We start from the raw sequence: 91,244 nt of genomic DNA on the forward strand, positions 1-91,244 counted from the left end.
ACTATTCTTTAACGGCGGTAAATGCTTTTATTAGGCCAGCTTGATAAAAAGAGTAAACGCCTGTAAAGCCTGATTCGGCAATGATGTTTTCGATGACTTGAGATTCTCTTAAAGCAACGTCATTTTCATAAGCTAGTTTTACTTTTTCAATTTGTTCAGGGCTGACTGCAGCTGATGACATAACACTTAACCAGTGACTAAGCTGCTCTGGGTAAGTTTCGCCACTTTGATTGGCACTTAAGTCTGCGCTGACAAGCACTCCACCTGCTTTTAAACGTTTGTGAATATCTGCAAAAAATGCCACTCGTTTAGGTTCTTCAATTATAAACTGCGACACTAACACGGCTGTTGCCGCATCAAAGGGCATCAAGTTTTTGAGTGAATCTACATAGCCATTATGAAACTGGCAGCGATGTGCAAACCCTGCTTGCGTTAAATTGTGTTTGCATACTTTGATCATTTCAGTCGAGGGTTCGACAGCGGTGAAGCGGAATGCGGGAAATGCCTGTGCTAAATGCAAAATTTCATTTCCGGTACCCGCTCCAACGCAAAGAATATGCGCATTGCTTGGTAGTTTGCTGAATAAAGGTGTCATCATAAAATACAAGGCCTGGCTAATGGGGGCCATGTTTTGCCATTGTGAATCATAATTAGCTGCTTGTTGATCAAATAAGGCGGTGACTTCGTGTTGTTGCATAGTAAAAACCTAGTAGGTAACTTTAAGTGTTACAGAAGTGGTTAGCTTACTTTATTTTAGGAAACTTTAAAAGTTACTTAATAGGGCATTCAAATGATATGGTGATGTATGCATACTCATTTGCTTAATTTTTAGGTTTTAACAATGAAAAAAGGTGCGCATTAAATAAGTGTCCTTTCTTGAACATCGCGTTTTTTAAAACTGCATCTTGTTCGAAGCCTAATCTTTGCAGAACCTTCATTGAGGCAGGATTATCTTCGCACACGTAAGCAAACACTCTGGCGATTTTCGTTTTAGAGAATACTGTTTCGAGTAGCATAGATGCAGCTTTTACAGTGATACCTTGCCGCCAGTACTCTTTTGCCAGCCAGTAACCTAGCTCACCTGAGCGATCAAATTCAAACTCGCCTGGGTGCACACTCACGCATCCAATAAGTTTATCGTTAAATATAACGGCTTTAATGAGCTGACTTTGACTACCTTCATTAATCCACCACTGAGCATCCTCGTAACTATAAGGAGAGGGGATTTTAGTTGATAGGTATTGTGTAACATCCATGTCGTTAAGAATTGCAACAAGTTGTTTTGCATCTGACTCTACGAAGTCTCGAAGTGTAATCACGCTCATCCTTTGGAGTTTTGTAAGTGTGTGTGCGAAGGCATTGGAGTATGCCTTTGCTTGTCTTTATCCGTATTTGGCTTCTAACTCATTTGCTGTGCGATAGCTCTCATAGGTGTTTAATCGCTCGAAATACCGCTCTATTTCTGCAAAATGAGACAGCATGCCAGACTCAGCGACTTTCTCTATGACGAATGACATCATAAAATCAGCGCCAGTAAGGTTGTCATCAACAAAGTACTTTCTACCTTTCAAATGTTGATTAACATAGCTGAGTATTTTACCAATTTCATGGTCGGCATAATCAGCAATGAAGTTAGTTTTACAGCCATCTTTTGTAATAAATAGTTTTAATAAAAAAGGCACCATTGCTGAGCTTTCAGCAAAATGGAGCCATTGTTGATAATCAATGTAACTCTCACTTTGCTGGTTTGGCATAAACTTACCTTTGCCATACTGAGTTATTAGGTAGTCAGTTATCGCACCCGATTCAGTAATTACTTTACCGTTATCTTCAATTACAGGAGCTTTACCGAGAGGATGAATTTGTTTTAACTCATCAGGTGCTAAAAATGTCTCTTTATTACGTTGGTAGGCGATAATGTCGTAATCAACGCCAAGCTCTTCGAGCAGCCAAATAATCCGCTTAGAGCGTGATTTGTTTAAATGGTGTAATTTAATCATTTGTTATCCTTAATAGTGGCGCAACATTATTTGTTGCGCCTAAATTTTTAAATTGGCTGCTGAACTTGCACCACGGTTTTACCAAAGTTTTCACCATTTAACATGGCGTTAAAAGCGTCTAGGGTATTTTCGAAATCAGTTTCAAGGTGCTCTTTGTATTTTATCTTGCCGTCGTTCAGCCATTGTTGCATATCTTGCGCAAATTCACCGTAACGATCGCTGTAATCATCAAAGATAATAAAGCCTTGTACTTTAATACGTTTTCTAAGAATTAAGCCCATCAACATAGATAGGCGATCAGGCCCTGGTGGTAACTCAGTTGCATTATACTGTGATACTAAACCACATAGTGGGATTCGTGCTTTTGTATTAAGTAAAGGCAGTACCGCATCTAAAACATGACCACCGACGTTCTCGTAGTAAACATCAATACCTTGATCACAGGCGTCCTTAAGCTGTTCTTCAAAGTTATCGGCTTTATGATCTATGCATGCATCAAACCCTAAGTTCTCAATCGCATGCTTACATTTTTGTGAGCCTCCAGCGATACCAACGACTTTACAACCTTTTAATTTGGCTATCTGACCGACGGTTGCTCCAACCGGCCCTGTTGCTGCAGCTACAACCACTGTTTCGCCTGCTTTTGGTTCACCAATATCTAGTAGTCCCATATAAGCAGTAAACCCTGGCATACCTAAAATACCGAGTGCATAGGAAGGAGTATCTGGACTTTCTCCTAACTTCATCAGTCCTTCTGTATTACTTATCGCATACTCCTGCCAACCAGTATAGGCAAGTACCCATTCACCTACTTTATAATCAGGGTGCTCTGATTGCTCTACCTGACACACTGTCGCACCAACCATCACATCGCCAACTTCAACAGGGTCAGCATATGATTCTGCATCGCTCATACGGCCTCGCATATAAGGGTCAAGAGATAAATAAATTGTTCTTAGTAAAACTTCACCTTGTTTAGGTGAGGCAAGAGTAGATGTTTTTAAAACGAGGTTATTTTCTGTTGCAGGGCCTGTTGGACGTGATTCAAGAATATACTGACGGTTTTTAATTTCAGGCATACTTATCTCCTATGATTTGTTTTAAATCCTGTTTAATAAATAGGTGCGGGCATGTAATTAGAAATCAATGGCGAAATTGTTACCGAGTAGAAAATGATAATTTCATTCAAACGACAATCCATTTTGCACGGTATAGTGTAAAGGTGTATGCTGGAAAAATAATCAAATGGCGAAACAAATTGATATGAAAGGTATTTCTCTTATAGCTTTTACGCTTGTTGCGGGTTTTATGGCAAGGAGTGCGCATGCTAATACAAGTGTTTTATCGGTTGATCCTATCACTCCAGGAAACGTATTTGCGTTTGAAAACGACGCAAGACGTTATCCAAAGCAAAGTGAGTTTAGTATTGTTCACAGTGTTTCGATGAGCAGTGAAAGCGGCCGACGATTAGCTGTGGTAACTGTTGAAAACAAAGCATCAGGATCGCGTATCTTACAAGCAGACCATATTATGGCTTTATTTGCCGATGGGCGTCGCTTACACCCGTTAGCTTTTGATGAAGGTATCAAGTTAGATGATGGTGAAAAGCGCTCACTGACTTTATCTTTTGGTGAAAATGAATACCCCATTTTAGCGGTATACACGAGTTTAGATGAGTAAAAGGCAGGCCCATGAAATTACCTAAGCCACTGGCAATAACACTACTTTTAAGCTCACCGTTAGGTTTTGCTATTGATAGTCAAGACTTTGTTAAAGATAACGTGTTCACGCAAGGCATTGAAGGGCCAACCATGTATAACGGTGCCCTATACGCGGTGAACTATGCCCAGCAAGGAACGATTGGCCGCGTAGATAACATGGGCAAAACATCGTTGTTTGTGCGGTTACCGAATGACAGCGTTGGTAATGGCTTACAGTTTGACTCACTAGGTAATTTATTTATTGCCGATTACGTTAACCACAATATTTTAAAAGTACCTGCTGGCAGCAATAAAGCAGAAGTGTTCGCCCATAATAGCAAGATGAATCAACCCAATGACATTGCTATCACCAAAAGTGGGGCGCTGTTTGCAAGTGACCCTAACTGGGCGAACGAAACGGGTCAGCTATGGCGTATTAATGCGGATGGCAGCACACATTTACTCGAAAAAAACATGGGGACTACCAATGGAGTAGCGGTTAATAACGACAATACCAAGCTCTATGTGAACGAAAGTGTGCAACGAATCGTTTGGCAATACGACTTAGATGACAACTTAAACATTAGTAATAAAAAAGTTTTGATTAAATTTGCTGATCATGGCCTAGACGGCATGCGCGTTAATAATCAAGGGCATGTGTTTATTACTCGTTATGGCGCAGGGAAAGTGCTTGAAGTCTCGCCTACCGGCAAGCTTTTAAATAGCTATCAATTAAAAGGCCAGCATCCAACGAATTTGGCTTTCAACGAAACGCAAAACAAAGTGTATGTCACCATGCAAAAGCGCGGGGCAATCGAAGTGATTGAACTTTAGCCTTGCTTTGCTCGCGTAATAGCAGCGGTGATTGCCGCTTTTGCTTGCGGACTATTCTTCCAGCAATTTGAATGCAGCATCGACGCTACTCGCTCAGCAATAGTGTTGGCATCAAACCCAGCTAAGTCTTCAAACGATTCAATCCCAACTTCTTCGAACCGTTTTATAACCGTTGGCCCTACACCCTTGAGTGCTAAAAGCGCGCTGCGTTCTTGTTCGTTAAATGGCATGTTTTTGTTCCTTGTTCATTGCGTTTATAAACTGATGAGGGTCATCTAGCCCCAGGAAAACAGTGTTAATATCACCCATAGGTTCATTGAGCTTAATTTTAATATTCGGGTAGCCAGAGTAGTTGTAACGTTTGATTGAACGAGCGCGTGCAATAAAGTCGGTATTTAAATCAATGGATTTGATATTTTTTAAAGCAATATTGTAAGCAGGATAGAGCCCATAGCGAATAATGAGTTGCGATTTACTAATAGAAACAGGGCGCTTTGCAACTGCTCGGTATTCTGCAATGAAGAATAAAAGGCTAAATATAGTTAAACCAGTGATTATGTTTGCTGCTGTTGATGACCACACAAAGTGTATGAAGAAGTGCATCATGGGCAGTTCTAATAAGATAATAAAAATAAAGCCAAGTAAGTTAGCTTGTGCGCCGTCTTTATTATGATAACTAAAATGCTGTTCACCAGTGAAATAACTAGGTTTAATGTGTTTAGCGTAAAAAAAGAAAGCCCACATCCGTGTTTCGAAACATAAAAAGTTTGCAATAGCACTTTGTTTGAAAAGCTTGTTAATTGGCCGTTCGATAGCTATATCAGGATCTGTCTGCTGGCTTAAAGCGGATTTTATTGCCAGGTACACAGTAATGAGAGCACTTAGCTCTAAAATTACAATCAAAGCTAAAAGCCCGTAACGACCTTGCTCTAAGTAATTCATTAAAAATTTGTTTTGTTCGGGAATAATGTAACTCCCCACTAAAATAGCGAGTGAGCACATCATCAATGCTTTAAAAGCCGCTTCTTTCTTATTTTTAATTAATATTAAGCAAAGTACAGGTAATACTATCAGTGCATCAAGCAGGTATAACCATTCAAAATTTGCTTTGCCAAAGTCATTTAGTGGATGCTTTCCCTGATAATAAATGCCCCAAAAAAGACTAATACTGATTAGGAAAATAAATGGAATTTTTGACTTTATTGATTTGAGCATAACACCTTCCTTGCAGTTTTACTGCTTATATCTTAAACAACAATCTATTCACTGTCCCTTTTTATTCTGAATATACTCGTACTTTCTAAAATAAAAAAGCGCACCGGGCAGGGTGCGCTTGAGGGGATCAATCCTGTGTAGCTAAAACAGTAGGATTAATTAGAAGCTTGGGGCATATCTCAGTGAAACACCGACTGAACGGCCAATCACACTGTAATCACTCACGGTGTTAAAGTGGTTTGCGCCTACCTCAGGTGTTGGTGGTTCACGATCTAATAAGTTATCGACACCAAAGTTAACAGCAAGTTCCTCGTTAACTTGCCATGCAGCAGCAAAATCTAAGTAATTTTGTGCTGAAATTGTTTCTGAACGGTCGACAGCATACTCTACTTCACCTATTCTGCGCCAGCCAAGTTGGAAGTTCATGTTATCTAACTGCCAATCAATGCTTGCGCGATGTTTGTAGTCAGCTTGCAAGATACTCGCAAAGTCGCCCGAACAGGCGCTGCCATAAGTTCCTTTACAGTCAACTTCAGGCACTGTGCTGTTGTTTTGACGGGTTTGTTTAGTAACAAAGTTACCTTGGTACGAGAATCTAAAACGACCACCCATTTGCTCTGGTGCATCAATCACATAATTTGCTGCAACGTCGATACCTTCTTGCTCAATGGCGGCTAAGTTAAAGTCATTAACGATGGCTGTGCTAATAAACCCCGTGTTTGGATCGCGAAGTACCGCACCACACAATGGGTTGTTCGGGTTCGGGTCATCAACATAACAGCTTTGTAGTGCCGCACCTGGCTGAATTTGGCTTACCGCATCTGTAACACGAATACTGTAGTAATCGAGTGATAAATCAAAGCCTTCTAAATAGCTAGGTGTATAAACAATGCCTAATGTATCTGATTCGGCTTGCTCAGGTTTAATATTTGGGTTACCACCATAGGTGTACTCTGCGGTACTTGAATCGAACTCAGTGCCAACAGGTGGCGCACCAAACGCAGCACATTGAGTTGCATCACCGGTGCCAAGTAAACATGGATCGCCGTTATAACGCCCTGCTAGTCGTGGCACAAACTGGTCGCTATTTTGGTCAAATAACGATAACGAGAGCGCTGTGATTGGGCTGGCAAATTCACCTAAGTTAGGTGCTCTAAATGCGGTTAAGCGGTTGGCGCGAATACGAATGTCGCTGTTTATTGCCCAGTTGATACCTAGTTTGTAAGTGTCTTCTGCTTCGGTATTTGAGTAATCAGAAATACGGTAGGCACCTTCAAAGCTAAGCTCTTCAGCAAACGGTTTATCAACTAAGATAGGCACTAAAATTTCAGCATAAAACTCTTCAGAGCTAAAGCTTGCATCCATATCAAATGCGCTGATAGACGCAAAGCTGGTGCCGTTCCTAAATGCATCGCCCGGTGTTTGTTTACCGGTTTCTTTACGGTATTCGTAACCGATTGCAAAATCGATAGCACCGGCTGGTAATTCAAATAAGAACCCAGAATCACCCGATAGTGTTGCTGAGATGACACTTTGAGTACGGTCGCGAGTGGTATAAAGCAGCGGATCGCTAAAGTCGCTGAAATCATGGTTGGGATCAAAAATATCGACTGAATTTGCAAGGGCAGCAAAACGACTATTACCGTTGTTATCATTGCGGTATGCGTTGTTGTAAATGGTGGCTACTTCGTCCGTTTTGCCGTACTGACCATATACGTCATAACGTAAGTAGTCAGTTAAATCACCTTTTAAGCCCAGTTGAAATTGCATTGAATCACGCACCGCTTCGGTGTGTTGCACGCCTAAACCTAGGTTACGTTCAACATTAACAAGGGCATTGCCTTCGCTATCAAACGTGAGTTGGTCACGTAGTTCATCAGGAATATACGCATTGTCTTGCGTGAGGGTCACTTGCTCGTTTACAAAAATCGGTGTTTGACCACTGGCACCCGCACCGTTTACGGTCACTTTAGAATACATTGCGCGGCCATAGGCAATGGCACTGTCGCTCACATCAACGTCAAATAATAAGCCCGCAGAAAAACGGTCCATCGGCTGAGTTAAATAACGGTCAGCTGTGAAATCAGTTGTTTGACGCTCACTTGTTACAGCACCAGAATCAGCAATACCGATGCTGTTGCCAGAGGCAACGTCAGTATAATAACCACCGCTGTTGATCATTGCTGTTGAGTTTTCAAGCGCATAGTCACGCTCGCCGGCTAATAGCTCTTTTCGTTCGGTGTAACCAATATAGCCTGTTACATGGCCGCGACCGTCGGCGATGTCACCACCAAAAATTGCTTCAAAGTTAAGCTTTTCGTTACCGCCGTCGGCACTTTCGTAACTGGTTGAGAATTCAGCGCCAGTAAAATCATCGTCTAAAACAAAGTTAACAACACCAGCTACCGCATCGGCACCGTAAACCGCTGCTGCACCACCTGTTAATACATCAACGCGTTTTATTAACCCGGCTGGAATAGTATTTACATCAACCGAGTTACGAAAACTAAATGGTACCGCGCGAGTGCCGTCAATAAGAACCAATGTGCGGTTTTGACCAAGGCCGCGTAAATCAATCGTTGATGAGCCAAATGAGTCACCGACTGTGGCGCCGGTGCTGTTGGCACCCGCCGCAGCTTGTGGCAGTTTCGCGGTAATATCTTCAACGTTCACTGCACGGTCTAGGTGAATTTGTGCTTCATCAACGCTCACTACAGGACTACTTGAGACCAGCTCAGTACGTTGAATACGTGAACCTGTTACGGTGATCACTTCAGGTTTTTTTGCTTCAGTGCTTTGCTCTGCGTGTGCATAACTAATTACTGAACTTACAGCGAGAGCTAAAGGTGATAGCAGCAATAGCGAGCGATGCCCTGTTGATGTATTTGCTTTCATGATGATTCCCTTGCGTTTATCATTTAAATCAACGCAGGTTGGTGTCTGACCTAGACCATTTAGTTAATTTAATGAGTCATACTTTTTGTTATGATGCTTGTGTGCTCTCCTTTTGGGGAGCTCACCGGTACAGTTTTAAAGCAATTTAAAAGTCTTTGCAATAATTATTCTTTAAATCTATTATTTTAAAATATAAACTATTCCAAGTCGTTAACCCGCTTATTTACATCTAATAAGCTGATTTTAAGTGATTTATTTATGCATCAACATATTGAAAAACTGTATTTAAGCGCAAAAAAAGAAAAAAAATTAATAATTGGTCTAATGAGTGGCACCTCATTAGATGGTCTTGATATTGCGCTATGCGAAGTATCAGGGCAAGGCATGGATACTCATGTCGAAGTCGTAAAGTTTACGACGGTCGACTACGACGATGATTATAAAACGCGTGTAAAGCGAGTGTTCGCCAAACGCGAATGTGACCTTGAAGAAGTCACTTTACTCAATCCTTGGATTGGTCAATTACATGGTGAAATGGTTGCCAAAACGTTAGCCAGCTGGGGAGTAGCAAAAGAACTTGTTGATGTGATAGCTAGCCACGGACAAACTATTTATCACTGCCCTAAAAACCAACACAAACGCCCTGAATATGGTAATGCAACACTACAAATTGGTGATAGCGATCATTTAGCCGTGACTGCAGGTATTACAACCATAGCTGATTTTAGACAAAAGCACATTGCAGCGGGTGGCGAAGGTGCACCGCTTGCTGTATATGGTGACTACTTGTATTTCACAAGTACCAGCGAAAACCGCATATTGCTTAATATGGGCGGCATTGCAAACTTAACCTATTTACCTAAATCGGCAGATGCACGAGCGGTTTTTAGCTCTGATATTGGCCCCGGCAATACCATTATGGATGCTTATGTGCAGCGTTATTTTGCACCACTTCATTATGATAAAGATGCCGCTATTGCAACAAAAGGCGTGGTAAGTGAAGATTTGCTCGCAGCGCTGTGTGATGATGCATTTTTTGCTTTAGGGTTTCCAAAAACCACCGGGCCAGAAGTGTTTAATCTAGACTATTTAGCTGCAGCACAAGTACGCTCGAATACGCAGAACTTATCGCATTTTGATGTGATGGCAACCTTAGTGCAGTTTTCAGGAGCAATGATTGCTAAAGCAATTAACCAATGCAGCGAAGGCTTAACCGATGTGGCTGTATACGCCAGTGGTGGTGGGGTTCATAACCCATTATTAATGGACACTATTTTAGCTAATTGCCCAGCGCTTTCTGAGATAAAAAATACCGATTCGTTGGGGATTAATCCAGATGCAAAAGAAGCCGTGTTATTTGCTATTTTAGCGAACGAATGTCTGTCGGGTGGGCAACAACGCTTTGGTAATACTGAGCAAGGGATCCCCGATATTACCATGGGTAAAATTAGCTTTGCTGACTAGGCCCTAGAAAAAGGCTAAAAAGCTTGCGCCAATATTACTAATGTAATGGCGTAAGCCCTGGTTTTTAGCTTGCTCAGAAGTTAATAGCTCTGGTGATGTGCTAGCTGCAATGCTGACATCAAACTGGGCGCTGTCTTTAAGTGTTGCATGCAAGCCGTGTAGCATTAATTGCAATACAAATTCACCACTGTGAGTAACGTTTTCTAAGGTAAGCATTATAACGTGCTGTTCTAGATCGTGTTGCGTTAAAGTGTGTGCAGTAAAATACGCCGATTCGCGCGCATCAGGGCGGGTTGCACTGATAGAGATCACGTCACCTTCATGGGCATCATCTGGTAGCACACAACAAAACACAACACGCTTTTGATCATTAGCCGCAAAATGCAATTGTTCGTATTCCATAGTATGCGCAAGTGCAGCACATAAAGGGTCTTCACTAGAGGGGAGTGCAAACGAAAGTTGCACCAAGGCACTGTCCATTACTTCTTCATTACGTTAGGTGATTAAATTAGCGTCAATTATTGATCAGTTAAATGACAGAATTATGACTATTGTCATATTGCGGATTATATATTTTAGAAACAGAGAAAAGTTGTTCTTTCTGTTCCAAAACTGGAATGGTTTCTGACAAGATTGGAATAGAAAGTCTTGTCTGGCAAGGGTTTTAGGGTTGAGGGGGAATTTTGGTATTTTGAGTTTTCTGATAAGGCGTGACAGCTGTATATTTGCCCCAAAGCTATAGAAAAACCATAATGAAAATATAAAGTCCTAGAGTTATACAAACTCAGTTTGGATTAATCTGAAATCAGCCATCTCTCTGCCGTCATGTTACTCGAAATGCCCCAAGGTGAGTTAACGTAATTGCTTTAAAGGTCTTCTTTAAGCAAGAAGCAGATCTCCGTTTTCTTTATATTATCAAGTAAGCGGCTTGACCCCTTTTGGCCTTTCACGCAGGGAATGACATTGTTGATTCTCTAGTTGTTGGGACAAATCCTATTGATAATATGTGTTTCTGGGGTTAATCTAATGTAGTGCCTTAGGGGTGGTGGTATGCTCTATCACCCACTCAGAGATGAGTGAACGTAATTTTGAAAAGCAAGTAATTGCTTTTAGTTTTAGTTAAGCAACTAAAGCTTGCCCTAACACAAGGAAGGGCGTTAACTCTTGATAACTTATAACTCCTTTGGCACCTAAATTAAGGATAATCATTTGCTTTCAGATAATATATGGTGGACGCGTCAAACAAGAATTCGTACTGAACGACGACTCCTATCTAACGCCTTTCATTCTCAAGTAATTCTTTTCTGGTATTCATTTTATTCCGTGGCAGTGTCTATTCATTACTTAAATGCAGATACTGACCCTAATTTGAACAAATATTGGCTTATATACTCTGTTTTAGTTCTTGTGGTTTCTGGGTTTATTAATGGCTTATCTTATAAAGAACGAGCAGCGTCAGTTAAAGAGAATTACGAGTACCTTAAAACTCTTTACGTTAGAGCGTGTGAGCATGAAAAAAACCAAACATCATGCTCGGAGCTTGCAAAGGAGTATGAGGAAGCACTCAATAAATGTGAAAATCAAGCACCAGTAGATTACCCAGAAGCTTTGTATGATACTTTCATGTCTGCGACTGACAAAGCACAAGTGAAACCGCACCCCACACAATATCAGATCGATATAGCTCTAAAGAATCGTAAATATCGTAAATTATATATTTCTTTTCTATATCTACTTCCTATTCTCATCACCATATTTTTAAACGGAAATAATATAGTTAGTTTTATCGCGAAATGCGTTCGTTTTTTAGCTGAGCTATGGTGTAGTTAATAATGATAAATATCAGAAAACAATTCGATAACTTTTTTTCCGAAGAAAATTTAACTCGGATTTTTCATGAAGTAATAATTTACTCTGGCGGTACTGGTATTGACAATATCAATCAATATACATTTCGAAAGCAGCAAAAAGAGCAAATTAAAATTATTTCTCGAAAGATGAAAGATGGTAGCTATGATTTTACTAAATATAAACTTAGCTTAATCAGCAAAGGAAGAGGAAAACCTCCGCGCGAAATATCTATCCCCACAGTAAGGGATAGAATAGCTTTAAGAGCTATGTGCGATTTTTTGCAAAATAGGTTTGGCAAAAGTGTTAATTTCGAACTACCCCAAAGCGTCATAAGAAAAATAAAATCAGGTATAGAAACAGGGATGTATGATGGTTATGTAAAGCTTGATGTATCTAATTTTTACCCATCAGTAGAACATAAATTACTTGAAAAACAGTTGAATAAAAGGTTGCGATTACACCCTGATATAACGGGGGTCCTGTTTTCAGCAATCAAAGCTCCCACTGTGACCCTATCAAAAAAAGATGACAAACAATCTGAAATAGGTGTGCCTCAAGGTTTATCTATTTCAAATATCTTAGCGGCCATTTATCTACAAGACTTAGATAAATACCTTAGCGACATACCTAGCTCTTTAAGCTTTAGATATGTTGATGATATCTTGATTTTGTGTGATTTTGAGGATGCTGAAAAAATTGCAAAGAGTGTAATTCAAAAATACTCAGAGCATAATTTAGTGATACATTGTCCGAAAGAGATGCCTCATAAATCGAAAATTGCTGAGGTATCCGATGGGTTTGATTATTTAGGTTATAAATTTGATGGTAACAAAGTTTCAGTAAAAAGCGGAAGCATAGAAAAGCTTAAAGAATCTTTAGTTGGGTTATTTACTAGTTTTAAATATTCTACGAAGCAAAGTAAAGAGTTTTTAACGTGGCGCTTAGATTTAAGAATTACAGGCTGTATTTTTGAAGATAAATGTAAAGGTTGGTTGTTTTTTTATTCAGAGATAAATGATGAAAAAACGCTACATAAGTTGGATCATTTCGTAAGTAAATTATGTAAGCGATTTAACGTTGACATAAAGCCTAAAAAGTTTGTGAAATCCTTCCATGAAATATTACATAGAAAAAGGCAAACAAAATATATACCTAACTTTGATACTTCCTCAGTTGAAGACAAAGGCAAAATGCTAGCCAAATACTTTGGTTATAACCTGAAAGGAATGAGGCCAGACCAAATAGATTTTGCATTCCGCAAGAAAATAAGTGGGCAAATTAAGGATCTCGAATCAGATATCAAAGACTTCTCTGTAAGCGGATAAATTAGCTGGTCTATTATGCCTTGGGATACTCTTGCAGTGTGCACTATGAATTCGCTGGCCTCTTATCAGCTTTTTGCATAGAGCGCTAGTCGACTCTAAATTATTTCTGTCCATAGACGGGTTATTAATATAACTCGCCTTTGTCCCAAAACGTGTTTATGCGAATGACTCAAAAGAGCGAAAACTGGACATTTATCTTTTGAATAACCCCAGTATTTGTATACATACTTAATCAAGTTGCTTGCATAGTCAGGAAAACGACCAAATCGCTCATTTTTGCCTAAGTTAAAATTGTAATCCACTTCAATTTTCTTTTAACTAGTAATTGGTTAGTGGTTTTGATAGAAATAGATGATTCAGAAATACGAGCGATAGTGTGGTATACAAATGCGCGATTAGCTCGCTATTAACATGTTGAACTAAGCCGCTACGCGGAGATCCAATGCTCACCAACTGAGCCACACTTACCTTGGGGTTATCCTATAACTTGGAGGTAAGTCATGAACCCACTCATAGAACAAGTCAAAACAGAAATAGCCTATCGAGGTTATTCGCAACGTACATGTAAAAGTTATTGCGAGCATTTACTTAAATTGAGTCATTATTTTGATAAGCCACTCGATTTAATTACCGATAAAGAACTGAATGCGTTTTTTAATGATCCTGCTATTCGTAAACTTTCTAGAGCAAGCCAAAAAGTACAGATAAAAAGTATTTGGTTTTTGTTTAAACATATTTTACATCGACCGCTGAACCTAGATATCGCATTACCAAAAGCGAAGACTCGTGCACCAACCTATCTATCTCGAGACGATGTTCGGCTGCTAATAGAAAGCTGTACGGATATGCGATTAAAAACGTTAATAGTGGTTTGCTATGGCTGTGGCTTACGCATTGGTGAGCTTCTACATATTAAAGTGCAAGACATTGATGGAATACGTAAAACCATATTGATTGAACAAGGTAAAGGAGATAAATCGCGTTATGTTGTCGTTTCAGATAGCGTTCTAAATCAATTACGCAGTTACTGGAAAATGTATCACCCAACGGGTTGGATGTTTTACTCGCGATTGTTAATGGATAAACCTATGTCAGCATCGACCTTTAGGAAGCCATTGAGAAAGCACGCACAAGCATGCGGCTTAAAACACTGTAATCCACATGCACTACGCCATGCTTATGCAACACATCAACTTCAACACCAGCTTGGTCATAGCGACATTAAAACCACGCAAAGTTACTTACATTGGTTACCTGAATTGGGGCATGGCGGTGTTGATTTACTCGCAAGTTGGGTTAAATCATGAGCACTTTGCACCTAGCTGATATTTTATATTCGAGTCTTGGGCATTATCGTCAACACCATACAATGAGCTATCAGCAATTACGCGTCTGCCAGCACATTCAATCATGCAGAACGGGTAGGCTCGGTTACCAAGCATGGCAATGTGATAGCTGTGGTGAGTCGCAAAAGATTGGGTGTAGTTGTCGAGACCGTCATTGTCCGCGTTGCCAAGGCATAGCCACGGCTAAGTGGGTGCAAAGACAGCAGGAAAATTTATTACCGTGTAGGTATTTCCACCTTGTTTTTACGCTCCCCATGAACTCAATATCATTGCGCACTACAACCCAAATATGTTGTATCAGTGTTTATTCAAGGCCACATGGCAAACGCTGAGTAAATTTGCCAACCGAAAAGGACATGGTCAATTAGGCATGACAAGCGTACTGCATACATGAGGGCAAAATTTAAGTCAGCATATCCATTTACATTGTTTGATACCCGCAGGTGCAATAAACAAAGCGCACTGGTATGAAATAGAAAAAGGCTATTTATATCCCGTAAAAGCGTTATCAACAGTCTTTAGAGGGAAAATGCTGGCGGAACTCAATGAGTGTGATAGTTCATTAGCGAAGATAAACACGCCAACAAAATGGTGTGTATAGCAAGTCCTGTTTAACATACAGTGAAAAGCTAGTGAGTTACCTTGCGCGTTATACCCGAAAAGGTGTGATGTCAGAATCGCGATTAGTGTCAGCGACTGAAGAAACAGTGAGATTTAAATATCGCGACTATGCAGATAACAACCGCGATAAAGTCATGACACTGAGTTGTGATGAATTTTTGCGACGTTACTTACAACATGTATTGCCTAAAGGGTTTATGCGCATTCGCCACTACGGTTTTTTAGCTAATGCGTGTCGCAAGCGAAAGTTAGCGTTAATAAAGGCTCAATCAACACACAAATGCAAACTAGTGCAGACAAAGCCAGAAACAAAATCATTGGTACCGCATTGGTTTTGTCAGTCATGCAAGGTGGGTATTTTACTATTTATTATTGGTGTGATGAATTCAGATACGCCGAAAAATGAAATAGTGCGAACGAGTTAGCAGCCTTGCTTGCTGCTTAAAATGAATGAGTTAACCTGCTTAATTGCTCAGGCTAACGACCTCTGTGTGCGTAAAAATATAATTGCTTCTTAAGGCAAATTTAGGTGTAATGGAAGCATAATAAACGCTGAGTAAAGCAGGGATAGCTTAGATGCGATAGGCTCGCCAGTAACGTTGGCTTGATATCGCTTAGGCCAGAAAAAACAAATTCCCATAGCATAAACAACACCAACTCTGACACACCGAGCAGGTAGCGGCTCAGTCCAACAAGCGATTATGCAACACAAACTGCGTGTCGCATAAATACTAAAATGTTAGGCCACAGAGAGATCGACCATGTTAAAAACTCCCGCTTTAAGACGGTATGAGTCTAACCAAATCAATATCAATGATCAGCTATGCTATTACTTATTCGCCGATAAAGAAGTAGAGCAGCATCTAAATGCTAAAACCGATTTAGTTGATGAAAAGTATACTACAGAGGTTTTTACGACAAATAATTATGCTGAAAGGCTACATGTAAAAATTAGCGCCTTAGGTGATTTTCGCCAAAAGTCGTTTCACACTTTTTGTGGTATCACTTTGATATCATCCATTGAGTACTTACTAAGCTATGTTGATGATATCCAGGAATTTCGTTCAAGGATAGAACCGAGTGCGATTGATAAAGAGACAGATGATAAGCCAGAGATCCAGCTTGAAAAAAAGCTAAAATCGTGGATAGAGAGCGATGAAATTAAAGGCCTAATAAAAACAATCAAGTACTTACGATTAAGAAGAAATCACATTGCACATGTTAGATCTTTTCTTTCAGACGATCTAAAGGCATTAATTAAAAACGATTCAAATTACCTTAATAAATTCTGGGGGAAAAAGAAGACCAATATTTATGACTTCGATTTCTCAAATATGAATATATCAGAATTTGGTGAGACCGAGATACTTGCGATTGTAAACTTGTCGGGAGTATGCATGAAGATTATTGATGAGCTTGTGATTCAGTCAATTGATACTGATAACATCGTTAAATATGAAGTTATTCGTTTTAATGAAAAATTGGGTAAGACCCAATTGCCTTCTAGAAAAAAAGTTAGCAAATTTAATGGTTATTTAGCGAGTAATTATGGAATGCTATCTATATCTGAAGAAGAGTACGTTAAATATGTGGGGTAAGCCTAACAAGCAGCAGCAACGGACTCGTCAAACTGTCACTTGTTTTGCCAAAAACCGCAAAACAAGCGCCAGTTTAACTCACCGCTGTGCTGGGCGTTAAGCGGTATTAGGAGGATTCAGGAATGTCGTACCGAATTTATAATTGGCTAGATATCTCTCATCACTTCAATGAAGCCATTTTAATTGGTAATGGTGCATCAAGAAGTATTAATGATAGCTTTGATTATGGTTCTCTAAAAGAACATGCAATTGAAAACGGATTACTCACCGAAAACGTAAGAAAGTTGTTTGCATTCTTTAAAACAAATGATTTTGAATTAGTCTTACGTTTAGTGTGGCAAGCAAATAGAGTAAATGATGCATTAGATATCAAGGACAAAACAACGAAGGTTGCTTATGAACATGTAAGAGACAGTTTGATTAGGGCTGTGCAAAGCATTCACCCTGAGTATTTCGAAGTTGAAGAGCAGTTTCCAGATATAGCAGAGTTCTTGAGTTCATTCAGGACAGTTTTATCTCTTAATTATGATCTAACACTGTATTGGGTAGTTATGTACGCCAATCGTATACAAAATGGACATTCATTTAAGGATTGTATGGTACATGGTGAATTTTCTGAAGATTGGCGTCGATTCCGTAGACCTATTGGTCATCGAGAACAGAAAAATACATTGATTTTTTACCCGCATGGTAGCCTTATACTTGCTCGAAATATTCTTGAACAAGAAGTTAAGTTGGATGCTCGACAAGGTAATGACCTCTTACGTTCTATACTAAATAGTTGGGAGTCTGAAGAGTTTGTTCCGTTATTTGTTAGTGAGGGAACATCAGAACAAAAAGTCGGAACTATACAAAATAGTCACTACTTATATACAGTTTATAGAGACGTTTTGCCAAACATAGGGTCCAGTTTGGTTATCTATGGTTGGGGTGTGTGGGAAAACGATATACATATCCTTAAGCGTCTAGGTAGTAGTCGCTTTGCTCGGCTCAATCGAATCGCCGTTTCTGTGTTTAATTATGACCAGTCTTATTGCCGAAGAGTGGCTGAGATGATTGCAACTTACATAGGTAGAAGAATAGAGGTGGTATTTTTTGATTGTAAAAGTAAAGGCTGTTGGAATAATCCCGCTTAACAAACTGTTTAAGAGTGATTCGCAACGCGTGGCATTTTTACTATGCTTTGGTTTTAGTGTTTAAGGTGGTATGCGGGAGCTTCGGTATTGCGTTGCTCACACCTTAACAGGGCGTTATATTTCAAAGGGAGTACATAGGTGAGTCAGCAGGAACTACACGACTTAATTATTTATCAAGATAGATACTTTGAGATATTGACCGAGTTTTTTCTCAGCGTGACAGGGTGTCTGCCTCGTGAGTTTTCAGCACTGGATAGATTTTCGGAATCTATTCAAGGAATGGCCATCTCTTTAAGAGAAAATCCTAGCAGAGCGGAAAGTGCTATGGTGGCATTTTCAAATCTAGAAGGAGATCTTAAGAAACTATATTCGGAAGAAGGTGGAAAAGCTTTTAGTGCAGCCAAAAAATTAGATGCATGTAAATTGAATTTGGGTGGAAGTAGTCGGTTTTTAGAAACACAGTTAAATGCCACACGCAAGTCTCTTCTTTATTCTGATACGGTTTTAATTCCAGATCCTGTAATGCCATGGCTAGAGAAAAGCCGTGATGAAGAAAAGTTCAGTCATGTTATCCCACTTCAGATGGTGTTTTTCATATTACATTTGAGTGACCTCAAGGGTAGCGAATTTGATCTTCCACCATTTTTTGTATTTCCAAGTTTTGAGAAGTCACTTGAAGAACATGACCAGCAAACGCAAGAAAATAGCATTCAGCTTATCACCGATATATTTTCGCATTATGTAGACTCAGGAATAGCTCACCCTCAAGACATTATTGAATTGGCTGCAACGAATCCTAGCCTGTACTTTGAGAAAATTGAAAGAGCAAAGCTTTTTGTTTCACCGGGATCTGAGCCGGGAAGATCCTTAAAAGTAGAGTTAGAAAATTACAAGTCTGAAATGAGGCATTGGAGGTCAGAAGATTGGTGTAATGATATGTTTTCCCAAGGTGATGCTAGTGTGATAACAAATGCGATCTTTGAGCGTATTATGCCAAACTACCATTTATTAGAAAATGCTGATGAGCTAAGAAGCCATCCATTTCTGTGTGTGGACGCTCAGGCGCACTATTACCAACTTGTCGCAGGTATGAAGAACGCATCCGCTGGTGAAGCTGCGTCATTTGATCCAACTACCTCCGCAATCCTACAGTCTCTTACGTCTAAAAGACTTGATTATTTGGCCAATATCAAAGATGAGCAGCTCGTTGCATTGAGAAAGACTGATGAGAATGTTGAATTTAGGCGAGAACTAAGAGATTTAGTTAACAGTTTGCCTAATACAAACCTTGAAGATTTGGGGTATGTAGCTTCCGAAGTATGCTCTCATATTGAAAGAGCTATATCGAAACATGAGAAGCAGGTTTCATCGCTTAATGATAAATATCAAGCAAAGCATAAATACACGGCTTTAGTTGCAGGTGGCACATTGGCTGTAACGATGTTTCCAGTTCTCGCCCCTTTCTTAGGCGCATTACTTCCTCTAGGTGGCGCTGCAGCGGCAGGTAAATATGTTTCCGATAAGCTCGATCAAAATGCAGAAGTTGGACAATTTTCTCACTCCATGATGGGTGTAATCTCGAGAGCGAAAGGGAAATGAAATATAACAAGGCGCTGCTACGGAAAATTTACTCGCTGGCGCTCCCAAATTTCCGCAGAGCGCGGCGTTATACGTGCACCTTAAATCCCCAACCGTGAGGATCTCATGAAAAAAAATAAAAAAGTAAAACCAGATGAGTTTCTTCAAGCAGGGCCTTTGGAGGTGGCTAGATTTGGTGATAAAACTATTTATCAGTCTAGTTTTAATGAAAATCAATTTGTAGACTTCCAGAATAAATTAGCTGGTGATTTTGATGATATTGTAATTCAGATTGATGAATTGGTAGATAAAATTTCTTTGATGGTTAGTGAACTTCCTGCTGATCAATTATTACAGCGTGCGTGGTCTGAAATGGCAATGCAACATATTTGGGTAAATTCAGAAATTGAGACTAATTCAGAGAACGTTTTATCGGTAAGAATGCTTGATTATTTACAGAGCATTATTGTATCAGTTTCACCTAATGCAACATTAAAACCGGAAGTATCTGAAAGCGATTGGATTGAACTAAACAATGCGGTAGAAAAACTATTTAATCTAATTAATTGTAGTTACCACATTTGCCATACTGCAAAAAGAAAAGCATTAAACCCTGATATAGATATGGACGAGGAAGAATTCTATTTCAAAGCGCAAATGTATTGGTGCAATGTTCGTGGTGAACGATACCATCAGTTTCAAGAAGCTCATTTGTCAGACCTTTTACTAACTCACTCAAGTGTAATTGAGGGAAATTTTGGAATAAGTGCCAAGCAGTTGGTTTCTGAATTAATGAAAATACAAGATTCATTAATGTTTGGCATGGGGAATGCGATTGAAGATATGAAATTGTTTCAAAAAGAAACTATGGCTTTAGCAGAAGATAGAATTTTACAAGGAGAAAAAATTGAGAAGGAAGAGGATTTTGGTGATCTCCTTAGGTTAGTTATACATGAAAATAACTGGGATAGTCGCTATGAAGGTATTTGCGGACGGTTAATGGGGCTGGATTTATTTGATGTGGCTAAAGTAACTAATATTCCTGAGAAATTACTTTCTTCACTCTCTTTCAGTCGAGGCGAAGATAAAGAGTTTTTTGCTGAAGGTGAGTATCGAGGTTGGCCATTAAGAATTTGGCCTGTGTTTAAAAAGCCTTTTGTTAAGTTAAATGGTAAGTATTATTGCTTCGATCTAAATAGTCTTTTTGACAATTTTTATAGGGTTATGCAAAGAGTTATATTTTCTCATGCTCCTCTTTACAAGCCTGAGTGGAATGAGAAACAAAAGAACATTTCTGAAGAACTCCCATTTAAATACTTAAATAAAATTATTTCGGGAGCTGAAGAATATCGCTCTGTTTATTATCGCTCTGGTGTTGGTAAAAAAGGAAGGATGGAGTGGTGTGAAGCTGATGGATTGGTTAGCTATGATGATCATTTATTTGTTATTGAAGTAAAAGCTGGTGCTTTTACTTATACTTCACCAGCAAATGATCTTCCTGCGTATGTCAAATCAATAAAAGGATTAGTCCTTAACCCATCAATGCAGGCACAACGATTTGTTGATTATTTGTTTAGTGAAGAGTCTGTTTCGATTTATGATGAAGAGCATAAGGAAATTGGTGTTCTTTCTCATTCTAATTACAGGAAGATAACAATTTTACCCGTCACTCTTGATAGTTTTACTGAGATTGCAGCTCAGATTCAACATTTGAAGTCTATCGGTATTGAAATGGGTAAAACCCCTACATGGTCTATATCTATTGATGACCTAAGGGTATATTCAGACGTTTTTAATAACCCACTTATATTTTTACACTTCTTAGAGCAGAGAATGAATTCATTTCTATCTGAAGTGATTCAAACTGATGATGAGCTTGATCATTTGGGAATGTATCTAAAACATAATAATTATGTTTCCTATGCAAATAGCCTTAAAGACACACCCGAAACAAGGATTAATTTTCATGGTTATAGATTAGATGTAGATAATTATTTTGCTGATAAGCTTCATGACCCAGAGCTGGCTTCTCCACTTAACCAAAAAATGCCTATGCGTTTGATGGAAATAATAAAAGTATTATCTACTAATCAACAAAAAGGTAGAACTCGTATTTCGAGCTTTTTATTGGATTGTGCTGAACAGTGTCGAAAAACAATTATTGATAATATCGATTTAGTGTTGGTGAAACAAAATGAAACTCAACGTCCATTTCCACTTTCGCTATATGGCGATGTTAAGTTAACAGTATTTTGCTGGCAGGAATCATGTTTCCCTCGAAATGAAAAGTTTGTTTTGGACCATTCTCGTTCAGCCATGCTTGCTGTAAATGATGCCACTAGATTGGTTATCGAGTTATTCTATTCTGATGAATTAATACTCGAAAAGGTTGAGTGGAGTGATATCTCGATAGATGAAATCCCAAGCTTGGAGCTGGATAGGTTAAACGATTTAGCGAATGATTTAAAAAAATCTAGAATTCAGAAGGCAGGTAAACTTGGGCGTAATGACCCATGTAGCTGTGGTAGTGGTAAAAAGTATAAAAAATGTTGTATTGACTTGAATCTTTCGTGATTTCAGCCCGTATAACAAGGCATTAAAAACGGATTCGTAACAGTTGGCTCGGTTCCGCTTCGCTTCACATTATAGCCAACTATTTCTCACAGCTTAATGCGGCGTCACCGAATAAATACTCTAACTTGTTTCTGTCCAAAAATGAGCTAGAACGGCCGTCTGTTTTAGCTCAAAGTTGACCTTCATAGCTCATATTTTGAATAGTTTTGAGGCAGAAACTACTATATTAAGGTTATACCTTGTTCTGGAAGGGTCGTTGTATTGACCACTTCTTTGCAAAACAATTTTAAGCCACTCAAATCTGTAAGTTAACCAAAAACTTTTTGACATAGATTAAATGTGTGCCGCCCGTTTCTTGACCAATCATAATGTTCTAGTTACATTGGTTAAAACTACTTTTGCTACTCAAGCAAGAACAAAGGGTTACAATCTCTCATGGAAGAAGTTAATAAGCAAAACCAAGGCAATATTGAATTTGAAGTTGATGTGATTTCTACTTTTTCACTAGCTGCACAGCAAAATTCATATTCAGTTTTGCGTAATATCCAAATCATTGTACCGGAATGTTACGACAAACCAGTCCTACGTAATTTAAAGTTAAGATTGAATGCTATTGAAGGTTGGTTAGACTCCTCTGAGTGGCTTATTGATGAAGTGATTTCTGGACAGTCAGTTAAATTACCAGTCAAAGAACTTAAATTTCCTTTTGAAACACTTTTTGGCCTAACCGAAGAAGTTCTTCTAGGGCTTAAATTTGAGCTATTGGATGATGAAAACCTTCTCCTGTGTAGTAGTGAGCATAAAGTGAGTATTCTCCCCGCCAATTTTTGGGGTGGAGAGAGTCGTCAGCCAGATTTACTAGCGGCTTTTGTAAAGCCAAATGGTTTATACGTAGAGTCTTTAGTTAGAAAAGTCGCTTTACTTTTAGAAAGTAGTGGCCATGGACGCTCAGTAGATGGGTATCAGTCGAACACTAGAGAAAAGCCATATTTGATGCTTGCTGCACTTTGGAATGTTATTTTCCAAGAAAAGTTAGCATATGTCAGCCCTCCTCAAGGCTTCGCAAAAACAGGCCAACGAATTCGTCTAGCAGCGGATATCAGCCAATCTAAAATGGCCGCTTGTTTAGATTCTTCTGTCTTATTTGCAAGTTGTATAGAAGCTATGGGTCTAAATCCTGTGGTGGCTATCACTAGTGGGCATGCTTTTGCTGGTGCTTGGTTAATTGATGAGAAGTTGCCAATTCTTTGTAATGATGATCCACAGGATATAAGAAAGCGCGTGGATAACCGAGATTTAGTCTTGTTTGAAACAACGCTCGTAACAAATGCTTCCCCTGTTACATTTGAACAAGCAAAAGATCATGCCAGAAATTTACTTGACGAGGATAAAGAAGAAGAGTTTGTAATGGTTTTAGATATTGGCCAAGCACGAGCTCAGTCAATTAAACCGTTATCAACTATAGAAGAGGCTAAAGCTGAAACTGAATCAGTAGACGAAACTGTTGAACTTACTTTACCTGAAGTTCCTCCTTTACCTCCCGTTCGTGCTGAAGAGCGTGTTGTCGAAGAAAGCCCTGAAACACGCATTGACTCATGGTGCCGAAAGCTTCTTGATTTAACTAAGAGAAATAAACTTTTAAATTTCAATGATAAGTCGGTATGTATAAAGCTATATTGTCCTGATATAGCTAATATGGAAGATATGTTGGCGGATGGGACAAAGTTTAAATTCTTATCAACTCAAGAAAGTCCATATTTTGATTCAGAACGAGACAGTGAGTTATTTCGTTTCCAAACAGGCTCGGAAATACATAAAGAGTACGCTCTTAATCAGTTAAATAATAAAATTTTATTAGCTAATCAGCCTCCTAAAAAGGTAGAAAAAAATGCTATCGAGCTGTTTCGGAAAGCAAAAAATGATTTAGAAGAAAGTGGTTCAAATACACTTTTCTTAGCACTGGGTTTCCTTAAGTGGAAAGAGAACCCAGAGGATACCCGAAGCTTTAAAGCTCCATTAATTCTTATTCCAGTTAACCTCACTCGCAAAAGTGCTCGAGCTCCCATTTATGTTGAGCAATTACAAGGTGAGGAAGCAATCTTTAATCTTACTTTGATCGAGTTTTTGCTATCTGAACACGATATTAACTTAAATGTATTTAAAGATGAGCTGCCTGAAGATGAAAGTGGGATTGATGTCCCATTTATTTGGAGTCAGGTAAGACAGGCTGTCAGTGAGCAAAAGGGATTTGAGGTAGTTGAGGAATTAGTTTTATCTTCATTTTCATTTGCAAAATATTTGATGTGGAAAGATCTAAGAGACAGATTGGATGACTTAAAAGAAAATCGATTTGTTCAGCACTTAGTTGAAAGTCCCAAAGATGCTTATATTCAATCTGCTGAGTTTGTTGAACAACATCAAGTCGATGAGGCTATAGACCCTGCTGAAGTGTTTACGCCTCTTAATTGTGATAGTTCGCAATTAGTTGCTGTTGATGCTTCAGCAAAAGAGCAAGATTTTGTACTTGAAGGACCTCCGGGGACAGGTAAATCCGAAACAATAGCTAACATTATCGCTCATAATATTGGTAAGGGGCGGAAGGTTTTATTTGTAGCTGAAAAAATGGCTGCATTGAATGTAGTATACAAGCGATTGCAAAAAGTAGGTTTGGACCATCTTTGTTTAGAGCTTCACAGTAATAAAGCGAACAAAAAGGTCGTTTTAGAGCAATTAGCTCAGGCTTGGCAATCAAGAGAGGGATTAAATCCTAATGCGTGGTCTATGCATGTTTCTGAGCTAAAGGATAAAAAAGATAAGTTAAATGATTATGTGAGAGAGCTACATAAAAAATCACAGTCAGGAGTATCCGTTCGAGACGCAATATCAAGGCTTGCTCTTCATAAGGGGAAAGTCAAACTTAACTTAAATTGGCCATTAGATTTAAGTGCAGATAAAACCTTAAAAAGTGACTTGAACACACTAAATGAAATCGTTTTGCAGCTTAAAATTGCCTTTGAAGATATTCAAGAACTCGACTTTACTAGCTTCTCTTATATAAATGCTACTGCATGGTCAAATGTTTGGCAAAGCCAGCTAATAAATAAAGTTGAAGCTTGGTTTATTGAATTTGAAAGTATTACAGATAAATTCCAATCGGCTCTTTCTACCCTAGGCATCGATGCACCTGAGCTGAACAACAAGAATTTCTTGGCCTTGAATTCATTTTATGAATTAAAAGAACTTGTGAAGTACCGTGATATAACTTTTGTCTTAAAATCAGGCTTTAACGAGCGATTTGAGCTTATAGAGAACTTAGCTCTCAAAAAAGAAAAGTTAGATGAGCTTATTAGCAAGCTAGGTAGCAATATTGAAGTTAGTCAGCTATTGAAAGCTCCAATAAGCAGGTGGTACTCAGAATATGAAGCTGCAAATAGTAGTTGGCTTAAATCTCTATTTGCTAAGTGGAAAGTTAATAAACAAGCAAATGAGCTTGGGTTTAAGAAGTTTAGTGATCTTTCTATTTTAGCTGAGCTATTAGAAGCAAAGCAGCTTGCCAATGATATTTCTGAAACTAATGATGAACTTGAAGCGTTAGGTATTTGGAAAGGTTGGTTAACAACTTCGAAAGACTTAATAGCTACCGTGGAGTTCGGAAGAAAAGTAAAAGCTAAGTTAAATAGCGCTCTTTCGTTATGTAATGACCCAACAGAAGCTTTAATAGTAATTAAAAAGCAATTTGTTGACGGCAGAGATTTTATTGAAAACTCTCAAGTAGAGGCTAAATTAGATGATTTTGCCTCTAGTTATAAAGAGTTTGAACAGGCGCACAATAACTTACTCGATTTCAATGTCACAGATACTTCAGGTTTAAATTTAACAGAATTAAGTCAAGCCTTGAGTGTAATAAAGAACAATCAAGCGAAACTTAAAAGCTGGTGTGAATGGGTCAGCGCCAAAGCTCAAGCTAATAACGTAGGTTTAGATTCTGTTGAGCAGGCATTAAGCCAAGGTGTTATTTCATCTTCAGAATTACTAGAGCAATTTGAATTAGCTTATTTTTCTTGGCTTGCACCTCTTTTGATTGATGACAGTGAAATTTTAAGAGCATTTAAGGCTTCAACACATGAAGCTACTATTGAAGCTTTCCGTAAATTAGATGAAAAAGTAGCTGAAGTAACAAGTGATTACATTATTGCTCTGGCTTCAAGTCGAGTGCCAACTAGTGAAATCAAAGATGCTAAAAACGACCGTCACTTCGGAGTTTTGTCGAAAGAGATCCAGAAAAAAACTCGTCATATCCCAATTAGAGCTTTGATTAAAGAGCTTGGTGAGTCATTGCTGGAGCTTACTCCATGTATGATGATGTCACCGTTATCTGTTGCTCAATTTCTGCCATCAGACTTTAGAGGATTTGACCTAGTTGTGTTTGATGAAGCATCTCAAATGACAACATGGGATTCTGTCGGCTCAATTGCCAGAGGGCGCAATGTAATTATTGTTGGTGATCCTAAACAAATGCCTCCAACCAACTTCTTCGCGGCCGGTACTTCCGATGCCCCAGATGAAGAAGATCTTGAATCTATTTTAGATCAAGCTTTAGCTGCTCGATTACCGCTAAAAAGGTTGATGGGTCACTACCGAAGCAAACATGAGACTCTAATTGCATTCTCAAACAGCAAGTACTACGAAAACTCATTAGTAACTTACCCATCATCAGAGACAAAAGAGTCAGCTGTTTCTTTACATCGGGTTAATGGCCTTTATGCAAAGGGCAAGGGTCGGAACAATATCAAAGAAGCACAGGCTGTTGTAAACGAAATCACTAAGCGATTGCTCAACAAGCAGCAACAGAAATTGTCAATTGGTGTCGTTACTTTAAACACAGAGCAGCAACGCACTATTGAAGACTTACTCGACGATGCTAGAAGGAATAACCCAAAAATTGAAAAGTATTTTCATGAAGCAGAAACTAGAGAGCCTGTTTTTGTTAAAAACTTAGAGTCAGTTCAAGGTGATGAGCGAGATATCATAATGCTTAGTTTAGGTTATGGTCCTTCTGAGCCAGAAGCGAAAACGATGAGTATGAACTTCGGTCCATTAAACAAACAAGGTGGTGAGCGCAGACTTAATGTTGCCATTACGAGAGCAACGACTGAAGTCGTAATTTTCAGTAGTTTTGATTCTTCAATGATTGATTTGAGCCGTACCTCTTCAACTGCTGTCGAACATTTAAAACATTATTTAGAGTTTGCTGAAAGAGGGCCTATTTCACTTGCGGAAAGTACGTCGGCTCGTTACGGAGTGGATCAGTTTGATAGTGATTTTGAACAAGCCGTTGCAAACGAATTACGCAACATGGGTTGGAAGGTCCAAACACAGGTTGGTGTCAGTAAGTTCAGAGTTGATTTAGGGATTCTTCATCCAGATAAACCCGGATGCTACATTGCTGGTGTCGAATGCGACGGTGCTACATATCACGGCTCACCAGCAGCTAGAGATAGAGATCGCGTAAGACAAATAATCCTTGAAAGTTTAGGTTGGAATATCGTTAGGCTCTGGTCTACGGACTATTTTGTAGATTCAGAAAGTGCACTGAAAAAGTTAGATTCAAAGTTAAATGAAATACTTGCTACTGAGAGAGAAAAGGATAGCTTGTTAGAAGCAGAAGCAGAAGCAGAAGCAGAAGCAGAAGCAGAAGCAGAAGCAGAAGCAGAAGCAGAAGCAGAAGCAGAAGCAGAAGCAGAAGCAGAAGCAGAGGTTCTAAAAACGGCTGCTAATACCAATTGCAAAACATCTTCAGCTCAACATGAAACATCTCTTGTAGCAAATACTCAACAGCTTACCAGTAATGTGCTTGATGCAAGCAACTACTTTAAAGAAGAGTATAAGCCACGGTTAACCGAAATTGCTCAAGAAACATTGAAAGAAAGGCCCGGTATCACATTACATACTTTGGCATTGGAGATTGCTAACTTACATGGCTTAACACGCACTAGTAAAAAGCAAGTTGATTACATTTATGAGCTTTTAAAGCCATGGGCAGGAATTAAAGAGAATTCGGGTTTCTCGCCAACAGTTTGGTTATCGCCAGAAGATACTTGCGAGTTAATACATTGGCGAGGTGTGAACGCGTTTGGATATGAAAGAAACTGGAAAGAGCTTGCTTTTGAAGAAGCTCTGGGCTTAGCAACTTTTGCTAAAACTAATAATAGCTCAAACCCTGTAGAAGAGATGTGCTCTGAACTGGGCTTAAAAAGAAAGCATGAAACTACTATTAAGCAATTTGAGCAGTGGCTTTCGCTTGTCGAATAAGTTTTACTGTTTTTCAGTGGATGCTTTATTTCAAAAGGAGTTTTTGAAAAATTGAATGATAAAGTACTAGAACTAAGTGAAGCAACGAGTAGACAAAGAAGAAATTTACTTTTAACTTCCGTTGCTTTAATGCTAACCAGTCATGCAGGTGTAACCTTTGGTGATAATTTAAAGCTTTTAGGAGCATCTGTTAAGCTGACAAATCCGGAAGTTATTCTTACGTTTTTGATGGTTAGCCATATTTATTTTGCATGGCGTTATTATCAGTACTTTCATGTTGATCAAGCTTATGTAGCTCTTCGCTCTCAATATAGGAATCTAATGGATAAAAAGTTAGATCAAATATTAATGGGGTATTTGTTAAGATCTTTGCCAAAAGGTGTAACTTCAATCACAGGTAGTTATTCTTATTCACAGATTTCAAAGACTAGAGAGAATCATGGCTTTTATGAAGTTAAAGTTGACTTTCCTTCAGGTCAAGACAGTGAAAGCTCATCAAAAATTGTAGCGGTGCCGATCAAAATATTCAAACTTCGAGGTATTCCGGTAGCATTAAAATTTATGTTTAGAGGAAAAATATTAACTGATTATTACTTGCCATTTTCTTTAGCTTTATATGCACTAGTAATTAATTTTCCATTTATTTGATGTGATTACTTTATTACTCAATAAGTAAAAACTCCAGTGTAGTCTATGTTCCACTTGATGAAAATTCAGGTTGGAAAAATTCAGTGGCTAAAGAGCTTACAGAATGTGGTTATAAAATAAATACATTTTTTTAATTTGTTAAGGGAAGAGCATGGGAACCACTAGTGGTTATGAAATCGCTGAAGCTGCTTTTGCAGATATTGAGTCATTTTTTCTTAGTACTGTTAATTTTCAAATCAACAGAGAGTTGTATGTTAAATCGATGAAAGGGAATGCTGCAATTACAGGGAGCGGTAAGGCTGCAAGAGTTAGACTTTCATATGAATTTTGCAATTATGAATTATCTGCATTGGAAGATTATATTTTTATTTTAACCATTATATGCCATGAGTTAGCTCACTATTTGAATTTTCACAATGAATACAAAGATGAAACCGAATTAGACAGTGTAGCTCTGGAGTCGAGAGCAGACCATTTTGGTGCACAGATATTGATGGTGCTCATTACTTTTGGTTCTAAAACAACTAGGCTTATGAAGCAAGTTGATGCTGCAATTAACCCTACGGCGATTACGAAGAGTATCGGTAAGTCATTGCGCTCAATCTATGATGAAATATATATAATTGGTAGTTCAGAACTATACCCTGAACCGAAATTAAGAGTGGGAATATCAATTGCAGGTTATCTTTCATTTTATCATAGATACTTTGGAAGCTTACCTGAACAATTTACGATTAGTTTTCTATTAACTGTAGTGCGTGAAGGGAACCTATCTGGCTTACTTGAAGGTTTCGATGAAAGCCAACAAGAAAGTGTTGTAGAAAAAATAACAAGTGCTCACACTCAATTGCTAGAACGGTTTCCGTTAATGATTTCAGGCTTCAAAGAAAAGTTTGGTTATTTCCTAACTTCTCGATTTGATGCTAGTGAAAATGATAGAACCAAACACCGAATGATGCTTGAAAAACATGTAAGTGAATTTGAGCTTAGTTAATTAAAGCCTAACAAGTTGTTAAACAAGGACAAAAAAGTTGGTTTTGCTCCTTCGTCACTAATTTTAACCAACCATTTTTTGCCTGCTAACAGGGCGTTACCGAACGCTATATCTTGCTTATTTTCTAGGAATGCCTGAACGGCTCTTAATGGCACACAGCAGCCGGTCGGCCACAACTCATTTTGTCCATAAACGAGCTAGAGCGACCGTTTGTTTCAGCTTAAAGCAGGCTTTATGTAAATAGCTTCTGGAAAAGGCGAGCAGGTAGCTATCCAGTCCAACAAGCGATTATGCAACACAAACTAGGTGTCTCATAAATACTAAAATGTTAGGTTTATAAGGGCTAATTATCAGCTAAGGAAGATGTTATGTCAGGTAGTTACTACGTTTATGTTTACGTAGACCCCAGGAATTATGAAGAATTTTATTTCGGTAAAGGGAGAGGTTCTCGAAAGGATGAGCATCTTTTCGATAAAAGTGAGTCACTAAAAGTTAAGAGAATTAATGAAATAAAAGCTGTAGGCTTACGACCAATAATCCGAGTTATCGCAAAAGACCTAACAGAGGGCGAAGCTTTTCTGATCGAGAAAACACTTCTCTGGAAACTTGGTAATCTAACAACTAATGTTGCTACTGGGCATTTCAGCAATAAGTTCCGTCCTCATAACACAATGCATATGGAGCTCTCGGGATTTGATTTCCAAAATGGGATTTACTACTACAATGTTGGTGAAGGAGAACACAGATCTTGGGATGACTTTAGAAAATATGGCTTTATTTCAGCAGGGCAAGGTGTTCGTTGGAAAGACTCACTAAAAGGTTTTCAAAAAGGAGACATTTTTTCAGCTTACCTTAAATCGCATGGATTCGTCGGTGTTGGGCGAATTTTACAAGTAGCTAAACCAATTAGAGAAGTCTCTATTCAAGGCAAACCTCTCTTATCCCATGATTTAATTTGTCAAAACATGAACGACAATATCCACTCAGATGATCTTTGTGAATATGTTTGCTTAGTAGAGTGGTTATCTTCCGTTGAACGTCATGAAGCTAAGTGGGTAAAAAAATCCGGCTTGTATACAACAACACATGTTCGTGCTTCACTGGATGGTCAGCCTGATACCATAGAGTTCATAGAAAAAGAGTTTGGTATGGACATTCGAGCGCTGATGAAATAAATCTACCAAGCTGTTTAATATTGATTGCAACGTGCGGCATTTCACTATGCTTGCTCACACCTTAATAAGACATTAGCTCATAGAAATTTTTATGCGAAATTAACCTAATACAACCAATGACCTAAAACGTTTTTCTCTACTTTCAATAGTAGAACCAAAAAGAAAGCACAGCAAGATTACGTAAACTTGTCTTTGACAGACCCGTGTTATTGCGGAAGTAAAAAAACTTATGCCAAATGCTGCGGAAGATAACTTAGATAAATTACGGGAGGCATATTTTGGAACTAAGCTGTCTTCAGTTTTAAAATGTTCACCCGTCCAAAGGCCGGTTATAAATATAACTCGCCTTTTCTCCATTACCATTTAACGCAATTACTCTATAGGTCGGCCTTTAGAAAACAATGGAAGTTGACCAAAACAGAGCTAGATAGCTCTTGTTCACCTGCTTAATTGCTCTGCCTAGCGGCTTCTATGCGTTTGAAAATATAGTTGCTTATTGAGGTAAACTTAGGTGTAATGAATACATAATAGGTGCTGAGCAATGCAGGGAAAGCTTACTTAACATCAGGAAAGTGAGAGCCTCCCAAAAGCAAATTTCCATAGCAAAAATAACACCAACTCTGATATACATAGCAGGTAGCTGCTCAGCCCAACAAGCGATTATGTAAAACAAACTATGTGTTGCATAAATACTAAAATGTTAGCTTTCTATGAGGTATTAGATGGATAACAAAGAACAAGATGAGACAGTTAGAAGTTTGCTTCAATGCGAGCACCCTGACTTGGCCAAGTTGAAGCAATCAATAATGTCCCTCTCAGGATTGACATTTATTGACTCTAACGCCCCTACGTCAGAAGAAATTAGAGTCTTTGGCAAGTGGCTAGCATTTAACTTCCCAAACGAGCTGTCTGGATTGCGCTTTAAATTCTCTAGAACAGGGCTGAAAAAATTTTATGTAACGATTTCAGATAAGCTGAACACACTCTATCAGTATCACTGTTCAATTTGTGATACCAATGATTCTTCTATTTTGTTTCCTAAGCGATCTATCTGTATCCGTATAAATCCTGAGTCATATCAATCGCTCAATGGAAACCTAAAAAAAGAATTTCATACGGCCATGAAGTCAAAGTGGAGTGATCAAGGCATCTTATTTGAAAAAGACGATGAGATATGCGTTTTGCTGGTCTTTGTTTATGGTAAGAATGCCAAAAATAAGGATGTAGATAATATGGCTAAAATATTCATTGATAGCCTCAAAGGAGTGCTAATCCATGACGATATCAATATTGTTCATCTAAATATATTAAAAAGAAGAAGCCAAAAAGAAGATGGTTATATTTTGGCCAGAATACAGAAAACAAAAATCAACCAAGATTCGGATGTGCTATTCAAGAGTGAGGATCATGGTTTTGGTGGTCAAGAGATGATTGATATCAGAGGTGCTACCGAAAGCTGACAAACGTATCAAATCACTAGCAGGCTCGGTGGGACATCAAAACTACGCGGCGATTTAGTTTTGATGCTTCGCAAAGTTTAACTTAATCGCCACTACGTTTTGCTGCCCTTTATGCGGACGTTGGTATCTATTAAAATTGAGAGTCAACATTGAACAAAGAAGAAAAAACTAAGAATCTAATATCTCATGGAGGAGATCTTGCTGGTAGCGCTATAGGTGGTGCTCTTGGCTTTTTAGCTGGAGGCCCTATGTTGGCAGGTGTTGGTGCAGCAGTAGGAACTTTTATTGGAAAAACTTTTGTTGCTATAGGTTCTGACGTTCATGATAGTTATTTATCCCCGAAAGAAGAAATGAGAATAGGGGCAGCAACAGCAATTGCTTTGTCAGATATAAATGAAAAGCTGCAGCGAGGAGAAACTATCAGAAACGATGGTTTTTTCCATGGTAACGATAAAAAAAGAAGTGATGCTGAGGATATATTAGAAGGTACTCTATTAAAGTGTAAAGCAGCCTATGAAGAAAGGAAGGTACTCCATGCTGGAAAGTTCTTTTCTAATATTTCATTTGATAAAGAAATTAACTCAGAAATGGCCTGCTACTTTCTTCAAGTCTTTGAAAAGTTAACTTACCGGCAATTATGCCTTTTGAATGTTTTCAGTCGAATTGGTAATCATCTTAGAGCCACTAATTTAACGGGAGTTAGAAGCGGTGGCGAGCTATGGTGGATTTTACAAGAAATTCAAGAGTTGAAAGATTTAAACTTAATATATCAAGGCGATAAAAATCAGAAGTCTAAAATAGTATGGGGGTTAGGAGAACTGGTTCCAGCGTACCTTTATAATACAACCTTGGGTATTAGCTTTCATAAGCTTTTCGAGTTAAACACTATCGATGATGATGAGTTAAGTGAAATAGTAAAGCTTCTATCATAAGAAACTTAACAAGTCGTTCAAAAGGAAAAAATAATTAGCTTTGCAAGGATAGAGCGCGCATAAATCCATATAGTTTTTCATTTCATTATTCCTTTCTAGCAGCTATTAGCTAGACCGAAGGAAGTAAATACTTTGTTTTTGTTGGGGAGAAAATAAGCTTGATTCCTGTTACACCAAAACTCAAAGAAAATGAAATTCAATTTGATAGTAAATTTCTTGCGAAATACCGGATCATAAAACCCTTTAAGGGCTCATACCATGGTTCAGAAATAGAATTTTCGGTATTTGATCACTATGGTGTTTATAATTAGTAAGCTGTAGTAAACCTGTTAAAAACTCTATAAACTTAATTTATTTAACGGTATGAAATTATATGGATGTATTTTTAGCTTGGTTTTCTAGCCCTCTTGGGGTTGCAATAGCTTGGGTTTGCAGTGTCGTTGGTTTAATCTATGCGTTGATACAGCAAAGAGCAAAGAACGAGCTCAAGATTAAGTGTGAAAAGCTTGAAACTAATAACTACAAGCTAGAGCAGAAGATCATCAGCATTGAGAACAACAGCACCCAAGGCAATCAACAAGACGTCAAGCAAGAAGGTAAAACCAACATCAATACTGGTGTAATGAATGGTGACTTTAATCTCAATCAATGAGATAGGTAAAGTAAGAGTATGACAGGAACGTTAGTCCAGATAGGTGAAGTGAAAGGTGACTTCAATAGTGCGGAGTCACCAGAGTCTAAGGTCGACTCTATCATCAATGACATTATCAGCAAGATATCTCAGGCTGACGTCACTATAGACATCACGGATCGCTCATTCCCGTCTAAAGTTGCAAAAAAAATCGAACACAACCAGTTGAAAGAAAATAGAAAAATCGTTCTTCAGTACAAGAGTTATTCTTCATACATTGAATCTGCATACAACATCGTTGAAAAGAATGTCGTCAATGGGAAACAAACGGCAATGTTGATATTGAATGGCATGTACGGTTCCGCATTAAGCAAGTTCAACATTGATGATTGGGAACCCAACATGGATGAGGTTAAAAAACATGCCGATGAAATTATCAATGATGTTAAGAAGCAACTAAGTAATTTCCTTTATAAGTCTTCTAATATCAATTTCACCAAAGAACAGATGTCTGTTGGAATTAACATTGTGATTGCCCATGCCTTTGTTGAATGCTACGTACTGGAGAACCCTAATGATACCGACTAAAGGTTCTAATCCAGAAATCAATGTTGTCTATATTGGCGCTTTTGTTTTGAAACAACTTCATGAGACAAAAAGCTGTAAGATGAAAATCACTCGCCTGATGAAGTTGGGGGAAAGAGAACTGTCTATTTCTATAGATCACATGATCCTAACGTTAGACTGGCTATTCACTATTTCCGCTATTACATATAAAAACGATGAGGTTTTCATCAATGAAGCTACTCAAACTAATAACAAAAGTTGATGGAAATGTAATTAGAGAGATCGAGTTTAACGATACTCTAAACATCATTACTAACAAAAGAGATTCTAATTTATCTGGTAACCAGATCGGAAAGTCTGTTCCCGGTCGTATTATTGACTTCTTGTTAGATGGCTCGATCAACCCTATATACATCGATGAAGAATTCGGTACAGCTGAACCAAATATTCGGCAATTGTTTGAAGAGCGTGACGTTACCTCTTCCCTTTCTTACATTGGGTTAGATGGCAATATCACTGAAATCAAACGAAATCTAGCCATTGAAAACTCTAACGTATGCTATTATGTCAATAATGAACTTAAAACTAAGAAAGAGTACAACACTCATATATTGAAGACGATGTTCAATGTATATTCTACTAAGCCCACTCTCAGAAAGTTAGCTCCTAAGTTTTTGAGAACTGATGCAAGTAGAATGACAAAAACCGTTAAGTTTAATGATGATAAGTTCCCTATTTCTCAAGCAGACCGTAATACACTATTTTTGTACCTTTTTAACTTTGAAGACACTGAAATTCTTAGTAAAATCCAGAAACTTAAAACCTTCCTAGATAACTATGGAAAGAAACTTATCTCATTTAACGGTATTATCAAAGATGACAAAATTATTGGTACTATAAAGAGCACGAAAAAAGAGCTCGATAAGTTAGAAAAATTTCTACTTTTAAGTGAGAATAATACTGATAAGCTAGCAATTATCGATGAAATCAATAGCATCGATAATAAGCAAAACAATCTATCAGATCAGGTTTTATCATTAGATCTTAAAGTTAATAATATCACCAAGACTCAGAGTCTACTTCAGGCAAACCAGAGCCACCAACTGCTTAGTGAGTTAGAAATCATATACGGCTATGCAGCTATTAAGATGGATTCAGTTATTAAAGATTATGATAGCGTATTGCGGTTTCATAACCACCTACTTGATACGAAGAGTGAGTTCATCACTGATGGTTTTGAGAAGCTTCAAGTTAAACTACATAAAGCTACAGATGAACTAAAGTTATTGGAGAAGAAAAAGTCATCGCTTTACCTTGAACTGAAGTCCAAGAAGAAAATCGATGAAATATCTGATTCAGTTAAAAGAATTGGTGAGCTAAATAAGACCTTGATCGAGTTAAATGCCATAGTTGAGAAAAAAGATAGCATTGAGACCAGACTAGAAGAAGAAGCAAAAAATTTAGAAAAGTTATCAGAAAAACTGTCTGGTGAGTTTCAAAATGTTAACACTTTCGAAACAGAATTTAAGAGGAATTTCAAAGGATATACCAAGGTCTTCTATGGGATCGAATATAATTTTAATCTGAACTTAGACACTACCAATGGTGACTGCCGGCCTTCTGTAGATGACATCCAGTCAAATAACGATGGAGGTTTGAAGCGTCTTGAAGCAATCACATTTGACTTGTCGTATATTAAGTCAGTGGGCTCACTAGACCTTTTAAGACCCACGTTTGTGATACATGACTCAATCGATGAAGTGGATATTAAACATATACGCCAGTTGTTTAATGAATCTATAAAATTGTCTGGTCAGCAAATCGTATCGATGTTGGTAAGTCAACTCGAAGAAGTCGATTATCGGAAATATAAGGACTATATCGTACTAGAGCTATCTCAAGAGGATAAGTACTTTAAAGTCTAGATTTATGTATGGTAAAACCAGAGAGGAGGATGGCGATGACAAACCTTTCTGTTGGTCTTTATAAGTTCACCCATACTTGAAATAATCCTTCGATAGTTAATTATGTAAAGTTTCATTGAAGCACAACACTTTTGTCCAGAGACGGGTTTTGTATATAACTCGTCTTTGCCCAATATCACTTAACTAAATGCTCTAGAGTCGACTTTAATCGAACTAAGGTAGTCACCCAAAGCAGAGTAAGTGAGCAACTAGGTTTATTAACCAGCTTAATGGCTCGGGCTAGCAGCTTTCGTACGTGTAAAAATATAATTGCTTATTAAAGAAAATTTAGGTGTAATGAGTACATAATAACCACTAAGCTATGCAGGGAAAGCTTAAATAAAACTAGCTAAGCTGATTAAATTAGCTAGGAAAGTGAGAGCCTCCAAAAAGCAAATTCCCGTAGCATAAACAACATCAACTATGACACACCGGGCAGGTAGCGGCTTAGCCCAACAAGCGATTATGCAACACAAACCGCGTGTTGCATAAATACTAAAATGTTAGCAGCCAAAGGGAACGAAATAATTTTGAAAGCATTACCAAGCTTCATTTCTGATGAACTCTACATAATCAGCGCATTCAATGACAAACAGGAAGTTCAAATATCCGAATTTATAGATAATATTGAGCAGCACATAGAAGTAACTGAGGTCGAGCGGTGGTTTCAAATTTCAGCTGATGAGGGAGAGGTTGGAGTTGCTCAAATCGAACATATATCGGGTATAAGCGAAGAGGAATACGACATTCGAGAAATGTTCACAGAAATTATGCCCATCTATCAACGTCAGGCAATGCTATTAACTCTATGGGGTTCGTTCGAGAGTGAAATGGAAAAAATGTATATTTACGCCTCTGCTCAAGAAAGCCTGCCTAAGAAAAATAAAAAGGACAAAATAAGTAAGCTTAAGCATATGATTAACTGCTTTAGTAAAATGGGTATGCCAGCTGAACCAACGAGGGAATATGTTTCTGCAGTAAATACTCTTGATGACGAAGTTAGGCTAATCCGTAATGCTTGGGCACATGATGGTGGAAAAGACCCCATGGATAAAATACCGGATGGCATCGAAGGTATAGTTAAGAAATATTCACAAATAGAGATTAGCAAAGAATATATTAAAAATGTTGTTTTGCTAATGCATGTTATATCACGAGAGCTGAACAACTCGGTAAGAAGTGCAACAATAGCTGCTTACAAACAAAAGCAGACTCACGCATAAATGGCCGCTGTTTTGGGCGTTATATTACTAAACTAAATCATCTGATTGTGCTTTAGAGCGTGAAACAAGTCATTGGTAAGCTTCTAGACCAGATATAGAAATTAAAAATATTACTCAATTACAAAGTGGTGTTTCATGGGGGCCTGCAAAAGCAGTCTCGACAGTTTGGTATTATTGTAACAAGAAAATCAAGCGGGACTACTAGGGAGTACTAACAGTTGGTTAGGTTTCACATTTTAGGGGCTAATAAACAGCCCCTTATTTTGTCTATCGAAAGTCAGTTTTTACCCTGTATATTAATAGCCGAATGGACAAAAGAGGAGCAACTTTGACTGTCAGACTTAATTAAAATCTAAATTATATATTTGACACATCAAGCTAAGACTTACTCATTTAGTAGCAAGAGTAGTTAATCAAACTTAACCCCTAAAAATGAAGAAGTTTTTGAGGTATTTTTACATTGATCATGTTTAATGCCATAGCCTGTACATCCCCAAAATTCACCAAATTTACCTTGTCTTAATTTCATTGGACGGCCACATTTATTGCAAATTTTTGTTACAGATTTACAGTTAGGGTTGGTGCAGGTGCTTGAATGTTCTCCGTCTATGGATGGTGCATTGCATTTTGAGCAAATCCGAGGGTGGGACTTACAAACTTCGCCAGTTGTACAGCTATAGAATGTGCCAAACTTCCCTTTTTTTAATTTAAAATACCCTGTTGTACAACAAGGACATTTGAAGATCTGCCTATATTTCTCTTTAAAGCTCTGAGAGGCTATGTGTAAATTATACTTAGGCGAAAGTAATTCAACAATAAACTCAGAAGTCGCCATTGGGTCAGCAATAAGATAACTCTTTTTCTTTGCTCTAGTGAGCCCAACATATAGCAATCTGCGCTCTTCAGAATGTGGATAATTATCCATGGAAGGTAAAAGCGCTTCAACAATGGCCTCTTCTTTGTTTTGATTTGGGAAGCCAGTCTTTCCCTGAAAGAACCCAATAAGTACACAGTAATCAGCTTCTAGTCCTTTGGAGCCATGAAAAGTCCAAAACTTTATTGGTGTGTCAATATTATTTGCAAATACTTCATTTTTAGCCTCATTTAATAAGTAACGATATCTCGCTATTACGGCTATATTTGCCTGCGGGTCATTTTTTAGGATTTTTTGGATTATTTGCACAGTTTTCAGAGATAAGTTTTCTTCATTGTTAACCTTACTATCTAACAAAAAAACTTGAGAAGTATCTACTTGAGTATGAGTAATAACATCCTTTTTATATTGTTCAGGGTTTTGCATGACAAATTTACCTGCGACCTCAGCAATACTGTTGTTGTACCTAAATGTTTTTTGAAGCATAGTCGAAGAGCTAGAGCCAACCCGTTCTTTAAATTGTGTCGTTAACTCTAATTTACCACCTGAAAATCGATAAATTGATTGCCAATCATCTCCTACTACCGTCAACCTTGGAGTGCTTCCCTTTGAGACTAGTTTCTTTAGGAAGTTCATACGAGAACCTGAAATGTCTTGAAACTCGTCTACAAGAATATGTGACCACTTAGGAGTAAATAGCTCATTATCAACAGCTTTAGTTGCTTTTATGATCATATCGTCAAAATCTATTGCATCTTGTTCAAGCAACTCCCTCTGGTAAGCTTGATGTATACTACTTAAAAGCTCAGTATATTTATCAGAATTTACAATAGCTTGTTCAGTTAATCTTTCGTTAATTTCTGCATCACTTAATTGCTCAACTCTAATTGCTTGTAAGCATTTTAAATAACGCTTGATACCACTCAAAAGAAACCCACTTTCTTTCAGCTTCACAAAAACTTCATCATTTGACCTTTTTTTGATTGGTATTCCAAGGTTGTCTATGTGCTCTGCTAAAATCTCTTCTAAATTCCCTTCAACCCAATTGTAGTGATACGTTTCTATCAATGTTGTACCGCATTCCAAATGCAAATTCCGTTTATCGCACATACTCTGTTTATATTTGTTTTTATCAATATCAGGCCTTGTACTTCCGTCCCTTGCAATACCGAAGTGCTCAAGGTAAACATCGGCATCTTTGATATAAAAATCAGGTTTATAATCAAATCCTATCTCAATTCTACGCTTACTTACGTATTGAGCTTCATATTCAAACTCAATTCCATTTAAGTAAAGCCAGTTTGATATCAATAGCTCTTGATAGCCCCTAACTTTGTCACCCTGTAGCGTTCTGTATTCATTATCTCGAATATATGCGTCGTAATCTTCTTTAGTTTTAAAGTCAAAAGGGTTTATTGGTTGATAACTTAAATCTATGAATGTCTTCATAAATTTTTCATTTTGTTTTATTTGAACTGAAAACCACCTTGATAACCAATTCTCAAGTTTTATAGAATCTTCACAGAATTTTGACATCCTGACTGACTTGTTAGAACTTAATAGTATTTGGCGCCCAAGGGCATGGAAAGTCATGATTTTTGGGCTTTTATCTTGACTAAGTCCAAGCTTGGTACTTCTTTTTTTTAAGCGTTCCTGCAACTCACTAGCAGCAGCCTTGTTGTACGCTAGAATTAAAATTTTCTCTGGGGCTGTTATTTTTCTATCTATTAGATCTAAAGCTTTCGCTACCATGACAGAGGTTTTTCCCGTACCAGCAGCAGCTAAAACCAAATTTCGATCATTATCCCTAATGACAGCCAATCTTTGTTCTTTAGTGAGGGGGTTTGACTCAACTTCGTCATAAAAATTTTTTCGTTCTTGACTAGTCACTTCCTCGAAGCGCCTTCTTAATTCTGATGCCCCTATTTCTAAAGGGAAATATTTCGAATAGCTAACTAGAAACTGGATTAGATTTTTGGGGAGGTTATGATTCCATTCATTTTTTTGTAGTTCATATGAACGTAAAAGAGGGTTAATCAAATTGTCCAGTTGTTTGATATTTGAATCCCTTAGGTATTCATTAATTGCACAATCATAAAACTGCTCTTTAGAGCCTTCTATATTTTGCTGGATATAAAAAGCGATTTGTCGAAAAAGACTCTCGTAAAATTTATCAATGTCTTTAGTTTTAAGAAAGCTTATAGTTTTCTTTGACTGCCTTGAATTAAGTGTGATTTTTGAGCCAAGCAGGCCTTTCTCAAATATTGGGAAGTTATATGAATCGTGTAAATTATATTCATCAAGTACTGTTGAACCATTTAGAAGAGTTAAATGTGGTTCATCAAATCTTAGCTTATTGCCTTTGCATAATAGCCTTCCTAGCCAATTGATTCTGATGTATTCCATCTTATTTCCATATTGAATATCAGTTTGTTACATTATGACTCAAGTGTATAAATAAAAGGAATAAGTAAACCAAACGTTTTAAGGTTATGTTGGATCTATTACTTAAACGTCGTAGCCTGTTCTGGTGACCCTAAGACATTATTTCTTTGCTAAACTTAAATCAATGCGTGATTTTTAAGCGGGTGTCAAATGAGAGGAAGTCAGTTAAAGTTATCAAGTAATCCAGACCTTATTGACCTAATTTCATGTGGAGAACTTACATCTCATTCCGACCCGTTGTCAGAAATAAGGCTTGTAAGAAATGGAATGAAATCATCCGGAGTGTATGCTTTTGCCAGTCTAATGGGATGGGATATGGCAACAGTCGCAAACGCATTAGGTACAACATCTGCAACATTATCGCGATGTAAATCTAAATCATTAAGTTCACAAACTAGCGAACATGCGATTGAAGTTGCAAGACTAAGTATGGTTGGAATTAACTATTTTGGTAACATCGAAAATTGGAATGCATGGTTAAATACTGCTCATATTCAATTTAACAGTCGAGCACCTCGATTAGTGTTGAACTCAATTCGTGGGCGTGAGCTAATTAAAAATGTTATTAAGCAGCTTCAGTATGGCTTCACAGCATGATGACTTTTTAGCTTAGTTTTATCTAAAAATTTTCACTTCAATGTGACTTCAGTCACAGTTGATAGCGGGCACGTCTAACTATCGGTGTAATTTGGCATAAAAAATAGGCCTTATAGCGACATCACCTTTCATTTTCTTATCTGATTATTTAATGCAATCTCGATTTATTCTATGCATTGAGTTTCTGCCTACATCTTTACTCATCATATTGAGCACTAACTTTCACAGCTTAACTTGCCATTTTCTACTTAGATTTTCACTTCATAAAAATAACACTGCTTATAAGGATGAGTTATTTGAAGTTGTTGGTGTGATGTTTTTGTATTTATGAAATAAAAAGATAGCTTATTTTACAATGGTTTATATTTTAAAATTATCTTTATATGGTTTTAATTGTTTTTTCTGCTCAAGGCTTGTAAAAATAAATGTTTATTTGCTTGATTTTGTGATTTTGAACGCTATTTTAAAAAAGAGATTGAATTTTAGAGTGAGAGTTAGTGTTATGAATGAGCATTCAAATCACAACAATATTGATAGTGTATATAACAAAGAAAGTATGCGACGTCGTCTTGAACGGTTCAGTCGCTTTAACATAAGTGGCTTGTGTCCTACGCTAAAAGATACACAGCCACACTTTTTCGAATCGTTCAACGAGTCACATTTTGCATTGATGTTTGAGTTTGATCAAACGATAAAATCTGTTCGAACCCAGCCATTTTCAATCAGTTATACAGATGACAATAAGAAGCGATTGTATACACCTGATTTTTCGTTAAGTTATTGTGATGAAAGTATTTGTGTGGTCGAAGTGAAGCACTCGAAAGCGATTGATGCAAAGACAAAACGCACTCATTTTTTGATTGAAAAAGCGCTTGCGAAGCTGGGCTTTAAATTTTCGGTTTTGACCGAAGAAGACTTACCGTCCCGCAGGGCTTTATCAAATATGAAGATGATATTTCGCAATGCTCTTTCAATGAAAGTTGTGAATGATGAGCATGTAAATACGCTGCTTGATGTCTTACCGAGTGAGCTGACTCTACAGGAAGCACACGCGATTTGTGATGCTCTGAACTTAAATAGAAATCTGGTTTGTCATTTTATTCTGAAGGATTATGTGAAAATAGGCCTTTCATTAGATATTTGTAATGAAACTGTTTTAATTAACAATATTTTCGGTGATGAGTTATGAGTAGGGTGATTAAAATAGGTGCGAAGTTTCAAATGGATAACAGCTCTTATATAGTGCGTTCGATAGCGCAAGAGCACTTCGATAATACGATTTTTTACTCATTGTTTGATGATGATAGTCAGAAAATGAATAATGCAAGAGTTGAGTGCATGACACAATCTGAGTTTCATAAAAAACTCATAGATAGCGAAGCGCTTCTGTATGAGCGCGCTTCTGACATACCGATGCAACAATTGCTGACAGAAAATCAATTAAATCAGATGGAACTGTGGCAAGCGTTTTTTGATTTGCATTTCGAGAAACACAGTAAAAATTTTATAGCAAAGCATAATGTTGATGAAACCATCGCAGCTTTCGACTGGCAAAGTTACAACTCAAGAAAATACTCGCGTAGCACGTGTCAAGCGAAGATAAAAGCGTATCGCGATTCCGGAAATGATATACGTTCAGTAATCGGTTATGGCTATCATGAAAAGAAAAACTCAAAGCGACTGACGGCTGCGACAGAAGATTTAATTTACGAGTATTTTTGTGATTATTATCTTGTTAGAAGCGATGCAACTTCAAAATCTGTACATGCAATAGCAGATATGTTGAGAGCCAAGATACGCGAGCTTAGTAAATCAAAGCCAGCGTGTTATCCAGTCATACCGTGTGTCGACACTATATATCGTCGTTTTCGCGAAACGCTTGCATTATTGACGACGCAAAAGACATTAAGCAAAGCTGAAGCTAAAAAACTGCGCTATAAACTGGGTCGTGAGTTTGTGCCTGAAGACCCGCTTGAGAGGGTTGAGATGGACGCGGTATACATAAACTTAGGTTTAAACAACGACGCGAGCAAATATCTGGGCACTATTGTAATGATGATTGCGATTGATACTTGTACCCGCTGTCCTTTGGGTTATTCAATTCATGTCGGTAAAAACGCATCTGAGTCTGCTGATTTAGCTATCGAATGTTTGAAAAGTGTTGTGACACCAAAAGACAATCCGCTCTGGCCTACATACGGTATACCAGTAAAAATTATCACAGACGCCACAACGGCAACAAAAGGTAATTTGTATAAGTCGCTTGCTTTGCAACTTGGTGCGAATTCAATCACCACGCGCACGGGCGAAGGACAGAGTAAGCCATTTATAGAAAGCTTTTTCCGCACGCTAAGACGTGAGTTTTTAAGTAAACTGCCGGGATATCTAGGCTCAAAAACGCGTATAAATAATAATCATCTAGAAGCGACAGAAGATGCTGAACTTCATGCATCAATGACGCTTGAAGAGTTTGTCGCTGCGTTTGAAGACTACATCACAAATACATATATGAAATCAGCTCACAGTGGACTTAAAAATCGTGCGCCGCTTGACGTGTGGATGAATGCAATCAGTAAAAACCCACTGCTGCAAACAGTACCTGCGACAGTCACTGAGTTATCTGAGTTTCGCGGCTGCTATCGTGCGAAGTGTACATTATATGGAAATGGCTCAATTAAGCTTAAAAATGAGCAGTATGTAAGTGATGAGCTAAAAGCCTTGAGCTTGTCAGGTGTGAAAAGTGTTGAATGTTTTTACAGTGATATTGATACAAGCAGTGTTGTTGTGAAGCATCAAAACGACACATTCATTGTGCCTATTCGCGAGATGAATCATCACGATGATGCAGGTGTTCAACAAGCTGAGCTTGATGTTGCTCGTAACGCGCAATTCAGTGAATGTGATGTCGTTGAGCGTAAGCATTATGAGTACAAAAGCGGCAGCAAGCGAGGCTTGCCCAACTTCAAAAAAGCCAAGCAAAAGCAAGCTGAAAAGCGTGAGCTTGAAAGCGGTCGTAAACAGCCTTCTCGAACAAAATACAATAACAATAAAGCAATTGATGTTGATTCAGTTGACGCGCGCGAGCAAATTTTAAACTCACTAAATGCGCAAGTTGCTGCCGAAGAAGATATCGACACTGGTGCAACTTTTGATGATTTTGAGCCGGGCGGTGAGTTATGAGTAGTTTAAAAGCTAAGGCTGAATTGTTATACAGTAAAACATTTGATTGCGTGAATAATCGTCAAGAGCTTGCTGATTTGCTTGAAGAATCACAGCAGACTTTAAGTCTTGGGGTCGGTAGTTGTTGCGTGATTGTTGGTGACTCAGGAAGTGGCAAAACAACGTTACTCAAAACTTTTATAAAGCGATTCAATGAAAAGCACAGTACAGACGTTAGTGAAAATAAGTCAATAAAAGCATGTTATATTCGCTCGCCATCAAATATGAGCCCGTTAGATTTGTATCGCGCCATATTGAAAGGTATGAACGAACCCGGTGCCGCACAAGGCTCTGAAGTTGAGCTTCGTCGACGTATCGCGCAGCAAGTTAAGAACAAGCGTTATCGTGTTCTTATGTTTGATGAGTTTCAGCAAGTCGTTGAAAAAGTGGGTGTGAAATCAGCACGCCAAATTGCAGATTATCTAAAAGAATTAGTTGATGAATTAGGGTTGTTTCTTGTGTTCGCTGGCACTTCAAAAGTCATGAATATACTTGAAATTAATGAGCAATTTGCATCACGATGTTCACTCATTATTGAGAAGAAACTGCTTTCAGTCTCGACAAGAAAAAATTATGTTCACTTTGTGAAATATCTAATAACTCTGAATGAACATTTGAAATTTTCTCAAATTGACTTCACAAACCCTGAAATCAGCTTACCTATTTTCGTAGCAATACGGGGCGACTTGCGGCAGTTAAGTATGCTCATACGCAAGGCTATTTTTTATGCATGCGACAAAAATAGAGATGAAGTTCTCGTGAAAGATTTTGCTGCTGTGTTTAGTTCAATTAGTGCGTCAAAGAAAAATCAAGCAAACCCCTTCTCTAAAAAGCTCTCTTTGCTAAAAGCAGAACTTGGAGTTAATTATGAGCTCTAATCATTTTATATCGCCATTCTCTGCATGCGCTGTTATAGCTCGCTTTTATGGATTTGCAACAGTTAAAAAGCTGATGCTATCTAATGCTATTCAGACCCCGACGCGATTCGAACTTTATGCACACTCTCACTTTGAAAAGTTACTTGAAAATAAGCAGATTAAACATGATATTGAGCAATATAAATTATTAGACTGTACTCAAGTGCTTGAAAAAAGCGGCACAATAAATGACTCTGATCATATTAAGATTTGTCCTCACTGCTATCAAGAAACTGGGATTCAACTTTATCAATGGCAGCATATTGAAGTGACAAGTTGTCGGGTACATGAATGTGCGCTAATCAATGTAAAAAATCTGCCTCTTTATGATTTACAAGAGTCATGTAATTTATTGAGTTTTGAGCGATATATGCTGTCTTTGAGTGAGACTGAAAGCTCAGAGTTTGCTGAAAAACTGCTAAGGTTCTCAAGACTTTTATTCAGACCCTTTGACTTCATTCAAGCAAAAGTTAAATTCCAAAAATTTAGTGTTCAGCAAATCAGGTTTTTATTAGATGATGTGTTCAAGGTTTTGTCATGCCCATCCCTAAGTGAAACGTGGAAGCACTTATTATTAAATCACAGAGCGCAGTTTGAAAAGTGCGGTGAATTAGTCATGCATCATCGATTAGATGAGATAGCTAACTCAATCTACTCAATTCAGCATGAGTATAACTTTTTAAAATCGACTGAAGAGGTAGAAGCAAAGACTCTTTTATTAAAATATCATGGTGCTCAGATAGACAAGTCTTTATATGTTTCTACTCATCGCTTTGATAGTACATTCGATTCACAAAGTTTTTCTTTCCAGATAGACGGGGCAGCCCTTTCAGAATTTTTAGGTATCAATATGAAGTCACTTTCTCATGTTGCTCAGCAAAACATGTTTGATGCAATCTATCTTTGTAAGCAACAAGATAAGTCATTTTATGACATGAGAAAAGTTGCAGAGGCTTTATCGAAATCATTTGAGCTAGTTTCTGAATGTGATGATAAATTCTTGAAAGTAAGTGATGTGCCGAAGGGCATCTATGATTTGTTTGATTTATCGAGAGATGAGCTTGTTAGTTGTGTATTAAATAGTCATGTTGACGGTCTATATAAAGTTAATACAAGCATTGAGCGTGTTAATCATTTATATGTAAGTGAGAAAGGCTTAAAGCAATTATTGAAGGAAAAGTGGAAAGCAATAGGTGATTTGAATAAGTATGACGCTATTCGTATGTTGAAAATAAATGCAGATGTTTTAAGTACATTAATTGAAAATGAGTATCTAAAGCTTTCAACGAAAAATGGTGAACAAATAGATGCAGATAGTATGCGTGAATTTGTTTCTAACTATCTTATTTTAAATAGAAAAGCTAATTTTGAAAAAGCGAGGGCCTGTGAAAAGCGAGTAACAGGCTGCTGTAACGTACAACCCATTTTTCAAATTTATATGGATTCAAATAGGACAGATTTTGTTCTGTATGACAAAGCACATCTCAATGATTGTTGTATGCAAAAATTACAATCACGATTTACACACTTTAGTAAATCAAACATAGATTTATCAAAAGACGTCATCATTTTTAGAAACAAACGACGTCATTAGCTAGAGTTTTTAGTCGACTTGTTTAGTTTCGCTTAGCTGTCTTGATTTGACAAAAAGTTGAAATCACACTAATAATAGGCCGAGAGCATTTAATGCACTCGGCCTTTTTTTTCGTTTGGATTTTGCTCAAAATATTAATGGCAAATTTATTCCAGCGATTAATCGTGAAAAATAACAAATTCTAGCGTTTAATCAGAAACTTGAAGCTATACAAATCAGAAAGTGCTCTTAAATTTTCCCGCCATTTCTGTAGCTTAATTCCAGCCTTGGATCAGAAAGAACAAAGTTGTACTTTCTAGAACGAGTAGCAAGACTAATTTCAATTTGCTCAATTATTTGTAGTATTAATAGTCATATTGATTAAGCTACGGGTTTGATAATTATTATTTACTTTCAATATAGTAAATAACAAAGGTATTAGAATAATGTTCGGGTTTTAATGATACATATTTATAGTGCCTAAGTGTTCCTTTGTCATCTAGCACAGACTTTTCTCCTTCCCGAATTCTCTTTACTTCATAGTCTTGCCACATTTGGCAAAACAACTCACTACGAGATTTAAGATCGTCTAAGACGGCTTTAAAGGCTGATTTGTCTGTAGCTAAAGCAAAGTAAGAGCGGAATGAGGCAATAGTGTTTTTTGCTGCCTGCTCCCATTGAGGAATACGTCGCTTATACTCATCATTTAAGAACATAAGCTTTAATGAGTTTCTATCAGCTTTAGGAAGGGTAGACCAATCGAATATCTTTTTGGAAGCCGCCTCATTCCAGTACTCTATATCCATATTTTCTCTGCGAATAAATGCAGGATTCGGTTCAAGTGCACGAATTAGCGCTTTTAATTCTTCCGACACTTCCTCTTGCTCTTCTAGAGCAGGTTTATTCCCGAAAACAATCGCGTTTAAATACTCTTGTTCATCGTTAGTCAGTTTTAAGACTGTGCCAATGCGATTAATAGCTGCACGCGATATACTGATTTCTCGTCCTTGCTCTAACCAAGTGTACCAACTGACACTTATAGCAGCCAATTGCGCGACTTCCTCTCGACGAAGCCCTTTTACACGCCTTCTTCCACTGGTAAAACCATAATCTTCAGGGTTTATTTTTGCACGGTGTTTGGTAAGGAAGGTTTTTAAGTTTTCGTGTTTAGTCGTCATAAAATGTTTAGCCTATGACTATTTATCACAGTATAAATGCCCATATTTTACGCTTATCTTGACTGCTATATAGTGCCACCATCTTACACCTTCCACTGCTTTTGAGCTAGTTAGGTCCTTACAATTCAATGAGTCAGAGGTGGATCAATGTCTCAAGAAAATGTTTATTCGGCATCTCCAAATTACTGGAAACCTATCTTATTTGTTGCAACACCATGGGTATTTGTTTTTTTATGGAGTACAGGGTTTGTTGGCGCAAAATTTTCGCTTCAATATAGTGGTCCATTTCACCTACTGTTTTTTAGAGGACTATTTTCATGTGTTATTTTTTTATTTTTATCGGTTGTGCTAAAGGTTAAGTTTCCTTCATTGAAAAGCGTTAAACAGCAATTAATAGTAGGGCTTTTTCTGCAAACCTTTTTTCTAGGTGGCTGTTTTTTCTCAATGAATAAAGGGCTTCCTGCATCAGTTGTGGCATTAATTACGGGTTTACAACCAGTGTTAACGGCGGTGCTGGCATCAATAATACAAAGCAAGCAGTTAAAGAAGTTGCAATGGCTAGGGATTGTAGTCGGGTTTTTAGGTGTTTTTCTTGTGCTTTCGCCAACTAAATTAGGAGGTGAATTAAGTTTAATTGGTCTACTTGCAGCATTTTTTGGTTTAACAGGTGTGACGGTTGGTGCAATGTATCAAAAGAAAGCGGTAAGTGATGGGCATATTTTTGCATCTACTTTCTTTCAATATATTCCCCTTGCTGTCGTGATGGGAGTGGTGTCATTTTTATACGAGCCAAACACACCGACTTGGAACGCACCTTTTATTATTAGTATATTGTGGCTTGTGGTTGGTGTGTCTGTAACGGCCATATTGTTGCTTATGTTTATGATAAAAAATGGAGAATCGACAAAGGTAGCATCCTATTTTTATTTAGTACCAGTACTCACAGCTGTCGAAGCATGGATTTTATTTGATGAAAAAATCAGTTTTGCAATGTTGTTAGGTATGGGCTTATCAATTATAGGGTTACTGCTTGTACACAGAAAGTAGCGACCAAGCTATGGCTCTCCTCTTAAATGGTCAAATAAAACTTTAGATAGCACACCAATTTGTGCACCTTTTTTAATACAAAGAGTTAAGTTTCTTTTTGACCATTTTTCATCCACTTCTATGATTTTTATATCTAAAGAGCGCCAGCAGCCTATTGAATCATATGGCAATAAAGCAATGCCCACACCAGAACCAACCATTCTACATACAGCATCAAAACTTTTAACTTGCGCTCGAATATTTAGATGGCAATTTAGGCCTGCGGCTTTATTCATCATAAAAGTATGGATTGCAGAACCTTCGTTCAAGATAACAAATGGAAAACTGACAGCTTGAGAAAACTGTATTTTGCTAAATTTAGCAAGAGAATGCTCGCTTGGAACAATGATGACCAATCGATCTTTCTTATAAGGATAAAACTCCACATTATCATAACGGCCATTTTCAGCGACGATCCCTAACTCAACTTCTCCTTGTGCTACGGCTGTAATTATTTCTTCGCTTGTGTGTTCTTCTAAAGCAACTCTAACACCCTGATTATTTTCTAAAAAGGTCCCAAGATCTTCTGGCAAGTATGTATGAATAGCATTGGTGTTTGCCCATAATTTTACTTGCGATAATGCATCTTTAGTAAAAGGAGCAATATCAGATTGCATTTGCTCTAACGTAGCTAATGTTCTTTTGGCATATCGAAGAACGATTTCACCTGCTTTTGTAGCAGACACGCCTCTAGGTTGACGCTCTAATAACTGAGTGCCTAAATTATCTTCGAGTAGTTTAATTCGGTGGCTCGCTGATGATGGTGCCAAGAATACTTGCTTAGCTCCTTGAGTTAAGTTCTTTTGTTCTACCACAGCGATAAATAGTTTTAAGTCAGTAAGATCAAATTTCATTCTAAATTACCATTCGTTATTAACGAACTCTTATTGGTTAATTAGCAATTCTAATGTTGAGCAGTTATGTGGCATTGTAGCGTCACTTTTTACAATGAAAAAGAAATTCTGTGGGTTTAAATCGTTTAACAAGCAATGAAATCGGTATTATCTTAGCGGTTCTTTCTGCTGCAGGTTTTTCTCTAAAGGCAATATTTGTAAAACAAGCTTACTTAATTGCTAATGTTGAACCTATTACTCTTCTTAGTTTACGAATGCTTTTTTCATTCCCTTTATTTATTCTTATTGGCTATTCAAGCTTAAAAACAGGCTTTTCATTGACCAAAAAAGAAGTTCTTTTACTTATTTTGCTCGGTGTTGCCGGCTATTACGGCGCATCAATTTTGGATTTTATGGGCCTAGAGTATATTTCAGCAGGATTAGAGCGCATTATTTTATTCTCATATCCCATCCTCACGATTTTTATGGGGGTTTTATTTCTGGGTAAACAATTTGAAAAGCGGTTGGTTGTACCTACAGTGCTATGCACATTAGGGGTTGTTTGCGCATGCTTGAGTGATTTCAAATTTGCTGGAGGTAGTCACAGCATTTGGCTTGGCGCTGCTTTAGTCTTTGGCTCTGCGCTATGCTACGCATTTTACCAAGCTTTTTCAGAGCCAATGATTGAGAAACTAGGCGCAATGCGGTTTTCTTTATTGGCTATGTTTGTATCTATTTTTGCCGTTCAGCTACATTTTTTTATTCAATTACCAATAGAGAGCCTAATCCAACCTACTAAAATTTATACAATTTGCTTTATGATGGCTTTATTCTCAACTGTTCTCCCTGTCTTTTTGCAATCAAGCGCTATTAAATATATAGGAGCGGCAAGGTCTGTACTTGTAAGTACTTTAGGGCCTATTTTGACTTTAATTCTAGGGTGGATATTACTTGATGAAAAAATCACTTTGTTGCAAGTGTTGGGTATGTGTTTAGTTTTAATTGGTGTTTTGGCTATAAAACGTAAGAGAGTTTAATTTAAGAGGAAACAGATGGAATCATTATTTATATACGGCACCCTTCGTAAAGGTTATCCAAATGAACACATATTAACTAACATTGGCGGTAAGTTCACAGATGCTTCTGTATTTGGTCGTTACATAAATGTTGGGTGGGGAGTCGAAATGGGCTGCCCTGCACTGAGTCTAGATCCTCAGGGCGAGGAAATTAGAGGGCAAATATTTAGTTCATCACATTTAACTAAACATTGGGAGTTTTTGGATGAATTTGAAGGCAGTGATTATCATCGTGTTGAAACAAGTGTAAAGCTTGAAAATGGCCAAATGTGCACTGCGTTTGTTTATGTTGCTAAAGAATAAGACTAATTAACAGAATACAGAGGAACTAATATGTCTGCCCCCATCAAGCTTTTGAGCTTTTCTATTGCCTTTGTTTGTATTTTATTATCATTAAACTTTGGCCTGAGATCATCAATGGGCTTTTTTATGGCCCCGATTTCTGATGAATTTGGTTATGGTAGAGAAGTTTTTGCTTTCGCACTCGCTTTACAAAACTTATGGTGGGGTTTATCACAACCCTTTGCAGGAGCACTCGCTGATAAATATGGAACATGCAAAACAGTCATTGTTGGCGCGCTTTTATATGCGGGTGGTCTTTATGTAACAGCTTCATCAAATTCCATATTGAGTTTGAATTTGGGTGCAGGCTTACTTATGGGGATGGGTATTGCTGCAACAGGGTTTGGCGTTGTTTTACCTGCTATGGCAAAAATGGTTTCTCCGGATAAGCGAGCATTTGCACTTGGCTTAGGGAGTGCTGCTGGCTCCGCAGGGCAATTAATATTTGTTCCCGTTGCACAGGATTTTATTGCAGCTTATGGCTGGAGTAATGCTCTAATGTTATTAGCTGGTGGTGCATTATTAATGGCTTTAATGGCTGGGGTATTTAAAGAAAATACAGACCCTGAACAAATGTCACAACCAATCACTGCAAAGCAAACAGTGAAAGAAGCGTTGAATGAAGCACTCAGCTATCCACATTACTGGTTAATAGTGATCGGCTTTTTTGTATGTGGTTTTCAATTAGCGTTTATTACAGTACATATGCCAGCATTTTTAAGTGACAGAGGTTTTACCGCAAACGTTGCCGTAGCAAGTTTAGCTCTTATTGGCTTGTTTAATATTTTCGGTTGTTTGGTCTCTGGGGCTTGGTCTGGTAAGTATTCTAAAAAGAATTTATTAACGCTTATTTATGCACTGAGAGCTATTGCTATAGCGCTATTTATGCTTTTACCAATGACTGAAACATCAGTAATTTTATTCTCAATCTTAACAGGCTTTTTATGGTTGGCCACTGTACCGCCAACTTCCGGACTCGTAGCACAGCTTTTTGGTTTGCCACATATGGGGTTACTTTACGGTATCGTATTTTTAAGTCACCAACTTGGTTCATTCAGTGGTGTTTGGCTAGGCGGTTATCTATACGACTTAACAGGATCATATGATGTCGTTTGGTGGAGTGCTTGTGTAATTGCACTTGTTACGGCTGCAATTCACGTGTTTATAGATGAGAGACCAGTTGAGCGGTTACGTATTACTACAAATTAAATAACACCTAGTCTTGTTTTCATAAAGTGAAAGGTGTGCTGCAGCACACCTTTTAATTTAGTTATTTACTTCAAAACATATTCAATTTTATGTAATTGACCAGTAAAAGCGAATGGTGCTTTATCGTAGTAGCTTCGGGTAACTGTTGAGCCAAGATCCTGACCAACATCAAGCGTTTCAGTGGCTGAATAGCGAACCGGAGGCACTTTATCCACTTTGCCAGAGGCAACCTTTTTACCGTTTACTATCAGTGTCGCCTGGCCGCCGTTAGGTGCTTTTCCTTGTTGGGTATATTCAAGGGTAAGCGTGACCTCGCCAGTAGGTAAAGCTTGTTCAGATTTAACAACATAGTGGTGCTCGTTAAAGAAATTCATCACGTAAACAGGTTTACTGTCTTCAACATATAAGCTGTAGCCAGCGCTTGAACCTCCTACAGCAACTAATACACCTTCTACACCTTGCTTTGGTACATTAAACGTTGCCGTAATAGAATGCGAACGGCCATAAACAGCAGGTGCGCTCCCTTCAGGGATACGATTAGTACCAGCTAAATAAGTAAACTGAGTTTTTCCTTTGGTTACACTGGGGCGTTCAGGATTAGTTGCACGTTCAACAAAGCGGTCATCTAATGGGTAAACATTAAATTTTTTCGCTTCTTGATCAAAAATTGAAATTAAAGTTCTTAATTTATCTGGGTATTTAGCAGATAAGTCAACAGCTTCAGAAAAGTCTTCTTCAATATTGTAAAGCTCCCATTTATCATTATCGAAACCAACAGAACCATTCAAAGCCCATGGTACTCCATGAAACGAAGCAGCCACCCAACCGTCATGATAAATAGCACGATGACCACCGGTTTCAAAATACTGAGTCGTACGTTTGCCTTTAGCATCTTTATCGTTCAGCGAGTACAGCATGCTCACACCAGCCATCGGCGTTTGCTCTACACCGTTAACAACTTTAGGCTCAGGAATGTGGGCTGCATCAAGTATGGTTGGTGCTATATCAATCACGTGATGAAACTGTGAGCGCAAGCCACCATGCTCTTTAATATATTTAGGCCATGACACAACAAGCCCATTTCGGGTGCCACCAAAATGTGAAGGGACACGTTTCATCCACTGGAATGGTGCTGAGCCTGCCCATGCCCAGCCAACAGGAAAGTGGTTCTCGTGCAGCGGGCTACCTAGCTCATCTATTTTAGCTAGTTGCCCTTTGATTGTGTCGGCAATGCCATTTTGCGTCATCATATTGTTAAGTGTGCCAGTGACGCTGCCTTCAGCACTTGGGCCATTATCACCAGCGATAAAAACAATCATGGTGTTATCAGCATCAGGTAACTGCGAAACCGCATCCAGTAATCGACCAACATGATAATCTGTGTGCGCAGTAAAGCCTGCGAACACTTCTTGGTGACGGCTAAATAGCTTTTTCTCGTCAGCAGAAAGAGAGTCCCATGCTTTTATTTCTTTAGGTCGTTCTGTAAGTTTAGTATTCTGTGGGGCTATACCAAGCGACTTTTGCCGATCTAATGTTTCTTCGCGAACTTTATCCCAACCCTGATCAAATTGACCTTTAAACTTGTCGTTCCACTCTTGTGGTGCATGAAGCGGGGCGTGTGTTGCGCCTGTCGCAAAATACATAAAGAACGGCTTTTCGCTATCGATAGATTCTTGTTGCCCCATCCATTTGATTGCGTCATCAACCAAGTCTTCGGTTAAATGATAACCTTGCTCAGGCTTTTTAGGTGGTTCAACCGGTGTGGTGTTTCTGAATAATTGCGGTTCCCATTGGCTAGTTTCACCTCCCTGAAAGCCATAAAAATATTCAAAACCTAGGCCTGTCGGCCAATGGTCAAATGGACCAATAGGGCTGGTTTCCCAGTCTGGAGTGTTGTGCCATTTACCCCAAGCCGCTGTGTTATAACCATTTTCTTTTAGAATCTGGGCAATACTCGCAGTTTCATCAGGCCAAACACTATGATAGCCAGGGTAGCCTGTTGAAAGCTCAGTAATTGTTCCCATGGCAACTTGATGGTGGTTTCTACCAGTAAGAAGAGCTGCGCGTGTTGGCGAACAAATAGCTGTGGTATGAAAGCGGTTAAACTTTAAGCCTTCATTGGCTAGTTTATCGATTGATGGGGTTGGAATTGGGCCGCCAAAAGTACTTGGGTGACCAAACCCAAAATCATCTAATAAAATAACCACAACATTAGGTGCACCTTTTGGTGCTTTTATTGGTTGTGGATAATCTTGTTTAGAGTTTTCAAACGTTTTGCCTATCTTTCCCTGAAACTCTGGTGCGGCTATTGGTAAAACACTTCTATCTATTTCAGATGCGTTCACTTGGCTAAACCCAGAAAGCAATAGCAATGAAATAATACTACCTACTCGTTTTAAACGATTCATCCCTTTCTCCATGGTAATAATTACCGACATGTTGGTATGTAATAGTGAGTATTTAGTCACTAACTTAGTAACTATAGTCCAAGGTAATTGTTTAAATAAAGTACGTTTTGTGTTTTTAAAGGTTGTTTTTAGTGGTAATTCATTTTGATTAATCCATTAGGGTTGGTTCTTTGGATTTGAGCTTAATAACGGTTTTTAAATTTAATTTGAATCTATTAAAGTTGAGAAAAGACAGTATTTCTGCCGCCTCTTTTTGCTTCATAAAGGTGTAAGTCGACTCTTTTGGCTGCCTGTTCTGACGTTTCGTTTGGTGCAATTTCAATAACACCTAAGCTTATCGTTGCGCTTACATCCTCATCTTTTGTTGTAACGTCTTGAAAAACTTTGTTTATTTCGTTTTATACTTCAGTAGCAGCAAGCTGAGAAGAGAATAATAGAAAGCAAAAAATCCTAAACATTTTAAATGTTACTCCGTCAGGAATTATTATCCATAATATTAATTTTGCAGATGTTCTGGCTAGCATTCATAGTGAATGTAGCAGGTTTGTTTTGGTCAAATAGCATAAGGCTGAACTTCATTGAACAGCCTTGTGGAAAGTTGTTAAAGCTAAGAGTTTGGTTCAAGCACTTTACTGTCATCCACTAATTTAGTTGTTTGTAAGTTCGCAGCCGCTTGCCTTTCGCTATATCGGTCTACAAGCCAGTCCAGTTTGTCTCTGGTTAGTAAAGTAAATTTAATTAACTCTTCCATCACATCGACAATGCGCATTCTAAACGACGACTCTTTCATATTGCCAGCCTCGTCAAACTCTTGCCAAGCTTTTGCGACTGATGACTGATTTGGTATCGTTAACATACGCATCCAGCGACCAAGAATGCGCATGTTATTTACAGCATTAAAGCTTTGCGAACCGCCAGATACCTGCATTACGGCTAGCGTCTTACCTTGTGTTGGTCTAACAGCACCATCAGTAAGTGGGATCCAATCTATTTGATTCTTGAGCACAGCTGACATATTGCCGTGAATTTCAGGTGAGCACCAAACCTGTGCTTCGGACCATTTCACAAGCTCTCGCAGCTCTTGTACTTTTTGATTGTTTACTGACTCTCCATTATCAAATAATGGTAATCCATCTGGGTTAAATATTTTAACTTGAGCACCTAAGTGTTCAAGTATTCTTGCGGCTTCTTCACTAGCAAAACGGCTAAACGACGTTTCTCGTAAAGACCCGTATAAAATTAAAACTCGAGGTTTGCTTGTGCTTGCATTATCGAAAGTCGGGGTTACGTCAAACTTTGCATCATTTAAGTATTTCATTACATCTCCTGAATGATTGAGGCTTACCTAGTAAGACGTAATGTTTTTCAAAAAGACGAAGTGTTAGCAGAACTTTTTTTGTTTGGGGTGGTAATCAACTAAGTTGCCGTACTTATCGATTTCAAAGTCACAACAACAATCGAATAATGCCTTCAATTTTGAGCGACTTTTTTGCAGCCTTGATTTGTAGGTTGAGTAGCTGATGTTTAACTTCAAAGCTTCCTCTTTTTGAGAGTATCCTTCGAGATCTATTTTTCTAATTAGATCCGCTTCTTCTTCAGGCATAGCTTGTAAAAAAGGTTCAATGCACTTTATGAGTTCAGCTTTTACGGTTTTGTTTTCTTGTTGCGAAATAATATCATCAAGCTCTATTTCTACATGCTTATTTTGACGCCTATAAAAGTCAACAATAACATGGTGTGCTATTTGAAATAACCAAGCCTTTAAACTTCGCTGATCTTGTAAGTGATGAATATTAAGATGTGTTTTTAACAGAATATCTTGTAAAAGTTCTTCAACATCAGCAGGGTTCGATATTTTTGTGGTTAAAAAAGCACGTAAACTATTTTTGTATTCAAGCCAGATTTGTTCGATGGACATAATAGTATCGTTGTTGGGATTTAATCGTTAGTTTATCAAAAATAGTACAGAGCCTGCATGTGGCAGGCTCATTTTAATTACTATACCAAATAAGATTAGAGTCCGAGTCCTATATCCGTATTTGGGTATTTTTTCATTGTGGCTATGTGTGCTTTCATAAACTTAGTCGCTTGAGGCATGCCCCATTCAAAATATTGGTGCCCTGTGCTTGCCATTTCTTTAGGGTCCATATTTAAATTGAAAACCCAAGGCGCCGTTCCGATATCTAATAAGAATGATGCATCAATGTTGCGTCTTGGCACTGCAGTATTGAACACTTTAAAATGAATTTTGTAGTCTAACCAGCGAAGTGCTGTGAAATCTTCACGGCTCCACATATACACAACTTGACGTCGTGATTTGCCATTATCAGCTAGTAAGAAAGCTGTTTGATCTATGCCATCGAAATACATATTACTCGGAAGCTCATCAATAACACCACCTAATCGTAAAGAAGTCATGTAGATATCGGTGAGGTCCATTAAGCCATTATTGACTTGCCCAGCAGATATCATGCCTTTCCAGTAAGCAATGCCGGGAATTCTAACTCCTCCTTCCCATGTTGTTCCTTTACCACCACGCCACGGCGAATAGCCACTATCTGGCCAAGTATCTTCATTAGGGCCATTATCTGAAGTGAAAATAATCAGTGTATTTTCTAGCTGCCCTTTTTCTTTTAATAGAGCAACAAGTTCACCTGTAATATCATCAACTTCGACCATAGCATCGCGAACGGGCATTGCAGCTGGGCTTGCGCCTTTGTATTTTGGAGCTGGGTAGTTGTCGTTATGGATCTTTGAAAAAGAATGAATTAAATAAAATGGTTTCCCTTCATCAACAGCTTGGTTTATAAATTTTACAGACTCATCTCGCAATACCTGATCAATCATTGAGATATCTTCAATACTATTAATTGGATACGCAACTTCACGCTTACCACCTTTGCGGCCTTTTATCAGGCCTTCAGGACGCAGCTGAGAAGCTTTAGTGTAAAGCTCTTTGTTTGTCATCATGTCGGCATATTGGCGCTCTACCAAAAATTGGGTGTAATCTGATTGAACTGATGGGAGGCCATAGAAATAATCAAAACCTACCTCATGAGGAAGCATTCCCTCAGCTTCACCAACATGCCATTTACCGATTAGCGCCGTTTTATAGCCCACTTTAGATAATAGCTTACCTTGAGATACTTCTTTCTCCCACGGATTTTGTGTCACTTTATCGCCAGTTAGAATAGGGCGAACTAAGCCACTTCTTACGGGTAATCTACCAGTTGTCAGTGCAGCTCGAGAAGATGTGCAAGTTGGTTGTGAATACATTGATGTGAGGCGAAGCCCTTCGTTTGCCAGTTTATCTATATTAGGAGTGGGAGCACCTATCGCTGCACCGCCACCATACACTCCAGGGTCACCCCAGCCTAAATCATCTACTAGTAAAACAAGAACATTTGGTTTTCTGCCTTGCTTAGCTTCGAGATTCTTTAGCTTTGAGGCCGCAACTTTCTCTTGTTCAGGGCGAGGAATGGCTGGCTCCATATTTGGCTTTTCAACGATTGCATCATTGAATACATTTTTTTCTGCAACCACAGAAAATGATGCGATTAACAGACTGAGAACTAAAAACCTTTTCATACTTTACTCCTTGTTAAGGGGGATGAATTCATTCATATATATTAACTGTTTGATATAAAAATAATTATTCTGAATTTTTAGTCTTTATTAAGAATATCAGCTGTTGGAAATATGGCCAGTTTTATTGTGCTAGTTTTGGGAGGAGATGAACTTAATGGCTAGCTTATTAATTCTAGAATGAAATTTTAGTTCGTGTTTTTTTATAATCACTAAAGGTATGGCGTTGCTATAAGTTTTATCTCAAAAATATGATTTTTGTGCCTTAAATGGTATTGTCCTCAGTGTAAATTTAATTAAAAGGAATTACTTTTTTATGCTAAATAAGATGCTTCTTAGTGGTGCTTTTCTATTTTCTGTTACTGCAATGGCTGACATGCCAGCCTACTTTAATAATGAGATAGATCAAGAGTATCGCGCGGTTTTAAAGCACATGGATGAAATGATGCCGCAAACCGATTTAGAGCTTGCTTACTTACCCTCTTTTTACCCGTTTAGCATCTTTGATATTCATGCCACAAAATTGAAAAATGACAAAGATAAGCAAGCGTTTACTAACTTTAATTTAGGCGTGCTTGGTAGTCAGTTTTTAAATGTAGAACCGCAGGTTGGAACAAAACTTCCTAATTTAGTTATTTGTAAAAAAGATAAGTGTACGGAACAAAGGCTAAAGCAAATTAGCTCATTTTTAGCTGTATCGGAGGAGCAAATCTTAGCTTTTAAAAATAACATTAGCTTGAACCTTGTACAATTAACTGCGCCGAATGTTTATCGTATTAACAATACTTTTTACTCCCCAACTCAATTATTAAGCTATACACCATCAAAGTATGCGGGTTTTGTACCATCTGCCGATTATAAAATTCTATCACCTGATACAGCCTCTAGTTTGATGGAGCTATCAGCTTATTCTCAAAAGCTCAGAGATTTAATGATTAAACATAAAGTTGCAGCTGTCACAAAAGATAAGAATGACAGCGTAAATGTAATTTTTGGCGGCCTTAGCGATAATCATTGGGGGGTAGTACTTTTAGACAAAAGTAATATACCTAGGAAAGGTGATAGAAATGCAATAGGCCTTGAGTATGACGTAATAAAACCACTCTCTGAGACAAGCTTTTATTATCAAACAAATTAAGTCTATTTTTATCAAAAAGTGTATAAATCAATAGAGTGAATTATGAGCTCATTTAAAAAATATAGATTAAAGAACTCTCGGTTTGGGTTGAAAAGTTTTGGTTTAATAGCACTATTTGTATCTTTAACAGGGTATGCCACCGAGCAGCAAATACAGCAGCAAGTTGATGCGTTTATTCAGAGCCAATATAAAGACCACTTCCCAGAGTCAGTCTCTGATGATGAAGTTGGCCGGTTAAAGCGTTTTTATGAGCATATTGATGGCAGAGTCTCTATATTTTGGACTTATCAATCAGGCAATGTTTGGTTAGAGAAGCTGACTCTTATTGAGGTTCAAAATGACGGTTATAGCGAATTGTCGTCTATTTCTTTTAACGGAGTTGTAGAAAGTACAAAAAAGGTAGGCGAAGAGCTTGTCATACAATTACGTACATATGATGAAAATGATCCTCGTTGCTGCCCCAGCAAGAAAACCACGTTACGCTACCGTATTTATAATGGTGAGTTAATTAAGTTATAGCCTGATAATTTGTCACCAGGCTATAAATCAAGAATTAGCAAATATGATATTCACCACGTGGTTTGTTGCTGAACATAAAGGCCTGTAACTCAGATTTGAGTACTTCGATAATATCAGTTGTAAAGGGCGTTCTGATTTCGCCAGAGTCTAAATATCTAAGCAGATCAGTTTCATGCTTGAGTGCCGATTGAATAGAGTAGCTAATAGGATAAGTCACTTTAAACTGTTTGCGCGATATCACGTTATCGTGGTTTTCAATATCAACATAAAAAGTTAACTGTTCGTCTTCTTCGCAAATATCACTGCAGGTGCCTTGTTCGCGAATACAATCTAAGACAATATTTCTGATGAAAATATCAAATTCGTTCATATTAATCCTTTAATCTTTGCCCTTCCATTGGGTACAAATAAAACTAGCAAAAAGTAATTAATTTAGCCAATCCAATTTTGCATCTTTTGGATTAACTCTTTCTGAATGGGTTGATTTAATAGTATTAGGGGGTGGGCAGTAGTTAGTTGATAGAGGATAGGATGCGCGATACACGTTTCACGCCTACGTTGTAGCAGCGGCTTTATGCTGTGGCATTGATAAATTTTTACGAGAAACGAGAAACGAGAAACGAGAAACGAGGGGTGATGGGTGAGGTAAAACGCGATGTGAAATCGCTGCTACACAAGCAGGTTCAGACTAAATTTAAAATCTGACGGGCTAAAGCCCGACCTACCATGTAGGTCGCTATTTATGGCGACAAGGCTCGAGGGAGATGCGCACCTCGCCTCTCGAACCTCGCACCTCGCAACTTTCCTCTTTCACCTAGTAACTCGCTAACTACCTCTAGAACCTAGCTTCTCGCCCCTAAAACCTCGCCTCTTACAATCTCTGCACCTTTACTTAGCGCACTGAGTTTGGCGCTTGCTATGTGGCGAGGGAGGGGAGCCATACCGCAGTTTGTGCATGGGTAAAGCTTGTCGGCATCAACGTATTTCAGGGCTTCGCGTAATGTTTGTGCGACCTCTTCAGGGGTTTCAATTTCATTGCTCGCTACATCAATGGCGCCAACCATCACTTTTTTTCCACGTATAAGTGCTAATAGCTCAATGGGCACGCGAGAGTTGTGGCACTCAAGTGAAATAATATCGATATTCGATTTTTGAAGTTTTGGGAATACTTCTTCATATTGACGCCATTCATTGCCCAGTGTTTGTTTCCAATCAGTGTTGGCTTTGATGCCATAGCCGTAGCAAATGTGCACGGCGGTTTCGCATTTTAAGCCTTCGATTGCTCTTTCGAGGCACTTAATGCCCCAGTCATTAACATCATCGAAAAACACATTAAACGCAGGCTCATCAAATTGAATAATATCAACACCCGCAGCTTCGAGTTCTTTCGCCTCTTGATTGAGGATTTTGGCAAATTCCCATGCTAGTTGTTCACGGCTTTGATAGTGGGCGTCATACAAGGTGTCAATCATGGTCATAGGCCCTGGCAACGCCCATTTTATAGGTTGCTTGGTTTGCGAACGTAAAAACTTGGCGTCTTCAACAAACACGGGTTTGCTGCGTGACACCGGGCCAATCACACTTGGTACACTGGCTTCGTAACGATTACGAATGGTCACTGTTTTACGGTTCTCAAAATCAACGCCATTTAAGTGTTCGATAAAGGTCGTTACAAAGTGTTGGCGGGTTTGCTCGCCGTCGCTCACGATATCAACGCCAGCTTGTTGCTGCTCTTGTAAGGCAACACGCAGTGCGTCTTGTTTGCCGTCAATAAGTTCTGTTCCTTGCAATTTCCAAGGTGACCATAAGGTTTCAGGCTCAGCAAGCCAAGCTGGTTTTGGTAAGCTGCCAGCTGTTGATGTTGGTAATAATTTTTTCATTTTTAATCTCATTAAATTGCGTAGTTGGCAGACCATTTTTCAAGTACTGATTGATAAGGCTTAATAAAGTGTTGCTCTGTAAATTTACCTTGTGCAATCGCTAGTTGACTGCGCTCTTCACGGTCGTAAACAATTTGCGTAATAGAGTGATCGGCGTTTCTTAAATTGGGTTGATAGCAACTACCCGCCACGGCATTGGCGTTATAAATTTCTGGACGGTAGATTTTTTGGAATGTTTCCATAGTGCTAATCGTGCTGATCAACTCTAAGTTGGTGTAATCGTTCAGCAAGTCACCAAAGAAATAAAACGCCAGCGGAGCAACTGTGTTTGGTGGCATAAAATAGCGCACCTGCAAGCCCATTTTTTTAAAGTATTGCTCGGTTAATGAGGACTCATTTGGTTGGTACTCAACACCTAAAATTGGGTGTTGGTTTTCTGTGCGGTGGTACGTTTTGTTATCAGACACGCTTAAACAAATAACCGGTGGCTTTTTAAAGTGCTGTTTGTAAGTTTCTGAGTCAATAAAGTATTTAAATAGTTTACCGTGTAAGTCACCAAAGTTTTCGGGAATGCTAAATTCGCTTTTTGCTTTGTTATGATCAAGCAGCAGGACGCTAAAATCATAATCGCGCACGTAAGATGAAAAGTTATTACCAACAATACCTTCGATACGTTCATTAGTTTGGTGATCAATGATATTCGTTTTTAGTACTTCAATTGACGGGAATGCCTCTGCGCTTTGTGCAATTTCTAAATCAACAGAAATGATCTCAAGCTCTACTGAGTAGCGGTTGCCTTGCGGGTTATCCCAGTTTGCTAGCGCATTAAAGCGACTATCAATCATTTTTAAGGCGTTACGTAAATTCTGCTGGCGACTTTCACCGCGAGCTAGGTTCGCAAAGTTTGTGGTAAGTCGTGTGCTATTTGACGGATGATAATTTTCGTCGAGGCAAATACTTTTAATTGTAAATCTGAGATCGTTGTTCATGGCAATGTATCCAAAAGTCCTGAGATAAATGATTGCTGCTCACCTTCCTTAAATCGCTAGGTCATTAACCTTAGGTTGCTCTGCAGCGCTAATAAATTTATACGTTCTTACTATCATGAAGAAAAACGTTTTTATTTCAGGTAAAACATGAGGCAGATTCATGCTGCTTTGTTGTCTTAGTTCTAAAAACAGCAACTGGGAATGAAAAAATGCTTTAAAGTTATTTTGGACGTCTAGATTTCTAAAGTCATATGTTGAAGTTGCAGTAATTTCATATAAAACGTGAGTAATATTCACTAGTTAACAGGACTTTTGAGAGCAACCCCGTACTTTATTGTTGTTATACTCGGTTTCACAAATCAACAACACAGACAAATACAATGAATGAATTAATCGTGCTTATTATCGCTTGCGCCATACTTGGTAGCGGGGTTGGCTTTTTAGCTGGGCTGTTAGGAATTGGTGGAGGCCTAGTGATCGTGCCTATATTAAGCATGATCTTGCTGTATTTTCAGGTGTTACCCGCAGAGCAAGTGGTGCTGGTGGCGATTGCTACATCGCTCGCCTCAATTCTTTTTACTTCAACGTCATCAGCTATCGCTCACCACAAAAATGGTAATGTGCCTTGGCAATTGGCTCCGTGGGTAATGACAGGTGTTGCACTAGGCGCACTTATCAGTGGCTTTTTGGCTTCGCTATTACCCGCAAATGTGGTGCGAATTGTATTCGCTGTGAGTGTGGTGCTTATTGCATTAAAAATGATTTTCAGCAGTAAAAACGACAGCCAAACATCACGAACGCTACCTAATAAAGGCCTTTTGACACTTTATACATCCATCACAGGGGGTCTATCTGCCATGATAGGTATTGGCGGTGGTGCGGTACTTGTGCCGCTACTGACGTTTTTCTCGGTTGATATGAAAAAAGCCATTGGCTGTGCTTCGGCGTGCGGTATTGTCATTGCGCTATTTGGCTCTGTGGGTTACATCAGCTCAGGCAGTCAGTACTTTACATTAAAAGAGGGCTTTGCTGGATTTGTTTATTTGCCAGCCTTGTTTGGCATTGTGTGTACTTCGTGGTTTACCGCACCATTAGGTGCAAAAGCAACGCATCATTTACCCGTCTCTACTATTAAAAAAATATTTGCTGGGCTGTTGGTTATTATGGCTGTGAATATGCTTACAAAATAGTGTTAACTTATTAATTCGACAACGCAAAAACGGTTTGTTAATGTCAGTTAAGTAGTAATTAGGCTGCTTAACTGCGCGCTTATTTTGGCTTTAGGCGCTAATAAAGGATTCATTTTTTAAGGAACCTGTTATGGATCGTCGGTGCTCTCTAGCAAGTAAAAAAACGCTAAGCTCTTTATTTGTTGCTCTATCAATGTTGGCTTTGCCAGTGACTGCTGAGCCTACAAAGCCACTCGAAACTCACCACGCTTTAATGGGCCAAGTTCTCAATGCACACCAACAAGCTCCCCTTACAGGTTTTGCACTTCATGTGATTGTTGATGATGGACATACTTTTTCAACGGTAAAGCAAAGTAAAGAAAATGCGCCGCAAGTTATTAACCCCAACAGTTTATTTAGAATTGCCAGCGTGACTAAAACCTTCACTGCAGCAACGGTGCTACGTTTGCATGAAGAAGGTAAATTAAATCTTGATACAACACTTGATAAGTTAATTTCTGACGACTTTTTTGCGCTTCTTGAAAGCGATGGCTATGTCCTTGATAAAATGACGCTTAAGCAAGTGCTGAATCATACAGCAGGGCTATACGATCACGCTCAAAGCGATCAGTATTTAGCTGGCATAATGGCAAATCCGCAGCAAGATATTACGATGCGCGAGCAAATTAAAGGGTGTGTAGAGTGGGGCGACCCAGTTGGCAAACCTGGCGAGCTTTTTTCATATTCAGATACCGGATATGTGTTACTCGGCCATATTATTGAAAGAGTGACAGATTTACCCTTGCCTGAAGCGGTTCGAAAGTACTTAGGTTTTGACAAAAATCATATCGAAAATGTGGTCTGGGAACGTGGTGATTCAGTTGCTGTGGATGATTCGCGACGCGTGCATCAATACTTGCACGGCACCGACACCTTTAATTGGAGTCCAACTGTCGATTTATATGGTGGCGGTGGGCTTGTTGCCAGTCCAATCGGTATGGCTAAATTTTATCAGGCTTTATTTTCAGGTAAGGTCTTTAAACACCCAGAAACGCTCAAACTGATGCTCTCTAATAAAGGCTTACCTGCAGGTAGCCCTTATCGTTTAGGTGTATTTGCAAAAGAATATAACGGCACTTTGGTTTATCAACATGGTGGCTTTTGGGGCACTTTGGTGATGTATGAACCAACGACGCAGGTGGTGGTCGCAGGAGCTGTTACTCAGCAAAAAGACTATGCCCAGCTTGAAAAAGTGATGAGTGATTACTTAACATTACAAGCAAAATAAGCGCAATGAGTGTTACAATGACCCGTAACTTATTTCAGATTTAAATTAAATGTCTAAGCTTTGTTCAACTTGGTTGGTGATAATGTGTGTTTTGCTCTCTTTTGTAGGGCAGGTTATTGCGTCGCCGTCTGAGTTACCTTGTGAAAGTGAAGATATTTATCAGCTCGCTGCACTTGATAGCGCAACCATCCAAATCAGCCTGAGTGAAACTAATGATTGCTGCAATATCGATTGCTGTGAATTAGGGTGTTCTTGCATAGCAAGTTTATGCTCACCAATCTTGTATTTAGACCTTGAAGTTAAAAAAATTAAGTTGCCCTATTTTGCTGGTTTTCGATTCAGTGATCAGCAACAACCCCCCAACTTAATTGCACGGCAATTATATCGCCCACCCATTTTTACCTCTTAACCAAAACCTATAAGTTGGCATTTGCTCGCCTATAGGTGCTGGTTAATGAAAATTTATTTGTCATTACAATAAGCATTCTAAGAGGTAAAAATGCGTCAAAGACTATTTAAATTAGCCGCGGTTACACTGCTATTGCCATCGGCTGGTTATACAAGTGCACATGAAGATGAACATCATCATGAAGAAAAAAGTATCGAGCGAATTCAGGTCAGAGCGTCACGTTTAGGGCGTATTGTGACAGAGTCAGCTACTCGCACTGAGATTATTAACGGTGAAGAAGTTCAAGAAAAGGCATTAATGCGGCCTGGAAATATTTCGATGTTAGTTGCTGAAACAGGGGGGGTTAGGGTGCAAACAACATCACCATCACTAGGCAGCGCGAATATTCGTTTGCAAGGTTTGTATGGTCGATATACCCAGTTACTAAGCGATGGCTTGCCACTTTATGGTGGGCAAACGGCTGCGATTGGCCTTTTACAAATTCCACCTACTGATCTTGCAAATGTTGAGATAATTAAAGGTTCTGCCTCATCTTTATATGGTGGTTCAGCACTTGGTGGTGTAATTAACTTAATTTCGCGAACACCTGCCGACGAGTTTGGCGGCGAGGTATTGCTTAATGCGACATCTAAAGATGGCCAAGATGTAACAACCTATTTATCGGCCCCGATCAATGAGTCGTTCGCAAGCTCTTTGACGGCGGGCATTCATCATCAAGCAAAACAGGATCTGGATGATGATGGTTGGATAGATATGGCACAGTATGAACGGGTCACTGCAAGGCCTAGGCTTTACTATCAAGGCGAAAATGGAGAAAACCTCTACTTAACTCTTGGAGGGATGAAAGAACAGCGTAAAGGTGGCACTGAAGCTGGGGCTTTAATGCCTGATGGTCTGCCATTTGTGCAGCAGCAAGATACACTCAGAACAGACTTAGGTTTTGTTTATGATCAAGCATTAGCTGAAGAACTTGATTTAAATGTTCGTGGCTCAGCAATGGAACAAGATCATGATCACCAGTACGGTCAGGTATTTGAACAAGATAAGCATAATAGTTATTTACTTGAGTCGAGTGTGTCAGGTTATTTGCACAATACTGCTTGGTTGGTAGGTGTTGCATATCAAACAGAGCAGTTTTCCTCACAGACATTTTCGGCGTTTGATTATCGTTATGAGGTGCCAGGACTGTTTTCACAAATTGATTACCAAGCAACGGATGACTTATCAATGTCAGTGAGTGCTCGTGCAGATGATCACAGTGAGTATGGCAATCAATTTAGTCCTCGACTTTCTGTACTCTATAATCCAGAAAACTGGCTATTTAGAGGTGCATATGGCAAAGGGTATTTTGCACCAACTCCTTTTATTGAAGAAATTGATGAGGTCGGTTTATCACAGCTTGAGCCCATTAATGACTTACAAGCAGAGCAAGCAGATACAGCTTCATTCGATATTAGCTACATTGCTGGTGATTTAGAAACCAGCATAACGTTATTTTCATCAAATATTGAGCATGTTACAGAGCTTGAAGCCTCTCAAGTTGGCAGTGAAAAAGCCGTTCGACTTGTAAACAGCCAAGGGCAAACACAAATCAGAGGCGCAGAGTTTTTAATGCGCTATCGCTGGCATGATATTAAGTTTACCGGCAGCTATTTATATACCGATGCAACGAAGCAAAATCAGGCAGGGTATGGTCGCGAAAAACTCACTCTAACACCAGAGCACTCGGCTGGGCTGGTTGTAATGTGGGAGGAGCATGGCAGTCATCTAGTTGGTTTTGAAGCCTATTATACTGGTACTCAGCATCTTGAAGACAACCCTTACCTTGAACGAAGCAAACCATATTGGCATTTGGGGCTGTTAGGTCAAATAACCACGGGCAACGTAAGCTGGTTTGTAAACGCAGAGAACTTACTTAACGTTCGTCAAACAAAAGAACATCCGCTAACCTTGCCTGAGCAAGCTGCAAGTGGACGCTGGACAACTGATATATGGTCTCGAAATGACGGTTTTACCGTTAATGCAGGCATGCGAATTCAATTTGGTGGTTAATTAATAAATACCCAAGCCGCTCATACTTTGTTGGGCGGCTTACTTATTTTTAAACCAACACTCAAAAAACTCTATAAACGCTTTCACTTGCCGAGGTTGAAATTGCCTGCTCGGATATATCACCTGTAGGCCGACACTTTTTTTATCGCTGTGGCTAAAGCCTCGAACATACTCATCTAGTATCAAAATAAGGTCGCCTGTTTTGAGGTCATTTTTGATATCAATGTATGATTTTAAGGCTATGCCATGGCCTTGATTTGCCCAGCGTCTTATCACCTCACCGTCTGAGCATGAAAGGTGGGGAGCTACTTTGATAGAAAAGTGCGTGTTATCTACCTCAAAATGCCAGTCATTTAGCGGTTGCCCAAGTCGCTCAAGTACTAGGCAACGATGATTTTTTAAATCTTCAGGATGTCTTGGCAAACCAAACGATTTTATATAGCTAGGTGAGGCGCATAGCACACGGCGGTTATTACATAGCGGGCGGCTAATCAAGTTACTATCAGGCAAATTGCCGAATCTAAATGCCAGATCAATACCTTCCTCAACAATATTGGTGACCCCATCTGTCAGTACTAAATGCGGTTTAACATTTGGGTGGTTATTGATGAATTCTGCTAATGCGGGTGCAACAAACTGGCGACCAAAGTCAGATGTTGCAGAGAGTTTTAGCTGGCCTCTTAGGCTTTGTTGTGACTCTTGAAGTATGTTTTCAGTATTTTCGACTTCTGCTAATACTCTTAAACAGCCACTATAAAAACGTTCGCCTGCATCTGTTAAGGCAATACTGCGCGTATTACGCGTTAATAATCGCGTATCGTAATTTTGCTCAATATTATTAATTCGTGCTGTCATGCTTGCAGGCGAAAGTCCCAATTTTCTTCCCGCAGCGGCTAACCCTCCCGCTTTTACAACGTGAACAAAAAGCGCCATATCATCAATTTTTGACATTATTCTTCAGTTTTAATGAATACTGATTTAACTCTAAGGCTAATTATAAATTTAGTCAAAATAGTTAAACTCATTTCATCACTTGAAGGAGATAGAAATGCAGCTTAATCACGCTCTGCTTTTAGCAACGAATATCCAGCACATGGCTCAGTTTTTAGAGTCGTCGTTAGGCCTTAAAAAGGGGCCAAGGCCAGCATTTGGTTTTGATGGTGTTTGGTTATATGACGACTTGGATACGCCATGCATTCATATAGCAGCTAAGTTTGGCATAAATGAATCGCAATCTGATTACTTAAGCCAAGCTTCGGTATCAACAGAAGCAGTTGGCTTATCAACGGTTGACCACCTTGCTTTCTTTGCAACTGATTATCAAGAAGTTAAAGCACGGCTAAAAGCAACTTCAATACCATTCGTTGAGCGGGAAGTGCCGGCAGCGAATGAGCATCAAGTGTTTATTCAAGGGCCTGATGGCTTAAAAATAGAAATTTTATTTACACGCAGCGAGCTTATTTAAAAGGTACACACATGAAAAATAGAGTATTTAATCCAGACCAAATTGGTCATCATAAAACCGCAAATAAAATAGTAATGGCTCCTATGACCCGTTCACGTACGGCTCAACCAGGTGATATTCCGACAAGTCTAATGGCAGAATATTATGCGCAACGAGCCAGTGCGGGTTTTATAGTATCAGAGGCGACGCAAATTTCTGCACAAGGAAAGGGCTACTCATTTACCCCCGGGATTTATACTGAAGAGCAAATCAACGGATGGCGCAAAGTAACGCAAGCCGTTCATCAGCACAATGGACTCATTTTTTCTCAGTTATGGCATGTTGGCAGAATGTCGCATAGTGTCTTTCATCCAGACGGCTTGCCGGTTGCGCCAAGTGCTATTGCCCCAAATGCGCAAGTGTGGGTGGTTGATGAAAATGGCGAAGGCCAAATGCTTGATTGTCCTACACCACGTGAATTATCGACCAATGAAATAAAGGGCATCGTTCAAGACTATAAACAAGCTGCTTTAAATGCGATTGAAGCAGGGTTTGATGGCGTTGAGGTACATGCAGGTAATGGCTATTTAATTGATCAATTTCTAAGACAAACATCAAATAAACGTAGTGACGAATACGGCGGTAATATTGAAAATAGAGCAAAGTTCGCGCTGCAAATCATTACTGCAATTAGTCAAGCTATCGGCCCAGAAAAAACGGCTATTCGATTAGCACCTTTTATTACACAAAGAGGCATGGGTGATCCGCAAGCAATCGATGTCATTCTATATTTAGCTAAAAAGTTTGATGAACTTGGCATTGCTTATCTGCATTTAGCGGAAGCTGATTGGGATGATGCTCCCCTCGTAACCGATGAGTTTAGAGTGAAATTACGTGAAAGCTTTAATGGAAAAATTGTGGTGGCAGGAAACTACACATTAGCAAAGGCCGATAAACTCATTGGTGAAGGCTTAGTTGACTATGTTGCATTTGGCAGAAAGTTTATTGCAAATCCAGATTTACCTTATCGCTTAGAGCACAATTTACCTCTAAATGAAATATCAGATCCTACTACTTTATTTGGTGGTGATGAGCGAGGTTACACAGACTACCCAGTATTTCAGGGGAATAAATGATGAAATTTTTAAAGCCAATTTTAATTGCGTCGCTGTTTTTTCTAAGTTGCTTAGGTGTTGCTCAGGCTAAGGAGGCAACATCTGCATTTTGGCCTGATGATGCTCAACTTGTGATCTCTATTTCGATGCAGTTTGAGGCCACAGCGCAAGACCAATCAGATCCGGGCCCGTTTCCACCGCAAGAGGTTGGATATCCTGACACTATTTCGCCTTCTTGGTACCAATACGGCATGAACGAGGGCATTCCTAGGCTGCTAGATTTATGGGATAAGCATGATATTAAAGTCACCTCTCATATGGTTGGCAGAGCTGTTGAGTTAAACCCTGAGTTAGCAAAAGAAGTGGTTCAACGCGGGCATGAAGCATCAGGGCACGGACAAACATGGACCCCTCAATACTCTATGAGTGAAGAACAAGAGCGACAGTCATACATAAAAAGTGCAAATATCATTGAAAAAGTAACAGGGCAGCGGCCTGTGGGCTTTAACGCTTTTTGGATGAGACATTCAAAAAATACCCTCAAAATCCTTAAAGAATTAGGTTTTATTTATCACATAGACGATTTATCTCGTGATGAGCCATCGCTAACACCTGTTGGAAGTGACGACATTGTTGTTGTTCCATACACGTTTAGAAACAACGATATAGTTCGGTACACTGGCAGCACAGCTATGACTGGTAAGGCATATTTACAAGAGCTTAAAGACGAGTTTGATGTGCTCTACAAAGAAGGCAAACAGCGCAGAAGGATGATGTCTATCAGTGCTCACGATAGATTAGCGGGCACTCCCGCCAGAGTGAAAGCGTTGGACGACTTTATAACCTATGCAAAGCAGCACAAAGGGGTTAAGTTTATGCGTAAAGATGACATAGCAAAATGGATGTTAAGCCAAGACAATGTGCCAAAAAATCAGCCCCGTACTTTTACAGAGGATTTGTTATGAAATACACAGTAACCTTTATTGCACTACTTTTATCTGGTTGCGCCTCACAGCAGCAAACGGGTGAGTTTGAGGATGTAGTAATCGCAGATCATCACTGTCCAGGGGAAATAGATCGAAGTTATAGCACCACGATTTATAGCTCTGACGAACCTGAAAAAGTTGGCAAAACTGAAGTTATAACGCGTTGCAATCCAGTTAAAACAGAAACTGAATTTGAAAGAGATTTAAGGCAGAAACATTAGCTTTTACGTATCGGTTATGGTGTGTCCAGTAAGGCTGCTATTGTTAAGCAGCCTTTAGCTAGGCTTTTAGTTGGCTTAACAAAAAACTAGTGTCTCACTTGTGTGCGCTTATGGGCGGGAGAAACACCCGTCCAACTACTGTATGCGCGAACAAACGAATTTGTTTCGCTAAAACCGAGTAAAAAGGCGATTTCGATAATTGGTAACTCAGTTTGCATTAAGTAGTGCTGCGCAAGATCTTCTCGGACTTGCTGTAAGACTTTTTGATAACTTTGTTTTTCAGCTGTTAGTTTTCGTTGTAGAGAGCGTTTGCTTAGTGCTAGCTCTGAGGCAACATGTTCAATGTTACTTTGCCCTTGAGGTAGGGATTTAAACAAAATACTTGATACCTTATCAGTAAGGCTTTGTTCGCTGATAACATCTTGCAGCTTACGTTTTAAATCTCCCTCAAAGCATGACAACATCACCTGATTACTGGTTAAAAATGGCGCTTTTGCATCTTCTGCTAAAAATGTCACGCTAGGGGTACTCCCCACTTTCAACGGGCAACCAAAGTAGGCTTCGTATTCCATGAGCTTTTCAGGTAGCTCTGGCACAATAACCGTAACAGGGTTAATTTGTTTTCGAGTAGCAAGGCGAGTTAATTGTGTAAAAAATACCAGTTCAGCCAAGCTGTAGCACTTGGGCAGCGTATCAATAAAACCATAACAGCTTACTTGGGCTTTTGTATGAGTATTGGTAATTTCAAGTGCTAGCTCCATAGGGCCAATTAGTGGTTTGTACTGTTGTAACCTCGCTAAAGCAGCATTTAAGTTTGGGCTACAAATCGTGGCAAAAATTGGTACGTCAAATGATTCTATTGTCATGACTTCGGCAAGTTTTAAGGGTAACTCAATGCCGTTTGCTGCTGTCTCTACACCCTGCCATAATTGGAAGTATTGAGCGGGCGTTAAGTATACTTTATCTTGAGAAAATAAACCTGAAGGCAACTGGGCATAAGCCAGTGCCTCTTCTAGGTTGATTTCTAAATCATTGAGTAATACTTGCCAGTTGGGAGGGATCAAAAACTTGCTGGCTCGTTTCATATTAGTTTCCGCTTTTTTCCATAAACTGACGAGAAATTTTTAACACAGTTTTGCGAGGCAATAAAGGGATCACCCAATTGAGCATAAATTTAAGCGGCGCTTCATTAAAAGCAATTAACTGACCTTTTTGCATTGCCTTGTAACCACACAGTGCCACAGAATGCGCTGATTTAGCATTCTTCCAAGCATCTACCCCTTGTAGATCACCTGCTTCAACAAAGCCTGTTGCTACTGTTCCTGGGCATAACGCGGTGACCGTAATGTTTTTATCTTTTACTTCTTCTGCAATTGCTTGACTGAATGAAGTCACAAACGCTTTCGTTGCATAATATACCGCTTGCAGTGGGCCGGGCATAAAGGAAGCTGTAGACGAAATATTTAAAATTTTGCCACGATTTCGCTCAACCATGCCTTGTAAGTAATAGTGGCTTAGGTTTGTTAATGTCACAATATTAAGTTGCATCATCGTTTGTTCTGCACTGAGATCACGCTCATGAAACTTGCCATGTCCGCCAATGCCGGCATTATTCACCAAAATATCTATGTGCAAACCAAGTGCCTCAGTACGTGTAAAAACATACTCAGCTGAATCTGGCTTAGATAAATCGGCAGAAATAACCGTAACCTTTACGTTGTGTTTTGATTCAAGCTGTTGTTTAAGATCATTCAGTTTGTCTTCTGAACGAGCTACCAGCACTAAATTATCGCCATGCTGTGCGTGAATATGCGCAAGTTCTAAACCAATCCCGTTTGAGGCGCCAGTGATCAATGCTGTTGATGTCATGTTTGTACTCCATTAATTTGAGCTGTTGTTTTGTTATATGCATAGTAGGCCATCTATTGGTGCCACATGACATCAGATCGCGCCATCGTTATTGCAAAACGCGCCATTTATAAAATTCAGCTTGCAAATGGTATATAACAAAAATATTATATAACGAAATTGTTATGGAGTAAGCCGTGAAAGTCCTCTTTTTATGTACAGAAAATTCAGCCCGTTCAATTATGGCTGAAGCATTGCTTAAACATCATGGTAAAGGTGAGTTTGAGGTATTTAGTGCGGGCACAGAACCTTATGCGGTAGACCCTCGTACGCTTGCTACGATTGAGCATTTTGGCCTAAAAACCGATGACTTACACTCAAAGCACTTAAATGATGTAACTAACCTGCATTTTGATTATGTCATTACATTGTGCGACAAGGCAGCTAAAGAATGTGCAAATCGTGTTGATGGCACACATTGTTTAGGCTGGGACTTTGTTGATCCAAAAACTCGCCCTGAACCTCATGCCTTTGAAAAAACCTTGCAAGAGATCAATGAGCGAATTAAGCAGTTTGTGCAATCCCATAACAAAGAAAAACCAGTATCGATTTCGCCAACTACATTTTATAAAGCGCTTGCAGATGATATTCGTTTAAAAAGCTTATTGCTTATCGCTGTTGAGCAAGAGGTTTGCGTATGCGAACTAATGACGGCACTTAACGAGCAGAGCCAACCAAAGGTTTCAAGGCATTTAGCGCAACTTAAAAAGCAGGGCATTTTGTCGGATAGAAAACACCAGCAGTGGGTGTTTTACTCTTTAAACCCGACTCTACCTATGTGGATGAAACAAACAATTACCTCGACCGTGGTAAACGAACCAAATTTCATAGAAAACGAGTTAGCAAGGCTAAATGCGATGGGCGATGATCGCCCAACCCGTGTTGCTCGTTGCTGCAATTAAGGACTAAAAATGGGTGTTTTTGAACGATATTTATCTGTATGGGTTGCTGCTGCTATTGCCATTGGTGTGGCGCTAGGGGTGATGTTTCCGCCTTTATTTGAGCTAATAGCGAAAGCCGAAGTGGCGCATGTAAACATTGTTGTTGCACTGTTTATTTGGGTAATGATCTACCCGATGATGGTGCAAGTTGATTTTTCAACGATTAAAGAAGTCGGTAAGAATCCAAAAGGGCTGATGCTCACTTTAATCATTAATTGGCTTATCAAACCGTTTTCAATGGCCGCATTAGGTTGGTTATTTTTTGAAGGGTTATTTGCTGATTTTGTTAGCCCTGAAACGGCGCAAGAATATATTGCAGGCATGATTTTACTCGGTGTTGCACCTTGTACGGCAATGGTGTTTGTGTGGTCACAACTAACCAAAGGCGATGCAAATTATACCTTAGTGCAAGTATCTGTGAACGACATCATTATGATTTTTGCCTTTGCACCTATTGCGGGGTTGTTGCTGGGTGTGTCTGATATTCATGTACCTTGGCTTACACTGATGATTTCGGTTGTGTTGTATGTATTGCTACCACTCATTGCCGGGGTATTAACACGCAAAGCTCTTAATAATTCAGCGCAAAATGAAGCTGCTGTGCAGTCATTTTTAGAGAAAGTTAAACCTTACTCAGTTATTGGTTTACTGGCCACAGTGGTCTTGCTATTTGGGTTTCAGGCGAACACGATTTTAGCCCAACCGCTTAACATTGTACTGATTGCTATTCCGCTTGTTTTGCAAACCTACGGTATTTTTGTAATCACCTATTTCATTGCGTTAAAGCTTAGGCTTAAGCACAACATTGCAGGGCCAGCATGTTTAATTGGTACTTCTAACTTTTTTGAGTTAGCGGTCGCAGTGGCTATTTCATTATTTGGTTTGCACTCTGGGGCAGCATTAGCAACCGTTGTTGGGGTGTTGGTCGAAGTACCTGTAATGCTGTCGTTGGTTGCAATCGTTAATAAAACAACACATTGGTTTAAAGAGTAATTGGGGAATCATAATGCAATCACATCCATTTGATATTTTACAGCTAGAAACTGGGGCATTTATTTTTACCCCTTGCCCTGGCACAAAAGGCGTTGGCTTATCACAGTCTGTTGCTGATTTAAAAGCGGCAGGTGCAAAAGCCATTATTACGCTAATGTACGATGAAGAGCTTGTTAAAAATGGGGCGCAGCAGCTTGTAATCGAATGTGAGCAAGCTGGCCTTAGCTGGTTTCAGTTACCTATTTTGGATGATGACGCGCCAAACGAAGCGTTTAGTCTCGCTTTCAACAAACACCTTAACGACATTCTTGCCATCATAAAAAGTGGTGGTAGCGTGGCTGTACATTGTAAAGGCGGCTCAGGCCGTACAGGCTTAGTTATTGGTTTATTAATGCATGAGCTTGGCTATGCTAAAAATGACATAGTTACTCAAGTGCAGGCTATTCGCCCTAAATCGTTGCATAACCCAGTACAACGTTCATTTTTCGACAATTTTCAAAAAGTAGGAGCTTAACAATGGCAATTAAAGTAGGCATTAATGGTTTTGGCCGCATGGGTCGTTTATCACTAAGAGCAGCGTTTGCATGGGACGACGTTGAGTTTGTGCAAATTAATGACCCAGCGGGTGATGCAGCTACACTGGCTCACTTACTAAAGTATGATTCGGTACACGGTATTTGGCCTCATGAGGTTGAAAGTAACGACAATGTTGTGATTATCGATGGCCACGAAATTAACGTTACGCAAAATAAAGCGATTGCAGACACTGATTGGTCTGGTTGCGATATCGTTATCGAAGCCTCAGGTAAAATGAAAAAAACCGAATTACTGCAAGCCTATCTTGATCAAGGTGTGAAAAAAGTTGTTGTCACTGCGCCTGTAAAAGAAGACGGCGTGTTGAACGTTGTAATGGGTGTAAACGATGATTTATATGATGTACAGCAGCACGATATTGTGACTGCGGCATCATGCACTACCAACTGTTTAGCGCCTGTGGTTAAAGTATTGCAAGAAAAAATTGGTATCAAACATGGTTCAATGACGACCATTCACGATATCACTAACACGCAAACTATCTTAGATGCGCCCCATAAAGATTTACGCCGTGCTCGCGCATGTGGCATGAGCTTAATTCCAACTACAACCGGCTCTGCAACAGCGATTACACATATTTTCCCTGAACTTAAAGGCAAATTAAACGGCCACGCAGTTCGTGTGCCATTAGCAAATGCATCAATCACTGACTGTGTGTTTGAAGTTGAAAAGCCAACTACCGCTGAGCAAATTAACCTATGGATGCAAGAAGCCGCAGCAGGGGAGCTAAAAGGCATTTTGGGCTATGAAGAAAAGCCACTTGTTTCTATCGATTACAAAACCGACCCACGCTCAAGCATTGTTGATGCGTTATCAACCATGGTTGTCAACGAGACTCAAGTTAAGCTGTATGTTTGGTACGATAACGAATGGGGTTATGCAAACCGCACCGCCGAACTTGCCCGTAAAGTTGCGCGATCACTACAAGGTTAAAAGTAATGACGCGTTTGGCTAATCTTCCCGCTGATATAAAGCAGTACTTAATTGTCACCGGGAATTACTGGGCATTTACGCTAACAGATGGCGCATTGAGAATGTTGGTGGTACTGCATTTTCATGCGCTTGGCTACTCGCCTTTGAGTATTGCCATGCTGTTTTTGTTTTATGAGATTTTTGGTGTTGTCACTAACTTAGTGGGCGGCTATTTAGGCGCAAGGCTTGGTTTAAACAAGACCATGAACATTGGCCTTGCCATACAGGTTGCAGCCTTGTTCATGTTGGCAGTCCCCCCTGAATGGCTGAGTGTTACCTATGTGATGCTGGCGCAAGCACTGTCGGGCATTGCAAAAGATCTCAATAAAATGAGCGCTAAAAGCTCAATTAAAATGTTGGTTGCTAGTGGCCAAGAAGGCACCTTGTTTAAATGGGTAGCGATACTAACAGGCTCTAAAAACGCATTAAAAGGTGTGGGCTTCTTTTTAGGTGGCTTACTACTGACATTAATGTCGTTTAAAGGCGCAATGCTAACCATGGCTGCCACCTTGCTGGTGGTGTGGTGTTTTAGTATTTATGCAATTAAAAATGATTTAGGCAAAGCTAAAAACAAACCTAAGTTTAACGAGATATTTTCAAAGAGTAGTTCAATCAATATCTTGTCGGCCGCGAGGTTGTTTTTGTTTGGTGCGCGTGATGTTTGGTTTGTAGTTGCACTTCCGGTGTTTTTATCACAAGCCTTTGATTGGGATCACTGGACTGTGGGTGCCTTCTTAGCTAGTTGGGTCATTGGTTATGGGGCTGTGCAATCTTTTGCTCCTAAAATCATTAAGCTCAATAAGCAAACATCACCAAGCGCAGAAACAGTTAAGTGGGCATCCTTGCTTGCTGTAGTCACCTTAGCCATTGCCCTTGCTATTGGCTTTGAGTGGGCTGTAAAACCAATGCTGATAGGCGGGTTGATGTTATTTGGTGTGTTATTCGCGATTAACTCATCTTTGCACAGCTACTTGATTGTGAGCATGGCTGACGCCGATGGCGTATCACTTGATGTTGGGTTTTACTATATGGCTAATGCCATGGGTCGCTTAATTGGCACTGTGTTGTCGGGCTTAGTGTTTCAACTTTATGGCTTAGCAGCTTGTTTAGCTATCTCACTGTTATTTATTGTAATTACCGCCCTTATATCGACTAAATTGCCAAAACAAATTTAGTTGAATCTAAACACGCCCTATAAAGGTAAGCTTTCTTGCTTACCTTATTTTCTTAAATTATTTTGCAAAAATATTTGACCTGTCTACAGCTTTACACTTCATACTTATTGTATTCAAAAGCCTTATAGGCCTATTTCATCATGTATTTAATTTCAGAGTTAGCAGCAAAGCTGGGTTTGTCGCGCACGGCTGTGTTGTATTACGAGAAGCTTAAAATTATTCAAGGACGCAGGCTTGCAAATGGTTATCGCTATTATAGCGAGGCTGATTTACAACGCTTGGTTTTGATCCAGCAGTTACAAAGCGCGGGGTTAACCTTAAAAGAATGTCAGAGCTGTTTAGATGTAGAGCTAGATAAAGTGATTTTGCAACAGCGCTTAGCGCAACTTGAAGATGAAATTACCGCTAAGTTACAAGCCAAAGATTTATTACTGAGTTTGCTTGGCGAACGCTCTCAAAAACACTTACATGATGAGCTGAATAAGCGTGCGCCAAGTGCGCATTTAAATTGGTTGTTAAAGCAAGGATACACAGAAAAAGAGGCATTGCGGCTTCGTTGGTTATCAAAAGATATGTGTGACCATGAAAGCTACATGCACGATTTTATGACTGTGTTTGAGCCATTAGAGCGATGGGGGCCTGGTAGCGAAGAAGCTACATTAAAAGCTTTTGCTGCTGTTCCTAACAATGCCAAACAAATTTTAGAAATTGGCTGTGGTAAAGGCTCATCAACATTACTAATCGCCAAGCAAACTGATGCCAAGATCACGGCTTTAGATAATGAGTCATCGGCACTTGCTTATTTACAGGAGCGATTGCTCGAAGAGCAATTGGCTGAGCATGTGTCTTTGACGTGCGCATCGATGACTGCGCTGCCTTTTAAAGCAAGTTCATTCGATGTTATTTGGGCTGAAGGGTGTGTATATGTCATGGGTATGCAAAGCGCACTGTCAAGCTGGAAACCGTTTCTTCGCCGTGATGGGGTGATTGTGGTCAGTGATTTAGTTTGGCTTAACAGCCAGCCTGAAATGGCGGTTAAAGAGTACTGGCAAGCGAATTACCCAGATATGCAATCAATCGAAAGCCGCATAGCCTTATTTGATGAGCTTGGTTATGAGCTTATAGAGCAGTTTTCGCTGGATCAGCAAGCTTGGAAAAACTATTGGCAACCACTCAAGGCGCGCCTTGCTGAGTTAGCGCCATCGATAAGTGAGTCTCAAGCTGTGAAAGACATACAAACAGAAATTGCCCTTTACGAAAATGAAACCGGGCAAAACTTTACTTATCACTATTTTATTTTAAAACTTAAGGAGTCTAAGTGAATTTTTCAATTTACGAACAGAGCCAAAAAAACGAGATTATTGCGCTTTACTTGGCAACATTTAGTGCATCAGAGTCAAAACAAGAAGGCGAGCAAGTTGCCCGTTTAGTCACTGACTTTTTAGCTGAGCCATATCCATCAACTGATTTATATGTGTTTGTCGCGACAGATGAGCAACGGATCGTGGGCGCTATCGTGATGTCGCGTTTACAGTTTGCGCACGCTAAAGAGGTGTTTTTACTCTCACCTGTTGCAGTGGCAACGAATTGGCAGGGACAAGGCATAGGACAAAAGCTGATCCAATTTGGCTGCGATAAGTTAGCTGAACAAAATGTCAGCCTAGTGATGACCTATGGTGATATCAACTTTTATGGAAAAGTCGGTTTTTCCGTTGTGAGTGAAGAAATTATTCAAGCTCCTCATAGCTTATCATACCCAAAAGGCTGGCTTGTTAAACCGGTTTTAGATGACGAAATTTTGCCAATTACTGGTAAGCCAAGTTGCCTAAAACCACTCGATAATCCACAGCTTTGGTAAACACTATGCAAACACCTTCACTGATAGAATTAGGCATGCGACCTTTCTTTCAACAACAGTTGAGTTTAGATGAGCTGGAAAACAGCCATTTAGGACGTGTTGTTGAGCATAACAAAACAGAGGTCGTTTTCAAAAATGGTTAAGACTGTTCAAAAGCAAAATAGGTCAATTAAAAAGACTCAAGAGTGACCGCTAGTTGGATGTTGCTAAGCGTGTTTTTGCAACGAAAATAATGAGCCAAATAGCAACAACGGTTTCCAGCCAAATTAATACATGCATTGCGGTTGTCATAACGTTATCGCTATCAACCGCATAATGCAGTACCGATAACATGTTCATCGCAGCATAAAGATGGAGCAGCCACATGGCGTGTTTAATGCGTTGCTTAGCTAAACAGAGCAGCGCATATAAGCCAACAAAAGTCATGATAAACCAAAAGTAGTCGACCACGTTTGCTGCAAGCCAATCAGGTTCAGGATAGTGCTCAAAATACATAATATTGTGCACATAATGCAAAATACTGGCGATAAAGTTCGCGAGTACAATAAAGAGTAAACGAGCGTGTTGTTTAAATAGCACTGCTTTGTTTGGCATTATGAGTCTCATTTAACGCGGTTAATATGTCATGCCAAATTGCTTGATTATGTTTTCTGAAATAGCCAAAGTGGCCTACTTTTTTAGCGGGTAATTGTGCAGATTGATAACGCTTAAAAGCAATTGGGTGTTTGCTGGTTACATTGCGCCAAAAGTTATGCACGTTTTGCTCGGTACAGATTTCATCATCGTCAGCGGTAAAGACATAGGTAGGAATATCAAAGTTTTTATAGGTACCTTCGGCAATCGATTTACCGTAAAATTTATTCGAGAAAAACAACTGCTTTTCTCTACACCACGCTGACCATTCACGCGTAAAGCCAACGGGTAAGTCTTCCATAAAATTCATTTTTTTAGCAGGCACGTATTTAAATAATGCCCCCGTAATCGGCGAAAATAAACGAAAGAAGAAGTTAGCTTTAATACGGTAACCGGTTGGCATATAACCAAAGTATCCGGCAGAAACTGCAACCGCAACAAGGGCATCAAGCTTTTGGTAATTGGCAGCTAAACCTATTTGCTGACCGCCAGCACTATGACCAACGCAATAAAGTGGCAGAGAAGGATTGATGCTTTTAGCTTTATCAATCATGGCAGGCATATCAAAGCGGCCAATGTCTGAATATTGATAAATACAGCCTTTTAACTGGCTTGTTTTCGATTCGCAAAAGCCACGGTAATTCCAAACAACCACATCGAAACCTTGGCTGACTAAGAACTCCGCAAACGGTAAATAGTAGGTGGTTTTTGTTGCTGTACCTGGGTTTAATAGCACCGTTGCTTTAGGGTTGTTGGCCGCAAAATGAGTGCCATTTAAAGTGACGTTATCGGCTGTTTTAACACTAATCGATGTATTCATTTTTTTATTAGTATTGATAGAAGAATGCGTTGAGCATAAACTGTGGAGCTTACTCTACAGTCAAGCGTATTTTTATGAAAACCAAGCAAGTCACGCAATTAACCGGCCTCACAAAAGACACCATTCGTTTTTATGAAAAAGAGCAGTTGATCCCGCCACCTTCAAGAGATGTGAATGGCTATCGTATTTATAGTGAAAAAACAGTTGAGCAGCTCAACATGATCACAATGGCTAAAAACCTAGGCTTCACTTTAAAAGAGATTAAAGATCTCACACAGCTACTTGGCAAAAACAACTTAACTCAGCAAGCTATGGCCGCCAAATTGATTGAAAAAAGTAAAGAAATAGACGCCAAAATCACTGAGCTGACGAACATAAAAACCTTAATCGACCATGCGTTAAAAGGCATGTGTGAGTATAAAGATAAGTTAAGCTAATCACGTTTGGCATATAACTAGCTCTAAATAAAATAGTTTTGAATTGGTCTTTATTGCTGGTGCTATATAAATGATTCAATGTAAAGCAATCAATTCTACGCGATATTAAATCGTCGCTACAATTTTGCTAACTTGCTAAAAATTCATTTTTTAGCCATGCGATCAATTGTTGAATGCTGGTATGCTTTAATTTGTCAGCTTTGCAGGCATAGAAAAATGACTGCTGCGGATGGATTACTGCACTGCCTAGCTGCACTAATTCGCCATATTCGAGCTTTTCTAAAACAAATTGCTTATGGGTAACCAGTAGGCCAAGTTCTCTCGTTACAGCTTGCAATGCTTGAGCTGTGGTTTCAAAAGAGCGGTTTTTCTGTGCTTTAGGGCTGGCAATGTGGTTATGCTCTGCCCAAATCTGCCAGTTATTGTTTCTGCGTGCATTAAGCACTTGAATGGCGGGAAAGCGGTTTAATAGTTCATTGATGTTGTTTGTAGTTTCTGGCTTTAATAATGACGGGCTGCAAACTAAAACAAGTTCATCATCTGCTAATTTCTCACAGTGGTACTTTTGCCAATTTTGCGGATCGCCCTGAAAAATAGCCATATCGATATTGCGTCTTTCGAGATCAACATCACCTACAAAGTTTGATAAGCGAATATCTAACTCAGCATAACAATTTTGTAGCTTATCAACTCGTGGTATCCACCAATGTAATGCCAAAGAATTCACCATGTTGAGTGAAATTGAATGATGATCTTTGTCTTTATTTTTAACCTCTTCGCTTGCTGAAATGATGGCCTGAACGGCGGGCGAAACGCGCTGATAATAAAGTTTCCCAGCATCATTTAAATACACTTGTCTGCCAACCCTATCGAAAAGTTTTACCTCAAGCTGTTGCTCAAGAGACTTGATAGCTTGGCTGATAGCCGAGTGACTAACGTGAATTGAATCTGCGGCTTTAACCATGCTGCCAGTCTCTGCAACAGCAATGAAACTGTATAAGGATTTGAGCGGGATATTGTGTTTCATGTGTTAGTTTTTCTTACATATTAATGCGGTTTTATTCGCTTTTTTATAATTTCAGCAGAGCGTATCGTGAGTGTCACCTACTCGCTTTATAAACAATGTAAATGAATATTAGTCACCGCTCTAGTGCGTTAATGCTGCTATCTACCCTCACTCTAGCACTGAATGGACTGGTTACCCAGCTGTTAACCCCCATGCTGCCAATTATTTTACTGTTATTCTTAAGGTTGCTCTTACCTGGTTGTTTAATGTTAGCAACAGCGCGAGCACGGTTTTGGCATTATGTTAGTTTTTCTGCATTAAAAAATGTGATGCTACGCGCTGTTTTTATCACCTTGTGCCAAGGGTTTTTTATTTTAGCGCTTTACAAACTTACGTTAATTGAGGCGGTTGTGTTATTTAGCACCGGGCCTTTGTTTATCCCACTGCTTGAAAGTGTGGTGTATAAGCGAGAAATCGACTTGTTTGTCGTGCCGACTTTGTTGTTAATGATGATAGGGCTGATCATTCAAAGTATGACCGACCAAGGGATTACGTTACGTTGGGAGCTATTAATTGGTCTGGCGGCTGGCTTTTTTAATGCTTGCTCGCAATTGTGTTTATTTCAAATTAGTAAAGAGAAAACCCCGGTTCTGGTTGCCAATGGTTTTTGCTTTTTAATTGCAGCACTATTCAGTACGCTATTTTTCATTCTGCCGCTGTTTATTGGAGGGCTAAATGCTGAACTCGCAGCAGGCAGCTTGGTGTTTGAGAGTGCTTGGTTATTATTAGGCTTATTAGTGTTATTAGCGGTATTTAGTAGTGCTACGCAATACTTTAGAAGCTCTGCATATAAACTAGTTACTACCGGCTCTGAACTAGCGCCGCTGATTTATACGTCAGTGGTGTTTTCATACCTTCTTCAGTTAACCATTCTAGATAGCCCGGTAAATGGGCAGCAATTAGTTGGGATTAGTTTTATTGTTATTGCTTGTTTAATGCAAACAAAGCGAAACCGCAGTTAAGTTTCGCTTTCATCACTGTTTTCTTGTAACTTACTGAGCAACAAAAATAATAAGTAGGTTGTTATGTCTGGGTATGCTTTTGTTAGGCAAGGAGTAAAGCCATTTTTAATTGTGGTATTGTTGTTCGTTATTTATATATATTCTTCACGAGAAGCTGCAATCTTTGCAACCAATTCAGAGTCATCAAATGATACAACAGCTTCGCAGCACGTTGAGGCACAAGTAAACATATCAGCCACAAAGCCTGATACGAGTTTGTTAGCTGATGAATCTGCTGAGCAAGTGAGTGAAGCCAATGATAGCCGTGAATTTATTATCAAAAATGCACCGAAATGGCGTTTTGATGGTGTGTTTATTGACCATTTTACTGAGCTAAAGCAACGCGCTAAGCAAGGTGATGCTGAGGCTAACTATCTCATCGCACAAAATCTTAAGTATTGTTTTAATGCTCCTTTAGATGCTGAGGCGCTTGAGGCAACATTAGCCGAAAGCTATGAGTTTAGCGATGCTGGTGATACGCAAAACCGTGTTTTTGAAAAATATGAGTATTGCCAAGGGTTAGATTTAGCAACGCGGCGGTCTTTTTACCGTTATTTGGCAATGGCAGCAGAACAGGGCTCTGCCTTTGCGCAGCAAACGTTTGCTGGGCTAACTCCCGAATTTTACATGAAGTCGCAATTTCCTGAGAAGTTGTCACGTGCCGAGTTCATCAAAAATCGTGATGGTTTTAAAGAGCGTAAAACCGTATTTTTAGAGCAAGCAGCGAAGCAGGGCAGTGAACAAGCGCTGATGAGTTTAGCGAGCATGTATTACAGCGAACAAGTTGGTGAGCATAGTGCAGCAAAAGCCTACGCTATAAATCGACTCATTATGGAAATCACGCAAAATAACGATGTGTATAATCGTTATGCGTGGTTTGATCAAAGACAATACCCGACACTTTCAGATGAAGAGCTGAGTATCGCGAACAATTTGTTTGATCAATGGCTTTTGCAAATAAAGCAAAATGGTACATTATATCTAAAGCACTGAGTACCCAAAGAATTAATAACCCAAAGCAAGGATGGCAATGATGTTTGAACCAAACTATGCAAGTTACACTCTTGAAGAGTTGTGAACATTGTGAAGTTACAGGGATTGTTGTAGAACATTTGAGCTTCTAAATAACAAGTAAAAAAGGAACAATTAGAGCTTTAATTGTATGACTTTTAGTTATATAGTCTTTACCTAACCTTAGGGGAGTAGTCTCTTAGATTAAGATGAACGTCAACAGTCTCCGAACCAATGTTCGTGGCGTTCATGTCCGCAAGCCGGATTGACAAGACCTAAGGCACGTATTGGGTTCAATGGGCGACCTTGATGCGTGTCTTATTGTTCTTCGCCCTAAGGAACCGTCTCGTGCTTGTTACATTTCTAGACCATTTATATGGTTATTTCTGTCCTCTTAAATCGGTTTATTTATCACATTTTGCTTTGCAACCCTTCTGTTGGAGAGCACTATGACCTTGTTTATCCTTGCCATTTTAGTTGGTTTTGTATTGCTGATTTGGAGCGCTGATCGCTTTGTTGATGGTGCAGCTGTAAGCGCAAAATATGCAGGTATACCTAGTTTACTCATTGGTATGATTGTGGTTGGGTTTGGTACGTCGGCTCCTGAGATGTTGGTATCGGCCATGGCTGCTGCTGATGGCAGCCCAGAGCTTGCTTTAGGTAATGCGCTGGGGTCAAACATTGTCAATATTGGGCTTATACTAGGGATAACAGCGCTGATTGCCCCGATTGCTGTTCACTCTAATATCGTTAAAAAAGAACTCCCACTATTGCTTGTGGTGAGTGTGCTATTTGCATTACTGATTGTTGATGGTGGCTTATCACGTTTTGACGCAGGTGTATTGTTATTTGGATTTTTTAGTTTTATGGGGTGGAGTATTTATTCTGGCCTTAAAAGCAAAAATGACAGCTTAGCAACAGATGTTGAGCAAGAACTTAACGTGCAAACAATGTCACTTAAAGCAGCTATTGTTTGGCTGGTAGTTGGGCTTGTTGTACTCATTATTAGCTCAAGGCTATTGGTATGGGGGGCAGTCAGTATTGCTGAGATTATGGGTATTAGCGACCTCATTATCGGTCTCACAATTGTGGCACTTGGCACTTCGCTCCCTGAACTTGCAGCTTCAATTGCCGCAGCCAGAAAAGGTGAACACGACATTGCCATTGGTAATGTGATTGGCTCAAACATATTTAATATCTTGGCCGTCACAGGTATTGCAGGGATGATAGCGCCAGCTGTTAACCTTTCACCGGATCTATTATCGCGAGATTGGCTGGCGATGCTCTCTCTTTCAATTTTTTTATTAATTTTTGCTTATGGGCACCGAGGTATTGGCAGGGTAAATCGCGCTGAAGGTATTGGTTTATTACTGATTTTTATTGCCTATAACGCATGGCTTTTCTTTTCAATTTATCAATAAATGCAATTTCGAATTTAAAAAAAATCAAGGATTTTTATGAAACAAACCCTCAATGAATTTTGGCTCAATAACTCAGAAACAATCATAGCGCTAGGGTATAAATTGATACTCGCAATTGTTATTTTAATTGCCAGTGCAGTGCTTGCTAAGTCAGTGAAAAAGGCTATAAAAAACTCCAACGCGACGCTTAAAAAAGTTGATAATACCTTGCTGCCTATTTTGTCGTCTGTGGCAGGCTATGTGGTGTATATTATTGGCGGGGTATTTATTTTAGATATCTTTGGCGTGAATACGGCAAGCCTTATTGCCCTAATGGGGGCAGCAGGTTTGGCGATAGGTTTAGCCCTTAAAGACACCTTAAGTAATATTGCAGCGGGCATGATGTTGCTTATATTAAGGCCATTTAAAGTTGGTGACTTTGTTGAGATAGGCTCGATGCAAGGTACTGTCTCTGAGGTAAACCTATTCACCAGTGTTTTTCAAACGATTGATGGTCTTTATATTGCGTCACCTAATGGCATAGTGTGGGGTAACAATATTAAAAATTTCACCCGAAATGGCAAACGCCGAATGGATATTGTTGTGGGTATTTCATATGCCGATTCAATCGATGATGGCTTTGCGGTGCTAAAAGATATTGCCGCGAACGAAAGCCGTTTACTGAGTGAACCGGCGGCGCAAGTGATGGTGACAGCCATGGCTGAGAGCTCGGTGAATATTCAGCTAAGAGCATGGGCTAAAAATGAAGACTATTGGCAAACCTATTGGGATTTAAACAAACGTGTCAAAGAGTCAATCGAGAAAGCTGGCCTGACAATTCCTTTCCCACAACGTACTTTACACATACCTGAAGGCGTGGTGACAAAGAAGTAACTTTACTAATGTTAGTAAGTAAATCTGGTTAGTCGATTTACTTACTATGCTTCTTTAAGCTTTTTTAACAAACTTAGCGGTTACCATCATTTCACCAACGCCATCGACTTTACAGTCTAATTCGTGGTCTTTTTTATCTAGCACACGGCGGATCACGGCTTTGGTGCCAATTTTAATAACTTGCGAGCTGCCTTTAATTTTTAAATCTTTAGCAACGGTCACTTTGTCGCCATCAGCCAATAAAGTGCCGTTAGCATCTTTCACATTGATCACATCATCGGTATCAACCGCATTGGGGTCCCACTCGTGAGCACACTCTGGGCAAACTAAATTGTTTTGATCTTCATACACGTATTCAGAGTTACATTGTGGGCAAGGAGGAAAAGACATAAATGGCACCATGGTTAATTATAAAAGCGTATTTTAATGGCTTATTCACAGCATTGCGAGTTTATCTAAAGCACCTCATAGAAAGTAAGTATGTGCAAACTCGCAATTGTAATGCTGGAGTGTTTTCGATAATTTGGTTATTGTGAGTTAATTAGAACAAAGAGCACTCACAATGAAAAAAGTTATTTATTTCGTTACCTTATTATTCTCATCATTCACATTTGCAACGACGTCGCCGTACAGTGGGGAAATTACCGCTGAGGATTTACTCGCACAGTATCCTGCTTTTGCTAAAGAGTATAAAAACTATTCACCATCTGAGGATGATTTAAACACAATTAAAACGCTCAGTGGTAAACAAGTATTAGTATTTTTAGGTACGTGGTGTCATGACTCTAAGCGTGAAGTGCCTCGTTTACTAAAGTTACTTGATGGTTCGGGTGTAAAGCTGAAATCACTCCAATTAATTGCGGTTGGTTACGATAAGCTTGACCCTGATGGTTTAGCTAAGCAGTACGACCTTCGTTATACCCCAACGTTTATTGTAAGCTCTAACGGCAAAGAGTTACTTCGAATGATTGAAAAGCCTAAGCACAGCATCGCGATGGACCTTACTCGTTTGTAATAGAGTTGTTTGCTAGAGCAAAGTAGCTAAAGTAGTTATTGCTCATTATAATCATGGCTATAAACCAACTAGAGAATGTTATATGTCTCAAACTGTTATAGAAGCCATAGATGCAGCGAATGCTGCAGATCCCAATCGTGTTAAGCATGCTGGGCAAGCGTTAGCTAAAGAATCTTTATATTCTATGCGTATGACCGATATGCTTAACCGTTTTAATCCGCAAGCCGATGAACTAATGCACATTGCTGCACGGGGCCAACATATTGAACGCTGGCGCTCTCCTCGCAGTGACTTCCCTATGGGTAAGCAAGGTTATTATCAATGGCGCACTGCTTTATATGATTTTCATGCCGAGCGTGTAACAGCCCTTATGAAAACCGCTGGTTACTCAACGGGTGAATGTGAGCGCGTATACGCAGCCGTGGCTAAAAAGAATATAAAGCGAAACCCTGATAGCCAATTAATTGAAGACATCGCAAGCCTTGTGTTTATCGAACATTACATGCTTGATTTTGCAACTAGCAAGCCTGATTACGATGAGCAAAAATGGTTGGGTATTATTCGTAAAACTTGGCAAAAAATGTCAAACGAAGCACATGAATTTGTGTTAGCTGGTAACATCAGCTTACCTGAGCCGCTTAAACCGATAATTACAAAAGCGCTAAGTTAAATTTAAAACAAGGAAGGTCTATGTTTTGCCCGCGTACTAAAACAGCACTTGAAGCAGTGAGCATTGGCGATGTTAACGTGTATTTATCAAAAAGCGGTGGTGTATTTTTTGATAATCGACAAATATTCCACTTTAGCGATCCAAGTTTAAAACCAGCGCAAGTGCTGGTGGCTCATTTACAAACTCTGCCAACAGAATGCGTTGATTTAGCAAAGCGAATTAATTGCCCGAAGTGCCCTGACGTGGTGATGATGCGACGCTTTTTCACGCCACTAAAAGTGGTTGAAATAGACGAATGTCCAAATTGTGCGGCTATTTGGCTTGATCATGGCGAACTTGAAAAGATCCATGAAAATCATTTAACGCCAAAAGAGCGTGAAATGCTGCGTATTGATATGGCCAATAATCATGGTTTTATTCAAGTTAAAATTCCCAAAAGGCGTTACTCGGTTCATGCTAAAAAGCCTGAGTCTAATGCAACGTCACCTTTAGAAAAACTAGCAGAACTTGCCTATTTATCGATTTTGAATGACTAGGAAGAGAATATTTAAAAGCTCCCATTATTAGCGCTAAATAATTTTTAAAATATAAGGTCAATAGTGTGAAAAAATTAGTGGTGTTTATGAGCGTGTTACTGGCCTGTTTGTTTACAACAAGTTGCACTACAGTACTCGATAAGGCCCATGGTTATCGCGGACCCATCGTTGTGACAATTAAAACAGAAGATGGCTCTGTGTCGGAGTTTCCTTTTTTAATAGAGTCTGTGTACACAGAGTCGTGTGGTCATAGTAGTTGTGGCATAGACTCTGGTTATAGATATCTAAAAACGAGCTATGCCAATGAGCCAATCACCTTCCCGCGAGAGCGGTTAGACCTATTGCAAGCTAATGCCTACGCAACAATTCTTTTTAAAGTTACTCATCCTAATTATCACTACAACGTCTTTACTCGAGGTTTTGCACCTACCGATGCTGATGACCCCATTTATGTAACGTTTACTGTTAAGCCGTTTGCTGAACAAATGAACAAAGTGGCTGGCTGGGCGGAAGGCCCTAAACAATACATGCAAAAATTCGCACCAGATAGCAGAGAGTTTAAAAAAGCAGATATTAGGTATCGCCAAGCGCGTTTTAATTTAGGACAGATGATTGCAAGGCATATCACGTTGACTAAAACGGTTTACTTACCCCATTTTTCAGAAAGCATGCAACAACGTGTGATTGAAAAGTATCAACCTATTTTTAAAGCGTGGTATTACGGC

At 39.1% G+C, this 91,244-nt stretch carries 86 protein-coding genes; 60 read left to right on the forward strand and 26 right to left on the reverse strand.

Features of this window, described 5'->3' with window-relative positions:
* Position 1: 1 nt before the first annotated feature.
* From BIZ38_RS06435 to BIZ38_RS06450, 4 genes are all read right to left on the reverse strand, one after another.
* Positions 2 to 697 (reverse strand): class I SAM-dependent methyltransferase, encoded by a 696-nt coding sequence (locus BIZ38_RS06435; protein ID WP_187489867.1) that lies wholly within the window; start codon positions 695 to 697, stop codon positions 2 to 4.
* Positions 698 to 821: 124 nt separating this feature from the next.
* The gene (locus BIZ38_RS06440) at positions 822 to 1,325 is read right to left on the reverse strand and encodes a GNAT family N-acetyltransferase (protein ID WP_138599379.1); all 504 of its coding nucleotides are present in this window, start codon (positions 1,323 to 1,325) and stop codon (positions 822 to 824) included.
* 57 nt (positions 1,326 to 1,382) lie between these two features.
* On the reverse strand, positions 1,383 to 2,000 hold the full coding sequence (locus tag BIZ38_RS06445; RefSeq protein WP_054553468.1) for a glutathione S-transferase family protein: 618 nt from the start codon (positions 1,998 to 2,000) through the stop codon (positions 1,383 to 1,385).
* A gap of 47 nt (positions 2,001 to 2,047) precedes the next feature.
* Complete coding sequence (locus tag BIZ38_RS06450; protein WP_222938014.1) at positions 2,048 to 3,079, reverse strand: NADP-dependent oxidoreductase; 1,032 nt, start codon at positions 3,077 to 3,079, stop codon at positions 2,048 to 2,050.
* A 166-nt stretch (positions 3,080 to 3,245) separates the two neighbouring features.
* Here BIZ38_RS06450 and BIZ38_RS06455 point away from each other — a divergent pair, with 166 nt between their 5' ends.
* Together BIZ38_RS06455 and BIZ38_RS06460 are read left to right on the forward strand one after the other, a co-directional pair.
* Complete coding sequence (locus tag BIZ38_RS06455; protein ID WP_054553470.1) at positions 3,246 to 3,680, forward strand: hypothetical protein; 435 nt, start codon at positions 3,246 to 3,248, stop codon at positions 3,678 to 3,680.
* Between the two features lie 11 nt (positions 3,681 to 3,691).
* Positions 3,692 to 4,534 (forward strand): SMP-30/gluconolactonase/LRE family protein, encoded by an 843-nt coding sequence (locus BIZ38_RS06460; RefSeq protein ID WP_054553471.1) that lies wholly within the window; start codon positions 3,692 to 3,694, stop codon positions 4,532 to 4,534.
* Here the strand turns inward: BIZ38_RS06460 and BIZ38_RS06465 are convergent.
* The 3 genes from BIZ38_RS06465 to BIZ38_RS06475 all read right to left on the reverse strand — a co-directional run bounded on the left by BIZ38_RS06465 (position 4,531) and on the right by BIZ38_RS06475 (position 8,644).
* Positions 4,531 to 4,764, reverse strand: coding sequence for a helix-hairpin-helix domain-containing protein (locus BIZ38_RS06465; RefSeq protein WP_054553472.1), 234 nt, complete (start codon positions 4,762 to 4,764; stop codon positions 4,531 to 4,533). The genes BIZ38_RS06460 and BIZ38_RS06465 overlap by 4 nt on opposite strands.
* Entirely contained in the window at positions 4,754 to 5,749 is a 996-nt protein-coding gene (locus tag BIZ38_RS06470) for a hypothetical protein (RefSeq protein ID WP_054553473.1), read from the reverse strand. Before BIZ38_RS06470 ends, BIZ38_RS06465 begins: the two co-directional genes overlap by 11 nt.
* 159 nt (positions 5,750 to 5,908) lie before the next feature.
* A complete protein-coding gene (locus tag BIZ38_RS06475; RefSeq protein WP_187489868.1) occupies positions 5,909 to 8,644 on the reverse strand; it encodes a TonB-dependent receptor domain-containing protein in 2,736 nt (911 codons plus the stop codon).
* A 258-nt stretch (positions 8,645 to 8,902) separates the two neighbouring features.
* Here BIZ38_RS06475 and BIZ38_RS06480 point away from each other — a divergent pair, with 258 nt between their 5' ends.
* A complete protein-coding gene (locus BIZ38_RS06480; RefSeq protein ID WP_187489869.1) occupies positions 8,903 to 10,108 on the forward strand; it encodes an anhydro-N-acetylmuramic acid kinase in 1,206 nt (401 codons plus the stop codon).
* A 3-nt stretch (positions 10,109 to 10,111) separates the two neighbouring features.
* On the opposite strand, the gene BIZ38_RS06485 is transcribed toward BIZ38_RS06480, so the two are convergent.
* Complete coding sequence (locus BIZ38_RS06485) at positions 10,112 to 10,588, reverse strand: hypothetical protein (protein WP_187489870.1); 477 nt, start codon at positions 10,586 to 10,588, stop codon at positions 10,112 to 10,114.
* A gap of 729 nt (positions 10,589 to 11,317) precedes the next feature.
* Between BIZ38_RS06485 and BIZ38_RS06490 the strand changes: the two genes are divergently transcribed.
* The 22 genes from BIZ38_RS06490 (at position 11,318) to BIZ38_RS06590 (ending at position 38,043) form a co-directional block, all read left to right on the forward strand.
* Positions 11,318 to 11,938, forward strand: coding sequence for an SLATT domain-containing protein (locus tag BIZ38_RS06490; RefSeq protein ID WP_187489871.1), 621 nt, complete (start codon positions 11,318 to 11,320; stop codon positions 11,936 to 11,938).
* Positions 11,939 to 11,940: 2 nt separating this feature from the next.
* Positions 11,941 to 13,284 (forward strand): reverse transcriptase domain-containing protein, encoded by a 1,344-nt coding sequence (locus BIZ38_RS06495; protein ID WP_187489872.1) that lies wholly within the window; start codon positions 11,941 to 11,943, stop codon positions 13,282 to 13,284.
* Between the two features lie 500 nt (positions 13,285 to 13,784).
* A complete protein-coding gene (locus BIZ38_RS06500; protein WP_187489873.1) occupies positions 13,785 to 14,591 on the forward strand; it encodes a tyrosine-type recombinase/integrase in 807 nt (268 codons plus the stop codon).
* Positions 14,588 to 14,962 (forward strand): transposase zinc-binding domain-containing protein, encoded by a 375-nt coding sequence (locus tag BIZ38_RS21755; RefSeq protein WP_262387564.1) that lies wholly within the window; start codon positions 14,588 to 14,590, stop codon positions 14,960 to 14,962. The genes BIZ38_RS06500 and BIZ38_RS21755 overlap by 4 nt, the downstream gene beginning before the upstream one ends.
* Before the next feature lie 98 nt (positions 14,963 to 15,060).
* A complete protein-coding gene (locus BIZ38_RS21760; protein ID WP_262387565.1) occupies positions 15,061 to 15,231 on the forward strand; it encodes a transposase in 171 nt (56 codons plus the stop codon).
* Positions 15,224 to 15,676, forward strand: a complete 453-nt coding sequence (locus BIZ38_RS21765) for a transposase (protein WP_316247571.1) — start codon at positions 15,224 to 15,226, stop codon at positions 15,674 to 15,676. The genes BIZ38_RS21760 and BIZ38_RS21765 overlap by 8 nt, the downstream gene beginning before the upstream one ends.
* A 336-nt stretch (positions 15,677 to 16,012) precedes the next feature.
* Positions 16,013 to 16,849 carry a hypothetical protein gene (locus tag BIZ38_RS06510; protein WP_187489874.1) on the forward strand — a complete coding sequence of 279 codons (837 nt, stop codon included), beginning with the start codon at positions 16,013 to 16,015 and terminating at the stop codon, positions 16,847 to 16,849.
* A gap of 122 nt (positions 16,850 to 16,971) precedes the next feature.
* On the forward strand, positions 16,972 to 17,985 hold the full coding sequence (locus BIZ38_RS06515) for a DUF4917 family protein (protein ID WP_187489875.1): 1,014 nt from the start codon (positions 16,972 to 16,974) through the stop codon (positions 17,983 to 17,985).
* Positions 17,986 to 18,123: 138 nt separating this feature from the next.
* Positions 18,124 to 19,584 (forward strand): hypothetical protein, encoded by a 1,461-nt coding sequence (locus tag BIZ38_RS06525; protein ID WP_187489876.1) that lies wholly within the window; start codon positions 18,124 to 18,126, stop codon positions 19,582 to 19,584.
* 105 nt (positions 19,585 to 19,689) lie between these two features.
* Positions 19,690 to 22,137: an SEC-C metal-binding domain-containing protein gene (locus BIZ38_RS06530; RefSeq protein ID WP_187489877.1), complete on the forward strand. Its 2,448-nt coding sequence runs from the start codon at positions 19,690 to 19,692 to the stop codon at positions 22,135 to 22,137.
* A gap of 435 nt (positions 22,138 to 22,572) precedes the next feature.
* Complete coding sequence (locus BIZ38_RS06535) at positions 22,573 to 28,449, forward strand: DUF4011 domain-containing protein (protein ID WP_187489878.1); 5,877 nt, start codon at positions 22,573 to 22,575, stop codon at positions 28,447 to 28,449.
* A gap of 51 nt (positions 28,450 to 28,500) precedes the next feature.
* Positions 28,501 to 29,097 carry a hypothetical protein gene (locus BIZ38_RS06540; protein WP_187489879.1) on the forward strand — a complete coding sequence of 199 codons (597 nt, stop codon included), beginning with the start codon at positions 28,501 to 28,503 and terminating at the stop codon, positions 29,095 to 29,097.
* A gap of 151 nt (positions 29,098 to 29,248) precedes the next feature.
* Complete coding sequence (locus BIZ38_RS06545) at positions 29,249 to 30,091, forward strand: ImmA/IrrE family metallo-endopeptidase (RefSeq protein WP_187489880.1); 843 nt, start codon at positions 29,249 to 29,251, stop codon at positions 30,089 to 30,091.
* Positions 30,092 to 30,459: 368 nt separating this feature from the next.
* Positions 30,460 to 31,266, forward strand: coding sequence for a GIY-YIG nuclease family protein (locus tag BIZ38_RS06550; protein ID WP_187489881.1), 807 nt, complete (start codon positions 30,460 to 30,462; stop codon positions 31,264 to 31,266).
* 192 nt (positions 31,267 to 31,458) lie between these two features.
* Positions 31,459 to 31,518, forward strand: coding sequence for an SEC-C metal-binding domain-containing protein (locus tag BIZ38_RS21995; RefSeq protein WP_410445828.1), 60 nt, complete (start codon positions 31,459 to 31,461; stop codon positions 31,516 to 31,518).
* Between the two features lie 470 nt (positions 31,519 to 31,988).
* Positions 31,989 to 32,726: a RusA family crossover junction endodeoxyribonuclease gene (locus BIZ38_RS06560; RefSeq protein WP_187489882.1), complete on the forward strand. Its 738-nt coding sequence runs from the start codon at positions 31,989 to 31,991 to the stop codon at positions 32,724 to 32,726.
* Between the two features lie 149 nt (positions 32,727 to 32,875).
* Positions 32,876 to 33,658 carry a hypothetical protein gene (locus tag BIZ38_RS06565; protein WP_187489883.1) on the forward strand — a complete coding sequence of 261 codons (783 nt, stop codon included), beginning with the start codon at positions 32,876 to 32,878 and terminating at the stop codon, positions 33,656 to 33,658.
* A gap of 373 nt (positions 33,659 to 34,031) precedes the next feature.
* Positions 34,032 to 34,310, forward strand: a complete 279-nt coding sequence (locus BIZ38_RS06570; protein ID WP_187489884.1) for a hypothetical protein — start codon at positions 34,032 to 34,034, stop codon at positions 34,308 to 34,310.
* An 18-nt stretch (positions 34,311 to 34,328) separates the two neighbouring features.
* Positions 34,329 to 34,877 carry a hypothetical protein gene (locus BIZ38_RS06575; protein ID WP_187489885.1) on the forward strand — a complete coding sequence of 183 codons (549 nt, stop codon included), beginning with the start codon at positions 34,329 to 34,331 and terminating at the stop codon, positions 34,875 to 34,877.
* The gene (locus BIZ38_RS06580) at positions 34,864 to 35,118 is read left to right on the forward strand and encodes an ABC-three component system middle component 6 (RefSeq protein ID WP_187489886.1); all 255 of its coding nucleotides are present in this window, start codon (positions 34,864 to 34,866) and stop codon (positions 35,116 to 35,118) included. The genes BIZ38_RS06575 and BIZ38_RS06580 overlap by 14 nt, the downstream gene beginning before the upstream one ends.
* Positions 35,087 to 36,781 (forward strand): DUF2326 domain-containing protein, encoded by a 1,695-nt coding sequence (locus BIZ38_RS06585; RefSeq protein ID WP_187489887.1) that lies wholly within the window; start codon positions 35,087 to 35,089, stop codon positions 36,779 to 36,781. Before BIZ38_RS06580 ends, BIZ38_RS06585 begins: the two co-directional genes overlap by 32 nt.
* A 569-nt stretch (positions 36,782 to 37,350) precedes the next feature.
* Positions 37,351 to 38,043: a hypothetical protein gene (locus tag BIZ38_RS06590; RefSeq protein WP_187489888.1), complete on the forward strand. Its 693-nt coding sequence runs from the start codon at positions 37,351 to 37,353 to the stop codon at positions 38,041 to 38,043.
* Positions 38,044 to 38,452: 409 nt separating this feature from the next.
* Here the strand turns inward: BIZ38_RS06590 and BIZ38_RS06595 are convergent, their stop codons facing one another.
* Entirely contained in the window at positions 38,453 to 41,323 is a 2,871-nt protein-coding gene (locus BIZ38_RS06595; RefSeq protein ID WP_187489889.1) for a UvrD-helicase domain-containing protein, read from the reverse strand.
* Positions 41,324 to 41,629: 306 nt separating this feature from the next.
* Between BIZ38_RS06595 and BIZ38_RS06600 the strand changes: the two genes are divergently transcribed.
* The 5 genes from BIZ38_RS06600 (at position 41,630) to BIZ38_RS06620 (ending at position 47,689) form a co-directional block, all read left to right on the forward strand.
* Positions 41,630 to 41,959 (forward strand): antitoxin Xre/MbcA/ParS toxin-binding domain-containing protein, encoded by a 330-nt coding sequence (locus BIZ38_RS06600; protein WP_262387566.1) that lies wholly within the window; start codon positions 41,630 to 41,632, stop codon positions 41,957 to 41,959.
* Between the two features lie 502 nt (positions 41,960 to 42,461).
* Complete coding sequence (locus tag BIZ38_RS06605) at positions 42,462 to 43,148, forward strand: TnsA endonuclease N-terminal domain-containing protein (RefSeq protein ID WP_187489891.1); 687 nt, start codon at positions 42,462 to 42,464, stop codon at positions 43,146 to 43,148.
* Positions 43,145 to 45,139, forward strand: a complete 1,995-nt coding sequence (locus tag BIZ38_RS06610) for a DDE-type integrase/transposase/recombinase (protein WP_187489892.1) — start codon at positions 43,145 to 43,147, stop codon at positions 45,137 to 45,139. Before BIZ38_RS06605 ends, BIZ38_RS06610 begins: the two co-directional genes overlap by 4 nt.
* Positions 45,136 to 46,056, forward strand: coding sequence for a TniB family NTP-binding protein (locus BIZ38_RS06615; RefSeq protein ID WP_187489893.1), 921 nt, complete (start codon positions 45,136 to 45,138; stop codon positions 46,054 to 46,056). Before BIZ38_RS06610 ends, BIZ38_RS06615 begins: the two co-directional genes overlap by 4 nt.
* Positions 46,046 to 47,689 (forward strand): TniQ family protein, encoded by a 1,644-nt coding sequence (locus BIZ38_RS06620; protein WP_187489894.1) that lies wholly within the window; start codon positions 46,046 to 46,048, stop codon positions 47,687 to 47,689. The genes BIZ38_RS06615 and BIZ38_RS06620 overlap by 11 nt, the downstream gene beginning before the upstream one ends.
* Positions 47,690 to 48,072: 383 nt before the next feature.
* Here BIZ38_RS06620 and BIZ38_RS06625 read toward each other — a convergent pair whose 3' ends face one another.
* Positions 48,073 to 48,846: a helix-turn-helix transcriptional regulator gene (locus BIZ38_RS06625; protein ID WP_187489895.1), complete on the reverse strand. Its 774-nt coding sequence runs from the start codon at positions 48,844 to 48,846 to the stop codon at positions 48,073 to 48,075.
* 147 nt (positions 48,847 to 48,993) lie between these two features.
* Here BIZ38_RS06625 and BIZ38_RS06630 point away from each other — a divergent pair, with 147 nt between their 5' ends.
* Positions 48,994 to 49,893, forward strand: coding sequence for a DMT family transporter (locus tag BIZ38_RS06630; RefSeq protein ID WP_187489896.1), 900 nt, complete (start codon positions 48,994 to 48,996; stop codon positions 49,891 to 49,893).
* A gap of 8 nt (positions 49,894 to 49,901) precedes the next feature.
* Here BIZ38_RS06630 and BIZ38_RS06635 read toward each other — a convergent pair whose 3' ends face one another.
* The gene (locus BIZ38_RS06635) at positions 49,902 to 50,786 is read right to left on the reverse strand and encodes a LysR family transcriptional regulator (protein ID WP_187489897.1); all 885 of its coding nucleotides are present in this window, start codon (positions 50,784 to 50,786) and stop codon (positions 49,902 to 49,904) included.
* A gap of 110 nt (positions 50,787 to 50,896) precedes the next feature.
* Here BIZ38_RS06635 and BIZ38_RS21930 point away from each other — a divergent pair, with 110 nt between their 5' ends.
* Genes BIZ38_RS21930 through BIZ38_RS06650 form a run of 3 tightly spaced genes read left to right on the forward strand, consistent with a single transcriptional unit; the run spans position 50,897 to position 53,392 of the window.
* Positions 50,897 to 51,802, forward strand: coding sequence for a DMT family transporter (locus BIZ38_RS21930; protein ID WP_222938015.1), 906 nt, complete (start codon positions 50,897 to 50,899; stop codon positions 51,800 to 51,802).
* Between the two features lie 15 nt (positions 51,803 to 51,817).
* Complete coding sequence (locus tag BIZ38_RS06645) at positions 51,818 to 52,144, forward strand: gamma-glutamylcyclotransferase (RefSeq protein ID WP_054553479.1); 327 nt, start codon at positions 51,818 to 51,820, stop codon at positions 52,142 to 52,144.
* Between the two features lie 30 nt (positions 52,145 to 52,174).
* Positions 52,175 to 53,392, forward strand: a complete 1,218-nt coding sequence (locus BIZ38_RS06650) for an MFS transporter (protein WP_054553480.1) — start codon at positions 52,175 to 52,177, stop codon at positions 53,390 to 53,392.
* A gap of 65 nt (positions 53,393 to 53,457) precedes the next feature.
* On the opposite strand, the gene BIZ38_RS06655 is transcribed toward BIZ38_RS06650, so the two are convergent.
* The 5 genes from BIZ38_RS06655 to BIZ38_RS06675 all read right to left on the reverse strand — a co-directional run bounded on the left by BIZ38_RS06655 (position 53,458) and on the right by BIZ38_RS06675 (position 59,388).
* Positions 53,458 to 55,800: an arylsulfatase gene (locus BIZ38_RS06655; RefSeq protein ID WP_187489898.1), complete on the reverse strand. Its 2,343-nt coding sequence runs from the start codon at positions 55,798 to 55,800 to the stop codon at positions 53,458 to 53,460.
* 215 nt (positions 55,801 to 56,015) lie between these two features.
* Complete coding sequence (locus tag BIZ38_RS22000) at positions 56,016 to 56,192, reverse strand: diguanylate cyclase domain-containing protein (RefSeq protein WP_187489918.1); 177 nt, start codon at positions 56,190 to 56,192, stop codon at positions 56,016 to 56,018.
* A 215-nt stretch (positions 56,193 to 56,407) separates the two neighbouring features.
* Entirely contained in the window at positions 56,408 to 57,118 is a 711-nt protein-coding gene (arsH, locus tag BIZ38_RS06665) for an arsenical resistance protein ArsH (RefSeq protein WP_054553483.1), read from the reverse strand.
* 63 nt (positions 57,119 to 57,181) lie between these two features.
* Positions 57,182 to 57,718, reverse strand: coding sequence for an RNA polymerase sigma factor SigZ (sigZ, locus tag BIZ38_RS06670; RefSeq protein WP_054553484.1), 537 nt, complete (start codon positions 57,716 to 57,718; stop codon positions 57,182 to 57,184).
* 95 nt (positions 57,719 to 57,813) lie between these two features.
* A complete protein-coding gene (locus BIZ38_RS06675; protein ID WP_187489899.1) occupies positions 57,814 to 59,388 on the reverse strand; it encodes an arylsulfatase in 1,575 nt (524 codons plus the stop codon).
* Positions 59,389 to 59,701: 313 nt separating this feature from the next.
* Here BIZ38_RS06675 and BIZ38_RS06680 point away from each other — a divergent pair, with 313 nt between their 5' ends.
* Both BIZ38_RS06680 and BIZ38_RS06685 read left to right on the forward strand, forming a co-directional pair.
* Positions 59,702 to 60,523, forward strand: coding sequence for a hypothetical protein (locus tag BIZ38_RS06680; RefSeq protein ID WP_228482476.1), 822 nt, complete (start codon positions 59,702 to 59,704; stop codon positions 60,521 to 60,523).
* Positions 60,524 to 60,565: 42 nt separating this feature from the next.
* The gene (locus BIZ38_RS06685) at positions 60,566 to 61,042 is read left to right on the forward strand and encodes a hypothetical protein (protein ID WP_187489900.1); all 477 of its coding nucleotides are present in this window, start codon (positions 60,566 to 60,568) and stop codon (positions 61,040 to 61,042) included.
* Positions 61,043 to 61,076: 34 nt separating this feature from the next.
* Here the strand turns inward: BIZ38_RS06685 and BIZ38_RS06690 are convergent, their stop codons facing one another.
* From BIZ38_RS06690 to BIZ38_RS06700, 3 genes are all read right to left on the reverse strand, one after another.
* A complete protein-coding gene (locus tag BIZ38_RS06690) occupies positions 61,077 to 61,412 on the reverse strand; it encodes a hypothetical protein (RefSeq protein ID WP_054553487.1) in 336 nt (111 codons plus the stop codon).
* A gap of 472 nt (positions 61,413 to 61,884) precedes the next feature.
* Complete coding sequence (locus BIZ38_RS06695; protein WP_187489901.1) at positions 61,885 to 62,922, reverse strand: methionine synthase; 1,038 nt, start codon at positions 62,920 to 62,922, stop codon at positions 61,885 to 61,887.
* An 11-nt stretch (positions 62,923 to 62,933) separates the two neighbouring features.
* Positions 62,934 to 63,911 carry a DUF1852 domain-containing protein gene (locus BIZ38_RS06700; RefSeq protein ID WP_187489902.1) on the reverse strand — a complete coding sequence of 326 codons (978 nt, stop codon included), beginning with the start codon at positions 63,909 to 63,911 and terminating at the stop codon, positions 62,934 to 62,936.
* A 380-nt stretch (positions 63,912 to 64,291) separates the two neighbouring features.
* Here BIZ38_RS06700 and BIZ38_RS06705 point away from each other — a divergent pair, with 380 nt between their 5' ends.
* The 3 genes from BIZ38_RS06705 (at position 64,292) to BIZ38_RS06715 (ending at position 68,829) form a co-directional block, all read left to right on the forward strand.
* Entirely contained in the window at positions 64,292 to 65,101 is an 810-nt protein-coding gene (locus BIZ38_RS06705; RefSeq protein ID WP_187489903.1) for a sulfite exporter TauE/SafE family protein, read from the forward strand.
* A 130-nt stretch (positions 65,102 to 65,231) separates the two neighbouring features.
* Positions 65,232 to 66,368 (forward strand): serine hydrolase domain-containing protein, encoded by a 1,137-nt coding sequence (locus tag BIZ38_RS06710; protein WP_187489904.1) that lies wholly within the window; start codon positions 65,232 to 65,234, stop codon positions 66,366 to 66,368.
* 499 nt (positions 66,369 to 66,867) lie between these two features.
* Positions 66,868 to 68,829 carry a TonB-dependent receptor plug domain-containing protein gene (locus tag BIZ38_RS06715; protein WP_187489905.1) on the forward strand — a complete coding sequence of 654 codons (1,962 nt, stop codon included), beginning with the start codon at positions 66,868 to 66,870 and terminating at the stop codon, positions 68,827 to 68,829.
* Positions 68,830 to 68,868: 39 nt separating this feature from the next.
* Here the strand turns inward: BIZ38_RS06715 and BIZ38_RS06720 are convergent, their stop codons facing one another.
* Positions 68,869 to 69,780, reverse strand: coding sequence for a LysR family transcriptional regulator (locus BIZ38_RS06720; protein ID WP_187489906.1), 912 nt, complete (start codon positions 69,778 to 69,780; stop codon positions 68,869 to 68,871).
* A gap of 97 nt (positions 69,781 to 69,877) precedes the next feature.
* On the opposite strand from BIZ38_RS06720, the gene BIZ38_RS06725 reads away from it, so the two are divergent.
* Genes BIZ38_RS06725 through BIZ38_RS06740 form a run of 4 tightly spaced genes read left to right on the forward strand, consistent with a single transcriptional unit; the run spans position 69,878 to position 72,595 of the window.
* Positions 69,878 to 70,294 carry a lactoylglutathione lyase gene (locus BIZ38_RS06725; RefSeq protein ID WP_166338370.1) on the forward strand — a complete coding sequence of 139 codons (417 nt, stop codon included), beginning with the start codon at positions 69,878 to 69,880 and terminating at the stop codon, positions 70,292 to 70,294.
* A gap of 11 nt (positions 70,295 to 70,305) precedes the next feature.
* Complete coding sequence (locus tag BIZ38_RS06730; RefSeq protein WP_187489907.1) at positions 70,306 to 71,409, forward strand: alkene reductase; 1,104 nt, start codon at positions 70,306 to 70,308, stop codon at positions 71,407 to 71,409.
* On the forward strand, positions 71,406 to 72,353 hold the full coding sequence (locus BIZ38_RS06735; RefSeq protein WP_262387567.1) for a polysaccharide deacetylase family protein: 948 nt from the start codon (positions 71,406 to 71,408) through the stop codon (positions 72,351 to 72,353). The genes BIZ38_RS06730 and BIZ38_RS06735 overlap by 4 nt, the downstream gene beginning before the upstream one ends.
* Complete coding sequence (locus BIZ38_RS06740; RefSeq protein WP_166338374.1) at positions 72,350 to 72,595, forward strand: hypothetical protein; 246 nt, start codon at positions 72,350 to 72,352, stop codon at positions 72,593 to 72,595. The genes BIZ38_RS06735 and BIZ38_RS06740 overlap by 4 nt, the downstream gene beginning before the upstream one ends.
* An 86-nt stretch (positions 72,596 to 72,681) precedes the next feature.
* On the opposite strand, the gene BIZ38_RS06745 is transcribed toward BIZ38_RS06740, so the two are convergent.
* Positions 72,682 to 73,680: an AraC family transcriptional regulator gene (locus tag BIZ38_RS06745; protein ID WP_187489908.1), complete on the reverse strand. Its 999-nt coding sequence runs from the start codon at positions 73,678 to 73,680 to the stop codon at positions 72,682 to 72,684.
* A gap of 1 nt (position 73,681) precedes the next feature.
* Positions 73,682 to 74,464: an SDR family NAD(P)-dependent oxidoreductase gene (locus BIZ38_RS06750; RefSeq protein ID WP_187489909.1), complete on the reverse strand. Its 783-nt coding sequence runs from the start codon at positions 74,462 to 74,464 to the stop codon at positions 73,682 to 73,684.
* A 176-nt stretch (positions 74,465 to 74,640) separates the two neighbouring features.
* Between BIZ38_RS06750 and BIZ38_RS06755 the strand changes: the two genes are divergently transcribed.
* From BIZ38_RS06755 to BIZ38_RS06790, 8 genes are all read left to right on the forward strand, one after another.
* On the forward strand, positions 74,641 to 75,405 hold the full coding sequence (locus BIZ38_RS06755; RefSeq protein ID WP_054553499.1) for a metalloregulator ArsR/SmtB family transcription factor: 765 nt from the start codon (positions 74,641 to 74,643) through the stop codon (positions 75,403 to 75,405).
* Between the two features lie 9 nt (positions 75,406 to 75,414).
* Entirely contained in the window at positions 75,415 to 76,437 is a 1,023-nt protein-coding gene (gene arsB / locus BIZ38_RS06760; protein WP_054553500.1) for an ACR3 family arsenite efflux transporter, read from the forward strand.
* A 13-nt stretch (positions 76,438 to 76,450) separates the two neighbouring features.
* Positions 76,451 to 76,951 (forward strand): dual specificity protein phosphatase family protein, encoded by a 501-nt coding sequence (locus BIZ38_RS06765; protein ID WP_054553501.1) that lies wholly within the window; start codon positions 76,451 to 76,453, stop codon positions 76,949 to 76,951.
* A 2-nt stretch (positions 76,952 to 76,953) separates the two neighbouring features.
* Positions 76,954 to 77,964, forward strand: coding sequence for an ArsJ-associated glyceraldehyde-3-phosphate dehydrogenase (locus BIZ38_RS06770; protein ID WP_054553502.1), 1,011 nt, complete (start codon positions 76,954 to 76,956; stop codon positions 77,962 to 77,964).
* Between the two features lie 5 nt (positions 77,965 to 77,969).
* The gene (gene arsJ, locus BIZ38_RS06775) at positions 77,970 to 79,178 is read left to right on the forward strand and encodes an organoarsenical effux MFS transporter ArsJ (RefSeq protein ID WP_054553503.1); all 1,209 of its coding nucleotides are present in this window, start codon (positions 77,970 to 77,972) and stop codon (positions 79,176 to 79,178) included.
* A gap of 140 nt (positions 79,179 to 79,318) precedes the next feature.
* Positions 79,319 to 80,500 carry a MerR family transcriptional regulator gene (locus BIZ38_RS06780; RefSeq protein ID WP_187489910.1) on the forward strand — a complete coding sequence of 394 codons (1,182 nt, stop codon included), beginning with the start codon at positions 79,319 to 79,321 and terminating at the stop codon, positions 80,498 to 80,500.
* The gene (locus tag BIZ38_RS06785) at positions 80,497 to 81,036 is read left to right on the forward strand and encodes a GNAT family N-acetyltransferase (protein ID WP_054553505.1); all 540 of its coding nucleotides are present in this window, start codon (positions 80,497 to 80,499) and stop codon (positions 81,034 to 81,036) included. Before BIZ38_RS06780 ends, BIZ38_RS06785 begins: the two co-directional genes overlap by 4 nt.
* Before the next feature lie 5 nt (positions 81,037 to 81,041).
* Positions 81,042 to 81,179, forward strand: coding sequence for a hypothetical protein (locus tag BIZ38_RS06790; protein WP_200909100.1), 138 nt, complete (start codon positions 81,042 to 81,044; stop codon positions 81,177 to 81,179).
* A 49-nt stretch (positions 81,180 to 81,228) separates the two neighbouring features.
* Here BIZ38_RS06790 and BIZ38_RS06795 read toward each other — a convergent pair whose 3' ends face one another.
* Positions 81,229 to 81,630 (reverse strand): hypothetical protein, encoded by a 402-nt coding sequence (locus BIZ38_RS06795; protein ID WP_054553506.1) that lies wholly within the window; start codon positions 81,628 to 81,630, stop codon positions 81,229 to 81,231.
* Positions 81,605 to 82,489 carry an alpha/beta fold hydrolase gene (locus tag BIZ38_RS06800; protein ID WP_054553507.1) on the reverse strand — a complete coding sequence of 295 codons (885 nt, stop codon included), beginning with the start codon at positions 82,487 to 82,489 and terminating at the stop codon, positions 81,605 to 81,607. Before BIZ38_RS06800 ends, BIZ38_RS06795 begins: the two co-directional genes overlap by 26 nt.
* Positions 82,490 to 82,563: 74 nt before the next feature.
* On the opposite strand from BIZ38_RS06800, the gene BIZ38_RS06805 reads away from it, so the two are divergent.
* Positions 82,564 to 82,926 carry a MerR family transcriptional regulator gene (locus BIZ38_RS06805; protein ID WP_054553508.1) on the forward strand — a complete coding sequence of 121 codons (363 nt, stop codon included), beginning with the start codon at positions 82,564 to 82,566 and terminating at the stop codon, positions 82,924 to 82,926.
* Positions 82,927 to 83,053: 127 nt separating this feature from the next.
* On the opposite strand, the gene BIZ38_RS06810 is transcribed toward BIZ38_RS06805, so the two are convergent.
* Positions 83,054 to 83,953: a LysR family transcriptional regulator gene (locus tag BIZ38_RS06810; RefSeq protein ID WP_054553509.1), complete on the reverse strand. Its 900-nt coding sequence runs from the start codon at positions 83,951 to 83,953 to the stop codon at positions 83,054 to 83,056.
* A 101-nt stretch (positions 83,954 to 84,054) separates the two neighbouring features.
* Between BIZ38_RS06810 and BIZ38_RS06815 the strand changes: the two genes are divergently transcribed.
* The 4 genes from BIZ38_RS06815 to BIZ38_RS06830 all read left to right on the forward strand — a co-directional run bounded on the left by BIZ38_RS06815 (position 84,055) and on the right by BIZ38_RS06830 (position 88,298).
* Positions 84,055 to 84,954, forward strand: a complete 900-nt coding sequence (locus BIZ38_RS06815; RefSeq protein ID WP_054553510.1) for a hypothetical protein — start codon at positions 84,055 to 84,057, stop codon at positions 84,952 to 84,954.
* A gap of 63 nt (positions 84,955 to 85,017) precedes the next feature.
* The gene (locus BIZ38_RS06820) at positions 85,018 to 85,986 is read left to right on the forward strand and encodes a hypothetical protein (protein WP_187489911.1); all 969 of its coding nucleotides are present in this window, start codon (positions 85,018 to 85,020) and stop codon (positions 85,984 to 85,986) included.
* A 467-nt stretch (positions 85,987 to 86,453) separates the two neighbouring features.
* The gene (locus tag BIZ38_RS06825) at positions 86,454 to 87,425 is read left to right on the forward strand and encodes a calcium/sodium antiporter (RefSeq protein WP_187489912.1); all 972 of its coding nucleotides are present in this window, start codon (positions 86,454 to 86,456) and stop codon (positions 87,423 to 87,425) included.
* Between the two features lie 36 nt (positions 87,426 to 87,461).
* Positions 87,462 to 88,298, forward strand: coding sequence for a mechanosensitive ion channel family protein (locus BIZ38_RS06830; protein WP_054553513.1), 837 nt, complete (start codon positions 87,462 to 87,464; stop codon positions 88,296 to 88,298).
* 54 nt (positions 88,299 to 88,352) lie between these two features.
* Here BIZ38_RS06830 and BIZ38_RS06835 read toward each other — a convergent pair whose 3' ends face one another.
* A complete protein-coding gene (locus tag BIZ38_RS06835; protein ID WP_054553514.1) occupies positions 88,353 to 88,688 on the reverse strand; it encodes a zinc ribbon domain-containing protein YjdM in 336 nt (111 codons plus the stop codon).
* Between the two features lie 172 nt (positions 88,689 to 88,860).
* On the opposite strand from BIZ38_RS06835, the gene BIZ38_RS06840 reads away from it, so the two are divergent.
* The 4 genes from BIZ38_RS06840 to BIZ38_RS06855 form a co-directional block, all read left to right on the forward strand.
* Positions 88,861 to 89,313 (forward strand): TlpA family protein disulfide reductase, encoded by a 453-nt coding sequence (locus tag BIZ38_RS06840; RefSeq protein ID WP_054553515.1) that lies wholly within the window; start codon positions 88,861 to 88,863, stop codon positions 89,311 to 89,313.
* A gap of 82 nt (positions 89,314 to 89,395) precedes the next feature.
* Positions 89,396 to 89,983, forward strand: a complete 588-nt coding sequence (locus BIZ38_RS06845; RefSeq protein WP_138602276.1) for a DUF4202 domain-containing protein — start codon at positions 89,396 to 89,398, stop codon at positions 89,981 to 89,983.
* 20 nt (positions 89,984 to 90,003) lie between these two features.
* The gene (locus BIZ38_RS06850) at positions 90,004 to 90,519 is read left to right on the forward strand and encodes a zf-TFIIB domain-containing protein (protein WP_054553516.1); all 516 of its coding nucleotides are present in this window, start codon (positions 90,004 to 90,006) and stop codon (positions 90,517 to 90,519) included.
* 65 nt (positions 90,520 to 90,584) lie between these two features.
* A partial coding sequence (locus tag BIZ38_RS06855) for a hypothetical protein (RefSeq protein ID WP_316247572.1) occupies positions 90,585 to 91,244 on the forward strand: 660 nt, incomplete at its 3' end.

Origin of the sequence: Pseudoalteromonas sp. BZK2 (assembly GCF_014349195.1) — a bacterium.
In the GTDB taxonomy this organism is placed as follows: domain Bacteria; phylum Pseudomonadota; class Gammaproteobacteria; order Enterobacterales; family Alteromonadaceae; genus Pseudoalteromonas; species Pseudoalteromonas simplex.

Coding starts and splice junctions, on each gene's coding strand:
- BIZ38_RS06435 (WP_187489867.1), bottom strand. CDS start 697: ATGCAACAACACGAAGTCACCGCCTTATTTGATCAACAAGCAGCTAAT.
- BIZ38_RS06440 (WP_138599379.1), bottom strand. CDS start 1,325: ATGAGCGTGATTACACTTCGAGACTTCGTAGAGTCAGATGCAAAACAA.
- BIZ38_RS06445 (WP_054553468.1), bottom strand. CDS start 2,000: ATGATTAAATTACACCATTTAAACAAATCACGCTCTAAGCGGATTATT.
- BIZ38_RS06450 (WP_222938014.1), bottom strand. CDS start 3,079: ATGCCTGAAATTAAAAACCGTCAGTATATTCTTGAATCACGTCCAACA.
- BIZ38_RS06455 (WP_054553470.1), top strand. CDS start 3,246: ATGGCGAAACAAATTGATATGAAAGGTATTTCTCTTATAGCTTTTACG.
- BIZ38_RS06460 (WP_054553471.1), top strand. CDS start 3,692: ATGAAATTACCTAAGCCACTGGCAATAACACTACTTTTAAGCTCACCG.
- BIZ38_RS06465 (WP_054553472.1), bottom strand. CDS start 4,764: ATGCCATTTAACGAACAAGAACGCAGCGCGCTTTTAGCACTCAAGGGT.
- BIZ38_RS06470 (WP_054553473.1), bottom strand. CDS start 5,749: ATGCTCAAATCAATAAAGTCAAAAATTCCATTTATTTTCCTAATCAGT.
- BIZ38_RS06475 (WP_187489868.1), bottom strand. CDS start 8,644: ATGAAAGCAAATACATCAACAGGGCATCGCTCGCTATTGCTGCTATCA.
- BIZ38_RS06480 (WP_187489869.1), top strand. CDS start 8,903: ATGCATCAACATATTGAAAAACTGTATTTAAGCGCAAAAAAAGAAAAA.
- BIZ38_RS06485 (WP_187489870.1), bottom strand. CDS start 10,588: ATGGACAGTGCCTTGGTGCAACTTTCGTTTGCACTCCCCTCTAGTGAA.
- BIZ38_RS06495 (WP_187489872.1), top strand. CDS start 11,941: ATGATAAATATCAGAAAACAATTCGATAACTTTTTTTCCGAAGAAAAT.
- BIZ38_RS06500 (WP_187489873.1), top strand. CDS start 13,785: ATGAACCCACTCATAGAACAAGTCAAAACAGAAATAGCCTATCGAGGT.
- BIZ38_RS21755 (WP_262387564.1), top strand. CDS start 14,588: ATGAGCACTTTGCACCTAGCTGATATTTTATATTCGAGTCTTGGGCAT.
- BIZ38_RS06510 (WP_187489874.1), top strand. CDS start 16,013: ATGTTAAAAACTCCCGCTTTAAGACGGTATGAGTCTAACCAAATCAAT.
- BIZ38_RS06515 (WP_187489875.1), top strand. CDS start 16,972: ATGTCGTACCGAATTTATAATTGGCTAGATATCTCTCATCACTTCAAT.
- BIZ38_RS06530 (WP_187489877.1), top strand. CDS start 19,690: ATGAAAAAAAATAAAAAAGTAAAACCAGATGAGTTTCTTCAAGCAGGG.
- BIZ38_RS06535 (WP_187489878.1), top strand. CDS start 22,573: ATGGAAGAAGTTAATAAGCAAAACCAAGGCAATATTGAATTTGAAGTT.
- BIZ38_RS06545 (WP_187489880.1), top strand. CDS start 29,249: ATGGGAACCACTAGTGGTTATGAAATCGCTGAAGCTGCTTTTGCAGAT.
- BIZ38_RS06550 (WP_187489881.1), top strand. CDS start 30,460: ATGTCAGGTAGTTACTACGTTTATGTTTACGTAGACCCCAGGAATTAT.
- BIZ38_RS06560 (WP_187489882.1), top strand. CDS start 31,989: ATGGATAACAAAGAACAAGATGAGACAGTTAGAAGTTTGCTTCAATGC.
- BIZ38_RS06570 (WP_187489884.1), top strand. CDS start 34,032: ATGGATGTATTTTTAGCTTGGTTTTCTAGCCCTCTTGGGGTTGCAATA.
- BIZ38_RS06575 (WP_187489885.1), top strand. CDS start 34,329: ATGACAGGAACGTTAGTCCAGATAGGTGAAGTGAAAGGTGACTTCAAT.
- BIZ38_RS06580 (WP_187489886.1), top strand. CDS start 34,864: ATGATACCGACTAAAGGTTCTAATCCAGAAATCAATGTTGTCTATATT.
- BIZ38_RS06585 (WP_187489887.1), top strand. CDS start 35,087: ATGAAGCTACTCAAACTAATAACAAAAGTTGATGGAAATGTAATTAGA.
- BIZ38_RS06595 (WP_187489889.1), bottom strand. CDS start 41,323: ATGGAATACATCAGAATCAATTGGCTAGGAAGGCTATTATGCAAAGGC.
- BIZ38_RS06600 (WP_262387566.1), top strand. CDS start 41,630: ATGAAATCATCCGGAGTGTATGCTTTTGCCAGTCTAATGGGATGGGAT.
- BIZ38_RS06605 (WP_187489891.1), top strand. CDS start 42,462: ATGAATGAGCATTCAAATCACAACAATATTGATAGTGTATATAACAAA.
- BIZ38_RS06610 (WP_187489892.1), top strand. CDS start 43,145: ATGAGTAGGGTGATTAAAATAGGTGCGAAGTTTCAAATGGATAACAGC.
- BIZ38_RS06615 (WP_187489893.1), top strand. CDS start 45,136: ATGAGTAGTTTAAAAGCTAAGGCTGAATTGTTATACAGTAAAACATTT.
- BIZ38_RS06620 (WP_187489894.1), top strand. CDS start 46,046: ATGAGCTCTAATCATTTTATATCGCCATTCTCTGCATGCGCTGTTATA.
- BIZ38_RS06625 (WP_187489895.1), bottom strand. CDS start 48,846: ATGACGACTAAACACGAAAACTTAAAAACCTTCCTTACCAAACACCGT.
- BIZ38_RS06630 (WP_187489896.1), top strand. CDS start 48,994: ATGTCTCAAGAAAATGTTTATTCGGCATCTCCAAATTACTGGAAACCT.
- BIZ38_RS06635 (WP_187489897.1), bottom strand. CDS start 50,786: ATGAAATTTGATCTTACTGACTTAAAACTATTTATCGCTGTGGTAGAA.
- BIZ38_RS06645 (WP_054553479.1), top strand. CDS start 51,818: ATGGAATCATTATTTATATACGGCACCCTTCGTAAAGGTTATCCAAAT.
- BIZ38_RS06650 (WP_054553480.1), top strand. CDS start 52,175: ATGTCTGCCCCCATCAAGCTTTTGAGCTTTTCTATTGCCTTTGTTTGT.
- BIZ38_RS06655 (WP_187489898.1), bottom strand. CDS start 55,800: ATGAATCGTTTAAAACGAGTAGGTAGTATTATTTCATTGCTATTGCTT.
- arsH (WP_054553483.1), bottom strand. CDS start 57,118: ATGAAATACTTAAATGATGCAAAGTTTGACGTAACCCCGACTTTCGAT.
- sigZ (WP_054553484.1), bottom strand. CDS start 57,718: ATGTCCATCGAACAAATCTGGCTTGAATACAAAAATAGTTTACGTGCT.
- BIZ38_RS06675 (WP_187489899.1), bottom strand. CDS start 59,388: ATGAAAAGGTTTTTAGTTCTCAGTCTGTTAATCGCATCATTTTCTGTG.
- BIZ38_RS06680 (WP_228482476.1), top strand. CDS start 59,702: ATGCTAAATAAGATGCTTCTTAGTGGTGCTTTTCTATTTTCTGTTACT.
- BIZ38_RS06685 (WP_187489900.1), top strand. CDS start 60,566: ATGAGCTCATTTAAAAAATATAGATTAAAGAACTCTCGGTTTGGGTTG.
- BIZ38_RS06690 (WP_054553487.1), bottom strand. CDS start 61,412: ATGAACGAATTTGATATTTTCATCAGAAATATTGTCTTAGATTGTATT.
- BIZ38_RS06695 (WP_187489901.1), bottom strand. CDS start 62,922: ATGAAAAAATTATTACCAACATCAACAGCTGGCAGCTTACCAAAACCA.
- BIZ38_RS06700 (WP_187489902.1), bottom strand. CDS start 63,911: ATGAACAACGATCTCAGATTTACAATTAAAAGTATTTGCCTCGACGAA.
- BIZ38_RS06705 (WP_187489903.1), top strand. CDS start 64,292: ATGAATGAATTAATCGTGCTTATTATCGCTTGCGCCATACTTGGTAGC.
- BIZ38_RS06710 (WP_187489904.1), top strand. CDS start 65,232: ATGGATCGTCGGTGCTCTCTAGCAAGTAAAAAAACGCTAAGCTCTTTA.
- BIZ38_RS06715 (WP_187489905.1), top strand. CDS start 66,868: ATGCGTCAAAGACTATTTAAATTAGCCGCGGTTACACTGCTATTGCCA.
- BIZ38_RS06720 (WP_187489906.1), bottom strand. CDS start 69,780: ATGTCAAAAATTGATGATATGGCGCTTTTTGTTCACGTTGTAAAAGCG.
- BIZ38_RS06725 (WP_166338370.1), top strand. CDS start 69,878: ATGCAGCTTAATCACGCTCTGCTTTTAGCAACGAATATCCAGCACATG.
- BIZ38_RS06730 (WP_187489907.1), top strand. CDS start 70,306: ATGAAAAATAGAGTATTTAATCCAGACCAAATTGGTCATCATAAAACC.
- BIZ38_RS06735 (WP_262387567.1), top strand. CDS start 71,406: ATGATGAAATTTTTAAAGCCAATTTTAATTGCGTCGCTGTTTTTTCTA.
- BIZ38_RS06740 (WP_166338374.1), top strand. CDS start 72,350: ATGAAATACACAGTAACCTTTATTGCACTACTTTTATCTGGTTGCGCC.
- BIZ38_RS06745 (WP_187489908.1), bottom strand. CDS start 73,680: ATGAAACGAGCCAGCAAGTTTTTGATCCCTCCCAACTGGCAAGTATTA.
- BIZ38_RS06750 (WP_187489909.1), bottom strand. CDS start 74,464: ATGACATCAACAGCATTGATCACTGGCGCCTCAAACGGGATTGGTTTA.
- arsB (WP_054553500.1), top strand. CDS start 75,415: ATGGGTGTTTTTGAACGATATTTATCTGTATGGGTTGCTGCTGCTATT.
- BIZ38_RS06765 (WP_054553501.1), top strand. CDS start 76,451: ATGCAATCACATCCATTTGATATTTTACAGCTAGAAACTGGGGCATTT.
- BIZ38_RS06770 (WP_054553502.1), top strand. CDS start 76,954: ATGGCAATTAAAGTAGGCATTAATGGTTTTGGCCGCATGGGTCGTTTA.
- arsJ (WP_054553503.1), top strand. CDS start 77,970: ATGACGCGTTTGGCTAATCTTCCCGCTGATATAAAGCAGTACTTAATT.
- BIZ38_RS06780 (WP_187489910.1), top strand. CDS start 79,319: ATGTATTTAATTTCAGAGTTAGCAGCAAAGCTGGGTTTGTCGCGCACG.
- BIZ38_RS06790 (WP_200909100.1), top strand. CDS start 81,042: ATGCAAACACCTTCACTGATAGAATTAGGCATGCGACCTTTCTTTCAA.
- BIZ38_RS06795 (WP_054553506.1), bottom strand. CDS start 81,630: ATGCCAAACAAAGCAGTGCTATTTAAACAACACGCTCGTTTACTCTTT.
- BIZ38_RS06800 (WP_054553507.1), bottom strand. CDS start 82,489: ATGAATACATCGATTAGTGTTAAAACAGCCGATAACGTCACTTTAAAT.
- BIZ38_RS06805 (WP_054553508.1), top strand. CDS start 82,564: ATGAAAACCAAGCAAGTCACGCAATTAACCGGCCTCACAAAAGACACC.
- BIZ38_RS06810 (WP_054553509.1), bottom strand. CDS start 83,953: ATGAAACACAATATCCCGCTCAAATCCTTATACAGTTTCATTGCTGTT.
- BIZ38_RS06815 (WP_054553510.1), top strand. CDS start 84,055: ATGAATATTAGTCACCGCTCTAGTGCGTTAATGCTGCTATCTACCCTC.
- BIZ38_RS06820 (WP_187489911.1), top strand. CDS start 85,018: ATGTCTGGGTATGCTTTTGTTAGGCAAGGAGTAAAGCCATTTTTAATT.
- BIZ38_RS06825 (WP_187489912.1), top strand. CDS start 86,454: ATGACCTTGTTTATCCTTGCCATTTTAGTTGGTTTTGTATTGCTGATT.
- BIZ38_RS06830 (WP_054553513.1), top strand. CDS start 87,462: ATGAAACAAACCCTCAATGAATTTTGGCTCAATAACTCAGAAACAATC.
- BIZ38_RS06835 (WP_054553514.1), bottom strand. CDS start 88,688: ATGTCTTTTCCTCCTTGCCCACAATGTAACTCTGAATACGTGTATGAA.
- BIZ38_RS06840 (WP_054553515.1), top strand. CDS start 88,861: ATGAAAAAAGTTATTTATTTCGTTACCTTATTATTCTCATCATTCACA.
- BIZ38_RS06845 (WP_138602276.1), top strand. CDS start 89,396: ATGTCTCAAACTGTTATAGAAGCCATAGATGCAGCGAATGCTGCAGAT.
- BIZ38_RS06850 (WP_054553516.1), top strand. CDS start 90,004: ATGTTTTGCCCGCGTACTAAAACAGCACTTGAAGCAGTGAGCATTGGC.